Annotated in this window: 87 protein-coding genes and 1 tRNA gene (1 of these 88 cut by a window edge); 52 read left to right on the top strand and 36 right to left on the bottom strand. The window is 44.1% G+C overall.

The window, feature by feature from the left end; translation table 11 throughout:
* The first annotated feature begins 144 nt into the window (after positions 1–144).
* The gene (locus L1286_RS09740; RefSeq protein WP_235406714.1) at positions 145–537 is read left to right on the top strand and encodes a response regulator; all 393 of its coding nucleotides are present in this window, start codon (positions 145–147) and stop codon (positions 535–537) included.
* Between the two features lie 43 nt (positions 538–580).
* Here L1286_RS09740 and L1286_RS09735 read toward each other — a convergent pair whose 3' ends face one another.
* A complete protein-coding gene (locus L1286_RS09735) occupies positions 581–2743 on the bottom strand; it encodes a M3 family metallopeptidase (RefSeq protein WP_235406713.1) in 2163 nt (720 codons plus the stop codon).
* Between the two features lie 357 nt (positions 2744–3100).
* Between L1286_RS09735 and L1286_RS09730 the strand changes: the two genes are divergently transcribed.
* A complete protein-coding gene (locus L1286_RS09730) occupies positions 3101–3676 on the top strand; it encodes a DJ-1/PfpI family protein (RefSeq protein ID WP_235406712.1) in 576 nt (191 codons plus the stop codon).
* Positions 3677–3773: 97 nt separating this feature from the next.
* Positions 3774–4310 carry a dihydrofolate reductase family protein gene (locus L1286_RS09725; RefSeq protein ID WP_235406711.1) on the top strand — a complete coding sequence of 179 codons (537 nt, stop codon included), beginning with the start codon at positions 3774–3776 and terminating at the stop codon, positions 4308–4310.
* A gap of 36 nt (positions 4311–4346) precedes the next feature.
* Here L1286_RS09725 and L1286_RS09720 read toward each other — a convergent pair whose 3' ends face one another.
* Positions 4347–4781, bottom strand: a complete 435-nt coding sequence (locus tag L1286_RS09720) for a GNAT family N-acetyltransferase (protein WP_235406710.1) — start codon at positions 4779–4781, stop codon at positions 4347–4349.
* A gap of 492 nt (positions 4782–5273) precedes the next feature.
* On the opposite strand from L1286_RS09720, the gene L1286_RS09715 reads away from it, so the two are divergent.
* Entirely contained in the window at positions 5274–5726 is a 453-nt protein-coding gene (locus L1286_RS09715; RefSeq protein WP_235406709.1) for a GNAT family N-acetyltransferase, read from the top strand.
* Positions 5727–6267: 541 nt separating this feature from the next.
* On the top strand, positions 6268–6759 hold the full coding sequence (locus L1286_RS09710; protein WP_235406708.1) for a LabA-like NYN domain-containing protein: 492 nt from the start codon (positions 6268–6270) through the stop codon (positions 6757–6759).
* Between the two features lie 84 nt (positions 6760–6843).
* Here the strand turns inward: L1286_RS09710 and L1286_RS09705 are convergent, their stop codons facing one another.
* The 3 genes from L1286_RS09705 to L1286_RS09695 all read right to left on the bottom strand — a co-directional run bounded on the left by L1286_RS09705 (position 6844) and on the right by L1286_RS09695 (position 9399).
* Positions 6844–7596 carry an alpha/beta hydrolase gene (locus tag L1286_RS09705; RefSeq protein ID WP_235406707.1) on the bottom strand — a complete coding sequence of 251 codons (753 nt, stop codon included), beginning with the start codon at positions 7594–7596 and terminating at the stop codon, positions 6844–6846.
* A 135-nt stretch (positions 7597–7731) separates the two neighbouring features.
* Positions 7732–8568, bottom strand: a complete 837-nt coding sequence (locus L1286_RS09700; protein WP_235406706.1) for a pirin family protein — start codon at positions 8566–8568, stop codon at positions 7732–7734.
* A 111-nt stretch (positions 8569–8679) separates the two neighbouring features.
* Positions 8680–9399, bottom strand: coding sequence for a substrate-binding periplasmic protein (locus L1286_RS09695; RefSeq protein ID WP_235406705.1), 720 nt, complete (start codon positions 9397–9399; stop codon positions 8680–8682).
* A 237-nt stretch (positions 9400–9636) separates the two neighbouring features.
* Between L1286_RS09695 and L1286_RS09690 the strand changes: the two genes are divergently transcribed.
* The 10 genes from L1286_RS09690 (at position 9637) to L1286_RS09645 (ending at position 19805) form a co-directional block, all read left to right on the top strand.
* The gene (locus tag L1286_RS09690; RefSeq protein WP_235406704.1) at positions 9637–10959 is read left to right on the top strand and encodes an ABC1 kinase family protein; all 1323 of its coding nucleotides are present in this window, start codon (positions 9637–9639) and stop codon (positions 10957–10959) included.
* A gap of 224 nt (positions 10960–11183) precedes the next feature.
* Positions 11184–12071: an ABC transporter ATP-binding protein gene (locus L1286_RS09685; protein WP_235406703.1), complete on the top strand. Its 888-nt coding sequence runs from the start codon at positions 11184–11186 to the stop codon at positions 12069–12071.
* Positions 12068–12862 carry an ABC transporter permease gene (locus L1286_RS09680; protein WP_235406702.1) on the top strand — a complete coding sequence of 265 codons (795 nt, stop codon included), beginning with the start codon at positions 12068–12070 and terminating at the stop codon, positions 12860–12862. Before L1286_RS09685 ends, L1286_RS09680 begins: the two co-directional genes overlap by 4 nt.
* A 248-nt stretch (positions 12863–13110) precedes the next feature.
* Positions 13111–13779, top strand: a complete 669-nt coding sequence (locus tag L1286_RS09675; protein WP_235406701.1) for a M15 family metallopeptidase — start codon at positions 13111–13113, stop codon at positions 13777–13779.
* A 197-nt stretch (positions 13780–13976) separates the two neighbouring features.
* Entirely contained in the window at positions 13977–14579 is a 603-nt protein-coding gene (locus tag L1286_RS09670) for a hypothetical protein (protein WP_235406700.1), read from the top strand.
* Positions 14580–14756: 177 nt separating this feature from the next.
* On the top strand, positions 14757–15725 hold the full coding sequence (locus L1286_RS09665) for an LNS2 domain-containing protein (protein WP_235406699.1): 969 nt from the start codon (positions 14757–14759) through the stop codon (positions 15723–15725).
* A 146-nt stretch (positions 15726–15871) separates the two neighbouring features.
* On the top strand, positions 15872–16741 hold the full coding sequence (locus L1286_RS09660) for a GNAT family N-acetyltransferase (protein ID WP_235406698.1): 870 nt from the start codon (positions 15872–15874) through the stop codon (positions 16739–16741).
* Positions 16742–16827: 86 nt separating this feature from the next.
* Positions 16828–17682, top strand: coding sequence for a cupin domain-containing protein (locus tag L1286_RS09655; RefSeq protein ID WP_235406697.1), 855 nt, complete (start codon positions 16828–16830; stop codon positions 17680–17682).
* A 157-nt stretch (positions 17683–17839) separates the two neighbouring features.
* Positions 17840–18781, top strand: coding sequence for a tetratricopeptide repeat protein (locus L1286_RS09650; protein WP_235406696.1), 942 nt, complete (start codon positions 17840–17842; stop codon positions 18779–18781).
* Between the two features lie 517 nt (positions 18782–19298).
* A complete protein-coding gene (locus L1286_RS09645) occupies positions 19299–19805 on the top strand; it encodes a pyridoxamine 5'-phosphate oxidase family protein (RefSeq protein ID WP_235406695.1) in 507 nt (168 codons plus the stop codon).
* A gap of 26 nt (positions 19806–19831) precedes the next feature.
* Here L1286_RS09645 and L1286_RS09640 read toward each other — a convergent pair whose 3' ends face one another.
* The 4 genes from L1286_RS09640 to L1286_RS09625 form a co-directional block, all read right to left on the bottom strand.
* Positions 19832–20431, bottom strand: a complete 600-nt coding sequence (locus L1286_RS09640; RefSeq protein WP_235406694.1) for a DUF998 domain-containing protein — start codon at positions 20429–20431, stop codon at positions 19832–19834.
* A gap of 132 nt (positions 20432–20563) precedes the next feature.
* Complete coding sequence (locus L1286_RS09635; RefSeq protein ID WP_235406693.1) at positions 20564–21361, bottom strand: tetratricopeptide repeat protein; 798 nt, start codon at positions 21359–21361, stop codon at positions 20564–20566.
* A gap of 243 nt (positions 21362–21604) precedes the next feature.
* Positions 21605–22159, bottom strand: coding sequence for a hypothetical protein (locus L1286_RS09630; protein ID WP_235406692.1), 555 nt, complete (start codon positions 22157–22159; stop codon positions 21605–21607).
* A gap of 287 nt (positions 22160–22446) precedes the next feature.
* Positions 22447–22746 (bottom strand): helix-turn-helix domain-containing protein, encoded by a 300-nt coding sequence (locus L1286_RS09625; protein ID WP_081215946.1) that lies wholly within the window; start codon positions 22744–22746, stop codon positions 22447–22449.
* A 110-nt stretch (positions 22747–22856) separates the two neighbouring features.
* On the opposite strand from L1286_RS09625, the gene L1286_RS09620 reads away from it, so the two are divergent.
* The 4 genes from L1286_RS09620 to L1286_RS09605 all read left to right on the top strand — a co-directional run bounded on the left by L1286_RS09620 (position 22857) and on the right by L1286_RS09605 (position 25634).
* The gene (locus L1286_RS09620; RefSeq protein WP_235406691.1) at positions 22857–23357 is read left to right on the top strand and encodes a hypothetical protein; all 501 of its coding nucleotides are present in this window, start codon (positions 22857–22859) and stop codon (positions 23355–23357) included.
* A gap of 94 nt (positions 23358–23451) precedes the next feature.
* The gene (locus L1286_RS09615) at positions 23452–23694 is read left to right on the top strand and encodes a hypothetical protein (protein WP_235406690.1); all 243 of its coding nucleotides are present in this window, start codon (positions 23452–23454) and stop codon (positions 23692–23694) included.
* Positions 23695–23740: 46 nt separating this feature from the next.
* Entirely contained in the window at positions 23741–24181 is a 441-nt protein-coding gene (locus L1286_RS09610) for a hypothetical protein (RefSeq protein ID WP_235406689.1), read from the top strand.
* Positions 24182–24722: 541 nt separating this feature from the next.
* On the top strand, positions 24723–25634 hold the full coding sequence (locus tag L1286_RS09605; RefSeq protein ID WP_235406688.1) for a helix-turn-helix transcriptional regulator: 912 nt from the start codon (positions 24723–24725) through the stop codon (positions 25632–25634).
* 56 nt (positions 25635–25690) lie between these two features.
* Here the strand turns inward: L1286_RS09605 and L1286_RS09600 are convergent, their stop codons facing one another.
* The 13 genes from L1286_RS09600 to L1286_RS09540 form a co-directional block, all read right to left on the bottom strand.
* Positions 25691–27568 (bottom strand): saccharopine dehydrogenase NADP-binding domain-containing protein, encoded by a 1878-nt coding sequence (locus tag L1286_RS09600; RefSeq protein WP_235406687.1) that lies wholly within the window; start codon positions 27566–27568, stop codon positions 25691–25693.
* Positions 27565–28701: a saccharopine dehydrogenase NADP-binding domain-containing protein gene (locus L1286_RS09595; RefSeq protein WP_235406686.1), complete on the bottom strand. Its 1137-nt coding sequence runs from the start codon at positions 28699–28701 to the stop codon at positions 27565–27567. The genes L1286_RS09600 and L1286_RS09595 overlap by 4 nt, the downstream gene beginning before the upstream one ends.
* A gap of 99 nt (positions 28702–28800) precedes the next feature.
* Complete coding sequence (locus L1286_RS09590) at positions 28801–30948, bottom strand: TonB-dependent receptor (protein ID WP_235406685.1); 2148 nt, start codon at positions 30946–30948, stop codon at positions 28801–28803.
* A 271-nt stretch (positions 30949–31219) separates the two neighbouring features.
* Positions 31220–34834, bottom strand: a complete 3615-nt coding sequence (locus tag L1286_RS09585; protein ID WP_235406684.1) for an ABC transporter permease/M1 family aminopeptidase — start codon at positions 34832–34834, stop codon at positions 31220–31222.
* Between the two features lie 9 nt (positions 34835–34843).
* Positions 34844–35719 carry an ABC transporter ATP-binding protein gene (locus tag L1286_RS09580; RefSeq protein ID WP_235406683.1) on the bottom strand — a complete coding sequence of 292 codons (876 nt, stop codon included), beginning with the start codon at positions 35717–35719 and terminating at the stop codon, positions 34844–34846.
* A 23-nt stretch (positions 35720–35742) separates the two neighbouring features.
* Positions 35743–36573: an ABC transporter ATP-binding protein gene (locus L1286_RS09575; protein ID WP_235406682.1), complete on the bottom strand. Its 831-nt coding sequence runs from the start codon at positions 36571–36573 to the stop codon at positions 35743–35745.
* Positions 36574–36581: 8 nt separating this feature from the next.
* Complete coding sequence (locus tag L1286_RS09570; protein ID WP_235406681.1) at positions 36582–37655, bottom strand: FecCD family ABC transporter permease; 1074 nt, start codon at positions 37653–37655, stop codon at positions 36582–36584.
* Positions 37652–38614 (bottom strand): FecCD family ABC transporter permease, encoded by a 963-nt coding sequence (locus tag L1286_RS09565; RefSeq protein ID WP_235406680.1) that lies wholly within the window; start codon positions 38612–38614, stop codon positions 37652–37654. The genes L1286_RS09570 and L1286_RS09565 overlap by 4 nt, the downstream gene beginning before the upstream one ends.
* A 69-nt stretch (positions 38615–38683) precedes the next feature.
* Positions 38684–39640 (bottom strand): ABC transporter substrate-binding protein, encoded by a 957-nt coding sequence (locus tag L1286_RS09560; RefSeq protein WP_235406679.1) that lies wholly within the window; start codon positions 39638–39640, stop codon positions 38684–38686.
* 192 nt (positions 39641–39832) lie between these two features.
* On the bottom strand, positions 39833–40615 hold the full coding sequence (locus L1286_RS09555; RefSeq protein ID WP_235406678.1) for a thioesterase II family protein: 783 nt from the start codon (positions 40613–40615) through the stop codon (positions 39833–39835).
* Positions 40608–45137 (bottom strand): non-ribosomal peptide synthetase, encoded by a 4530-nt coding sequence (locus L1286_RS09550; RefSeq protein ID WP_235406677.1) that lies wholly within the window; start codon positions 45135–45137, stop codon positions 40608–40610. Before L1286_RS09550 ends, L1286_RS09555 begins: the two co-directional genes overlap by 8 nt.
* On the bottom strand, positions 45134–54892 hold the full coding sequence (locus L1286_RS09545) for a non-ribosomal peptide synthetase (RefSeq protein ID WP_235406676.1): 9759 nt from the start codon (positions 54890–54892) through the stop codon (positions 45134–45136). Before L1286_RS09545 ends, L1286_RS09550 begins: the two co-directional genes overlap by 4 nt.
* 3 nt (positions 54893–54895) lie before the next feature.
* Complete coding sequence (locus L1286_RS09540) at positions 54896–57892, bottom strand: salicylate synthase (protein ID WP_235406675.1); 2997 nt, start codon at positions 57890–57892, stop codon at positions 54896–54898.
* Positions 57893–58496: 604 nt separating this feature from the next.
* Here L1286_RS09540 and L1286_RS09535 point away from each other — a divergent pair.
* From L1286_RS09535 to L1286_RS09505, 7 genes are all read left to right on the top strand, one after another.
* Positions 58497–60311, top strand: a complete 1815-nt coding sequence (locus L1286_RS09535) for an ABC transporter ATP-binding protein (RefSeq protein ID WP_235406674.1) — start codon at positions 58497–58499, stop codon at positions 60309–60311.
* Positions 60312–62063 carry an ABC transporter ATP-binding protein gene (locus L1286_RS09530; RefSeq protein WP_235406673.1) on the top strand — a complete coding sequence of 584 codons (1752 nt, stop codon included), beginning with the start codon at positions 60312–60314 and terminating at the stop codon, positions 62061–62063. It abuts the gene before it with no gap.
* Between the two features lie 139 nt (positions 62064–62202).
* A complete protein-coding gene (locus tag L1286_RS09525; RefSeq protein ID WP_235406672.1) occupies positions 62203–63303 on the top strand; it encodes an amidohydrolase in 1101 nt (366 codons plus the stop codon).
* 126 nt (positions 63304–63429) lie between these two features.
* Positions 63430–64203, top strand: a complete 774-nt coding sequence (locus tag L1286_RS09520; protein ID WP_235406671.1) for an SDR family NAD(P)-dependent oxidoreductase — start codon at positions 63430–63432, stop codon at positions 64201–64203.
* Positions 64204–64209: 6 nt separating this feature from the next.
* Positions 64210–65208: an AraC family transcriptional regulator gene (locus tag L1286_RS09515; RefSeq protein WP_235406670.1), complete on the top strand. Its 999-nt coding sequence runs from the start codon at positions 64210–64212 to the stop codon at positions 65206–65208.
* A gap of 116 nt (positions 65209–65324) precedes the next feature.
* Positions 65325–66341 (top strand): serine hydrolase domain-containing protein, encoded by a 1017-nt coding sequence (locus tag L1286_RS09510; RefSeq protein WP_235406669.1) that lies wholly within the window; start codon positions 65325–65327, stop codon positions 66339–66341.
* A 164-nt stretch (positions 66342–66505) separates the two neighbouring features.
* Positions 66506–66889, top strand: a complete 384-nt coding sequence (locus L1286_RS09505) for a DUF1842 domain-containing protein (RefSeq protein WP_235406668.1) — start codon at positions 66506–66508, stop codon at positions 66887–66889.
* A gap of 750 nt (positions 66890–67639) precedes the next feature.
* Here the strand turns inward: L1286_RS09505 and L1286_RS09500 are convergent.
* Both L1286_RS09500 and L1286_RS09495 read right to left on the bottom strand, forming a co-directional pair.
* On the bottom strand, positions 67640–67855 hold the full coding sequence (locus L1286_RS09500) for a hypothetical protein (protein ID WP_235406667.1): 216 nt from the start codon (positions 67853–67855) through the stop codon (positions 67640–67642).
* 11 nt (positions 67856–67866) lie between these two features.
* Positions 67867–68568 carry a pirin family protein gene (locus L1286_RS09495; RefSeq protein ID WP_235406666.1) on the bottom strand — a complete coding sequence of 234 codons (702 nt, stop codon included), beginning with the start codon at positions 68566–68568 and terminating at the stop codon, positions 67867–67869.
* A gap of 124 nt (positions 68569–68692) precedes the next feature.
* Here L1286_RS09495 and L1286_RS09490 point away from each other — a divergent pair, with 124 nt between their 5' ends.
* The 6 genes from L1286_RS09490 to L1286_RS09465 all read left to right on the top strand — a co-directional run bounded on the left by L1286_RS09490 (position 68693) and on the right by L1286_RS09465 (position 74838).
* Positions 68693–69598, top strand: a complete 906-nt coding sequence (locus L1286_RS09490; protein ID WP_235406665.1) for a LysR family transcriptional regulator — start codon at positions 68693–68695, stop codon at positions 69596–69598.
* A 75-nt stretch (positions 69599–69673) separates the two neighbouring features.
* Complete coding sequence (locus L1286_RS09485) at positions 69674–70087, top strand: VOC family protein (protein WP_235406664.1); 414 nt, start codon at positions 69674–69676, stop codon at positions 70085–70087.
* 129 nt (positions 70088–70216) lie between these two features.
* Positions 70217–70822, top strand: coding sequence for a glutathione S-transferase family protein (locus L1286_RS09480; RefSeq protein ID WP_235406663.1), 606 nt, complete (start codon positions 70217–70219; stop codon positions 70820–70822).
* A gap of 467 nt (positions 70823–71289) precedes the next feature.
* Complete coding sequence (locus tag L1286_RS09475; protein ID WP_235406662.1) at positions 71290–72036, top strand: hypothetical protein; 747 nt, start codon at positions 71290–71292, stop codon at positions 72034–72036.
* 178 nt (positions 72037–72214) lie between these two features.
* Positions 72215–73591, top strand: coding sequence for a winged helix-turn-helix domain-containing protein (locus L1286_RS09470; protein ID WP_235406661.1), 1377 nt, complete (start codon positions 72215–72217; stop codon positions 73589–73591).
* 92 nt (positions 73592–73683) lie between these two features.
* On the top strand, positions 73684–74838 hold the full coding sequence (locus tag L1286_RS09465) for a PQQ-binding-like beta-propeller repeat protein (protein WP_235406660.1): 1155 nt from the start codon (positions 73684–73686) through the stop codon (positions 74836–74838).
* Between the two features lie 107 nt (positions 74839–74945).
* On the opposite strand, the gene L1286_RS09460 is transcribed toward L1286_RS09465, so the two are convergent.
* Complete coding sequence (locus L1286_RS09460; RefSeq protein WP_235406659.1) at positions 74946–75329, bottom strand: hypothetical protein; 384 nt, start codon at positions 75327–75329, stop codon at positions 74946–74948.
* 393 nt (positions 75330–75722) lie between these two features.
* Here L1286_RS09460 and L1286_RS09455 point away from each other — a divergent pair, with 393 nt between their 5' ends.
* Entirely contained in the window at positions 75723–76460 is a 738-nt protein-coding gene (locus tag L1286_RS09455; RefSeq protein WP_235406658.1) for a substrate-binding periplasmic protein, read from the top strand.
* On the opposite strand, the gene L1286_RS09450 is transcribed toward L1286_RS09455, so the two are convergent.
* Positions 76457–77362 carry a LysR family transcriptional regulator gene (locus tag L1286_RS09450; RefSeq protein WP_235406657.1) on the bottom strand — a complete coding sequence of 302 codons (906 nt, stop codon included), beginning with the start codon at positions 77360–77362 and terminating at the stop codon, positions 76457–76459. The two genes, L1286_RS09455 and L1286_RS09450, sit on opposite strands and share 4 nt — an antisense overlap.
* 119 nt (positions 77363–77481) lie before the next feature.
* Here L1286_RS09450 and L1286_RS09445 point away from each other — a divergent pair, with 119 nt between their 5' ends.
* The 3 genes from L1286_RS09445 to L1286_RS09435 all read left to right on the top strand — a co-directional run bounded on the left by L1286_RS09445 (position 77482) and on the right by L1286_RS09435 (position 78642).
* Complete coding sequence (locus L1286_RS09445) at positions 77482–78009, top strand: NADPH-dependent FMN reductase (protein ID WP_235406656.1); 528 nt, start codon at positions 77482–77484, stop codon at positions 78007–78009.
* A 153-nt stretch (positions 78010–78162) separates the two neighbouring features.
* A tRNA-Ala gene (locus tag L1286_RS09440) sits at positions 78163–78238 on the top strand.
* A gap of 77 nt (positions 78239–78315) precedes the next feature.
* Positions 78316–78642 (top strand): cupin domain-containing protein, encoded by a 327-nt coding sequence (locus L1286_RS09435; protein ID WP_235406655.1) that lies wholly within the window; start codon positions 78316–78318, stop codon positions 78640–78642.
* Here the strand turns inward: L1286_RS09435 and L1286_RS09430 are convergent.
* The gene (locus tag L1286_RS09430) at positions 78622–81006 is read right to left on the bottom strand and encodes a hybrid sensor histidine kinase/response regulator (protein WP_235406654.1); all 2385 of its coding nucleotides are present in this window, start codon (positions 81004–81006) and stop codon (positions 78622–78624) included. The genes L1286_RS09435 and L1286_RS09430 overlap by 21 nt on opposite strands.
* 359 nt (positions 81007–81365) lie before the next feature.
* On the bottom strand, positions 81366–81839 hold the full coding sequence (locus tag L1286_RS09425) for a hypothetical protein (protein ID WP_235406653.1): 474 nt from the start codon (positions 81837–81839) through the stop codon (positions 81366–81368).
* A gap of 257 nt (positions 81840–82096) precedes the next feature.
* Here L1286_RS09425 and L1286_RS09420 point away from each other — a divergent pair, with 257 nt between their 5' ends.
* The 4 genes from L1286_RS09420 (at position 82097) to L1286_RS09405 (ending at position 86237) form a co-directional block, all read left to right on the top strand.
* Complete coding sequence (locus L1286_RS09420) at positions 82097–83203, top strand: type 1 glutamine amidotransferase domain-containing protein (protein WP_235406652.1); 1107 nt, start codon at positions 82097–82099, stop codon at positions 83201–83203.
* Between the two features lie 365 nt (positions 83204–83568).
* Complete coding sequence (locus tag L1286_RS09415; protein ID WP_235406651.1) at positions 83569–83985, top strand: winged helix-turn-helix domain-containing protein; 417 nt, start codon at positions 83569–83571, stop codon at positions 83983–83985.
* Between the two features lie 305 nt (positions 83986–84290).
* Positions 84291–84968 (top strand): response regulator transcription factor, encoded by a 678-nt coding sequence (locus tag L1286_RS09410; protein ID WP_235406815.1) that lies wholly within the window; start codon positions 84291–84293, stop codon positions 84966–84968.
* 3 nt (positions 84969–84971) lie between these two features.
* Positions 84972–86237: a sensor histidine kinase gene (locus tag L1286_RS09405; RefSeq protein ID WP_235406650.1), complete on the top strand. Its 1266-nt coding sequence runs from the start codon at positions 84972–84974 to the stop codon at positions 86235–86237.
* A gap of 78 nt (positions 86238–86315) precedes the next feature.
* Here the strand turns inward: L1286_RS09405 and L1286_RS09400 are convergent, their stop codons facing one another.
* A complete protein-coding gene (locus tag L1286_RS09400) occupies positions 86316–86936 on the bottom strand; it encodes an arylesterase (RefSeq protein WP_235406649.1) in 621 nt (206 codons plus the stop codon).
* Here L1286_RS09400 and L1286_RS09395 point away from each other — a divergent pair.
* Both L1286_RS09395 and L1286_RS09390 read left to right on the top strand, forming a co-directional pair.
* Positions 86935–87654: an ABC transporter ATP-binding protein gene (locus tag L1286_RS09395; RefSeq protein WP_235406648.1), complete on the top strand. Its 720-nt coding sequence runs from the start codon at positions 86935–86937 to the stop codon at positions 87652–87654. The genes L1286_RS09400 and L1286_RS09395 overlap by 2 nt on opposite strands.
* Positions 87644–90148, top strand: a complete 2505-nt coding sequence (locus tag L1286_RS09390) for an ABC transporter permease (protein ID WP_235406647.1) — start codon at positions 87644–87646, stop codon at positions 90146–90148. The genes L1286_RS09395 and L1286_RS09390 overlap by 11 nt, the downstream gene beginning before the upstream one ends.
* Positions 90149–90188: 40 nt before the next feature.
* Here the strand turns inward: L1286_RS09390 and L1286_RS09385 are convergent, their stop codons facing one another.
* Positions 90189–90974, bottom strand: coding sequence for a penicillin-binding transpeptidase domain-containing protein (locus tag L1286_RS09385; RefSeq protein WP_235406646.1), 786 nt, complete (start codon positions 90972–90974; stop codon positions 90189–90191).
* Positions 90975–91065: 91 nt separating this feature from the next.
* Positions 91066–91932 carry an AraC family transcriptional regulator gene (locus tag L1286_RS09380; protein WP_235406645.1) on the bottom strand — a complete coding sequence of 289 codons (867 nt, stop codon included), beginning with the start codon at positions 91930–91932 and terminating at the stop codon, positions 91066–91068.
* A gap of 451 nt (positions 91933–92383) precedes the next feature.
* Between L1286_RS09380 and L1286_RS09375 the strand changes: the two genes are divergently transcribed.
* The 3 genes from L1286_RS09375 to L1286_RS09365 all read left to right on the top strand — a co-directional run bounded on the left by L1286_RS09375 (position 92384) and on the right by L1286_RS09365 (position 98010).
* The gene (locus tag L1286_RS09375) at positions 92384–95362 is read left to right on the top strand and encodes a TonB-dependent receptor (RefSeq protein WP_235406644.1); all 2979 of its coding nucleotides are present in this window, start codon (positions 92384–92386) and stop codon (positions 95360–95362) included.
* 518 nt (positions 95363–95880) lie between these two features.
* A complete protein-coding gene (locus L1286_RS09370; protein WP_235406643.1) occupies positions 95881–97131 on the top strand; it encodes an MFS transporter in 1251 nt (416 codons plus the stop codon).
* 3 nt (positions 97132–97134) lie between these two features.
* Positions 97135–98010 carry an ROK family protein gene (locus tag L1286_RS09365; protein WP_235406642.1) on the top strand — a complete coding sequence of 292 codons (876 nt, stop codon included), beginning with the start codon at positions 97135–97137 and terminating at the stop codon, positions 98008–98010.
* Between the two features lie 60 nt (positions 98011–98070).
* Here the strand turns inward: L1286_RS09365 and L1286_RS09360 are convergent, their stop codons facing one another.
* Positions 98071–100245 (bottom strand): fasciclin domain-containing protein, encoded by a 2175-nt coding sequence (locus tag L1286_RS09360; RefSeq protein WP_442961701.1) that lies wholly within the window; start codon positions 100243–100245, stop codon positions 98071–98073.
* Positions 100246–100892: 647 nt separating this feature from the next.
* Positions 100893–102938 (bottom strand): NACHT domain-containing protein, encoded by a 2046-nt coding sequence (locus L1286_RS09355; RefSeq protein ID WP_235406640.1) that lies wholly within the window; start codon positions 102936–102938, stop codon positions 100893–100895.
* Positions 102939–103350: 412 nt separating this feature from the next.
* Between L1286_RS09355 and L1286_RS09350 the strand changes: the two genes are divergently transcribed.
* Genes L1286_RS09350 through L1286_RS09325 form a run of 6 tightly spaced genes read left to right on the top strand, consistent with a single transcriptional unit; the run spans position 103351 to position 110512 of the window.
* Positions 103351–104619 carry an efflux RND transporter periplasmic adaptor subunit gene (locus L1286_RS09350; RefSeq protein ID WP_235406639.1) on the top strand — a complete coding sequence of 423 codons (1269 nt, stop codon included), beginning with the start codon at positions 103351–103353 and terminating at the stop codon, positions 104617–104619.
* Positions 104620–104644: 25 nt separating this feature from the next.
* Positions 104645–105370: an ABC transporter ATP-binding protein gene (locus tag L1286_RS09345; RefSeq protein WP_235406638.1), complete on the top strand. Its 726-nt coding sequence runs from the start codon at positions 104645–104647 to the stop codon at positions 105368–105370.
* A gap of 14 nt (positions 105371–105384) precedes the next feature.
* Positions 105385–106674 (top strand): ABC transporter permease, encoded by a 1290-nt coding sequence (locus L1286_RS09340; protein WP_235406637.1) that lies wholly within the window; start codon positions 105385–105387, stop codon positions 106672–106674.
* A 9-nt stretch (positions 106675–106683) separates the two neighbouring features.
* Positions 106684–107907: an ABC transporter permease gene (locus L1286_RS09335; RefSeq protein WP_235406636.1), complete on the top strand. Its 1224-nt coding sequence runs from the start codon at positions 106684–106686 to the stop codon at positions 107905–107907.
* A gap of 54 nt (positions 107908–107961) precedes the next feature.
* Positions 107962–109224: a sigma-54-dependent transcriptional regulator gene (locus L1286_RS09330; protein WP_235406635.1), complete on the top strand. Its 1263-nt coding sequence runs from the start codon at positions 107962–107964 to the stop codon at positions 109222–109224.
* 1 nt (position 109225) lies between these two features.
* Complete coding sequence (locus L1286_RS09325) at positions 109226–110512, top strand: sensor histidine kinase (protein WP_235406634.1); 1287 nt, start codon at positions 109226–109228, stop codon at positions 110510–110512.
* Positions 110513–110753: 241 nt separating this feature from the next.
* On the opposite strand, the gene L1286_RS09320 is transcribed toward L1286_RS09325, so the two are convergent.
* Complete coding sequence (locus L1286_RS09320) at positions 110754–112553, bottom strand: ATP-binding protein (protein ID WP_235406633.1); 1800 nt, start codon at positions 112551–112553, stop codon at positions 110754–110756.
* 101 nt (positions 112554–112654) lie between these two features.
* Between L1286_RS09320 and L1286_RS09315 the strand changes: the two genes are divergently transcribed.
* Positions 112655–113071: a BLUF domain-containing protein gene (locus L1286_RS09315; protein ID WP_235406632.1), complete on the top strand. Its 417-nt coding sequence runs from the start codon at positions 112655–112657 to the stop codon at positions 113069–113071.
* Positions 113072–113725: 654 nt separating this feature from the next.
* Here L1286_RS09315 and L1286_RS09310 read toward each other — a convergent pair.
* Both L1286_RS09310 and L1286_RS09305 read right to left on the bottom strand, forming a co-directional pair.
* Positions 113726–114232, bottom strand: coding sequence for a hypothetical protein (locus L1286_RS09310; RefSeq protein WP_235406631.1), 507 nt, complete (start codon positions 114230–114232; stop codon positions 113726–113728).
* A 556-nt stretch (positions 114233–114788) separates the two neighbouring features.
* A protein-coding gene (locus L1286_RS09305) for a hypothetical protein (RefSeq protein ID WP_235406630.1) crosses the window boundary here: on the bottom strand, positions 114789–115343 show its 3' portion. The gene runs 312 nt beyond the window's last position; the window shows 555 of its 867 coding nt (coding positions 313–867); its start codon lies beyond the right edge, outside the window — the gene reads right to left on this strand; the stop codon is at positions 114789–114791.

Here is a 115343-nt window from a genome sequence, read left to right as displayed (position 1 = left end):
CTTGTTAGCTGAGCATATCTGTCACAAAGTCCATGCCCGTGCTGTATAACCTAGAATGTAGCGTGCATACGGTTAGACAACAAGCAATTATTTAGCTAGTTTTTATTTACCTGACTCGTTTTACGCAGTGATTAAGGATAGACAATGCGAATACTGGTTGTTGATGATATGACCACGATGCGACATGTGATGATAAACATGCTTCGCAATGTGGGGTTTAGTCATATTGATGAAGCCACTGATGGCAAGCAGGCTCTAACATTGCTGGGTAAACGTAAATATAGCTTAGTGATCTCTGATTTAAATATGCCCTTTGTAGATGGCCTCACTTTGCTGGACAAAATACGTGCCACACCTCAGTTGGCTAAAATGCCTGTACTGATGGTCACTTGCGAAAATACCAAAGAGCGTGTTCAAGAGATTTTACTGCACAAAGTTGATGGGTTTGTTATTAAGCCGTTTAATATGGCGACACTGATTAAACAATTACAGCGGATCAAGATACTTGATGCGAATGGTCAGCTGTGTGATATGTAGGTGAGAAGGCATGCAGGTATTTTGCATGCCTACTATATAGATATTACATTGTTTCAGGGAAGCCGCGGTCGCGCATCAGAGCACTCACATCGGCATCTCGGCCACGGAACTTACGATAAGCTTCTGCTGGGTCCATCGCATTGCGCACAGCAAATAAATAGTCCACAAGACGTTTAGCGACCTCTTTATCGTAGAAACCATCTGGCGCATTGGCAAACGCTTCAGCAGCGTCTGATGTCAACACTTCCGCCCACAAGTAACCGTAGTAAGCAGTTGCATAGCCTTCGCCGGAAAATACGTGGCCAAAGTGGGTTGTTCTATGGCGCATAACCACTTCACTTGGCATACCGATCGCTTCCAGCTGTGCTTTCTCAAACGCAACAGGGTCACCAATTTTATCAGGATCAGTTGTGTGGAACTTCATATCCATAATTGCTGAAGCTAGGTACTCAGTTGTAGCAAAGCCTTGATTGAAGGTTGCTGATTGTTTGATCTTCTCAACCAGAGATTTAGGCATTGGTTTACCAGTCTCATGGTGCAGTAAGAAACGGTTAATGACTTCATCTGTTGACAACCAACGCTCTAAAAGTTGTGATTGGAACTCTGTATAGTCACGTACACCTGAGTTAGAGCTTGAGTATTTTACATTAGAAGATAGCGCGTGCAGTGAATGACCAAACTCATGGAAGTACGTTTCTGCATCACTCCAAGAAACTAGCGTTGCTTGACCTTCCGGTGCTTTCACAAAGTTTGAGTTATTTGTGCTCAAGACATTGGTCTTGCCATCAAATGAGGTGTGATTACGGAATGAGACCGCCCATGCACCAGAACGCTTACCTTTACGCGCGAATGGGTCTAGGTACCATAAGCCAATATGTTCCCCGGTGGTCTTATTTTTCACTTCCCATACTTTAACGTCAGCGTGGTAAACCGGTACTGAACCGTCAGTGATTGGGGTAAATTCATAGTTAAATAGACGCCCTGCAACATAGAACATCGCATCAGTGAGTTTATCCAGCTGAAGGTATTGTTTAATCTCGTTTGAATCTAGGTCGTATTTGGCTTTACGTACTTTTTCTGCGTAGAAGCGGTAGTCCCACGGTTCAATGGTGATGTTTGCCCCTTCTGCATTTGCAATTGCTTGCATGTCGGCGACTTCTTCTTTTACTCGCGCGATTGCTGCTGGCCATACTTTGTCCATTAATGCGATGGCATTCGTTGGTGTTTTGGCCATGCGATCTTCTAGGCGCCAGTGCGCATAATCTTCGTAGCCAAGTAGTTCAACACGTTCGCGGCGCAATTTCAAAATGTCTGAAATCACCTCTTTGTTATTGTGCTCGCCTGCATTGTTGCCGCGGCTGTAGTAGTTTTGCCAAACTTGCTTACGTAAGGCGCGTTCTGTGGAGTAAGTTAAAAACGGATCCATCGAGGAGCGTGTATTGGTAATTGCGTATTTACCTGGCTGACCTTTTTTCTTAGCGGCGCTCGCTGCTGAATCAATGAATGCTTGTGGCAAGCCAGACAGTTGCTCTTTCGTTAAGAAGGTTGTGTACCCTTCTTCGTCAGCCAGGACATTGTTACCAAACTTTGTATATAGTTTAGAAAGGGCAAGGTTGATTTCCGCATAACGTTTCGCTGCATCACCTTCCAAGGTCGCCCCGTTTCGCGCGAAGCTATTATATTGAGTCCAAGTTACGCGCTGTTGTTCAGGAGTCAAGGTTTTGTATTCTGGGCTTTCGTAAACAGCTTTGACACGCTTGAATAATGCCTTGTTTTGGTTTCTCTTTGAGTCGAACTCTGAGAACTTTGCCATAACTTGCGCTTGTTTTTCACGTACTTCTTCTGAAGAAAGATTCGTAATGTAAGTCACAAAATAAGCGTAAAGCCTATCAGTTGCACTACCCGAGCGCTCCAGTGCCACAATGGTATTTTCAAATGTTGGGGCGTCAGGAGTGTTAACGATCGCGTCTAATTCGCTTAAGTGCTCGGCGAGTGCAATTTCAGCAGCAGGTACGAGATCTTGTAGTTTCATTTCGCCAAACTGTGGTACCCCTTGATACGGGCCGCTAAACGTTTTGAGTAATGGGTTTGTATATTGTTTTTGAGCTTTTTCAACGGTTGTTGTTTGTTGTGTGCTTGGCGTTGTGCCGCACCCTGCAAGTGCTAAACAGACCGCTGCACTTAAAAAAGACATTTTTAATTTCATAGTGTTCTCAGTATGCTCTGATTTCTTGATTGTGAGTATTTGAATTGCAATGTTGACCAATAACTGGCGCCTGCCACATGTACTTATTGTTTTTCAGGCTTGCGATATTGTCGAACATACTACTTTAATCGAAGACAAGTGCCAAACAGATACAAGAGAAAAGTATTGCAAATTGTGACATGACCACATTGGTGTAGATTTGTCGCTTTTTACCTCTATTTCATCGTATATTTAATGATTTTTTGAAATTCACTAAGTGCGTTATCTATTAGGTGATTTTTTCATAAAAATTTCTCTTGATTGTTAGCCATTATTGAGCCACTTTAATTACACATACTCTGATCCCGTGATGTACTCATGGAAATTGGTATCTTTATATATAATGGCATCGAGGCCCTCGACTTTTGCGGCCCACTCGAGGTGTTTACTACGGCGTCGCGCATTACACATCGGCCCATTAATGTTAGCCTGATCGCGCCCAGTCAAGCCCCTATTCGTACCCGGGGTGATGTGTCAATTAATCCGCACTTTTGCATCCATGGACACCCTCGCTTTGACTTATTAATAGTGGCTGGTGGTAAGCTTGATCGCGTCATCAATAATCAAGCCGTATTGGATTGGTTAGCTGAAACGGCCACACATACGCGTCATTGTGCGTCTATCTGCAGTGGTGTATTTTTATTTGCAAAAGCAGGTTTGATTGAAGGCAAAACAGTGACGACTCATTGGCAGCGGGTAGATGAACTGAGTGAGCAGTATGAGCATCTTAGGGTCGTCAATGACAAACGATTCGTGACTGATCAAAACTTCACAAGCTCCGCCGGTGTTGCATCGGGTATTGATATGAGCCTAGACATGGTTAAAAAGCGTTTTGGCTATGATGTAGCGAAAGAAACGGCTCACCAAATGGATTATCGCTGGAGTGAAATGTAATCAGTCATATATTTTAAAGCGAATGAGCGTGTTTTTTCTAATTAAATCAACCTTGCGGCCGATATGCTGAATAAGCGTATAGGTAAGTGAAAGGGATATGAAGACAAAGAACACAGTATACTTGGCTCAAAGTTTGGACGGGTTCATTGCCGATGAGCATGGCGGTATAGATTGGTTATCTGCAATAGACAATCCTCAGCACAGTGATCTCGGCTTTGCAGATTTTATGAGCGATATAGATGCGTTAGTAATGGGGCGCAATACCTTTGAGCAGGTTTTAAGCTTTGGCCAATGGCCCTATGACAAACCCGTGTATGTAGTAAGCCACAGTCTGAGCAAGCTTCCAGTTCAAAGCCAAGGAAAAGCTTATTTAATCAGAGCAAGTGAAGAAGAATTGGTAAGCCAAATGAGTCAACTTGGGCACAACCGACTCTATATTGATGGCGGAAAGTTAGTACAAAACTTTATCCGCGCGGCGCTAGTGGATGAAATAATCGTCACCACGGTACCCATCATTCTTGGCCGTGGAATTAGATGGTTACCTGAACTGCGCATTACGCAAAAAATTGAGCTTGTTTCATCTCAAGTTCTACTTAATCAACTCGTCCAATGTCGGTATAGAGTTTACCGCTGAAACGGGGATAGTGAGTAGACAAAGAGATTGCCAGCACTAATTTGTGCTGGCAGGCAATACCATATGATACTCGTATTTATCTTCTGAGGCAGTCACAAACCCTAGCTGCTCGTAGAGCTGCTTTGCAGGGTTGTCTTTGAGCACGGTGAGATGAGTTGGCAGGTGAGTGCTTTGTGCAACGATTTTTTGAATGACTGCTCGACCTATCCCCTGCCCTTGATATTCAGGTGCGATTTGTAATTGCATGATTTCAAGCCGGTCTTGTGTTTGAAGGTACTTCAAAGTACCGACCTTGTTGCCATGAACAAAAACTAAGTGGGAACACTTGTAATGGTCTTCTAAACGGTTAAGGTGTGCTTCATCACTTAAAAATATGCCTTGTCGCTCTAAATGTGAAGTCATTGTTTGCTGTCGCAATGCCAGTAAATATGGCTTGTCTCCTTCGCTGGCAGGTATCAATACGATGTCCATATTTTTCCCTCCTTAATATTGGTTTGAACAACCGCTGAACTTTCTAAACTAAGGTATAAAAGTGACAATTCCCCTTCTGTTGATCAAACAAAGTTGTTTTAAGTGCGATTTAATTAGTTTATGCATAGTGCTTATTTAAGCGTTGATATAGGCTAGTGCATATACTAAGACGCGTTTGCGAGGGGGAGTATGGTGGTCACAACAGGTTATTATAGGGAGCAAAAGTACAGTGTGCGCTGAAGGCGGCTTTGTGTGACCATGATTGCTGCTATGACGCTTGTCATGACTCTGAGCGGAGAACGTATTCTTTTGCCGTTTTAGTGCTGGTATAGGTCCGCTTTGGGGTTATCTTGTAAAATTCAATTAAACGTCGAGCCGCCAGTGCTGCGGTAAAACAAATGCGAGCTGATGACGGTGATAGAGCAATGTGCACTTGTTTTGAGTGGCTGTATTGTGAGCGACCTTGCTATCATTACCAAAAGGAAAGTAATAGTGTCTGAGATTATTTTTGAATTGACGCAAGAAGAGCTGCCGCTCTCGTTGTTGTTAGAAGCCGATCCATCTGAACGTAAGATAGCATCTTACATTCATGACTCGAAGTGCTATGTTGCCAAACAGAATAACCAAATTATTGCAGTGTGTATTGTAAAGCCCCTTTCCAGCCAACATTGCGAAATTTGTAATATAGCGGTTGTACCTGACAAGCAAAAGTTAGGTGTGGGTACACGCATACTGAACTATGTTATAGCTCAGTTAAAGGCGGATAAATATCATAGAGTTGAGTTAGGTACAGGTACTTTTGGTTATCAATTAACATATTATCAGCGTCGGGGATTTAGGGTTGAAAGCGTCGAAAAGGATTACTTTGTACGGCATTACAACCAGCCTTTATTTGAAAATGGAATACAACATCAAGATAGGCTTAAACTATACCGTTTGCTATAGACCCAAGCCCTTAACAGTATGCCAATAGCACAATAAACCATATCTCTATGCAGTTTATGTTAAATAGAGTGTTGAATAATTGTTCGTTACATATGCGCTTTTTTATACAGCGTAGAGGCGCTGTTAATGGCAACATAATACCCAAGTTTAAAAATACGTTGAGTACTAGGAACTCATTTTGACAACCGAGTTGGCTTGGCTGGGGGCGATATGGTCTTGTAAACTGATACCTCGCCTGACTTTGGTTTGTATCTCAAAATTAGATGAAGCTCGAATCTCATTAGCAAAAGTAGCATACTTTAATAGCTTGACGAATGTTTAAACTTCGCAAGGACTACAGTGGACAAACTTGATATCGATGAGGCGATACTGTGAACTATAGGGGACACTGACAGAATTTTCAATGCCATGCACTACTCTGTTTTAAGAGGACGTCTGGCAAATTAAAACTTTTGTTGATTGCTTATGCGTGAGATGCCAAAGTGATACCTTATGTTAAGCATTCAGCGTGTCACTTTTGGCACCTTTGAGGATGAACTAAGTGTCCGAGCAAATTAAAAAGAAAAAATTAAGTATCTTTGTTGATGTTCAAAACGTCTATTATACGACGCGCAGTGCATTTAAAAGGAACTTTGATTATAACCATTTTTGGGCATCTGTGACCAAAGATAGAGAGGTCGTGAATGCTTATGCATATGCCATTAATCGTGGAGATGAAAAGCAACTACAATTCCAAAATATTCTCAGAGCGATTGGTTTTGAAGTCAAATTAAAGCCTTTTATTCAGCGTTCAGATGGTACTGCAAAAGGGGATTGGGACGTTGGTATTACTATTGATGTCCTCGAGTGTGCAAAAGATTCGGATGTCATTGTTTTGGTATCTGGCGATGGAGATTTTGATATCCTCGTCAATACGGTCCGGGAAAAGTATCAGTCTCAAGTCGAGGTTTATGGCGTGGAAACATTGACTGCACAGAGCCTGATGTATGCCGCGACTCAATTTAACCCCATTGAAGGTGAACTCTTGCTTTGATGTGCTAGAGCGCAATTTCAGTTACCTAATAGTGACTTTTCAGACAAAAGTTTACCGCGCTCAATGCGTTTTGTTACAGTTTAATCATTGCATTAGCTGTTCACATTTTTTGTTATTTAGGTAGCCTGAAAGCAGCTTTGCGATGGAGGCTTTTAACCATGCAGGCCCCTGATCTGTCATGTCGTTATGTTTGGCGCCGGGGATTTTAACGATGCAACCACCATAGGTTGATTGCTCTAGTGTTGTATATAGTACACCCGGATCCGCCGGGAAGTCACTTGCACGTATTGAAAGGACTGAAATGTGTGTCGTTCTAGGCAGTGGAACGCGTCTATGGTCGAGTGTAATGAGTCCCGCAATAAATTCAGCGCCTTGGTTGATAAGTAATGAAGAAAGGTCCCCTCCATTCGAGTGCCCAACTAGCAGTATACGAGTAAAATCATATTCAGGAAATTGTGTTGTGAGGTACTCGCGCACAAACCGTAATGTTTTTGCTCCCCTTTGCCAGTTTTCTTGACGAGTTTGATACAAATTACCAGACACCGAGAGTGATGGATCTGAAGCAAGCTCATGTTTAATGGCTACGGACAGATACCCGTGAGAGGTGAGTTGGTTGTTGATAAATGAATACGCTTTATGTGATACACCATATCCTGCGCTAATGAAGGCAACCTTGCAAGGTTGTTCAACCGAACAGTGACTCGGTTGCTGCGGTAAAGAGACTGAAATCGGAATCGTTCTTTGGCGTGTTTCATCATGCAGCGATGTAAGCTGAGAAGGAGATGCCTGTGTGCTCGCCATCGTGCCTAAAAGCAAAGCAAATAGGGTGACTTTCATAAAAATGCAGTTTTAGTTATTTTTGTGCAGTATATATAACCGCAAAACTTAAGTAAATTATTGAAAATCATTAACTTGTTAAAGCCTGTAAAAGGGGTTTACAGGCAGTTTATGATTTCCAATTTAAGGTGATACTTATAGATTTCCAAACTTTCCTGCATGATAATCTCTCACTGCTTGATGCAGCTCTTCTTGGGTATTCATAACAAATGGCCCCATATGCGCAATTTTTTCATTGATCGGATGTCCAGCAAGAAATAGTATGCCTGATTCCGAGTCGCCTCCGTGCAGTTTAATAGGGTGGGATGGGTCCAACGTGATTGCATAACCGGCTTTAAAATACTGGTCCTTTAACTCGCCAGTGTGGACATAAGCAACAACCTTCCCAAAATGAGACAAGTCCATTTGAAGGGCGCTATTGGCTGGCAGCATGATATCACTGATTGCCCCGCCACCCGATAAGTCATTTAACCCAGAAGAGACTCGTTGTCCTTCAAAATGCCAATCTCCTGCGAGAGCGGTCAACTGAGCGCCTGATTCATTGACGATGCTGGGCAGTATGCGGTCATTCGAATCTTGATATTTTGGCGGATCCAGTTTGTTTTTAGCCGGCATGTTCAACCATATTTGAAACCCATGCATACCATGTTGTGCATCAGTCAGTGGCATCTCAGAGTGAATGACGCCTCGACCAGTACTCATCCATTGTACTTGCCCGGCACGAATGGCTTTTTTATTTCCCATCTGATCCTGATGCTCAAAGCCGCCCTTTCTAATGTAAGTAAAGGTTTCGATACCTCTGTGGGGATGTGCAGGGAAGCCGCCAATAAAATCTTGTGAGTTATCCGATTTTAGTTCATCGATCATCAAAAAGGGGTCAATGCTGCGACCATCAAAGCCTGCGATGCGGTTAATTTTTACACCTGCGCCATCTTGCGTGGGGTGAGCTTTAGTAACGTTTACAATCTTCATCGTTATCTCAATGATTAAGTGTCAATGAAATTACTTTAAATTTATTATTGGTAGAATAAAATTGCCAAAAATCGATGGTTTCATTCTTTTTTAAAGAATGACTCTACATATTTAAGGAAAATACTGTGTGTTTTTAATAACCTGTTGCTCGGCTTTTGAGATAAGTGCAGCAAGTTCGCCTGAGCGCTGCATTTCAATAATCTTGTTATTGACCAACGGCACCAGATGTTTTTGAGATTCATGAATGTAATGAAATAACTCAAGCACGGCTAAGTTCTTGTTAAGCGGCTCAACATTGGTAATCCCCAATTCGTCTAACTGGACCAAACCATCAATACGATTGGTGAGTGCCACATCTGCAAGGCCCGCCGAGACAAGTCTCAATATTTGTTTCGTGGTATCCATATCTTCGACGTACTTCATGCCTTTGGTGATATTATTGGTGTGCTTTACACCTCTGACCTTAACGATATGATAGTTTCTCAATGCGTCTACTGAATCTATCTTTACGCCGCTGTCTTTTCTAACAAATGCCATGGTTTCAAGGTAATAGTAGGGGGTTGGTACGCGAATTGTGCTGGGGGTCTCTTCTCCGTAACTGAATATCCGCATGATCTCACCATGTTTTAGGCCTGTACTTGCTTCAAATTGCGCTCTTTTTCCTGGGAGGGGGGTAATCTTGATATCTATGTCTAAGCGTTTATAGATCTCTGGTAGTACAATGCGGCCAATTTCTTGCTCTATCAGAAAGTTTATTGATACAAAATGATATTGCTCAGCGACTAGCTGCTTGGAAAATACGAGTACTAAGGCTGCAAACAGATACTTCATTTGAGGTGCGATTAACTTTTATTGTACTGAACAGACTTAAGTATAGCGTATTGATAGTTTAAGAAAAGTCATCCTTTTATTTGGTGCGAGAGAGGCGCTTCTATGAGCAAGTTTGTTATACTGGGGCACTTTAATAGGCAATCGGCGGCTTCTTGAGTATGAAAATGATCCATGGCTATGGCATTTAAGTACCTTTAACAAATACTCATAAATCTTTGTACGCACTCTGAGGCATATATGGCAGAAAAAAGTAAGAAAGTTCCTTCATCACGAGTATCTAGGTTAGCGCATTTAGGTGGGCTAGCAGGAAAAGTCGCGTCGAATGTGATGATCAGCGGTGCGAAACAAGTGTTAACGGGTCGACAAGTGTCGCGCAAGGATTTGTTACTTCAGCCTAAGAATATTCACGCCATAGCAGATAAACTTGCGCACTTACGAGGCGCAGCTATGAAGTTAGGTCAGCTTTTGTCTATGGATGCGGGCGATTTATTGCCAAAAGAGCTAGCTACACTGTTGGAAAAGCTACGTGCAGATGCACAGCCAATGCCCCACAAACAGTTAATCGCGTTATTAAAAAGCAACTGGGGGGTCGATTGGCTCGATAAGTTTAGTCATATAGAACTTCGTAGTTTTGCGCGCGCGTCAATCGGCCAAGTGCACGAGGCTACAACGGAGTCGGGCAAAAAGTTAGCGCTCAAAATTCAATACCCAGGCGTTGCAAGTAGTATCGATAGTGATGTGGACAATGTGGCGATGTTAATAAAACTTTCTGGACTTATGCCAAAACAAGTCGCAATAGAGCCGTTGATGATGGAGGCTAAAAAGCAGCTCTTGGTTGAGACAAACTATCAAATAGAGGGGCAGCGATTAGTTGAGTTTGCGGATGGTCTAGCACCTTACCCGCAGTTTAAAGTTCCTCGATATTATCCAGAATACTCAACGGGCTGTATCCTTGCTATGGAATATGTAGATGGACAACCTTTAGATGACTTTACTGATGCAAGCGTTGAATTACGAGATAAACTTGCCAGTGATCTAATCTTACTATTCTTCATTGAAATGTTCGAACTACAGACTGTACAAAGTGATCCTAACCTCGCAAACTACGCTTATAATATGCAGCAGAAACAGTTAGTTTTGTTGGATTTTGGGGCATCCCGCAGTATCGATGACAACTTGGTCGAGGGTTATTGGAAATTACTCAAGGCGGGGTTGGAAAACGACAGAGCGTTGATGGCTGAAGCGGTGCAGCAGATCGGATACTTTGGTGAGCAAATAGACGACGCTTATAAAGAAATGGTACTAGCACTATTTTTTATGGCGACAGAGCCGCTAAGAGCAAAGCAGCCATATGATTTTGCAACAAGTGATGTGGCGATGAGGATCAGAGACAAGGGCATGTCATTAAGCACACGTGAGGGAGAATGGCATACACCTCCCGTGGATGCGTTGTTTATTCATCGTAAACTAGCGGGTCTCTATTTAATTGCAGCGAGACTTGAAGCCAAAGTAAATGTCGCTGCGTTATTTAGTCAATTTGAGCTCCCCAGCTCATCCTAATGTTTGCTAGGCGTATGGCCATTTTTTGTCGTACGCGCCTTAACTCGGCAACGTAGAGATGCAAACTTATCAGCTGCCCGTTGGGCAATCATTTGTTGTGTTGTTTCTACTCTGACAAAAGTCATCTGATTTTATGACAACCCTCACTCAACAATATGAGGCCTTTTTTTCATACTGCATGTATCGAAAATAAAGACCTTGTATTATGGGTCTAAGGGAGCGTAATGAATTGGGCAGTCAATTTAGAGCAAGTTAGTTTTTCATACACAAACAGTGAAGCTATCAGGAACATTACTTGTCAGCTCGCCTCAGGCAATATTTATTCTATTATTGGCGAAAATGGCGCAGGTAAAACAACGCTCGTGAAGCTGCTATTAGGGCGACTAAACCCTACATCAGGCCATATCTCCGTATTGGGTCACCAGCCGGGAACATCCGAAATAAAAAACCAAGTGGGCGCAATGTTACAAGTGGGGTCACTACCGAGTAACATTCGGGTGATTGAGTTTATTCAGCTTTTTAGAAGTTATTACCATACCCCTATGAGTTGGCAAGGGGCTTTACAATTGGCTGAATTAGAATCACAAAAGTCGACTTTTTTTGGTGAACTCTCAGGTGGAGAAAAGCAACGTTTATTGTTCAGTCTGGCGTTAATTGGTCAGCCTAAGCTGGTTTTTTTAGATGAACCAACATTGGGGATGGATGTGCATATGCGACGGCGGTTATGGGCACGAATCATCCAGCTTAAACAACAGGGAACGACCGTCATTCTGACGACGCATAACTTGCATGAAGTTGAGTCAGTGACGGATCAAGTGTTGATATTACGCGCGGGAGAAGTCGTTACCCATGGCACACCTAGCCAGTTGAAAGCCAAACAACAACGCAGTGAACTCCGTTTTGTGAGCGAGTTTTCCGAGGCAACAATTAGAGCGCTACTTCCCATGTTTGCGGTGCACAAGGCGGGGAACCAAATTTATATCGCAACAGATGATGCTGCTAATGTGATCAGCATTTTGCACCACCACAATGTACCAATGCAGGGGTTATCAGTTTCGCCTTTATCGCTTACGCAGGCATTCATAGATATTACAAAGGGGGAGTTGTCATGAAAAGTGTCGTTCATACCTTATTTTTAGAGACTAAACTGGACTTGCTGTCAGCACTTAGAACACCTGGATTTGTTGTCCCTGCGGTTGCATTTCCAGTCCTGCTCTATCTATTTTTTGGCATCTTTATGGTTCAAGACAAGCCACAATCAAGCGTAGAGATAAGTACTTACACAATGATTAACTATATGGTATTCGGTCTTATGGCACCGTCGCTGTTTAACTTTGGTGCGCATGTGGCACAAGAAAGAGAAAGTGGGTGGCTCGAACTCAAACTGCTTTCACCTATGCCTACCGTGTATTATTTGTTTGCAAAATCTTTAAGTGCAGTGGCATTTACTGTGGTTATTTCAGTGCTGTTATTTGTCTTTGCTTGGCTACTCGGCGGCGTACAACTTGATTTACTACAGTTGACGGCATTACTGGTTTTAGCGGTTGTAGGCACGGTCCCCTTTTGTCTCCTCGGCCTAACGCTTGGGCTTAAATTCACTGCGAAAGCTGCATCTGCGATAACTAACTTGGTATTTTTACCTATGGCAATGCTCTCTGGACTTTGGCTGCCCATATTTTTAATGCCTGAGTTTTTGCAGCAGTTTGCCTGGCTTTTACCGAGCTACCATTTATCTCAACTTGGATTAGCCTGTGTGGGATTAGGGCAAGGGTACAGCGGATACTTTCATTTTTTTGCATTACTGTTGATGTGCTTGGTTTTTTTGATGCTAGCGGCATTTCAGTATAAAAAGGTAGGGTCACATGAGAAAAAGGCATCGTCCCTGAAAAAGATATGCATATAGCATTTTTCCATCCCAAAGATGTCTACATAAAAGCATATGCCATTTTGGGCAAAAAAGTGTCAAAGAGTGTACAAAACTGGTTAAAAAGTGTAAGCGAGCACTTGCTTATACTCATTGTACATACAATCAGCTACTGGCGATTTTATATGTGTTTTTCGAGGTTGCTCTCTGTATCGCCTTGATACTGTCCATACTTCTTCCATAATTATCCTTCAAACTGTTGTTTGTTGGGGAATTTGGAAGTGGGTATGGATATGAGAATGATACTTGGATTTGTTGCTATTACAGGGGTGTGTGCCGTGCAGGCATCCGTCTCAGAATTTGTCGATATCAAATCAAGGGTGCCAAGTATCGAAACCGAAATCAGATACTTTGGTGAAGATAATTTTGTAGGTAAACGTATCGATGGATACTTAGCGCCAAAATGCTTGTTAAGCCAAGCTGCTGCTAGGGGCGTGATGAAGGCACAGCAAACATTAAGCGAATTTGGCCTCGGTCTGAAAGTATTTGATTGCTATCGTCCCCAGCCAGCGGTCGATCACTTTGTTCGTTGGGCTAAGGTGCTTGATGATAAGAAAAACAAAGCGAAGTTTTACCCCGATGTGCCCAAGAGTGAATTGTTTGAACGCGGTTATATTGCGGCCCGCTCCGGCCATTCTCGTGGAAGTACCCTAGATGTCACATTAGTGGATTTAAACACCAAACAAGAATTAAACATGGGTTCTGAATGGGATTATTTTTCCCCTGTTTCTTGGCCCAGTTATCAGGGTATTTCAGCCAGCCAGCGCGCCAATCGTATGTTATTAGCTCACGTGATGCGTCAGTCAGGGTTTATTGGCCTCTCTGAAGAATGGTGGCATTTTACGCTTGCAAACGAACCACATAAAGATCAGTACTTCTCGTTTCCAGTACAGTAGTATCTTTTATAGGTCCGGTTGTTTGTAAACAAAAGTAAACTGTAAATATTTAATTAAGTTATTAAGTTGCGTAAGTCAAGCTAGTGGCTTTATACCAATGTGAATATTTTGTGATTAATAAATGGCGCTAACCACTTGAATAACTTTGACTCACCCTTTATTGTACCTAAATAATCTATAATTGTTAAAATAGTGATATGTATAAGGGATTAGCCAGCGCAGTATTATTGCTAACAGGGTGCCTCATTTGGGGAGCTTTTAGTGATGTGTGTGCAAATGGATTGAAATACTACACTGTGATCTCTAGTGAGCAGGGGACGTTTTCGCCTCGCTCTACGATAGATAAACTGCTGGATGAACCTCAAGAAAACTACCTGGTTATCAACAAAACCTCCACTAATGCCGAAAAAGCGCTATTAAAAAACCACCAATATATTAGTCAAGCCTACATTGAGTTTGATATTCGGCGTATTAAGCAGTTGAAAAAACACGATACTATCGCCTTTTATGTACCTCAATTGCAGCGTAGTTTTATTATCTCTATCAGCGATACTCGCAACGAAAAACTGGGAAATTTGTCGGTTTTTGGTCACTTACTTGACGATCTGCAAAAGCGCACTGTGCTAGAGCTCAAACTATCGGGACTATCCGTGTCCGGACGATTTAAAACACAAAGTGGAGAATATTTGTTTCGCTCTCATGCACAATATGGCTGGATTGCATCGGAATATGAAGGGCATAGGCGTTATTTGAAGTACCCTCAAACAAAACAACCGTTGGATACCTTTGCTCGGAAATAGCAGGGCACCTATTTTTTGCCCCCCAGACGTGATAGGTCCATTGCGGCCGTAATTTGCCTTGCGAAAAAAATAATTCAAAAAATTTTCTCTAAAATTTTGTAAAAGATAAATATTTGTTAATAATTTTGTAATCTAGTGTATTTACTCTCTCTAAAAATTTTGAATTAAGGGATAAGAATGAAATTACTTGGTTACATAATTTTAGCTGCTGGTTTTTCCAGTAATGTGAGTGCATTGCCTGCCTGTCCTGACTTGGCATGGTTAGACACCAAAATGGTTGCGCCTGTGATGCCAGATACGGGTTACAGAAATAGATTTAACAAGCTGATAACATGGTTGCCTGAATTCCACATGGTGCATGACCAAGTCGTCGCAGAGGGCACTTCGTTTCAAGTAACGGCTAAATTTGATTATGGCGCTGTGGCACACAAGGATTTGGAATACGAGACAGTCAAATTTTATATTCGCTCTCAGCAAGACAGCGATTGGCGATTTTTAACTGACGCAGTGACCAACAGTGATGGTAAGGCGACGTTATCTTTGCCAGGATTAAGTGCTGGGCAATATCGCATTTACGCAGGTGTACCCGCTGATGGTACGGGTGCGCAAGGGTATGTTACGGTGGTGCAACCGAATACGCCTGCGGTATTGTTTGATATAGATGGCACGCTCACAGAGTCCGATGCAGAACAAATAGGTGATTACACCGGGATAGATAGAGCGGACCAAAAAGAAGGGGCTTATTCTTTAGTAAGGCGTTATCTAGACTTAGGTTATCAGCCCGTTTATTTGACCGCGAGAGTGTATTGGTACGCTAAAGGGACCCGTGATTGGTTAGATTGGATGGGGTTACCACAAGGCTTTTTAAGAACCTCTTTGAGTAACGAAACCAGTCTATTTCGTACCGCAGAATACAAAATAAGTGAAATTAATTACTTGCAAGCTCAAGGGTTGAATATCGTCAGAGCATATGGCAACGCTAAAACGGATGCAGAGGCATTTATCCGTGCTGGGTTAGGTGGCCAGAATAGTTTTACAATTGGCAGTGATGCAGGTCATTACGGCACAACCGCAATTAATAACAACCATTATTATCAGCATATTCAAACGCATGTTGATACATTTCCAGCAGCAGAATGTGAGTAACCATTGAGCTCAGTAACCCTATGTTCTTTGGTTACTGAGCATGAAATAGTCATTATTCTTTTGCTCAAAGTGGTACTTTGCGCTTAGTTAAAATGCCCCACAATATGGGGTAAAGTGTTGCTAAATGACACGAGAAGGTTTTGCTAATGAGCAAGGAAAATTATCAGATAAGAACAATGCGCAAAGACGAAGTCGAGCTTGCTGTGAGCTGGGCCGAAAAAGAAGGCTGGAATCCCGGTAAAAACGACGCTCAAAGCTACTGTCTGGCGGACCCAAAGGGCTTTTTAATCGGGCTGGTTGAAGGCGAGCCAGTTGCCGTGATCTCCGCGATTAAATATAGCAAAGAGTTTGGCTTTATCGGATTTTACATAGTAAAACCGGAATATCGTGGCAAAGGGTATGGTTATGCACTTTGGCAAGCTGCGATGGCCTACTTAGATGGCTGCAATGTCGGGTTGGATGGGGTCGTTGAACAACAGGACAATTATCGTAAATCTGGATTTGAATTGGCCTATCGCAATATTAGATATCAAGGCGTATTTAAAGCATCCCAGTTTGATGTAGCTTCACATCTGTCACCGCACATCACCTCAGAATTTGAACCAGTGTGCATTCAAACCTTTGAAGCCCCCTTTTTTCCCGCAGACCGAAAGAGATTTAACCAGCAGTGGCGCATCCAATCAAACGCCCATGCATTGGTGATTAATACACCTGATGGGATCACTGGGTATGGAGTGATCCGAGCCTGCGAGTGCGGTTATAAGATAGGTCCTCTCTATGCTGAAAATCAAGTCGATGCGAAAGCCCTAGTAGGGGCTTTGATAGCGCGTGCTGTGGACAGTGACAAAGCTGACACTGTATATTTGGATGTACCTGAGTGCAATCAAGAGGCTGTATCTATGGCAAAATCGCTCGGTATGAGTATTGCTTTTGAAACCGCGAGGATGTACACAAAATCAGCGCCGAGTTTGCCGTTGCATCGCATGTTTGGTGTAGCATCATTTGAAATTGGGTAATCGCTGCTTGGGGGAGTGCCCCATTTGGAGTGCTCAATCTTGTCACAACACACCCCGTTTTTGTTAGATTTGTAAGGACTTTTATCATGCCATCAAATGCCCTATTTATACTCGCGCTTGAGCGTGACATAGATTTAAACCAGCCTTTTCACAGTTCGCCTACGTTACAAAGTGAAGGCTTTATTCACGCGTGTACGGCGGGTCAAGTCAGTGCCGTTTATCAGCGGTTTTATGCAACTCACGAATGCGTGTATGTGGCGGTTGTGGATGCGAGGTTAGTGGAAGCTGAAATTAAATATGAGGCACCGAGTGTTCCGATTGCGCACTGTGAGCAATATTTTCCGCACATTTACGGGCAACTTAACACCGATGCCATCGTTGATGTACTCGAATACCGTCACTTTATTCATCAAGACTTAGACGATCCATTGCTTGATGTGTTAGCCCACTACCGATTTTCAAGATTGCCAGTTGAAGGAACATTATACAAAAGCACATGGCGTGCAGACACTGAGGTAGCAGGAGAGAAGCCCGCTGGCACGGCCATGATTGGGATGTACTGTCACCCGCTCAAGAGTGTGTCTTGTTTTCATCGTCTGAATCATGACGAAATTTGGCATTTTTACGCTGGAGACCCCTTTTGTTTGTATCTATTGTACCCCGATGGAAATACGCAAACGGTGGTTATGGGAACTGACTTTTCTCAGGGGCAGCTCATACAGTGTCGTATCCCTGCGGGCGTGTGGCAAGCCGGTGAGGTACGACCCGGTGGAGACTATGCCATATTTGGTTGTACGATGGCGCCTGGCTTTACGGGAGATTGTTTTGAAGCCGCAGATCATGAAGCGCTTAAACTACAATACCCGAAAATGTCGGAAGCGATCACGCGACTGGCGGTCAATAAAGGACACACAGCAATGCCAGATGGGTTTGCAAGTTAAAGAAATTTAGTGCCTATTTTGGCTATTTTTGCAATGCACTCTATATTGAAGTGATGGGTGGTTTATCGGATACTCTGCTTTGCAAAAAATAGTCATAATACTTATTCTGCTGTTTTACTCCTCTTTGGTAATTGCATCTCAATCTGTTGAGGAGCAAATGGATTTGCTTAAGGAAGCGCAAGACTATTTATCGGTAAAGCCATCGCACACACTGCAAATACTTGATTCAATGACCGCCCGTGAACTATTGCCTACAGCGTTGAAAATTCGTTGGCATATTATCCGCGTAAGAGCATCAGTGACTACCAATCAACTTGATCTTGTTGAGCAGTCTTTAACAGAGTTATTCACGTATGATAATCATGGCTATTTTAATGAGCGTCTAACAACTATTTTGAGTGCTTTAGGCATTTGGCTAAGACGAAAAGGACACTTAAGGGAGGCCGATATAAGTTTGAAATGTGCGCTCAAATATACAGATGATGAACGCAAACGGATGCTGCTAATTAATAGTAGGGCATTGGTCGCTCGGCATATGGGCAAGCACACACGAGCGAGAGCGCTCTACCACCAAGCTGAGCAGATTGCGGTCTCACTCAATGCACGTTCAACTATGGCAACCATTAATAATAACCTTGGTGCCATTGCACTGGATCTAGGCGACTATTCGTTGGCTGAAACACAATTTAGATTGGCGCTGGCTGGCTATCAAGACGTGGCCAAGCGTTCAGGACATATTACAGCTGGCTTGAACTTGTTACTTGTCTTTGTAATTAAAGGGGAGCTCACCAATTATCAAAGATTGTATGGCCCTATTGCCACATTGACAGACGCCTTCCCAAATCAGTCTAAAAAAGCGCTTTTGCTCTGGACATTTGCTGCCTATGAAGCAAAACAAGGTAAGCAATTGTCGAGCATTGATAAAGCAGCGCTTGAGTCAGCTTACCTAAAGCTTGAGAGTTATAAAGTCAAAAGGTTAGTGGACATACATTTGACACCAATATTGGGTATTAAGCCGCCGCAACGACTTCAACAGCAAACACCAAGCGCATTTCAAAGCGTTTGGTTTGATAAAGTATCTCAATGCAATTGGCAATAGTCATGAGAAAGCGGCATCTCTTACGCTAGTTTTTAGCCGCTGGCATTCTAGATGTATCCCTGCTTTTTGTGAGCGGGTAACCGACTTGATATTGCTGACGAGCAAATCAATGTAAAGGACCTTTACAGGTAAGGACAGTGAGAAAGTGAACGTACGTCGTGTGTCATCCAAGTCGCATAAAAAGTTTGAGTGGGTATGGCTTTATGGTAGATCACCGTTTTATCGCTATTTTAGTGTATTTTATAGAGTCTTAAGCGGCATTTTGAGCGTTAACTTGTAAGGTGTGCTAGCCAAAAATATCCCAGTAGGTACAAATGTATGTGCTGGATAACAACCCCGAGTGCCATTGCAACAAGATGCGCGCGTGTAACAATATGGAATTGGCAGTATACGGTGCTTCGTGGCTTTGTTGCAAATAACGCAATACCAAAACTTGCACATATAAATAAATTCATGCTTGACTAGAACAGTCCATTACGTCAAAAATAGATAAAAGCGCGCAAAAATAGGAACAAAAATGGATGTTGAAACCGATTGGCCGCAAATAAAACAGCTGTTTAAACAAGCGTTTCGTTCTTCTTTTCATTACTCAATAGCCAGTATTTCTGAACAGGGTGAACCGCATATCACCCCGATTGGCTCAGTGATTTTAGGGGAAGTCGGGCAAGGGTATTACTTTGAGAAGTTTACAAGTCAACTTCCGTGCAACGTGAAGGAACGTGAGCGAATTTGTGTGCTCGCGGTTAATTCATGCTCGTGGTACTGGATAAAATCTTTGTGGCAAGGTGAGTTTGGAACATATCCTGCCATTCGACTATACGGTACTGCTGGGGTACTGCGTAAGGCCACAGAAACAGAAAAGGCACGCTGGCATAAACGTATTCGAAAATTGCGCTTTACTCAGGGATACAAACTCCTCTGGCAAGATATGGAAATGATTAGGGAGTTGCATTTTGACCGAGCAGAGCCTGTGCGCGTGGGGCGAATGACACAGACTCTTTTTAGTCAAAGCGAAACGCTATAACAATGTGGGCGCCCACCAAATTTTTACTAGGAAGCCCACAAAAGTACAGAAAAACCTGCGAGCCAGATTAATTTTGCCCAGTAAGAGATACGCTGATATCGGCCTACATTTTTTTGATGTTTTACTGCTTGAGCCATTTTGACTAGATAGTGAATTGCGACCATGGCGCTGAGCATTGAAAAGGCGCGAAATGCAACAGGTAACGGGCTAAACGCTAACAATATTGGTGCGATTAGCAGTGACAAAAGCATTATGAACCCCGCCCAAGAGTGGATTTTGCAGTGGAGTGAGGGAGATTGAGTGTAGGGGTCTTTATCCATCGGGAAGATGCCTGCGACCCAAGTTCCTGCTCCATGTAAGATGACTAGCCAGCCCACAGTCACCAGTATGGCACTGCTTTGAGCATATTGAATTACCGCCCACCCAAATAAACAAAAGAGTATACCCAGCGGATAATTGTTGATCAGAGGAGACAATTTTTGTGTTGGGCTACCTACAGCTCCTAGTTCACTACAAAATTGCTCATTGTGATTATAGTTAGGGTAGAATTTAGCGGCGATAATGACGCCAATGGTGATCCAGATAGTGGCTATTAAGCCGCTCAGTAGAATAATTTTTTCAAACAATTCCTGCTCCTTAGGTGACTTTGCTACCTTAATGTGGCGAGTCAATCATACCGTAAATCGACCTAATTTTATACGTATCTAATGGCTGGCAGTTGCTAGAGTAGAATGGGGGACTAATAGTGTGCTCCTAAATTAGTGTGTCGAATTAAGAAGCGATAGATACATTTCCTCGAATATCTGTTTTTGTTCAGGGAAGTCTTCCATACCTTGCTTGAACGTTGCTAAAGCGTTGTGAATATCTTCAAGGTTGATGTAACTCATTCCTTTATAGTAAAGCGCCGTTGAACTTTGTGGGTAGACGGCTAAAGAACGATCGAAATATTCAATGGCTTTTTCATATTCCCCCATATCCATGTAAGCAAACCCAATGTTGTCGATAGCCTCATAATACAAGGGAAATATGTTGATGGCTTGCGTATATGCAGTGATGGCTTGCTCATACTGTGCAGCCTGGCTCAAAGCATACCCGGTGGTATACAGCGTATTAGCTCGAAAAATAAGGTCATCTACTTTTTGATTTGTCGCTGCTGCATATTTTTTGAAATCATTGTGTTTCAGATAATTGAAGTAAGCTTTCAATTCTGAGTTTTGTGGCGTTGAGTTGCCAATATACAGCCATTGGGAGGTAAATAGTTGCTCAGAGGTTGGTGCATGATATGTCAATATCGGTTGAGAACGCAGCGTCTTTAAAGTGGGTTTGGATTCACTCGGTTGGTATATCAATACATGTATTGTACTGTTGGTATGCGCGTCAGTGTGGATATCGAGTATTTTTATTGTCTGCCAAGCATCACCATCCTTAAAAGAAAAAGTATCACCAGTGTGAAGGCGATGATTTTGTGGTGCGTATGCTGCACTTGCTTGAACTATAAATGGACTTACCGTTAAAACGGAAAATAACAGGAAAAATAAGATTAATATAAAACGCATCTTTTAAAAAGTTCTACTTTTGTATTACTTTGCTGTAAGTGAATACTGACTAATTTGTCATTTTTAAAGGCTGCGGATTCTCTCAGATACGTACAAGCTTGTCATTAAAATTATTTTAATTTGTGAAATAATATTAAATTGATGAGAATATTCATATTTAAAAATTGACATGTATGCGTGCTGCACCAAAGTGGAGATATTGACAACATCAAGTCGAGGCATTAACAAAATCACCGTGTGAATTTAATGATTCGATTTTACGGGTTCAGCGAGCTTCGAAGTGTCAATTTCTACCACAAAAAGCATCGATACCAAAAAGGCGCAGGTAATTGAACGAAAAGCATATGCGAGAATCTCGTAGCTATCATAAATGACAGTCAGTTTGGTTAATGAACCGAAAAATTCTCCTTTAAAGCCCAAATCAACCGCGTTTCTGAGCGCATTCTCGACAAACATCAACCCCATTAAGAGGCTGGATAAAAAGAGCGATAAAGCGATCAACCCTTCTGCGTAGGTAGGCGCGACATCTCGATATCGATGACAAAATACCTTGAGCAAGCGTATACGCATCAGTAGTAGCAAGCAGGTTATTGCAAACAAGATAAGTTGCACGCCATAGACAATCGAGCCAAGCCAAATCATCGGTAAAGTTTCTGATTCAAGGGGGATAACATAACTAAAGGCAAAAAACTCGAGTAAAGACATGGCCAAAATAAGTACAGTAATCGACACAACATTGATATTGTCTTTTTTGAAAAACAGTACGCAGCAGCATGAGACGATTGTGGCAAATGACATAAACATCCAATTATAGGAGTAGACAAATAAAAGAATGAGCGCTAGACAAGTCACACACGCAATACGAAGGAGGTTCATTGTAAGTTAGCTCAACTAATTTTTAGTGTCTGGTAGAGGAGGTTGGTGAGGTTTTGAAGTGGGGCGTTTAGTTTTGTAACCCGCAAAAATTGTTTGACAGATGTGTTTAGGCAAAACCATTTTTTTTGATGAAAAATCCATAAATAACTCCTAGCGCTTACTGAGGTTGTTGATTTCGTGGGCTCGAATAGCCAAAGGCTTTGTACTAACTACTTTTGGTGTTTGAGTTTATTCACTTTGCGATAGCGGTGTAAGTTATTTTCAATGACAATCGTTCTTAGCGTTTGCAACTGTTCTTCAATTGCACTCAGGTCAAAACGACATGCAAGGGACCACTTTAAGTAGTCTTTATATTTGATATCACTGACACCGTTTTCATAATTAATTATCGTTGCCTCACTGGTACCGAGTACTTTTGCCATTTCCTTTTGAGTTTTGTTCGCAGCAAGTCGCATCACCTTCAAATCACTCAAGTTTTGCTCATCATGTTGCCTAACAATTTTATTCAATGTCTTTCCCTAAAAGTCAAAATGTTTACTAATCTAAAGATTTTTTGATGTTTAAGCATTTATTATAAAAATGTTAACGCATGTAAATACTATATATGGAGGGAGATTAAATGACAAGGATTGAACATGATATTAAGTTGACAACTCAGTTTAAGCTCAATATTGATCAGCGCATACAAAATCAGGTTAAATCGCAATTTGTATCGATGCCCGCAGCTATTGGCTATCCCGTATTGAAATACCAAACACTGTATAATAAGCGGCCTCCTATTTGGGTTGTTTATGCGCAGATCGGGGAGTATGAAATACGCAGAATCAACGAGCTATCTAAACAAATACACCCAACTCTCAGTACTTGGGCGATGAATAAAATCCATGAACACGGTGTCGTATTAATATGCGTAACTTTAAAAGGCATCGGTAACAAGTGTAATAGTGGCTTTTTAATGAACTGGAACGAATTACTGTGTGGTATTGAAGTAAACGAAGCGCAAAGTCGTGTGCAGTCAGATTTTGGCGTTGCAGAACAACTCATTGATGCGTTGAATGGCGTTGATTCCTCAATCAAGGCACTGGTTAAATCAACAGCCCTTGATACCCTGGCTGAATGATAACAAGAAGTCGTTTACCAGGCATTATTTTGTTTGCACACCCATAAAATCTCCACTACAATCGGATAAAATCTGGATATTTTTTGGAGATATTATGGCAGATGCGAAGAAGACAGAAGTAAGATTTTCAGTTGATGCGGATTACTTAGCTGCATTACAACATCGTTTAGGGTTGAAAAAATCCAGTGATTTAACGAAAGTGGCGCTAACTTTGTTGGACTGGGCTTCGGATGAAGTAATACATGATAGAACCATTTTGTCTGCCAACAAACAAGGCAAAGATATCCATAGACTGGTCATGCCTGAGCTTAATAACATCTCAAAGCCAAATCTCTAAAAATATCATTTCATAATAAAACAACCACAATTAAAGAGTAAATACCATGTCGTTGCGTGCACAGGACAGCACACCCACAGACTCAATACAAAGCGCTAGCAGTGAATCTTGGCAGGATATAGATTTGGCATCAGCGCAGGATGCAACCCCACAAGAGGCGCCAGTATCAGAACCTTTGACAGGAAAAGAAAAAGCCGGTGTCAATTTAACATGGGGCATTATTTGTATCTTAATCGGTTTTTTATTGGTCATATTAAGTATTTTCATTTGGGGTGAATACCAGTTTTTTATGTCCATGCAAGAGGTTAAGCGTGCCAGTTTTGATGCAGACAAAACCGTGAGTTTATTTTCAGAAATCGCTCAGCAGCGCAGTGAATTTCGAGCGTTTTGGTTTGATACATTGCAGCTAATTTTATTGAATGTCCTCTTTCCTACGCTAACGGCATTGTTAGGGTACGTATTTGGCACAAGCAGAAACGCTGGTTAGGGGATACTCAGATTCAACCTTGCCTGCCAATGTATCTATTGCCCATGATGAGACAGAGAATAAAGCCTCATCAAAAACAGAGATTTTCCAACACACCTCACGAAACGAGCAATATAAGCCATTATTCTTATTGCATAATTGCGTTTTTGGCAGTCTTTTAATTTATTCCATAATTAATCTTGATTTGACATAAATTCGTCTTGAAGCAGTTGAAAATATATGATGTTATATTGTATCAAAATATATTGTATTAAATATAAAGTTGCTTGATGACCAACTTCAACATTGCAATGTGATGAATAATATACATACAAATTTTTATCAATAAAGCACATGAAGGGGTGTCATTTATATGGGTGATTATTGTACACTTTGATGTAAATGAAAACTATTATCATTGATATGTGTGTTGTGATATAGTATCGCATGTAGTGGTTCTGGGTAATATAATTATTCTCCAAGGGTCTGTGCAAAGGCTGTGGAGGTGTATGCACTACAGGTATGTCAGGGTGATACGGCGAAGGATAGGTAAGGTTTAAAAATGACTTTTTGCAGTGACATTGAAATAAACACAGCGAATGAACAGCAGCAAATTGAAAGTCAGGTTGGTAACAACTTTGTACAGTTGATGCCTGGGCTTTCAGTGAGCTTATCTACGGCACAAGATATGGGGGCTGCCGATACCAAACATGTATTCCCTGGTGATGACCAATATATTCATTTAAATAGTGTCCTTGCGGGGAAGTTTGAGGCAACAGTCGGCAACAAGCTATTACAATGTGGATGTGGGGACTTTAATATCGGCTTTTCTGGTGGCGAGAATTTTTGCGCGTATCACAGTAACGATTTTAGTAATCTAGAAATCATGATTAAGCCTGAAGTACTTACTGAACTGGCGGGTGAAGAACTGAGCGGGATAGATCTTGGTAAAAGTATGTCATTTTTTGTGAAACAAAGTGGACCAAGTCGAAAAGTCAGTGCATGTGCAAATCGCATTCACAAATTAATAAAAGAGCAAGAAGCCAAGCCTTTGCTGCTACACTCAGCCACTTTAGATTATTTATATTGGCACCTTACAGCACTCAAATCGGCAGACACTGGCAATCAAATCCCATTGCGGGAGAAAAAACAGCTCATTGCGGCAAGAGATTTTTTGCTCACCGATCTGAGTAGTCCTCCGACAATTTCGGATGTGGCAAAAGCCGTTGGGTTAAATCAGTGCAAACTCAAAAAAGGCTTTAAAGCGCTATTCAACAATACCGTTTATGGCTGTTTTCAAGAAGAAAGAATGCATCAAGCCATGAATTTATTGAAAGATAATAATGTTACAGAAACGGCTATCTCATTGGGGTACAGCAATGTGAGTCATTTCAGTGTGGCGTTTAGAAAACAATTTGGTGTCTTACCCAAAGAAGCTAGGCTCAACCTAGCGCCCACCATTGTAGGTAATTAGAGCCCAACAGTTTGTACACAAGTCATTGCGTCGCGACACAATGACTTGTACTACGCTTAACTGACGGCTTTAAGCTTAGGTACCTTATTCAAGGTAATGTCAGCGTCACCGTCCCCTGACATATCCCAAGTAATATCCAAATTACTCTGACTTGCTAAAAAGGTGAGGGCTTCTTGTTCCATTTCTCTAACCATATTAACCAGCTCAGGGCAGTCCAGCGCTTTAAACATAGCAGCATAGGCACATCCCCTAATAGAAACGGAAATTGCTTGTGACCCATCTTGCGACTCTGTTAATGTAAATAGGCCGAGCTTGGCATAGTTTCTAAGCCAGGTTAGCCAGTATTCGATAATGGCGTCCTCTTTTTGGTCGAACATGTTGAAAGACTCAGGATTGGGCCATAACCATCGCATTTCCATTTTTCCAGTTTCCAAAAACATCTCGCGGTACAGTTGATAGGCCTTGTTTTTACCAAGCAGCTTCCTCGCGTTGCTATAGCCCGATGTAAACATACTCATGTCTTTCGTAATTGATTGCCACACCTTGCTGTATTCGCCCCGGTGCTTATCTCGCCAATCCTGTAAACATTTACCATCGCGGCGCCAGGCTAGCAGAGTTGAAACCACAAATTTAGTAAAACTAAATGTATTGGTGGCGTCTTTCAGCGCACGCCAAATCTCGGATTTATAGAGGTACTCTTGCTGTCTTTTTGCCATCTTGGGGTGTTGCTTGGTCACTGTATACCAATTTAGTCCCAAGTTTCTTAAACTATTTATGTCTGACGAAACACTGTCTACCCAGCCAAACTCTTGATCTGCTTGGTGAAGGTTGTGTGTATTTGCCGGTTTGGCTACCACGCCATAAAGCGCCAATGTCTGTAACAATGTTTGACGGGTTGCGTAAGGTAGATGCTCTACAGCGTTGACACCATGGTGATCTGCAAATGTATTATTCAGCCAACATTCCACTGCAACACATGCCATTTTGGCCGTTAACTCATAAGATGAAACCACCCCGTGCAATATCAAGCCCGAGCGAGGGTCATTATCTGGATATACCCACAAACAGGTGTCAGGATCTGAGTCTTTTTTCGTTTTGAGCTTCTGGCCGTTATTGAAGAACATATTGGAGAAAAATGCATTTTTACGTTCTCCAAGGCGATATTTACTCATGAATTTCGCAAAGCCCAGCGTTAAGTGCTGGATGTGATATCGACTATCTAGATGTTTTATATCTAGGTCTTCAGCAACATGTTCACAGCCAAGTCCTGCGACCTCAGGTGTCGCAAATGGAATGAGGTCGGCTGGTTTTTTGAGCGCGGGAAAAGGAAATTGATGTTGTTCATCTTGCCACGGGGTCGCGACCTGTTGGCGTGCACCATTTCGCCAACAGGCGAGTTGTTCGGTAAAGCTTGCAAGAATTGCCTGTGGACTGGTTTCACCGCCACCATATGCAGCGCCCATGTACAAACGGCATTGATAGTGTCCTTTAGTAGACGCTTTGTTATGAGCGAGTTCTGTGAGTAATAAGGTAGAAATACCCGGCGAGAACCCCATGCCAGTCAATAACACGCGTTGTTTTGATTTGGCGTCAGCATGCAATGCAAATACTTGCTCTGCCGCGTGCAAACTATCGTTAATATCGACGGCATCTATATTTGCGTTAAGGCATAATTGATGGGCCTGTACAGCAAACTTGTCCATTGGGCCTAAAGCAATCACCGCAAGGTCAAATTGTTTGAGGGTTGTAATACTTTTGGCATGATCGTGCATATCGAAAGTCACATGTTCAATATGTGCTGGGAGTATGCCGGCCTTGGGGGCGCGCCTTGCTGCACAGCTGATCGTTAAGTTAGGGTGTCGAGAACTGAGTAAGTGAATAATACGTCTACCAGACTCCCCTGTGCCCCCTAAGACAATGACTTTTTTACTCATGCGGCCTCCTGCTTAGCTGTTTTATCTGATTTAGAAAGAGAAAGCCCTGCAACGACACCCGCTTGCGCTAGATCTTTTATAAAGTCACCGGCATCAACTGCCTCATGTAACATCATTGGGCCTACCTTTGTGATTTGATTGTTGAGTAGTTGTTTAGCCGCAATGCCAATGATAAAGCCAGTGGCCTGATAAGTGTCTTCGAGTATGATTTGGCCGTGTTGGATACTGCCATCAATGCACTCAATTTTCGCATCAACACCATAGACAGGGTCAAGCTTACGCATATCTTTCGCGGAGGCTTTACATAACCAGCGTGCTGCACGGGCAATACTCTTATGGCTGTTATACATCTTGAATATCTTGGCTATCATGCAGACAAACATAGCACGAGGCCCCAAGTTGGCGCCGTATACCTTTGCGCGCTGTATGCCGAGTTCATTGGCTAGCTGTACAATTTCCTCGGCATATATCAGCATGGTGGAGGCTGAGCCTATAGGAGCTGGAAAATGCGCTTTGTTGCCTGCTTTAGAGAATTTTTCAGATTTAATTTGTTTATCTTCTAAATAACAAAAGCCGCGCTCATGACCAAAATCTCCCAGCCCGTGAATGATGTCCCAAGCTGAGTTGTAACTCCATGCGTCGCGGCCAACATATTGCACATCCAATGACTTTACGGACTTACCATCACTTTTTTGTTGGATGAGGTAGGCAGGGAATACGCCAGAGAGGCCTGGCAGTAAACCAACATTGATAATCAATGGCACTTCACTGGTTTGGCGTCTTTCATGGGCATGCAACGACTCATAAACTGGGTCGTAACCACCTGCATCTATGATTGGTACATTTGCAGCCTTACACGTTAAAACTATTTGGTCGCCGATGATACCTGAAGGGCCAACGCACGCGACAACGAGATCAATGCCAGCTAAATGTGCTCGCAGCGCGTCTGTATTTTGGGCATCTAATTGCACTGTGTTTATACGGTCTTGGTATTGCAAAATTGCACTGGGCAATGAGGCTTTTCTACGCGAGGCGAATGTGAGCGTTGCTTCGGTATGCTGGAGCAGATATTCTGCTGCTTTTAAGCCTACTTGACCAGTACCACCGAGCAATAACACGGATTGAGATTGCATGGTAACTCCCTTATTAAGCGTATCAACGCATTGATAGTGTGTTTTGAAACGTAAAAAAGTGGCGCAAAATAGTTGCACCACGGTTTACGGTTCATCGATTTAGAAATTCGTGCCCACTGTGAGGCCGATGGTTCTTGGGTTACCCGCTTCAGCAGTCACACCAAAACCAAAATTAAATTCAACTTTTGAGTAATATTCATCGAGTGCATTTTTCACCCAAAGATGCGCGTACCAGTTGTCGCTCTCAAGGCCCACTTTGGCGTTCAGTAGGTGATAGGCCGATTGCTTCATGCGATTGCCCGCATCGAAGTAATGCTCTCCCATGTAAATGTTTTCTAGTTGTGTGAACAGGGTGTAGTCGCTGTTTAACTCAGTACGATTGCTGATTGATAAGTTTGCACTGAGTTTTGGCGTGTTAGGCAAGCGATTATCAGAGTAATCCTCCACGGCACCGGTCGCGAAATTCAAACTTTCATATTCACGATAAGTCGCATCCACATAGCTACTTGAGAAGCCAACGGTCCAGTCAGGGTGAGGTTGGTAGCGAGATTCGAACTCGATACCGCGACTGGCACTTTTACCGGCATTGTCAGTGATCACTGTCGTATTTTCTAACATCTGCTGAACTTGCTGATCGTCTAAAGAGATATAGAAAGCCGTGACCGAGAAGCTCAGTTGGTTATCCAGTGCTAACGCCTTATAGGCGATTTCATAGTTATTACTGTATTCAGGCTCAAAGCTTGGTTTACTTAAGTTTGGATACAGGGTGTCAAAGCCGCCAGCTCGATAACCTTTACTCCAAGAAGCATAAATGAGGTCATCGCTGCCTGTTTGATATGAAAGCGCCAGCTTTGGTAGTACTTCACTGAATTTTTTCTCGCCACCATACTGAGCGGTGACCCCAGTTGATTGAGAGTTAATGTTAATGTCAGCTTCACGTTGTTCTTTGTGATAACGCAGACCTGCAATGACAGTGATGTCTTCGGTGATTGCATAATCAACTTGTCCGAATGCAGCCCAAGCTTGATCGTCTTTAACTGTGATTGAGCGGTCAACCATAGGACCACTACCTGGATACATCGCGGCAAAATTTAAATCATTTCGGGTTGTATTGTGGGTATTAGCTTGATATGCGTATACGCCTACTAGCCAATGATAATCATCAGTGTTTTTTGAGCTCCAGCGCATTTCATGGGAGAGCTGATCAAACTTTTCAGTAGAGTTACTGTGGAACTGGTACCCAGCATTGTGCCCCGTATCTTGGTCGGCAGTGTTGAAGTTGTCCCAATCACGCCAGCTTGTGATTGAGATAAAGTCCATGTTTTCGCCAGCGTAATCAAGCGTGACTGACGCGCCAAGCGCATCTCGGTCATCGACGCCTTCAAAGTCGTGCTCCACTTGATCTGGGTTTGCTTTGATTTTCTCTATAAGACCCATCGCATAGGAGTCGCCGCGAAAACGCTCATAATCGACAACGAAGTTGGCTTCGAGGTTATCCGTTGCGACCCAGCGTAATTTCGTTCTTGCACTGATATCATCGCGAGCACCAAAATCTTTGTTGAGGTATGTATTCTCAATGTGGCCATCCGCATTGTGTGCGGATACTGACACACCAAGGAACAGATTTTCGTCATTAAGCGGCGTATTGACGCCTAATCGAACTCGCTTGGAGCCTAAGTTATCTCCTGAAAACGTGCCCGTGAACTCTTGTACTTCATCAGGTTGTTTGGTGATTATATTAATGACACCTGCAAGCGAATTTCCCCCATAAAGTGTACCTTGTGGGCCACGTAATACTTCAACGCGTTCGATATCTACTAGGTCTAAATCAAAAATGCTGTTGCTACTGTAATTCACACCGTCAACGTAGAAACCGATGGTTGGCTCAGTAAATAGTCCAGGTCCAATGCCTCGAATAAAAACGTTACTGTCTCTTCTGCCGCCCCAACTGTAGACGTGTAAACTCGGGATCTCATGGCCCAATTCCGTAATCGAATAGACTTCTGAATCCGCCAACTCTTGACCGAAAATAGCAGTAACGCTAGAGGCTACCTCCATGATGTTAGCGGTGCGCTTTTCAGAGGTGACCTCAATGCGCTCTAAATCGATCTGTGCAGCTTGTTCATCAGCATACACGGAAGACGTGGCACCTAAGCTAAGTGCAAGCAATGCACGTGTTACGTGACGGCTGAGTGTGGAAAGCGAGTGACCAGAATTGGCAGCAGGTGTCAGCTTGTAGCGAGACATATTCAGTGAGCTCCTAATAACAACGAGTAGTAGAGTAGTTGGGCGCTATGTATTGCTGCATCAGAAACTGATTACTGTGGTTTCTGTGTATGCAGCAGCCTTATGGCGGGCCCTATTTTTATTGCCCGTTATTGTGTGAGTAAGGGTATTTGGTCACTACCCGAAAAGGGTCAATACCCCCTCTATACGGGTTTTTTTAAGGGGAAGTTGGTCGTAAGGAAATGGCTACTGCGATAAACGTATCTGCCAGTAGCCATTTTGTAAAGGGGGATTACAGTTGTCGTACGTTATCGCTGTATGCGATATCGACAAACGCGCCACTTTCGTTAATGAACAGCTTATTTGGGAGCTTTGGTAAAAACATCCTCAACTCGGCTTTGCCGTTACTGAAATACACCTCACGAACATGGGGGGAGTCTTTGTCTTTCGTTTCGAAATGCAAGTTGATTGTGGCTGCGCCAGAATAGGGCACACGAGATGCACCATCTGCACTTTGCTCGATCCTCACCGCTTCGAGCTCTGCAACTAAACTGAAGTAATTGTCATCAAGCTGCTCAACTTGAACGTTTCGAACCGTAAAGTCGTGAAGGACCACTTGCTGATACAAAGCTTGAAGTTGCGTCTTGTGCTTGGGACTTTGCACCGAGCGCATTAATTGCTTAAAGAACAGCGGCGCAGAGAGAAATTGTTGACCAAGTTGGTCTTCATAGTGGGTCAGCACTGCTTTTATCACTTGACGAAACTTTGTATCACCGATGAGCTGAGATGCCGCGTATACCGCGAGTTGAGACTTGCTGGCGGCGTAAGGCTGCTGAGTTAACGTCAATGCGCTTTTCTCAGTGCTTGATTCTTTGGTACGCTCAAGCAAATACTCATCTGTGATGATGGCGAGTAGTTGTTGCTTTGCTTCACTGTTTAACTTCGCTTTCGTTAAAGCAAACCAAGTTGGAACGCCCTGTGATAGTAAAGGGTATCCTTCTGTGTTGGCGATGGCGACAGTTTGCCACCAAACTTGCGCGACCAAATGGTGTAAGTTGTACCCTAACCAATCAACCTCGGGAGGTTGCTGATAGTTGTGTTGCCATGCTGACATCTCTGGGATTAGGATTAAGTTTGCACTGACAGTTTGCCCCCCCATACCCTGTGGCACAGCTGCAATTTTTAAACTGTCGTAAGGATAAGTGCCAAAAACAGCTTCACCTTGTTCTAACGCATGCGTAGCACTTTGCAGCATTGCATCCAGTACCGCGTCATTGGCAGTAACATAGTACAATTCGATAATGACTTCTTTTTGGTTGTGTTTACTAACCCATGTAGCGCGTTTCGTTTGGTACTGCGCACTGGCAATGGCTGGTTTCCAGTGGCTGGCTATAGCCATCTCGTAAATATAAGTGTGGCGTGATTGGCTTACCTGATGATTAATCAGCTCTCCTGGCGCAACCACAACTTGATCAATCGGCGCTTCGATTGAAAGTTTATAAGTCATCAGATCTGCATCATTGCTCTGATAAACATCAGGCGTGTTCGATTGAGTGAAATAACGCTCCGCTAAAGTGGGCAGCTGGTATTTCTCTCGCAGTGCATTGTCTTGGATTATTTCATCGCGTTCAAAGCCAATCGCAGGCCAGAGTTCAGCGTTGATGTAACTGGCATCCTTGGTGATGTTCCCTTGGTATTGCGTAGCAACGTTTTGATAGCCGTGATACTTCATTGATGCCGAGAGTGTAACTGCACTTTGTTGACTGGGCTGTTGAGGTTTATTAAGTGGCCATATTGAGACCTGATGTGTTGGGTCGTTAACTGTGGGCGTTAAAGTGTGCCCATCTGCACTGACTCTCTCAATAAACACGGATTCTTCGGTATTAATAAATAAATGTTCAATGTCAAGCAGGTGAGGGTTTGTGAGCGTTAAGTGCGCAGTGTAATTCAGCGCACGTGCACTGGGGGCCAGTGATAAAGTAATGTCCGCATGCTGAACTTTAGGTTGTGGTAGAGTCTCGTATTGGCGGTATCGATTTTCATAATCTGCTTGTTGCGCATACCCTTGTGCTTTAGTTTTAAATTGACCATTTACAATCATCTCGTCATAAACTGAATATGCCTGATAGGTAAACACCAAACTCGCTAGTACCAGAATAGACAGTGAGCGCGGCGCGACCTTTTGCGGTAGAGATCTCACTCTGTCCATAAATGGTGCGATCATACCTCTAGGCCACAACCAACCGACCAGTACTAACAAGACGCAGTAAAAACTGAGCCAATAGACCATGATATTTAGATCTCTCGCGATAAACTGCTCAGTCGAAGCAAGCTCTGACAATTGTGCTATTGATGGCCAAGCCCATAAATACATGAAGTTTTCGATTGCGTGAGTTTCATTGAAAATAGCTGGTGAAATACACAGCATAACGGCGATAACCTGTGCGGCAATTTTTGACTGAACCAGCCCGTAACTGATGATGGCAATAAACACATACGCCAGCATTAACGGCAATAACACTAACCCGCTCAAGTGAAGTAAACTTTGCCAATCTGGGTCGGTAAAACCTTGCAACAATTGTGAGCCCAACAGACCAGAAACTGGAACCAACGTCAGTGTGCATGCAACTATCACAGCACACACGATATGACTCAGTGGCGCTTGCCAATCAGGGGCTGGGCAGACCGCGACGAGCTGAGCAGTATTGAGCTGATGATCTTTGTGACATTGGTCTACGACAAAGAACGAGGCCGCCAACATGGTGAAGATCAAGCTTGGATAAATTAACACCGGAAGGAGCGTGTGCGTTTTTGGCAGGACTGCTGCACTGCCTTCAATACCCGGTAAGCGGTAGCTTAATCCCGCAATAATTAGCATCAGCGATAAGGTCAGCATCGAAAAGTAAAATGCTTTATTGGTCATAATTTGTCGCGCTTGCAAGTAACCTGCGTGGGCGCTGAACTTAATCCAATAGGCGACAGCATCGCTGGTAATGAGCGTAAGCGGGGTCAAGCTCAGCTTCCCTGAACGGTGCGTGTGTTGTTTTGTATTTGCTACCGGCTTGGTTGCGGCACTTTGGCTATTACTTGTCCTAAATTTAGCCAAATCAAAGCGCCACCATGCTAATGCCAACAGGGAGATAGCCAAAGCCAAATAGAGCAGGCGATTATAAAGCAGCGCGCCGTCTAAGCTCAAAAATTGCGTCATTCTTTGCTCTGCTGTCCAGTAGAATATCTGCCCTTCGACGGTGACCTTACCCAAAGGGTCAACAATTTGTAGCCAAGGAGCCTGTGGCGCGCCGTCGCCGAACAAGGCGGTGATCAAGACAAACATGCCTACGGCCATCATCATTGAGGCATACGCTGGTGTGGCGCGTCCAGTCAGCGCGGTGAGCGCAAACGGAATGGCTGTATAAACAATACATGAGGGGAGCACCCACAGCAGCAACGCATGCATAATATGTGGCCATGAAGTGGCAATAAAATCGCTGGCAGGGTAAAGCCCAAAGAGGTTCGATACGGTGGGCAGCGTCACCATCGCAATGGCAACTGAACTCATCACTAAAAATACAATACATAAGCACGCCAAGTACTTGCCAATAAAGTAATGTTTGCTGTTGATATCAAAGCTATACAGGTAGTCCGCAGTCTTTGAGTTGAGATCTCTCAGTAGCGTTGGGATCACCAAGGCGCTGCCAACCGTTGCGGCCCAAAACGTGTAATACATAAACAAATAGTAAATAGCATATGGTGAATTACGGGCAACTCGGCCGCTTTGCATCAGCGCGTCCCATTCACCGCCAAGCATCTCACGGTATCCCATGATGATCATCGCGACTAAGCAACCCCAAGTGGCAACAGAGCGCAAGCGATATTTAAGTTCGAACAAAAAGCTGGTTACAAACATGGTGGCTCCTTAAACCGCAAGTTCAGGGACATAACTGAAGTAAAAATCTTCAAGATCGGGCGTACTTTGTGCAAAGCTTGCGGCGGGAGCGGTTTCACTTTGGACAGTGGCTTGTATATTTCCTTTGACAATGCGCGTTGAAATTACTTTGTGCGTTAGCCTAAGTTGGGCTAATTCGTCACGGGATACCGATTTGTGCCAAATTTGTCGATCGATGGAGGTGACGAGTTCATCTGGTTTTCCGCGGGCCAGAATGGTACCGCGATTGAGGATCCCCATATCACCACAAAGGTTGGTAACATCTCCGACAATGTGTGTGGAGAGGATCACAATGGCGCTGTCGGTTAGCTGGTGCAATATACTGTAAAAGCGATTTCGTTCGGCGGGGTCTAACCCGGCTGTTGGCTCATCGACAATGATGACTTTGGGATTGGTCAATAAAACTTGAGCGATACCGAAACGCTGACGCATACCACCTGAGTAGGTATCAACTGCTTTATGACAATGTTCTGTGAGGTTGACTAAGGCTAACAAGTTATCGATTCTAGTTTTACGTTCCTTTGCCTGTCGAATGCCTTTTAATCGAGCAAAATAATCCAGCATATCGATAGCGGATGCATTGGCATAGACACCAAAATCCTGAGGCAGGTAGCCTAGCTGGCGACGAAACTCGGTGGGGTGTGTAAAAATGTTTTGTCCATCAAAACGTATTTCACCACTGTCAGGGGTTTGAAGGGTGGCAATTGTGCGCATGATACTACTTTTGCCAGCGCCATTGGGGCCAAGCAAGCCAAACATGCCTTTTCCTATGGTTAAATTGACGGCTTTCAGTGCGTGTACACCGTTTGGGTATGTTTTTGATACGTCGCGAATTTCTAATTCCATCTCACTAGCTTCTGTTGTTGATTTTAGATTGCCGCGCTGCGCAGTGGCACCGCTGAGTTAGGGGTTAACTGGTTTTGAGTTTCAAGTGGTAAGCACAGTGGCTTAGTGGTCTTGCCATAGCGTTGTGGTATAACTGAAACTTCAATGTTGAACAGTTGTTTAATGATTTGCGCTGTGACGACCTGTTGTGGCGTACCATCAGCGATTATTGAGCCATTTTTAAGGGCGATAATTCGATCACTAAATTGACTGGCTTGATTGATGTCATGGAGCACCATCACGATGGTTTTTCGCTCATGCACTTGTAATTGTTTTAAGAGATCTAGCAGCTGAAATTGATGCCCCAAATCGAGGTAGGTGGTGGGCTCATCCAATAGCAAAATCTCAGACTGTTGTGCCAATGCCATGGCAAGCCAAGCGCGCTGTCGCTCACCTCCAGACAGATGTTCCAAAGGCTGGTGTTGTATGTGTTCAAGCTGCGTTTTTCGCAGTGCCCAAGTAATCGCGCGCTGATCAAGTTGCGATAAAGTATTGAATAATCCTAGGTATGGAAACCGGCCGTGACCGACGAGTTGCCTAACCAACATGCCTCCGGGAGCTTGTGGGTTTTGGCCAAGTAAAGCGAGTGTTTTCGCTAAGGGCTTAGGACGCCATTTACACAGCGGCTTTTGACTCAGCAATACTTCGCCTTCGCTGGGTTTGACTAGGCCTCCGAGCAGTTTCAGCAGCGTTGACTTACCACTGCCATTGGGGCCGACAATGGCAGTGATTTGATGACGTGAAATAGCAATCGACAAATCTTGTATTATGGGCTTATGTTGATAACTTAACGAGATCTTATCTGCTTGTAGCATGGTATATCCTAACTTTGACGGCGGATCAACAGGAGCAAGATGGGGATGCCCATCAGAGTGGTGAGTGTGCCTGTTGGGATCTCCAAAGGCGAGATAAGTGTGCGACTGGCAATATCGGCTGCGAGTGTGAGCGTTGCACCGGACAAAATACACACAACCATCAGGTGCGGCAGGCTTGCTCCAAGGCCAAGACGGGCGAGTAGCACCTTGGCAAAGTGAGGCACAATCAGGCCTATAAATCCAAGCGGTCCAGTGACTGCCGTCGCGCTGGCAGCCAGGGAGACCGCGACAAATAAACTCGCTAATCGCCAGCGTTTAACGTTGAGGCCTAAGGCTTGCGCAGCTTCGCTGTCTAATTGCAGTATGGCAAGCTGTTTGAGCAGTAAAAAGCAACCGATAACGCCGACAATTGTCCACGGTAAAAGCAAATATAATTGGCTAAAATCTCTGCCATATAAACTGCCTGCTAACCAAATGAGACTGGTCTCTGTGCGGTTACCACCCCAAGCTAAAATTGCCCACATTACCAAAGCGTTAAGTACCGCACCTATGGCTACGCCGTTGAGTGCAAGCTGGTTGGGCTGGAGCTGTTGTTGCCAGCTAAGTTTTAATACCAAACCGGTTGCTAAAATACCACCAATGAGGGCCACGGTGGGCAGCCACACAAACTCAAAACGAGTGTCACTCAGATTAAGTATATGTAACTGGATATAGTCAACGGCCAATAAGCACAGAATAATGGCTAAACTAGCACCACCATTGACGCCCAGTATACTGGGATCAGCGAGCGGATTGCGGATGATGGCCTGTAAAATTAGCCCTGCCAGCGCAAAATGAACACCAACAACCATCGCCAGTACAGAACGTGGCAGGCGCAATTGCCAAAGTATATCTGACTCACTCGTGTGCGGTGTTGACGTTTTAAGTGCTAGCCAGACTTCATTCATTGAGAGGGGGACGGAGCCCATACACAGCGCCGTAATAAAGAGGCTTGCAAGTATGACACTAAGCACCATCATCAGCATGTAAAACGGCCAAACTTTGGTGTTGTATGAAACATGCGTGGTCATAGTTTGGTTCACAATGATGCCCTCTGGTATCGGGAACGGATCAACCATACGAGGCTTGGGCCGCCAAACAGTACACATAAAATGCCCACAGGGATTTCTTGAAAGTTGGCCAATAGGTCGGAGACGCTAACGAGCACTGCGCCGCTCAGCGCACTGCCAAATAGTACGTAGCGATACTCGTAGGCTAAGTGTTTGGGCAACAAAGTGCGACAAAGGTGCGGGGCAACTAGCCCCACGAATGCAATTGGACCTGTCACTGAAACTGTCGCTGAGGTTAGTACGACGGCAACGATCAATGCTTGAACACGCCAGCGTCTTACGTGTCCACCAATGCTCTTTACCACCGCGGTATCAAGCTGCAGCACCGTTAATGGCCTTGCTAAAAATACACACAATACAACCCCGATTAGGGCGATAGGGGCCAGTATTGAGACATGTTGCCAAGTACGATTGGCGACGCTACCCAGCAGCCAATAAAATAGACCTCGCGTATCGGTGCTCACTGAAATTAACAGTAAGGTTGTTGCCGCTGCGCAAAACAAAGAAATGCACAGGCCCGACAAAATAAGGTTCACCGGCTCTAATTTTTGCTTCCAAGATAGCCACAATGTGACCAACATGGCGACTGTTCCGCCAAAGATACCTGCAAGAAAGTGATAATGTGCAGATAAGCCTGTGAATACAATTACCATGACAATCGCTAATGCCGCACCGGATGAGACGCCTACCAAGCTTGGGGAGGCGAGCTCATTTTGGGTCACGGCTTGGATAATTGCACCGGATGTACCTAGCGCTGCGCCTGCAATGACAGCCAATACTAAGCGAGGCAACCTTAACTCCCAAACGACAAAGCTGGCAAGGGAGTCTGACGGCGCAATAAGCACCAACCATATTTCGCTGAGTGAGAGTGGGTAGTCGCCTATTGACACGGATAAAAACAGGCTAAGCAGTAAAATGCCTAAGCCTGCCATACATAATCCAATCGGAGACATCATAGTGCGAGAAAAAACATAGTTCATAATCGATAATCTAAATAGGCGTTACAACTCACCAAACTGCATCGTTGTGGCACGTGCTTCTTTTACCAACATGCTAGGCGCGGAAAATTTATCTGGGTGGAGTAGGTACGCCAATTCCTGCAATATTAATCTTCTTGCAATGGGGCCATGCGGCATAACGTAATGATCTGCAACGCGATAAGCACGACCATTTTTTACGGCTTTTAGTTGCTGCCATACGGGATGAGCTTTGAATGGACCAGGCTCCCCTTTGAATGAAATAATCACATCAGGGTTGAGCTTTAATAGCGATTCCATTGAAATAGGGGCCGAATCAAACTTCTTTAAATTTGGCTGTGGTGAAGTACCCACGCTATTTTTGGCTTTTAAGGTGTGCATCATTTCTACAGTGAAATGGTGGTCAAAAAATGCGTAAGGGACATCCGACCAATGCCATAAAAATACCACTGACTGCGGTTTGAGCGACTTTGACGAATAGCGTTTTAGCTGAGCATTAAATGATTGGTTGAGTTCTACCCCTTGTGCCGGTTTGCCTAGCGCTTTGGTTGCAGAGCGAATTGCACGGTCAGAGTCGGCTTTGGTGACTAAATCGTAGGCTAAAAAGGGGCCGACTTCCTCAAATTTACTGGCAAAGGGTTCGGTGTAAGTGCGCAGTCCAATAGTGAGGTCTGGCTTTAAAGCCGTTAATACTTCTAAGTTGGTCTCGTGAATTTCACCAAGATCGACCATATGCTGTGTTTGGTTACCAAGGTAGGGTGAGCGCTGGTGGTTGAGTGTTGAAATCCCAGCGGCTTGCATGCCAAGCGCGTTCAATAAGTCAGCACCAAATACGGAGACTGCAGCAACCTTATTCGGTGCTGAATTTATGGTGACCAATTTATCGCGATCATCTTTCACTGTAATGGGGAACTGGGCGTGAGCGCTGTGAGATAACAATGCAAAGAAATAGGCACAAAATGGCAATACAAAGCGGCGCATTAACGTTTCCTTGAGAAAAAGTGAGATAACTAAATTGACCCATTTTGCAAAGCGTGAAAATTGAGCACTACTCATATCGGGTTTCTTTTCCCCAAAAGAGATAATTTTTTAACGGGGGAGAAAAAGGCGCTGCGGGTGCAGCACCTAAATTGAACCCCTTTTATCTAAAAGAGGTGATCAGATGCTTGGCCGTTAAGGTGCACATAACCAAGTTTTTTGCACTGGGAACAGCGTACCTATGTGCGTCAAAATAGCGTCAATATGATCGGCCAAGTAAAAATGGCCGCCCTCATAGGTCACAATATTGATAGGTTGAGTGCATACTTGTTGCCAAGCTTCAGCCTCTGAATAAGTGAGCTCGGTATCCGTTGAACCGAGCATCACCGTGAGTGGATGCTGTAACTTAGGTGCATTGAGGTTTGGCTGATAGGTTTCTATCAACTGATAGTCATTGCGCAGCAACGGCAGCATCATATCTAAAAGTTCTGGGTAAGCATTGAGGTCCACACCGGTGCCATTGAGGCGTTTGAGTTCATCCAGTATCACTGCATCACTGCCTTTATACACCTCAGTTGCATGGTGGCAACTTGGCCCTTCAACGGCAGAAACCACCAGTTGGGTCGGTGCCCGATAGCGGTAGGCTTGAATTCGCATCGCTAGTTCGTAAGCAATCCCACCCCCCATGCTGTGACCAAACAAAATATAGGGTTTATTGAGCAATGGCTTTAAACCTGTAGTCAAGGTGCTAACTAAGCGATTCATGTCTGACACTAAGGGTTCTGCCATTCGATTTTCGCGACCAGGGTATTGCACGACTACAACTTCTAAGTCTGAATCGGCGATATTGGCCCACTGGCGAAAGTAACTCGCAGAGCCACCCGCATGAGGCAATATAATTAAACGCTTAGAGGCCGTTGGGCGCGCTTTGAAAATACGGTAACACGCGCCATGATTGGTCTGGGGTGCATTAAGCATTGTTATATTTCTCCGTAAGCGGTTTTAGGTAATCGCGGTTGACTGCAAAGTTAGGTAGGTCGAATTGATCCAATATGGCTTTTAGATTGTCTGTGGCGTATTGGTGATGGCCTCCTGAATCCATACCTTGTTTGAAATACAGCTCAACAAAACTGCGGACAAAGTTGTCATTCAGCGTGTCTTTCCAGTCCAGAAATTCAAGAGGTTGAATATCACAGCCAAGCTCGTTAAACCAATTGTAGATCTGAGCCACATCGGTGCTTTGGTCTGACACTAAGTGGAAGTTACTATTTTGTCCTGTTGCCCCTTTTAAGATGGCAGTAATGCAAGTAGCCACATAGTCTACAGGCACAATATTAACTGCTAACTCAGATGCGGGGTAGGCGTGAATATTTAAACACGCTCGGTAAAACTTTAAGAACGCATCGTCGTTAATATAGGGGGCCTCTGTAGTTGCCCAAGTGATGGTGCCTGGGCGCAAAATATTCACCGGTATACCGTGTCTTCTGGCTTCTGTGAACAAGGTTTCAGCCATGATTTTTGACTGCTCGTAAGTCAATTCCACTTCCCGCCATGGCACAACATGGGTTTGCTCCACCACAGGTTGTGGCACATCGGCTGGTAGCGCGTGGTGCACACCAATAGTCGAAATATAATGCACCGGTTTCACTTGGTGTGAACTTGCCAAGCGGATGATTTCACGTGCACCCTCCACATTCGTTGGGTAGAGTGCTGACAGTGGGTCCATCAAGTTGATGATGGATGCGTTGTGCACTATGACATCAACTTGTGCACTGAGGGCTTGATAATCAGCGTCACTGAGTCCAAAGTTGATATCAGACATACTGCCGCTTACCACCGTAATTCGTTCTTGTGGAATATCGGCCGGTAAGCCTTTTTCTGCGGCGGCCTGCGCTAAGCGCGAAAAGCCATGTTGTGCGTCATCGCAGCGCATCAAGCATATGATGTGATAATCACTAGTATCTAACATCTCGCGCAGCACATAGCTGCCCAAATAACCTGTGCTGCCAGTTAAAAGTACAGTTTTGGGGTCAGAACTTGGCGTATAGGGTAGGGCGTCTGCGAGGCCGCTTAATGCCTTGGTGGCCATATCGTTTAAGTCTATGCTATCTAGCCACGCTTGTTTTGCCTCGTTTGCCTTGGCCAATGCATCGGACATATCACTGAATACGGCATGGTTAAAAATGAGGTCAATGTCCGCGTCAAAGCCTGCCGCTAAAAATGCGCTTAACAGGTTGATGGCATTTAAACTGGTGCCGCCAAGCTGGAAGAAGTCATCATGACGAGATACGTCACTCACTCCGAGCAAATCACACCAGATTTGGGCAACGGTTTGCTCAATATGATTGTCGAGCGGTGCTTCAAATTGGGTAGTCAGCTGTTGCTGTAATTGCGTGAGTTGTACCTTAAGTTGTTTTCTATCAACCTTACTGTTTTGGCTCAGAGGTAATGTGTCTAAAGCAAAGTAATGTGCGGGCAGCATATATTTAGGCAACTTTTCATTGAGTAAGTTACCTAAGTCACTGACCGTCATTTCGGTGTCGGCAGCGTCTTCGAGCACCAATGCTGCGGCCAAATGACCATCGCTAGATAGATTGACCACTGCAACATGCTTAACGGCCGGGTGGGCTGCGATGGTTGATTCAATCTCTCCGAGCTCTATGCGATGGCCATTTATTTTGATCTGACCATCTTCGCGCCCTTGAATGGCAATAATGCCATCGTCCATGATGCAGCCCAAATCGCCGGAGCGATAGAGTCTTTCACCTGTCTGTGGGTGCGTAATGAACTGCTCTGCTGTCTTTTGTGCATCGTTTAAATACCCCAGTGCCAAGCCATCACCAGCAATATACATCTCCCCTGTGACCCAAGTAGGGCAGGGCTCTAAACGGTCATTTAAAATGTGGATCTGATGGTTCGCTAAGGGTTTGCCATAGGGCACCGAGACGGCATCAGAAGCAATTTCTGTGACGGTGTGTTGTACGCACCAAATTGCGGTTTCTGTTGGACCGCCTTGGCTGATTAAACGAATGTGTGGCAGCTGTTGGACTACTTGCTGTGCGAGTTGGACGGGGATCCAATCGCCAGAGAGCATGGCTAACCTGACTGTGCTGAGGTTTTGCTCTTCCGCCCACGGTAAGCTGGTCATCAGCATCTGCATTTGTGCGGGCACCGAGTTCCAAAGGCTCACTTTATGTTTGGCAATCACGTGATGCCAATGGTTTGGGTCGCCTCTTAATTCTTGATCTGGCAATACCAGTGTCGCGCCCGCCGACAGTGTTCCGAAGATATCCCAAATTGAGAGGTCAAAGCCATAACTTACCAGCCCCAAAGTTTTATCTTGAGGACTGACATCATGCAGGCGGTTGATCTCAAGTACCGTATTCAGTGCTGCACCGTGCGATAGCTGCACCCCTTTCGGTTGGCCCGTTGTCCCCGAGGTATAAATGACATAGGCCGGCGCGTCGACAAATGTTTGTTGCTGTCGGCGCTGTCCAAAAGCGTCCAACAGGTGTTTATAGTCTTGTTCAGGCATGGTTGGCAGCACCTGATCAAATGGGATAACAGAAATATCTGGGCCAAAGTCTTGGCCTAAATAGACTGATTCCGTCAGCACGACCTTAGCACCAGAGTTGGCAATAATCGATTGCTGGCGTGCCAACGGGTGTTGCGCTTCGATGGGGACATATACACAATCGGCGAACAAGACAGCTAACACCGCTGCAATTTGTTGCGTACTTTTGTCAGAGACGATTGCGATATGGTCGCCTGGTTTAACCGAGTCGACAAAGGAGTGCCTGATCTGCAGTGCCAACTCTGCAAGTTGTCGGTAACTCATGCTACCATGTTGATCCACTACCGCGATTTGGTCTGGAGATTGCAGAGCATGCTGAGCAAAGCCAGAATGCAAATACCCTTTAACCTGTTCTGTCTTGGTGTCGTTTAGCGCTGCAATATGCGCTTGTGTTTGCGCTGGCAAACTCACAGGGCTAGTGGACTGCCACAGGGCATCGTTATTCGCCAGTGCACGTAGTAGCGTACAAAATGCTTGATGTGCTTGCTCTATAACACCATCTTGGAAAATGCCTTGGCGGATGTCCCAGTCCACAACCAGTTCACCAGCACGCTCTGTTGCTTGGCAATCTAACCACACTTGAGGTGTTTGAGTGATGCCGTAGCGCAGCTGCGCGTCGTGCATAAATTGGTTGCTATCTAGTTCATCACCAGATAAACCTAGGGTACTGGTGTAAACAATCGGCACTATGGTGTTGCTTTGCTGGTTTTGGTTCATCGCACGCAGTACTTCAACGCCTGTAAAGTCGCTGTGTTCTAAGTCGCGCCAAAGTTGCTGCTGCAACTGACTTGCGCGCTGTGCAAAGCCTGCTTGTGGATCAGGCGACACACCCAACACATTAACAGCAATAAAGTCGCCGACCACACCTCGCACATCAGGGTGCACATTGGCGCGGTTAAGCATGGTGAGGTTCAAACAAAAATCAGGGCGACGTGACCAGCGGCCAATCACCTCTGTAAATGCTGCCAACACAAGGCTAGAAGGTGTTAATTTGTGGCCTTTTGCACGTTCACTAAGGCGCTGCCACAGGTCAGACGCTAGATTAAAATGCAAGCGAGAAAATGACACGTTTTCGTCATTACCCGTGTTCTTTGCGCGCGGTAACTCGGGTGGTGCAGGCAGTGTTTTAATACGCTCCAACCAATAAGCTTTATGCTGCTCATAACGCTGTGCTGTTTTTGGGTGTTCTAACAAGGCTTTGCGCGCAATCACAATGTCGCGGTAAGACACACCCAGAGGCGCAAGTGTGCGCTCTGGATGGTTATATAACTCGCCGAGTTCAGCGAGCATAATTTGAATACTAGCAAAATCAGCAATCAGTAAATCGATAGAAAAATGCAGTATTGATCCTTCACCTGTTTGGCTCAGGTGTAAGTCATACTGTGGCCATGTATCTGGTTGATAGTGGCGGTGCGCCAGTTGTTCGCGAAGAGCTAATAGCTTATCTTGGCGAGTCTGTGGGTCACACTCTGCAAACTCATGGATACGGATAGCCTTTGGTGTCACCTGTGCGACAATTTGCTGAGTGCCATCAAGGTTGATGATGGCGCGCAGCATATCGTGGCGTTCAACCAACTTGTGCCATGCTGTTTGCAGACGTTTCGCATCAATCGTCGGCAGGTCCAATTCAATGTAACTGTGACAGCCAACGCCACCGTACTCGACGGCATTATTGCGGCCAACTAAGTAAGCGACCTGTAAATCTGTCAACGGAAACGGCTGATGGCGATCGGCGTGATTCGGTTCGATGGCCGCCATAACTGGGTCGCTTAAATAGTCGATAAGCGCCGTCTTGTTGTCTTTTAATTGTGTTTTAAGTGCTGGCGTCATGACCCCAGCAGGGGCCTTAAATTTTAAGTTACCTTGATCGGCCCATAGGTAAACGCCGCGACTTTCAAAATCAGCGATAATACTGGCGATGGTCATATTGTACCCTCTTCAAATAATTCATCCGTGTCACAAGTTGTGCCGCCGAGCTCGCGCCACGCGTGTGTTATGACGGTGGCCAAGCTGGCAATGCTTGGGGCGCTAAATAGCGTTGTGAGTGACAAAGATGTAGGAATAATGTGTTGTTGTTGCAGTGTTTGGATAAGCTGTGTTGCGCTTAAACTGTCACCACCAATGGCAAAAAAGTCGTCATGACGTGAGATCTGGGCGCGTTTTAATAGTGTTTGCCAGATCTCGGCAAGTTGCTGCTCAAGTTCGCCTTCTGGGGCTTCAAACTCGGCTTGCTCCAGCTCTAATTCAATAAATTCGTTGGCCAATTGCTTGCGGTCAATTTTACCGTTGGCGCTAAGTGGCAATGCCGTGAGTTCTAATAAATGGCTAGGCACCATGTATTCAGGCAATTGCAGCTCAAGCTGCGCGGTAATCGCCTGTGCATCCAGTGTGGCATGGGGTGCTTTAACAAAGGCGGCAACAAGCTTTTTCGGCTCGCCAATTGTCAGGGCCACACCACGGCTTAAGCCTTCAACCTGAGCCATTGCCGCATCAATTTCACCGAGTTCAATGCGGTGCCCGCGCACCTTGACTTGATGATCTATTCGGCCCAAAAACTCAAGGTTGCCGTCCGGCCAGTAGCGGCCAAGGTCACCTGTGCGGTACCAGCGCTTGCCGTTTGCCATGACAAACCGCTGTGCGGTGAGCGTTTCATCGCCTCGATAGGCACTGGCAAGGCCAACACCGCCAATCCAGAGTTCACCCGCCACCCAGTCTGGGCAATCACGGCCAAATGGGTCTACCACACGATACGTTTGATTGGGCAGAGGCTTGCCATAAGGGATCGATGCCCAATGGGCAGGCAAATCACCTCTGACTTCACAACTGTTTGACCAAATCGCCGCTTCTGTGGCACCACCCATGGCAATTAATGGGATCTCTGAGTGCGTTTTGGCCTGCAATCTGGGTGGTAAATCTAGACCAATCCAGTCACCCGATAACATCACGTTTTCAAATGGCAGCGAACGCGTATCGTTTTCGGCGACTACCAATAACATGTCGAGCAACACTGGCACTGAGTTCCAGATTGTGACGCGATGTTGATGGACTAGTTCGAGCCAAGTGGTCGCATCTCTGCGGTTTTCCTCATTGAGCAACACCACACTGCCCCCGACGCTCAGTAGGCCAAATAAATCGTATACAGAGAGGTCAAAGTCGAGTGCCGAAACGGCCAGTACTCGGCTACTGCTGTCAATGGTGTAGTGCTGATTAAGCTGATCAATGGTGTTAGCAGTTGCCTGATGACACATTTCTACCCCTTTTGGCTCACCGGTTGAGCCTGAGGTGAAGATCACATAGGCAGGTGCATCCGTGGCCACTGTCAAGGGGGTTGCCAGTGGCGTTAAGTCCGCTGCATCTGCCACATTGAGGCGAGTCACACCCTGTTCAACATCTTGGCTAATGTGTGCTTCATCCGTCAGGACCCAACGAATTCCCGCGGTGCGATGAATTTTCGCTTGGCGGCTGGTAGGTTGGTGTACACCAATTGGCACATAGCAGCCCCCTGCAGCCATAATGCCAAATACGGCCGCTACCTGTTCGACTCCTCTTGGTAAGCTCACGGCCACTGGCTCTCTTAGCGACAATGCGTGTTGAGTCAGTAGGTGGGCGATACGCAGTGCTTTGTCTGCCAATTGGCCATAGGTGACTGTTTGCGTATCTGTAATCAGTGCTACGGCGTCTGGGTGCTGACAGGCATAGTCAAACATAGCCTGATGTAGTGTGCGAGGCGTTTGTTTTACTTTGGTATTGTTGACACGGTCTCGTACCACTTGTTGGGCTTTTGGCAGTGCATGACTAAATGGTGCGTCCGTTGATACCGCTAGCTCGTCAAGTAGGGTTAAAAAGCGAGCAAACATATTGTCTAGCAAGTCAGCTGGGAATAGGGCGTCTACAGCATCCCAAGACAATATTAACTCGCCTCTGAACTCATACATTTGATGGTCGAGCCAAACCTGTGGTGTTGCCGATAACCCGCCATCGGTAAACTGTGGCAAGTCTTCGTTGAATGAATCTGCCAGTAAATCGTCAGCCATCCCTAAAGTACTGGTAAAGACAATGGGCAATGCGGCTGCGGTGCGTCCCATAGTTCGGCTGCGCTCTCTTTGCACCCACACAGATGAAACCGCACGATGCTCAAGCACATCCGCAAGTTGGTTTTGCAGTTGCTTTGCCTGATGCGCTATGGAATTTTGCTCATCAGGGTAATAGGCAAGTGGTGCTAGCGAGGTAAAGTCGCCCACAATACTGCCCACTTCTGGGTGTACATTTTGGCGATCAAATAGGGTTAAATTTAACGTATGGGCATGGCCACCACTGTACTGACTCAGTACTTCCGCATAGGCGCTCAGGACTAAAATACTCGGGGTCACATTATGCGAACGGGCCGCTTGCTTAATGGCTTGCCACTTAGTTGTTGGTAACCGAGCGCTGCGACGTGAGAATTCACTGTGTTCAATGTGCAGTGGATCTTGTGCCAATGGCAGCGCCGCAGCATCCGGCAGCGTCGCTAACCGTGCTTGCCAGTATGCTTGTGCCTCTTCGACTACTTGCTGGCTGTCTTGCACTTGCGTGACATAGTCTCTAAAGGTTAAGGACAGTGGTGGTAGTTCGGTATCTGGCCTTTGGTATAAAGCCGCGAACTCGCGCAATAGCAACATGATGCTATAGCCGTCTAAAGTCATGTAGTTAAACATTAGCGCAAGGCGCGTACGTTCAGTTTCACCGGCATGATAACGTGCAACCTTAATGGTTATTGCATCATGAACATGCTGGCTATTTTGGGCTTGCCACCACGTGTTAATTTGCCCGCGTGCTTGGTCTAAACTGGCGTAAGTCGACGAGTCGATATCCAGTTTTGGCTCTTGGCTTTGCTGCAATACAGCTTGTTGATTATCGTCGCTGACTTGAGCGCGCAGCATGTCGTGACGTGCGTATAGTGTTTGCCACGCGTTCATCATTTTCTTGATATCAAGCGTTAAGCTATCGAGTTCGAGCAAGTAGTGTGTGCCACAATTTAGCGGGAAGCCCGGTGTTTGCCCTAACCAATACGCACTTTGTACCTCAGTGAGCGCGAATGGTTCAAACTGCTGTTCAGGTTTGGCCACAATTTGCTGGCTGTGTACTGCTTGATGCGCCTCTAGCGTGGCTGCAAATGCGCCTAACGTTGGGTTGGCAAACAAAGTACGCAAAGGCTGCTTAGTCGACAACCCTTGCTGGGCGAGCTGAGTTAGAAATTGAGTCGCAAGCAGAGAGTCGCCACCGAGTGCGAAAAAGCTGCTTTCTAGACCCACTTCCGTCACGCCCAGTAAGTCAGCCCAAAGTTGGGCGACTTGCATTTCGTTGTCTGTTTGCGGTGGCGTTACCGCCACATCAACGGCACTAAGCTGACCGTCAAACTGCGCGGCAAGTTGTTTTCTATCTACCTTCCCATTGGCGCTCAGTGGCAGCACATCCACAGCCAATAAATGATTCGGTACCATGTAATCCGGCAAGGTGAGGGCAAGCTCGGTGTTCACCGCATCAGTGTCTAGCACCATGTTTTCGTCCATAACCAAGGCCGCCACCAACATTTTTGGCTCACCGAGGGTTAAGGCCACACCACGAGCAATGCCCTCAATGCGGCCCAAGGCGGTATCAATTTCTCCCAGTTCAATACGGTGACCGCGCACCTTTACTTGGTGGTCAATTCGCCCTAAAAACTCGAGGTTGCCATCTGGCCAGTATCGGCCTCGGTCGCCAGTACGATACCAACGCTTGCCCTCATAATGGACAAAACGCTCGGCGGTGAGTGTGTCATCGCCGCGATAAGCGCTGGCAAGACCAACGCCGCCTATCCATAGCTCACCGGCAACCCAGTCTGGGCAATCGCGCCCTTGTGCATCAGCCACGCGGTAAGTTTGGTTTGGCAGTGGTTTACCGTAGGGAATAGAGTTCCAATGGGCAGGAATATCACCTCGTACTTCACAGAAATTGGACCAAATGGCCGCTTCTGTCGCGCCGCCCATGGCTATAAGGGGGATGCCAGCTTTGCTTTTGGCCTGTAAACGCGGCGGGATATCAAGGCCAATCCAATCACCCGACAGCATAACTTGATTGAAAGGCAGCTGCCTGTCATCTTGCTCTGCAACAACAAGCAACATGTCGAACAGGACAGGGACAGAGTTCCAAACATTGACATTGTGCTGGTGAACGAGCTGTAACCACGCGCTGGCATCGCGGCGGTTTTCATCACTCAGCAACACAACCTGAGCACCCGCTCCGAGTAAGCCAAAAATGTCGTAAACAGACAAGTCGAAATCCAATGCCGACACCGCTAACACGCAGCTGTGTTTATCAATGTTATAGGTTTGATTAAGCTGATCTATGGTGTTTGCGGTTGCTTGATGGCACATTTCTACGCCTTTTGGCTCACCAGTAGAACCCGAAGTAAAAATGATATACGCAGGTTGATCTGGGGAGACCTCTACAGGCTTGCAAAGCGGCGCACTCGCTGAAGCAATATCCAGTCTTGTCACCGAGTCGATGGATTCAACGTCCAAGTGTTCGCGGTTGGTCAGAACGAGTCTAATCCCTGCTGTACGATGAATTTTTGCCTGACGGTTGGCTGGCTGATGTATCCCGATTGGCACATAACAACCACCCGCAGCCATGACGCCCAATACGGCTGCAATTTGATTAATGCCGCGTGGCAAAGTAACAGCAACCGGTTCAGCCAATTTGAGCTGGTGTTGCTGTAATAGTGCAGCGATGCTTAATGCCTGTTCGCATAGCTGTGCATAATTAACAACTGTGTGTTCGAACACTAATGCGGTATCGTCAGGGTGCTGCTGAGCGTGGGCAAAAATAGCATGGTGCAAAGTGCGCGGTGATTGTGGACGTTCAGTGTGATTGACCGCGATGCGCGTATGCGCTTGCGTAGCGGGTAACGGTAATGACAGTGTTTGCTCCCAGCTGCTGTGACACAGCGCTTGGAGTGCGCTCACATAGCTGTTGAACATGTCATCAATCATACCGGCAGGGAAGAGCGCATCTGCTGCATCCCAAGATAAAACCAGTGCTCCGTCAAATTCATACAATTGGTGATCTAACCAAACCTGCGGTGTTTGTGACAAACCGCCAGGCACAATCTGAGGGAAATTGCCGGTGGAATTTTCAAACAAGCCACCGCCAAGACCTAAGGTACTGGTAAATACGACGGGTAGCGCCGCCGATGTGAGTGTGCCATGGCGAGCTTGTTCACGCTGGATCCAAATTGATGAAATCGCTTTGTGCTCAATGGCCTGCGCGATTTGAAGTTGGGCTTCTTGCGCTTGCGCCAGTAACGAGTTACCCGCATTGGCACGAAATGCAATGGGTGCCAATGTGGTAAAGTCACCAAACACTTTGTGGATATCGTTATGAACGTCTTGGCGGTCGAACAAGGTTAAATTGAGCGTGTGGTCGCCCTCGCTCCAACGTCTCAGTACATTACTGTAAGCAGTCAATAGTAACACTGAAGGCGTAATACCATAAGTTCGTGCTTTATGTTTGAGAGCTTGCCAAGTATCGGTATCGAGTTGGGCTTCACGGCGCACAAATTCAGGCTTGGTAATACTTTGCGGGTCTTGTGCCAATGGCAATTGTGGCGCAGGGGGGAGGGCTTTAATCTGTTCACGCCAGTATGCCTGTGCGGCTGCGTACTCGGCATCATCGTGTTGCACTTGGAGCACGTAGTCTCTAAATGAAACATTGATTTCAGGTAGGTGATAAGCGGGATCGTTATATAGGCTTGCAAGCTGATCTAACAGCAATTTAATACTAAACCCATCCAGTGTAAGATAGTCGAAAATGATCCCTAAACGGGTCTTATTATCCCCATAATGCACCGCACAAATACGATGATTCGGTAACGTCACAGATTCACTTTGATCGTGACTTTGTTGCGCTTGATGGCAGATCTTTCGCCAAAATTGATGAAGATGATCCCGTGCCGCATCACTGTGGTTGTTTGTTTCTGAATTCAAACTTACTTGTGCAATGGACATTGCAGGCAAATGAGAAAGCAGTTGTTGTTGACCGTCTGGGGTGATCACAGCGCGCAGCATTTCGTGATGTTCAACGAGTTGATCCCAAGCCTTTGCCATGCGTTGTAGATCGACGTTTTCACCTTCTAACTCAAGTAGATATAAGGTGCTACAGTTAAGCGGTAATCCCGGTGTTTGACCCATCCAATACGCGCGCTGCACTTCGGTGAGTGGAAAAGGTGCAAAACGATTATCTAGATCTGGCATAACTTCAAGTTTAGGGGTCGATGCGACGCTGTCTAAGCGCGCGGCATACGCACTTAATTGCGGGGCAGAGAATAGATCGCGCAGTGGTTTTGGCGAGGCCAAACCTTGTTGCTTGAGCTTTGCAATGAGCTGAGTGGCAATCAAACTGTCTCCACCAAGTTCAAAGAAGTGACTTTGCTGGCCAATGTGCTCAATCCCCAGTAATGATTGCCAGATTTTAGCAAGGCGTATTTCGTTGTCCGTTTGCGGGGCAGTTAAGCGCTCAGTTGATTGTTGCTGCGTGGCAGCTAACTGATTGGTCAGTGCTTTTCGGTCTACTTTACCATTAGCACTCAGTGGCATCTGTGGTACAAACTCAATATGGTTTGGCACCATATAATCTGGCAGTAGGGTATGTAATTGACGTTGAATTGCCATGCTGTCTAGCGTACTTTGAGGTGCCAAGACCACGACACTCGCTAGGCTCTTGGGCTCCCCAATGGTAACTGTCACCGCGCGCTGAACCCCTTCGATGTTGGCTAGTGCGGTATCAATTTCACCCAGTTCGATACGATGCCCGCGTACTTTCACTTGATGATCGATGCGCCCTAAAAACTCTAGGTTACCGTCAGGCCAGTAGCGACCTTGGTCGCCAGTGCGGTACCAGCGCTCGCCATCTTGTTCAACAAAGCGTGCGGTGGTTTGTGCTGGGTCACCGCAATAGCAAGTCGCCAAACCTATACCACCAATCCACAGTTCTCCCGGTACCCAATCTGGGCAGTCGTGGCCATGACCATCAACAACACGGTATTTTTGGTTTGGCAGTGGTTTACCGTAAGGGATTGAATGCCAATGCTGTGGCAGTGGCGCCCTTACTTCACAGCTGTTTGACCAAATGGCTGCCTCGGTTGCGCCGCCCATCGCAATGATAGGCGGGTTGGTGGCACTGATATGCTGGAGTCGAGGTGGCAGATCTAGGCCTATCCAATCACCTGACAACATTACTTGTTCAAAGTTTAACGGGCGACAGTCTTGTTCTGCCGCGGTCAAAAGCATATCTAGCAATACCGGTACGGTATTCCACACGGTGACATTATTCTGATGCACTAGATCAAGCCACGCCTGCGCGTCACGGCGCTGTTGCTCATCAACAAGTACCAATTGCCCGCCGACACTGAGCAAGCCAAAAATATCATAGACAGATAAGTCAAAGTCCAACGCGGATACTGCCAGTGCACAACTATCTTGACCGATTTGATAGTCTTTATTGAGCTGATAAATTGTATTGGCGGTAGCCTGATGGCTCATTTCCACCCCTTTGGGCTCGCCAGTCGAACCTGAGGTAAAAATGATGTATGCCGGACTTTCTGGGCTGGCGATGGCAGCGGATGCTAGTGGCTCGGCTTGTAGTGCTTGTTGAATGTCAATGAATGTAGCCGCAGGATCATGTTCAGAATCGTCATGCGCAGCGATTACCAGTTTAATCTCGGCAGTGCGATGGATCTTCGCGCGCCTCGATTGAGGCTGGTGGGTGCCAATGGGCACATAACAGCCCCCGGCTGCCAGTACCCCGAGTACGGCAATGATCTGCTCTGCTCCTCTGGGCAGTGTCACAGCGACAGGTTCTGACTCACGTAACCCTTGTTGTTGCAAATAGGCTGCCACGCGCAAGGCTTTTTCGGCGACTGAGCGATAGCTTAACGACTGGTTATTGAATACTAAAGCCGTTTTATCTGGGTGTGTTCGCGCAGCTCTAAAGATCGCCTCATGCAATGTATGTGGTGTGTACGGTGCTGCGGTGTCATTTACCGCTGCTCGCTGGGTTTGCTGATAGTGAGGCAATTCAATAAGGTGCTGGGCCTGCCAAGCATCACTGTGTGCCGCCAGCTTTTCAAGCAAAGCGACATAGCTTGCAAACATGGTATCAATTAGTGCTTCAGGGAAAATTTCATCGACTGCATCCCATGCCAACATTAACCCTTCATCGACTTCGTAGACTTGATGATCTAACCAAACCTGTGGGGTTTGTGAGATCATATAGTTAAATTGACCCAGTACGGTGTCTTGTTGCGATAACAGTGGAGTACCTAAATTACATGCAAAGACCACTGGTGCGCTTACCCCCTGTGCAAACCCCTGTTTGACAAGATCGCGCTGGATCTGCACGGCAGAGTAATCACTGTGGGCAACATTTTGGTGAAATTGGTTTTGTATTGCTTTTGCGTGGTCAATAAAGCCTTTTGCGTCACTAAAATCACAATCCAAGAGTAATAAATTGGTGAAATCTGCAACCGCATGTTCAATGCCTGGGTGCTGAGTTTTACGATCAAACAGCGGTAAGTTCAGGGTGAACTTTTGCTCAGCACTGTATTTTGCAAGCACATACGCATAACCTGTGACAAGTAACATGGCTGGTGTGACTTGGTGCTGTTGCGCGGTGCTTTTAAGCGTTTGCCACTGGGTTTGCGTCAAGGTATGTAAGCGGCGTGAAAACGTCGGTTTCGCCACGGTTTGTGGATCGCAACGTAGTGGTAGTTGTGGGCCTGAAGGCAGCGTGGCTAAACGGGTTTGCCAGTAGGCTTTGTCTTCTTCGAGCTTGGTTTTATTTTGTGTTTTTTCATAGGCTAAGTATTTGGCGAAGCTCCAATTTGGATCGGTCTCTAGTGTACCACCATGATAAAGCACGGCTAAATCTTTAAGTAAGATGTTTAAGCTCTGAACATCGGCAATCAGTAGGTCCACGTCAAAGTGAATTCGACAGTTTCCTGCTGGCAGCAAGCTTAGTTCCAGTCCCATAGTTTGACCATGTTCAATACCCAATTTGCGATGTGACAGGCGGCGACGAACTTGCTCTACCGCTTGTGTGGCTTCATCACGTGTCAGTGACCTAAAGTCATTAATGGCCAGCCCCGGTGTTGGTAGTGGCGCATGCACTTGTTGAGTACCTGACTCGGTAAATTGCGCACGTAACATCGGATGGTGCTGGTAAAGTGCATGCCAAGCTTGCTCGAGTTTGAGCGGATCGATGTCTTGATTATCCACTTCAATATAGGCATGACACCCGACGCCGCCGAGTTCTTGTTCATCCTGACGCCCAATCCAATAGGCGTACTGCACGTCAGTGAGTTCAAACTCGGCATAGGGATCGATATTAGGGAGCGCAGGAGCTGGAATCACCTCTGTAACAGCGTCCGTTTTTGTGCATAAAAGTGTCATCCAGTGGCTGAGTATGGGCTGTTCAATCAGTTTGGAGAAGGTTACTTTTGCACCTTGTTTTCGCCATTGATTGACCAAGCGCATCATGTGCATTGAATCTAGGCCAAGTTCGATGAGGTTGGCATCTAACTTATCTTTAAGCGGTGTTTGCACAAACGCTTGCACATGCTCCAACAGCTGTTCTTTATTTAGCGGGGTGTTTTTTGTTTGTGCCATGAGTTAGCGCTCCGCCTCTTCTAACGTTTTTTCTTCAATGAGGTAGTGAGCAATACAGCTGAGTTTTTCGATGGTTTCAGTGAGCTCGCGCTCAGGTTTTGATTGGTCAATCACCCCTGCACCCGCTTGTAGCCAAGTGCGATTATTGGCGCGATAAATTGAGCGCAGTACCAAGGCAGAATCCATAAACCCGTCGCTATCCACAATCATGACACAACCGCTGTACCAATCTCTGCGGTTTGGTTCTAAGCGTAATATGGCTTCAATGGCCTCGCGTTTTGGGATACCAGATGCTGTAACCGCAGGGAATAACGCTTGAAAAGCGTGCCAAGGATTTTTGTGTTCACTGAGTTGGCCACATACACGTGAAGCAAGGTGTTGTACACTGCCGCGGCGGCGCACAGCCATAAATTCACTGACTGAAATTGAGCTGGGCTCACAGATCTGTTCTAGCTCTTCTTGCGCCAGTTTTACCGAGACCGCGTGCTCAGCGATTTCTTTGGTGTCGTTAAGTAGTTCTTCACGCAGTTGTTGCTCTTCTTGAGGTGAGCTACCTAAAGCGCGGGTGCCTGCCAGTGGTTGTGTGCTGATATAACCTGAACTGCTGGCTTCGAGTAAGGTTTCTGGGCTGAAGCCTGCGACTGAAAAGTCGTTTAATTGGTACAAGAATGAACGTGCAGGTGAGTTGTTTGCACGACCAAAGCGGAAGCTTTTGTTCAGGCATACGCTGTCGGGTACATGAATTCGTCGAGACAAGATCACCTTTTGATATTGCTTGTTGCCGATCTCTTCAATGGCTTTCGCCACGGATGTTTTGTATTCGTCTTTGTATTGAGTGTTGATCTGCGGGGTTTGTAAAGGCTCAAGGTCCGAGATACTTTCTGTGTGTTCACAGGATGAGTCTGCTTTTAACACTAAGGCTTCAAGCTCTTTGAGGTCAGTTTCATTTAAAGCGCGCAATGTGGCTTGATCTGCTGCTAGTCGTACCTCTTGTGCTGGCACAAATAATTGGAGTGCTTTGCCATGTTCGGTGCGTGCTTGGATCCCGTGAAATACACTCGCCAGTTCGAATTTGGCGACGCCGTATAAGCGCCAGTCTTTGAATTCAATTGTTTGCAAAGCTTGCGCTATCAAGTTAGGGAATGCCTCACCACTGAATGAAGTTGTTTTATCACCTTGTTGTAGCGCAATGTCGCAGCCATTTGAGTAGAGCTCAGCCACTTTCCCTATGCCAACAGACCACGTTGATTTGCTCTCATATACGGCCTTGAATGGGTTGTCGCTACACTCAACAATACTGGGTGCGAGCTGCGCTGGCGCAGATTGAATGGAAATGGTTTTTTCAATATAGGATGTGGATTGTGTGTGATTCATGGTGGTCTCTACAAATTCTTCCTGAGCACGTTTTGCCAGTGCTGCTTTGTTGATTTTTCCTACTGCGGTGAGTGGCCAAAAGCTGAGTGAAATGATTTGGTCTGGATACTTAAAGCGCGCAACATGTTGCGCTTTTAACAGTGCATGCACATCACTGAGAGAAACGGGCTGGTTTGAAATAATGCATGCACAGCTACGTTCGCCTAGGTGGGCGTCTGGTACAGGGACTAATATGGCTTCATCAATATTGGGGTGTGCAAGTAGGCGCTGTTCTATTTCGGCAACTGCGATTTTTTCGCCAGCTCGGTTTATCTGTTCTTTGATCCGTCCTTCAACAATTAAATTGCCGGATGGGTTCATACGCACCAAGTCACCCGTGCGATAAAATCCGTCAGAGGTAAAGGCTGTTTGGTTATGGGCCTGCGCTTTGTAGTATCCCGCAATAGTATATGGCCCTTTGGTTTGCAGCTCGCCAATGTCACCTTGCATCACCGGATTGTCTTGTTCGTCAACAATACGAATTTGATCGAGGTCGCAAAGTGGACGACCTTGGGTATGTGCGACTTCACTTTTTGGGTCATCTAAACGAGTGAAACACAGCAGTCCCTCAGCCATACCAAACACTTGCTGTAGTTGACAGCCCAGTACTTCGGGCACTTGTAATGCTTGTTCCGAGGCAAATTTTGCGCCGCCAACTTGTAGCAGCTGTAAACTGCTGATGTCGGTGTCATCCCATTGCTTAGCTTCAAGCCAAAGTTTGGTTAATGCAGGTACGAGGGCGGTGTGTGTCACTTGGTGCAGCTCAATCAGTGGGAAGGCTTCATCTGGCCCTGGTGCTGGACAAAGCACCACTTTACCGCCTTGTGACAGTGTGCCGATGATCCCTGGACATGCCAGCGGAAAGTTGTGTGCGATCGGTAAAACCGCTAAATACGTGGTTTGCTGACCAAGTTGGCATAACTCGGCAGAAGCTTTGGCATTGTAGTGATAGTCGCTATGACTGCGCGGGATGAGCTTAGGTGTGCCTGTGGTGCCACCAGAAAGTAACATTAATGCCGTGGCAGCAGGATCTATGTTGGCAGCCGTAATGGCGTCAGTACTGTCTAATTGAGACAAAGAAGTAAAAACGTCGTTGTGTGGGGCATTACCAGATACCAAGACATGCTCAATAGCTGGACATGCAGATACAATACGCTCGGCCATGGCAATGTAATCGTGGCCTAAGTAGCTGTTGGGTATGATGTACGCGACGGGGTTACTTAACTCACAAAGCGCAGCGATATCGGACTCACGTTGCGCAGGCATCGCTAAAATAGGAATGATGCCTAAGCGGAACATAGCAAAACAACTAATCACAAAGTCTAAGTTATTTGGCAGTTGTACCATCACATGATCACCTGCCTTTAAGCCGAGATTGTAAAACCCTGCACTGCGCTCTAGTACACGCTGTTCAAATTGAGTGTAAGTGAGCGCCGTTTCACCCTCAATCAAGGCGACGTCATCAGAAAATTGAGAACGCCACTCGGTGACGAGGGTACCAAGGCTTTGTTGCTGCCAAATATCTTTTTCAATATAGAGGTCTTGCTCAGCCCTAGGCCGTAAGGGGGTATCAGGTGTTGTTTTCACAATAGTTCTCCGATTATGAGGCACGATCGCGGTTTGTTTTTTGAGTTGCGACAACTGCGAGTGTAATTTTTATGAAGTTTTCACGGCCTCAAAAAATATGGTTTCAAACAATTTGTTCCCACCCCTAAAAGTTGTTGTATGCCCCGATCGGTAATTTTTTCGGGTGCATTTGCGTGCTTTCACGGGCGTTTCACACTTATTTCCGATCTGGGGGTTAGTCAGCGGATGCGGGGAGAGCAAATGGTTTTACTCCAGTAGGCTTGCGGCTATTTTTTATTGTGATTAGACAAATCACTATGTGGTGACGGCCGGAGAGTTATCCTGATATGCGGGCTTGATGGTCGCTTGGCAATGGCATGGCGTTTGAGGTTTGGTGTGAAAATAATCAATTTTACATTGATAAAAATGAATAAAATTGTAGTCTACACTAGTCCTTAATGATTGATTTTGTTGGTAAAATTGGAACGTTTGTTTGATATAAAACAATGGTATAGCAACAAACAGGGTTATCGGTAGAGTCAGAGTTGCTTTGTAGGGCGATGTAAATAACTATCTGAGTTGGTTTAATGAGCCGATGTTTAACCGCATTTAAAGGAGTAGGTATATGCGTGTTGAGTCGCATGAAACTGAGGAAAATCAAAGTCCTTGGTCAATCATATTTGCGATCTGTGCACCTCATAAAGGCAAGATGTTTATGGCTTTGAGTTTAATGGCGTGTGTGACTGTCTTTGAGCTTTTACCGGTGTATTTATTATTTCTAGCAATACAAGAGTTGTTGACCCCATTGACCGCATCTGCCGAGCAGTTATTGTGGATAGCCGCAGGTATTTGTGGTGCGATTACACTCAAATCAGGGTGTTCTATGGGCGCCTATTTCTTCAGCCACCAAGTTGCTTTTAAAGCCCTGGCAGAAGTTAGAATGAAACTGGCAAAACAGCTGGCAAACTTACCTCTGACTTGGCTCAGTGCGCAAAACCCTGGGGTACTCAAGCAGAATATTCTTCAAGATGTTGAGCACATTGAACACTTTATAGCCCACCAAAGTGTCGAACTGTTCAACGCGCTGTTAACGCCCTTAGTGGTTTTTACAGTGATTGCATTTATTGATTGGCGGCTTGCGCTCAGCGCTGTCGCGGTTGTGCCACTGGCTTTTTTAGCGAGCGGTTTATTTATGCACAAAACAGCGGCGCAATACGAGCAGTTTAGTGGCGTGTCGGAGGATTTAACCGCGACTTTAAGCGATTACGTTAAAAACATTCCGTTGATGAAGTTATACAATTTGGACAGTAAGCGCTTTGCTGTTTTAAACCGCAAATTAGATAGCTACCATAAACTCGTTTTGGAGTTGACGGGCCAAACTGTACCAGGCTGGACACTTTATACTGCATTACTAGGCGCTTCATTTGTCTGTTTACTGCCTGCTGCAATTGGGTTGCACAGTACGCAGTCTGTCAGCACTGAGCAGGTTATTTTAAGTATGTTACTAGCGGTGGGCATGCTGAACCCCATCATCAAAGTCAGCCGTTTTTTTATGGAAGCCAATGAGCTACTAGCGGGTGTTAAGCGCATCATGCCCATTTATTTGTCACACAACCCTAAACTTAATAACACGCAAATTCAAACAGATAAAAAACACCCTCTGATGCAGTTTTATCGTGTGGACTTTGCCTATCAGTCTCATAAGGTTTTAAAAGGTGTACATTTTAAAGTGATGCCTAATACATTGAATGTGATTGTGGGGGCCTCTGGCAATGGTAAATCGACGCTTGCGATGTTGGCATGTGGATTACACTCTCCCTCATCGGGCAGAGTTCAATTGTATGGGCAAGATGTGTCTTTGTTAACCGATAGCGCGCGTGCGCAATTTATGAGTGTGGTCACACAGGAGTGCTATTTGTTTGAGGGCACGTTGCGCGACAATATCTTATTTGGTCGCAGCGGTATTAGTTCCGATGAACTTGAACGCGCCATCGTAGCGGCCCAACTCAAGCCGTGGATCAACCAGTTGCCCAATGGCTTAGAAACGCCGGTACAAGTTCGTGGACACAACTTATCGGGGGGTGAAAAACAGCGTATTGCAATCGCCCGCGCGTTGGTAAGTGAAACACCTTTGGTCATTTTAGACGAAGCTGCTGCCGCAATGGACAACGTGACACAATCTAAGTTTTATCAGGCCATTCAAGGCCATTACCCACATACCACCTTTTTGGTAATTACCCATAAGTATTTGGGGCTAGAAAATACCGGGCAAATATTTGTTTTAAAAGACGGTCAAATTACCTCACAAGGCACTCATGAGGCATTGCTGGCACGCTGTGACTATTACCGTGAAAGCTGGCAACTACAAGAAAGTGACCATCATACACCCAGCACCGCAGGGCATCCGTTAGACTTCCAACAGATAAGCTATGAGATTTAAATGGATAAACAAGCATCATTGAGTATTGGTCGAGTAATCGGCCATGCCGGCGCTGGCAAATGGCGTTTTTTTACGGGTATCGCGTTTCGAATATTGGAACGTGGTGTTGCAATTGCGCCGTTGTTATTGTGCTTTTATTGGTTGCAACAGCAGTTTTCGGCCACGGCACAAAGTGCACCGTGGCTGTCAACGCCAATGGACTATTTGATGGTTTTGGGTGGCTTCTTTTTACTGCAATTGGTATTTGCCTATATCGGCCAATATCAGAGCTTTGTGGGCAGCTACCGCGTTGTACACGCTTATCGAATAAAGTTGATTAACCATGTGAGGCAGTTGCCCCTTGGACGCATGCGCCGTACTCACAGCAGTGAATTTTTAGAGTTGCTCACGGAGGATATTAAAAAAATTGAAAGTATATTCTCACATATTGCCCCTGATTTGATTTCGGCTTTGGTAGCGCCTGTGATTGGTATGGGGGTGCTCCTTTTTGTCAATCCTCTATATGCCCTTGGTGCCTTAATATTGCTGCCTGTAGCCTTTTGGGTGATGCAGGTATCAAAGCAAAAATTTGCGGTTGTTGCTAAAGCCAAGCAGCAGTCATACCGGCAAAGTAGCAGTATGATCACAGACTACGTTGAGGCATTAAAAACCCTCAAGTTGTATGGTCAAACTGAAACTTGGCTGACGCGGGTCGCTAAACAGTTAGAACGTACTAAACAGCATAGTTTGCAAGTTGAAATGTGGGGGGCTGGTCCGGTTTTAACCTATCGAGTGGTGCTCAATTTGGCGATCAGTGTGTTTGTTATTATGTTGGCGATGACCTTACCCGAGCATCGTTTTACTGGGATAGATTTTACCACTGTATTGTTTGCCCTATTACTCGTGAAACTACTTGAACCGCTCTATGACGTGGGTGAGTACTTAACGATATTACGCATAGCTGTGCAGTCTGAGCACAAAATCGAGTCCATTTTAAATGAACCTGTACTGGCCGAGCCAGACAACCCGCAGCGCCCTGAGTATTTTGATATTGAACTTGATCGCGTATCATTTCAATATGGCGAAAAAAAGGTCATTGATGGGGTGAGCTTTCGAGTTAAACAAGGGACAACCACCGCAATAGTTGGTGAGTCAGGCAGTGGCAAATCGACGCTGTTAAATTTATGTGCCCGCTTTTTCGACCCCAATTCGGGTTGTGTGAGAATAGGTGCGTCAGATCTCAGAGATATTGGTTCCAAAGGCATACATCAAGTGGTTAGCATGGTCTTTCAGGATATTCAGCTGGTGGATGCCAGCATAGTTGAAAATATTCGCATTGGCCGGCCTGATGCAAGCGATGAAGAAGTAATGGACGCGTGTCGCTTGTCTAATTGCTCGGAGTTTATCAACAAGTTGCCCGAGGGGGTGAACACCCGGGTTGGAGACGGGGGGGTATTGTTGTCAGGAGGCCAAAGACAGCGCATTGCCATTGCCAGAGCATTGTTAAAGGATACGCCGATTGTACTCTTAGACGAGGCGACCTCATCGCTTGATCCTATCACGCAAGCTGAAGTCGTCAGTGCCATGAGTAATTTGCTAAAAAATCGCACCGTGGTCACGATTGCCCATCGCCTTTCGAGTATTGTTGACGCCGATAACATCATTGTACTCGAGCAAGGTAGAGTCGTGGAGTCGGGTAGTCACCGCTGTTTGTTGTCGCTCGGTGGACACTATACTCGCCTCTGGAAAGCGCAGGAAGTGCAAGCTGCGTAAAGGAGGTTTACAGCAGCGCCTTTATCAAAAGGGCGCTATTATAATTAATGTGCAAATTATCGCGTTTCCTTTTCGATTCATGTTGAGCGTGTCATTATCTAATCTGATTGAATCCCCAAGGAAGTAAGCGGAGGTCGCGGTGATTAAGCAATTGGGTGTTATTAGCTCGATAATGATGTTGTTGAGTGGGTGTGTTCAAACTCAGCATGTGCGCAACATTGAGATGTTTAAAAAAGGCAATTCCCAATGCTATAACCGTGCTACGATGCCACATACCTTTGTGGTGGATGCCCACAATCACTTTCGCCCGTTTGGGGGGAATGCATTGTCAATCAACGAACTAAACACCTATTTTGAGCGTTTAGGTATTTTGTTTGTAAACGTATTTGGTATTGGCCAGATGGTGCCTTTGGACTGCGACTACTTTTATAACTGCCCGACGGCACAGGTAAAACCCAGTATTAAGAATGACTTTAGCAATGCCGCAAATTATTACGAGTATGCACCGCAAGACACTCATTTAACCCTATCAATGAGCTTTCCAGACCTGAATGCACCGCAAGATGTTGCCTACAAAATGGATCTATTGGAGCAGGAATACCCAAATACGTTTGCTTGGATGGGAGAGGTCAACTTGGTCAAACAGGCGCTGTTTATTAATCGCCATCGTACGACCGCCATCGAAAACATCGCCAAATGGGATGAGTTTATGGCCAAGCTAAGAAGCCCCCGCGGACCCGGTAGTACCCCAATTCCTATTTCTATTCATGCAGATATCGGTTCCAACAAAGCGCCTGAAAAGTTCCTATATTTAATGGAAGCAGTGCTAAAACAATACCCCGACAACCCCATTGTATGGGTGCATATGGGACTATCCAGAGAGCTTACCAACCTTGACCCTAAGCGCCATATCGAGATTTTATCCAGACTATTGGATCAATACCCCAAACTGATGCTGGATATTTCATGGCGTGTTCTGTACGACGAATACTTTAAACACGAAGCAATTCGTGACCACTATGTGGCCTTTTTTAATCAATACTCCACCCGTATTCTGCCCGGCTCCGACTTTGTCGCAACCGACACCAAACGCTTTAAACACTATGCCAATGAAGTCGAGCTCACCAGTTACATCAACCAATTTTTAGACAACAACGCATTTCGCAATATCGCCCTTGGTCAAAACTATTTTGACTTGATGAGCTTGGACTACGAAGCGCCAGTGATTTGTGAGGAGTGACGGGAGGAGATTTTCGCCATGTCACCTTTTGCATGTTAAGTGTCGCGAATTGTCAGTGTGTGGCGTGTTTTGATTGCATATACTGTGTGTCATTGGTCAACAGGGTTTATAAAGAAGGTAAAACACATGGCAAATACGGCACTCATTACGGGCGCATCGGGCGGCATTGGTTTAGAGTTGGCACATCTGCACGCGCAGCAGGGTGGCGATGTGGTGTTGGTGGCACGCTCTGAAGGCAAACTTAAGGCATTAGCGAATGAGATTGAGGTAAAGTACAACGTGTCGGCAACGGTGATCAGCGAAGATTTGTCAGATCCTCATTCGGCGCAGCGTATTTTTGACAAAACAGAAGCATTAAATTTGCAAATCGATGTGCTTATCAATAATGCAGGTTTTGGTGGTCATGGCATATTTTATGAGCGTGAGCGTGCGGCGGACCAGCACATGATCCAAGTTAACATTGCAACCTTGACCGACTTAACGCACTTGTTTGCCAACGGTATGGTGGCGCGAAAAGCTGGGCGCATCTTAAATGTTTCGTCAACGGCATCATTTTTACCGGGTCCGCTTCAAGCTGTATATTATGCAACAAAAGCCTTTGTGACTTCGTATACTCAAGCGATAGCTGAGGAATTAGCGGGCACAGGTGTGACCGCAACCGCGCTTTGTCCCGGTGCGGTCAACACGGGCTTCGTGGCGGCTGGTAATCTCGATGGGGTCGATGTGTGGAAAAATGCTCGCTCGGCACGCTCTGTGGCTGAATGTGGCTACAAAGCCATGCAACAGGGTAAACTCGTGGCCTTCAACGAGCGCAAGTTACAGTTCCTGTTGAACTGGGTCACGCCATTGCTGCCAAGAAAAATGGTGCTTAAATTGTCTCGCCAATCAATGGAAAAGTAACAAGATATGAAAATTTCCAGCAAATTTAGTATTTATGCCAATTGTAAAATCTTACTCAAAGACATGGATATTGATGTCGAAGCGGTTGTCGCTTATTCCAAATTACCGGCTGACATCATCAATCGCGAAATAGCATATTTAACCCCGCGAGAGTATTTTGCTTGGTGGGCAGCCATTGAACAAGTAGCTGAAGGGCGGGACGTGCCTTTACTGGTCGCAGAGCATTTGTCTGTGGAGGTGTTTGACGCGCCTCTATTTGCTGCAATGTGTAGTCCGCATCTGCTTACCGCGCTTAAGCGTATTCAGCATTATAAGCCACTCAGAGGCCCCATGAAAATGGATCTTGTATGCACTGATACTGACACGACCATGTCGCTTTACTGCTTCGGGTTTGATGGGTTTGTGCCCAATGTGTTGGCGTTGTCAGAGATGGTGTTTTTTACCAAACTTGCCAGGATGGCTACGCGACATCATGTTGTGCCGATTAAGGTTACCTTGCCTGAGTTGCCGAAAAATATGACAGCTTACGAGGCGTTTTTTGGGTGTAAGCCTGTATTAGGCAATGAGTTGTCTATTACCTTTAAAAATGAAGATGTTGAGCGGCCATTTTTAACCGCAAATTCCAGCATGTGGAGCTACTTTGAAGAAGGATTAAAGAAAAAGCTAGCAGATCTCTCTGGCACCGCAACTGCGGTTGAGCGTGTGCGTGCTGTATTGGTTGAGTCACTACCTGCTGGTGAAAGTAGTATTGATGTGGTGGCTACGAAACTGTCAATGAGTAAACGTACTTTGCAACGTAAGTTGGCTGATGAGCAAACGAGCTACCATGAAGTGCTACAAAATGTGCGCGCTCAATTGGCTGAACATTACTTATCTAAATCGCATGTCACCTTGGGTGAAATTGCCTTTTTACTGGGCTATCAAGAATCTAATTCATTTATCAGGGCGTTTACAGGGTGGCATGGCGTGTCTCCTGGTAGTTATAGAGACCAGTTGGAGGCTTAACCTTTAGCGCGGCGTATAAAGAATGATTTAATTCTAAACATTTGGTTACGTTATACATTTTGTTGTTTATATCAGAGTGTGCTGCAATAGTTTTAATCCAAGTGATAGGGGAAGCTATGCAGTTCACGGACAAAGAAATCAGCGCTATAAACAAGGTTGTTACCAGTTTCGCACCCAATACAGAGCTGTCGGTGGCCAAGTTGGTAGAAGGTGATTGCCTATATTATGGAACAAGGTGTGGTGCTAACGGTGCTGAGCCTGTTGAAAACCACCACTCGGTATTTGAAATCGGATCTGTGACTAAACTGATGACCAGTTCCGTGTTAGCGCAAATGGTGTGTGAAGGTAAAGTGATGCTGGATGAGTCTATCAACAGCCAGCTCGATATCCCTATCTTAGATGATAAACCTATCACATTTGGGTCTTTAGCGACCCATACATCTGGGTTACCGCGATTGCCGCCAGGTATACTCTGGCAGGCACTATTTAAACGTCGTCACAACCCATATGAAGCGTACCTTCGAGACGACTTATTGCATCATCTCGAACACACAATAAAATTGGGGGCTACTGGTAAAATGCATTATTCCAATTTAGGCGCTGGATTGCTGGGGTTTGCGCTCTCTGAGTTGGCAGGGTGCAGTTACGGTGAGCTATTACAAAACCGGCTCTTCAAGCCTCTAAATATGCGCCAGTCATTCACTAACTGGCGAGATGTGGCAGGCGAATTAGTGATTGGCATTGGCAAAAATGGTGAGCCAGCAAATAATTGGGATTTGGGGGTATTACAAGGAGCGGGGGCTGTGCTGTCATGTGTGAAAGACCTAGCCTCGTATGCCAAAGCACAGTTTGAGCACACTGCACCTTGGGTTGCGTTGCAACAGCAAATTGCGTTTGAAAAAGGGCTAGACAAAGTGGCGCTCGGTTGGTTTGTGCTAGGCAGTTCAACTAAAGATGATCTGCTGTACTTTCATGATGGGGGGACAGGTGGATACAGCTCCGTGATGCTGCTGGATATGAAAATGCAATCTGGTTATATCATTTTATCGAATATTTCTGGGTTACATAAACTCAAAGGCCAAAAGGTAACAAAACTGGGGTTTGCGTTGATGCAAGCACTGAAAGGCAGTTAGTGTGAAATCTCACAAAATCACAAAAAACAATCTTTAAGATTGGTGTGTAATATAAAAGTAATAGTGTGTAATAGTATTACTCCTATCCAAATCATAAGCTTTCTATCGGCCTAACGAGGCCTATACACACATATGATTATTAGTCGATTAAAGAGGATTTTAAAATGGCTAACGAAAGCTTATACCTTGTAAAACTTCAGTTCAAATCAGACAACGTGGGCGCAGGTTCTATGGTACTTCAGTTGGCGGTAAACCCTGCTACTGGGACATTAAATGGTGGTGCTGAAGGCCATATTTTAGAAGGCACGCAGCACTCACCAAGTTTTACTGCGCGTGCGTCAGGTCATTTACATTCAACAGGTTATGGTGGTGTTACTAAAGTTGGCGCGGTAACAGGTCAAGCGGTTGTTTCGTTCCCTCCACCAGCTATTGGTAGTTTCGAGGCGCCTTTTACCGCATCATTTGGTGTTGATAACAGTTGGGAAGGTGACGGCACGTTTACTGTGGGTGAGCATACTTATCCTTGCAAAGTCTCACTCCTGGATTAGAACCTAACCGTTCAGCACAAGGGCTCAGGCAAATGTGGTCGTGTTAATCGTACGTTTGCCTGTACGTCATTGTTTACTTGTTCATTCTTAAGTCTGTTACTTCAATGTCTGTTATATCAATCTGTTGCAACAGGTCAAGCTTGTACTATGCCACTGTTTTCATTTAAATAGCCGTCGTATCCCTGTTTAGTGGTGGGATTTTTCGTTGTGTGGTGGGCAGGGCGCAACAGTTCTCATTGTCATACCTCATGGCTGGACGGAATTGGGCGCGTCACTATGCAAAAAGGTGAACCCTCGGGTGTATTGCGACGAGTGGTTTGATCCATTCATCATGGAAATAACCTAGGGAAGTGAATTTGTTACGCTGGCTGGTGGCATTGATTGCTATAAAGAATTTGCGAACGAATCTTTGGCAAAAAATCGTATCATCGCGCGCGCCGATGAGGTGATTGATAACAGCCTGGCGTCATCATTACCTCATGGTGTGGCCGACGCCGTAATAAAGAGAAGCTTATGGGTCGTGACGGCTAGGATAAGATTCCCGCGGTTAAAAATGATGATGTGTACGAGATAAATTCGAGCGTTATTTTACAACCAGGCCCCGCGGCATTAACTGACGGTGTGACAGCCATCCATAAGATTATTGCCAAATGGGCTCACAAACAGACATCGTCTAATTAGACAAGTAACCATAATTGATGGACTCTGTTTATATTCAACCACCCACAAATGGGTGGTTGAATATTCCATTCATCGAGCCCCATTCCTTGTGAGTAGTTTGATTGCAATTTGCATGACGACGTATGAAATAATTGGCACAATCAATGCCACCACAACAGCAACTTGTATGAGCTTGTTGGCGCCGACATACGGCGCTATTAATTCGGGAATGAAGTACACCAAAGGTAGCAATGCAAAGTAGTTTATCAATGCCACAATGTGTGTGTTTGGTATGTTACTTTTCATCGTGATATATCCTATGCCAATGAATTCTTATGATGAGATACAACAAGTAAATGTGTGTATGTACTTGCTACGATTTGGGCGCCTTTAATTTCAAATAGATCGCCTTCTTTTAAGGGCGTAGACTCTTCACTCCCTTGTAGTACAGCATGACCTGAAATCACATAGATTAAGGATTTATTGCCGACTTTGTAGTGGTCGTGACTGCCTAAGTGCACGATATCCATTGTGGTATTACTGGCGAAAGTATCTGCTTGAGCAGGGTTACCGCCATAAATACGTGTCACACCTTGCATTGCAGGCCTGTAAGATTTATAACCTGCGGGTTCGCCAGCCACGTCAGGTAATGCCCACACTTGTAACATGCGATTGGGTTGATTGTCTGGGTTAATTTCATTGTGGCTAAAACCTTCACTGCCTGCACGTTGTACTTGTACATCGCCAGCAACCAGGTCTTTACCATGCTCTAAAGAGCCCTCATGGCTGACTCGGCCCTCTAACACGATTGAAATCACGTCGATTTCACTGTGAGGATGCATCCCAGACTCTCCTTTTGCCAAATATCTGGCATCTGCTAGGTACACCATGTTGCCAATGCCTTCGAAGGTTTCCGGCTGTTTTCGCCCTGCAAATACACGACTATCTGTTACTAATCTATGCTCTGTGATACCTGCAAATCCACCCAATGGTAATGTGTCTCTTGAAAGTATGTTCATGGGGTTATCCTTTAATTTGTTGATTGTGTCGAAGTGTTGAATAGAGTCTAAGAAATGCAGGTTGTTTTATATACACCTATAAATTAAAATTTCTTTTTCATTTTTGACAACAATGGGTGGGGATATGCAAAGGCATGATGTAAATACCATGCTGTTATTTTTGGCGGTGGTTGAGGCGGGGAGTTTTACTTTGGCTGCCGAACGACTCAATATGCCCAAAGCAAATTTGAGTCGAAAAATTGCTCAACTAGAAGCCTCTGTAGGAATAACGTTACTTGAGAGAACCACCCGTTCGCAGCATTTAACCGAAGCTGGGCGCAATTACTTGGCACATTGCCGAGAAATAAAAGCGCAGGTGGAGTTGGCAAACGCAGCCGTTGAAAAGGCGTTAAATGTTGTTTCTGGTGAGCTAAAGGTGGGTGTGTCAGTCGGGATGGGACATGAAATTCTAAAACCTGTACTCAGCCAATTCATGCATGAAAACCCGCAAATCAGTATGTCATTAAACCTGCTAAATCACCGAGTAGACGTGATTGAAGAGGGGTTTGATTTGGTGATCCGCATCGGAACGCTGGAAGATTCGAGATTGGTAGCCAAACGTTTGGGTAAAGTGACAAGACGTTTGTATTCAAGTCCACAATACCTTGAGCGTTGTGCTGAAGTGACTGGACCTGATGCAATTTCACATTTAGATGTATTGTTGATGAGTAGTATTCAAACTGCGCAAACCATGGTCTTGGTGAATCGACAAGAAACTTGTGAAATAAACATTCACCCAAGAATGCGGGTTGATGATTATGTGGTGTTAAAGCAAATGGTGATTGAAGGTGTCGGGGTAGCGATACTACCAGACTATATGTGCCAGACAGCGCTTGGTAAGGACCAGCTGGTACAACTTCTGCCCGACTGGCAATTACCTGAAGTTGAGGTGTATGCCTTGTACCCTAAACACCGCTTAAATATTCCCAAGGTGAAAACGTTCGTCGAGTTTATTCAGCACGTTTTTACAGTGCGCTTAAATTTGAGTTAAAAAACAAAAATTAATGCTTTACCTCAAGTTAAGTTGAGATTTTAAAGTGACCTCAACTTAAAAAGGAGTAAGCAGATGTATTTAGAGCATGTCAATTTAGTGGTTAAAAATATACAAGCGTCCCTGTTGTTTTATGGCGCTGCATTTCCACATTGGAAAGTAAGAAGTGAAGGACACAGCGAATGGTATGGTAAGCCAAGGCATTGGTTACACTTTGGTGATGAGTATCATTATTTAGCTTTTAGCGATCATGGCGAAGGACATAATCGTGTTTTATCAGGCCATCAAGTTGGACTTGGGCATTTTGCCTATGTCGTAAATAACATCGACAGTGTTATTGAAAGGCTATTGAAAGCGGGTTACCGCATTGATAAAGAAGGGGCTGTGCACCCATACCGAAAAAATGTCTATTTTGTTGACCCAGATGGATTTGAAGTCGAGTTTGTTCAATATCTAAGTGATTTACCCGCTGAACGCAATAGTGATTGAGTCGTGGCTTTGAATTTTCAAAAATACTTAATTTACTCGCTATGTCGGGTGTGGAAAACTATCCGCAGCACCTAATGTAAAAAGGGCAATTCACATACATGTTTTATTCAGGAAAAGGATACTTTTGGTATGTCAGGTATTAAGCTATATAGTTTTACACTTTCTGGAAATAGCCATAAAATCAGACACTTTTTGTCTATTTTAGGGTTAGAGTATGAATCAAAACTGTTGGATGCACATCATAATGAGCATAAATCCGCAGCGTTTTTGGCCATTAACCCACTTGGTCAGGTGCCGGTACTGATTGATAATGGTGACGTGATCTGTGACTCCAATGCGATTTTGGTCTATCTCGCTGAGAAGTATGATACCCATAACCAATGGTATCCGGTGGACGCAAAGTCCCGTGCGGAAGTACAAAAATTTCTATCAATGTCAGCAGGGGAAGTACTCAATGGCCCGAACCTTTATCGTGGCATAAAACACATTGGTAAATCGGGCGACCTAGAACTGACATACGATAAGACCATTAACTTTTTCGCGTATTTAAATGCTCAACTCGGTGAGCAAGCATACTTAATCGGCGAGGTTCCGACCATTGCCGATATCGCCTTGTATACTTACCCTAAACTTGCGGTAAAAGCGGGAATAAACTTAAGTGACTTTCCTTATATTGCAGCTTGGTTTGCGCGCATTGAATCCGGTGAATTCTTTATCAGTGAACCGGAAAAGTAAAACCGCTCTTAACAGCTGAGCGCATCTTTAGCGCGCTCATTTCAAGTTCGATCGTATTTTGCGGTTATCAAACTAGGTCACTGTGGTTGGCCTTTTCATTGTAAGCACGTCGAGTGGGCACTTGATATATATGGATATATTTTATCTTGATGAAATTATATTTATATATATCAGTTGTTTATATTAAATTAAGTGGTTAATTAACTTGTTTTTTTGTTGAATTGATAATAAGTAAAAACAATTGACTTATTGATTTTTGACGTCATTATTGAACAGCGCTCGTGAGATGGATAGCCCAAGTAGGGCCGATCTGCGCTCGTCAGTAAGCTCATAGAATAAGGCATATCTGAGCTTACAGTACTCGGGTTTGTTATGTTATTAACGCGTAAAGTTGATATAAAACCTGTGTCTAAAATAATTAGTAAAATTAATAGACTTATTGAATGGTATTTTCAAAGGAGAAAGTCATGAAACCAGTACATTTCTTAGCAGCAAGTGTGATGTTTGCTGGCAATGTATGCGCTTTAGAGCCGATTTATGATGCGGATAGTAGTGCGGGCAGGACCACACAATACAGCCATGGTCCAGTCAATTCTGTGAGTGTCCAAACAAGTTCAGCGCATTACATTGCCGCATTTATCTCGACAAATGGGCAAGCGAGCTGTACATCGGCAGCCTTATTTGAAGAAGCTGGCACCACGCTGATTGCTCAATTGCAAGTGTCAGAAAATAAAGCCGTATATGGCGGTGTGGATGCAGGCTTTGAAGCGTTGCCAAAGGTCTTAAAGCTGACTTGTCATGACAGCGAACGCAGCTTCCTAGTACATCATAAAGTGCCAGCGGCACCGACCATTCATTATGAAAGAACGTTGAAATTCGCGAATTGGCAACCCGCTGGCAACAGAAGCCCAGGGTATTTTGCGCATGTTACTGTGGCACCGCAATTAGCCATTAACACCAGTGTCGCTGATGGGCAATGTCATATTGTTGAGTTCAATGCCACCGGACCAAAATTGTTTAATGGCGCTGCACAAATCAGTGGTATCCATAGTGATTATTTCAGTCAAAGTACGCAAACGGACTATCACGCTTATAGTGCGAGTTTGATTTATGGCATTAAGTGCAGCAATGCGGGCGGTACCACATTGTTAGTGGATGAGTGGCATGTGGCAGAAGCGAGCCAATCTGGCAGTTTAAGTACACGCTATTACTAGTTGTCATTTAACTGGGTAGCTAAGAAGCTACCCTATACACTGTTCTAAATGTTTCAACTTGTAATTTATGTAAACAAATCCTTAACAATACCTTTCAAGTCCATTATGCTAGTGGCGAAATTTCACCCCAGAAATTTTAAATTAAATAACGATAAATTTTTATTCTCAGGTAGGAATTATGCTGAAGACCGCCAATAAAGGACAGTGGGTAATCAATCATCGGCAGTTAAGCCTAGAAAATGGTTTTAAAGTTGTGGAGCTGGACCCTAAGCAGTACGCCCTATTGGTATTGCTACTTAAATTTAAACATCAAGACGTGAGTAAAACGCAGATTTTATCAGAGGTTTGGGGGCAGAGGGTTGTCAGTGAAGATGCCATTTACGTTGCTGTAAATGGACTACGAAAACTACTGGGTGATGATGCAAAGTCACCTAAATACATAAAAACAATTTCTGGCGTTGGCTATCGTTGGGTGGGTCCACCAATCACTGAACCATTACCTGCTGTACTTGATAGTTACTTATTGACAGCCGTGTTTGGCTTGCTGATCATTGCATTGGTATTATTTTGGCAGTTACCTAAAACGTCTGCGGGAATGGAACTCCCTGAGCACCTTAACGGCCCTTATAATCAAGCTCGATATATCATTAATAATCATCCGGAGGAACTAGAAACAGCCATCAGTTTATTGCAAACGGTGACCGTTGATAGACCGGATCTGATTGATCCTTTGTATTGGCTGGCGAAAGCCTATTTTATGCGACTACAACCTCAAAGCACTAATTACCATCGAGAAAAATTACAACTTGAAGTAATTTTACAGCGTATTTTAGATTCGAATGAACACCATAAAGGTGCCAACCTCTTGTTTGCTAAGCTCATTTTTATGGGGTCGATGGATGCTGAGGGGGCAAAACCCTACTTCTTGAATGCCTTACCGAGTAGTGAAGGCCATCATATGTACGGTCAATACTTATTGGCGCTGGGTGAAATGGAAGAAGCTTTAACACATATAAAGACCTACCAATCTCTTGACCCCAACGGATTTTCAAGTGAAAGTGTCGCTTGGGTGTATATGATGAGTCAAAACTTTGATGAAGCAAAAAATGTACTCGAAAACCTGCGTCCCTATTCAGACAGTAACCGATTTTATCATGTATGCCTTAGAGCGATTTATGAGCAGTTAGGTGAATATGAGTTGGCGCTAAAAGAATTGCTTTGGGTTATGACATTTGAAGGCTACAGCCAACACGAACTGGCGCAAGTACAGTCCTTGTTTGATCAGCATGGTATGAAGGGCGTTTATCGATGGTTGCTATTTCATGATACCCACAAGGCAGATGTTGGACACTACTCGGCACCCATGTCATTGGCACGCTATGCGACGGCGATTGGAGATGAGCAGTTAGCCCTACATTATCTTGAACAGTCACGTCTAGCGGGGCAATATGCATTTATGTGGGTGGCATCGGACCCTCACTTTTTACCATTAAAAAACAATCAACAGTTTAGTGAGATGATCGAGAAATACATTTTAAAATCAAATAAATCATAATCTTAATAATTATTAAGAATGTTTTAGAGTTATTTCAGGACTTTATTTTAAGCGCGCGATAGTGTGCTCCAAAACCTTACAAGGAGCACACAATGAGATCTCAACAACCGTGGTATCTATTCTTCGTAACATTGATATTTGCTGTTATGTCATTTAAACCTTTGGCCAAAAGTGGGGACTATTTGTATAGTTTTCAAACTGGCAGTGAAAACTGGGGAAGCATTGCGCTTAAGGGACATCTCGCATATTTTGGCAGCGATAATGGTAAGTTATATGCCTATGATACAGACAGAGCAAAGCTGCGCTGGGCTTTTTCAACGGGTGATAAAGTGCGTTCAAAGCCTTTACTTGACCAATATCGCGTTTATTTTAGCAGCGATGATGGGCAATTGTATGCGTTAAACCGTTGGACGGGAGAACCGCTGTGGCAAGCACAATTGCATGATGGTAGCTATGCACGTGTGTTACCCGCAAATCATGCCCCATGGGAATTCGACTATACTCAATCTAGCCCAATTGCTGACAGAGCCAATGTCTATGTGGGTAGCACAGATGGCCATTTTTATGCCTTTTCAAAACACACGGGGGCACTGCGCTGGAAATTTAACACAAACACCAAAATCCGTGCGACCGCCACGCTTTATCAGGACTTGGTGTATATCACCAGCTGGGGCGGAGCGGTTTACGCTTTGGACAAGCACACTGGTGAACTTATGTGGCATTACCAGACACAAGGTGCGATACCCTCAAGTCCTGTAATCGTTGATGATGTATTGGTAGTTGGATCAAGAGATACGTATTTATACGGCTTCTCTGCGTTAAATGGCACGATTATTTGGAAAAAAGCGTTGCCAGGAGGGTCATGGGTGGAATCCAGTGCCGCGGTTGGCAAAGATGCAAGCCACTTTTACATTGGTAGTTCAGATGCAAAGTTATTGTTCAAAATGTCCACTCAAACCGGTGATATCGTTTGGCAAACAACGACACCTGGATGGAGTTGGGGACAGCCTGTGATGCATCAAGACCATGTGTATATTGGTTCAACCGGTCATGATGAGCCTGGTTGGTATGTTACTCAGCGTGGCTTTTTGGCCGTGAATACAGATTCAGGAGATATCGTTTGGCAATATCAACCGAATAAAATTCCAGGGTTTGTGCACGGTGGGGTTTATGCATCGCCTGCTGTGAGTAATTCAAAGGTGTTGGTCCCTGATCTCGATGGGTTTATTCACATATTCGAAAAGTGATCATATGAAATAGTCAGTTTGAAGGAGCATCTACAGATGCTCCAATTTAGGAGTTTGGGCACAGTCAGGTATTTTTAACCGGTATAAATACGGACTGTACCAAGTGATCAGTAAACCGTTGTGTAATTAACGGTCACATCACCTTCTCTGTAAACGCCGTGTTCTTGGTTGAAAGTGACATCGATTTTAACCGTGGCATAGTCAGTTTGTAGGGAGAAGTTACCGCCGCTTGGTGTTGAGTAAGTACACTCGGCTTGTGCATAAAGATATTCTGCTTGCATCGGGGTTACGAAATAATAGATCACCTGCTGATTACAACTATGAAAGCGATAGCCTGCATCGGTTAAATGCGTTTTTATCGTTTGATACTTACGACCATATTCCAACACTTCATCGACGTTTGCATAACCAGCCTGAGGTGACAGTTCTTCTGCCGACACATTGGCTATAGCAGCGGTAGCAATCAGTGAGAATAATACGCCAGTTTTCATCGTTTTTTCCTTTTCTTAAGAATAAGAGCCAATTTGGCTCAGTTAATAAAAGTGTATGTGCGGTTGTGTCCTTGTCGTGCCATATCCTTCACAACATGGACTACATGGCTTTTGCCTTGCATCTGCACACCATTATTAAACGAATTAATGAATATAATATTTATGATTAAAGTCAAAATAATGAAGAAAAAATTTAAATATTGAAATTTATGCGCAATATATAGCCAAAATATTTATATAAAAGAATTAATGTTCCAATTGCGTTATTGCGACTTTTTTTACCATTTCGGATTCTAGTAGAAACTGCTTGAAGAACATGCAGCAAAGAGAAGTGTGGTTTAAATGTGTGAATTTTATGCTAAGTTGAGTGAGGAGCATTAGCGAGAGGGCACTATGAATCGGATACTTAATTTTATTCTGATCTTTTGTGCTTTTGGTGTGCGATCAGAAACCTATACGGTATTAGTCTATCATGGCGCAAATCCACCTTATAATTTTATTGCGAATGATCAGCAAAGCGGGATCTTTAAAGATCTGTTTACGCGATTGGGTGAGTTGACGGGTCATACTTTTAGGTTGGTTCCCTGGTCTGTAGCAAAAGGACAAAAGCTATTTGATGAAGGAAAAATAGACATTGAACCGGGGGTGCATCCAAGTTGGCGTGTCCAGCGCAGCGTGCCTGGGATCTATACCAATGCGTATGCCAGTTCAACGGAGATAGTACTAGGCAAGGCAAACAATGCCGTGATCACCGATCCCACTCAGTTATATGGAAAGATCTTAGGCCGTGTACGGGGCTACCGGTATGGTGAATTTGAGCACCACTTTGGCAAGGACAAGATTTTGGTTTATGACAATATTTCTGAGAAAGAACTGCTTTCTCAGTTACGGTATGGGCGTGTGGAATATGTGATGTTGGGAGATACCACCGCTGATTACTACAAAAGTACAGTAAGTGCTTATAAAACCTTCAAAGAGGTATATAAAATTAGCACGTTACCTGTCTATATGAGACTACAACCCAATTTGATTACGCTGCAATCCCAACTCAATTCGGCATTGAATACAATGATCAAAAACGACGAGATAAAGGCGATATATGCGCGATATGGTGCTTCTCTCAAGCATTAGTCCTGTCGCTGTGTCATATGCTCGCTCAAGGTATCAATAAAGTAGCGGACCTTAGGAGAAAGGTGCTTTCTGCTGGGGTAGACCACATAGACATAAACAGGCTTTTGTAAATACTCTTCAAAGAGTATTTCTAACTCTCCATTTTTGAGCGCCTCACTGAGATAAAACTCGGGCAATCTGCATATCCCTAACCCGTCAATGGCCAAAGAGGCCTGCATTTTGCCATTGTTACAGTTGATACGTTTACGGACATCTACTGAGAAGTTTTTGCCATTTGGGTCGGAAAACTCCCAACGTTCAGGGTTTTTCAAATTGCTATAGCACACGCAGTGATGCTTGGCGAGTTCTCTAGGGTGGTAGGGGCGGCCATACTGTTCAATGTACTGCGGGCTAGCAACCACCAATGTTCGACATTGATAAATACGTTTGCAAATCAAGCTAGACTCTTCGAGTTGTGCTGTGGCGCGAATTGCTAAGTCATAACCATCCCCAACAACGTCGACAGGGCGATCACTGATATCCCACTCCAGCGAAACATTTGGGTATTTGCGCAGGTATTGAGCAACGGCAGGACGAAGATAATTTAAGCTAAATGCGACTGGACAACTAATTTTAATGACCCCTCTCGGTTTGTCGTCTTTGTGGGTGAGCAATTGCAGTGTTTGTTCGGCATCAGTGATCAATTGTAAGCAATGTTGATAATACACTTCACCATCCGGTGTTAATGCAAGTGTACGAGTTGTTCTGTTGAGTAATCTCAATCCGACACGGGATTCCAGACGATTGATAACTTTACTGACGTGTGAGGGGGAGTGACCAAGTTGCTCAGATGCTAAAGCGAAGCTATTACATTGCACCACTTTGACGAACACTTGAATGCCTTCGAAAAGATTATGACTCATATGGAAATAGTGACTTTATATTTACCCTATTAATGTTTATTAAAACTTAATCTACACTGTTTGTCATCAAGTCGAGAGACATTTAAAGATTTAGTCACCTAACACATTTGGAGCGCACTATGAAAGTTCTAGCATTTGCAGCAAGCAACAGCCGTCAATCTATCAACCAACAATTAGCAAAATATGCAGCGTCGAAAATTGAAAACGCGGATGTAGAAATTTTAGATTTAAATGACTACGAAATGCCAATTTACAGCTCAGATCGCGAAACCCTAAATGGGATCCCTGAGCAGGCGCAAAGGTTTTATGACAAAGTGGGCGCGGCAGATGCCATTATCATTTCATTTGCAGAGCACAATGGTTCATACACTGCAGCATACAAAAACATCTTTGATTGGACATCACGTATTGACATGAAGGTGTATCAAAATACACCAATGCTATTGTTGGCAACATCTCCAGGTCCTGGTGGTGCACAAAGCGTGTTGGGTGCAGCTGTCAATTCAGCACCTTATTTTGCGGCTGATGTAAAAGCCAGCCTTTCGGTTCCAAGCTTCTTTGATAACTTTGACGTAGAAACGGGCAAATTAACAAATGATGAAATTGAAGCCTCATTGGAGAGCGCGTTAAAGCAATTAGCAAACTAGTTTACCCTTCGATCTCCCCGTTCAGTGATAGCTGGTGTGATGTGAAAACATCACCCCCTAGTCACGATGTTTGAGGGGAGAACGAAAAGCGTCCAGTCATAAAAATCACTTTACAAATCTAAAAGGTATAATAAAATCAATGTGTTTTTATTTGGGGCTATAGCTCAGCTGGGAGAGCGCTTGCATGGCATGCAAGAGGTCGGCGGTTCGATCCCGCCTAGCTCCACCAAATCCTATCAGGTGTACTTATAGTAGGAATACACAGCACGCCCTTGCTAATAATCAGCCCGTGTATAGAGGCTTTGTATGAGTCAAAATAAACACAGTGTTTTTCACGCTATACCCGATAAACTCAATGATGAGTTTTTTGAAGTCATTGCAGGCAATGACCAAGTCAAAATTGAGCGCATAGTGTCTAATGGCCATACCTCTCCACGTGAAGGCTGGTACGATCAACCTCAAAATGAATGGGTTATGGTACTTGAAGGCGCTGGGGAAATCACTTTCGAAGATGGACGAGTTGTTAAGCTTACTCCGGGTGACTACGTTACGATCCCTGCATATTGTAAACATAAAGTGAGTTGGACCTTGCCTGACCATCAAACAGTTTGGTTAGCCGTTTTTTACTCTTAACCATTTACTCAGTACTGACTCTAGTTTTTCGATTTCTACGGGCTTACCGATAAAATCATCCATGCCAGCGCTGTAATAAGTTGCGATGTCCTCCAGAAAAACGTTGGCTGTGATCGCAATGATGATTTGGTTGCAATATTCGGGTTGAATTCTAAGACGTTTCGTTGCTTCGATGCCGTCCAAGTTAGGCATATGCACGTCCATTAAGATGAGATCAAAACGAGATTCTGAAACCTTTTCAAGTACTTGTAACCCATCTTTCGCTAATTCTACGCTGAGCCCTAGCTTTTCAAGCATTGTGCAGATTACGACCTGGTTGATGGCATTGTCTTCTGCCAAAAGTATATGTCCTTGCAATTGCGTGCACATACGTTTGACACGCGACTGTGAAATTAAACAACACGGTGCAAATGGCCAACTGAAATAAAAAGTCGACCCAGCACCCTGGGTTGATTCACAACTTAACTCTCCTTCAGCCAAAGCAACCAATTGCTGGCATATACTTAGGCCGAGTCCGGTGCCGCCAAAGCGTTTTGTGGTACTATCATCTTCTTGGCAAAATGGGTCAAATATTTTGGTCTGTTTGTCTTTGGCGATCCCAACACCGGTATCACTGACCGAAAATTGTAAAAAACCTGGGTTGCTTTTATGTACTTGTACATAGATTGAAATTTTTCCTTCGCCAGTGAACTTGTAGGCATTACTCAGTAGATTGAGTAAAACTTGTTGCAGTCGATGTTTATCACTGACCACTTCGGTTGGCGTACTGTCTTCGAAGTAGTAGCACATTGTGATGGGTTTACTTTGTGCTTTTGACTGGGTTAGTTGCATTAAGTGACTTACTGTACTGCGTAAGTCAAAAGGCTCTTCGTGTAGTCTGATTTGGCCTTGTTCTAACTTCGATACATCAAGAATGTCATTGATCAATGTCAACAAGTTACTACCTGACATGCTGGCGAGCTTGAGTAAGTGCTTTTGCTCTTGGTTAAAATCCGCCTCTTGCTCTAGTAACTGAATGGTCCCTAAAATCCCATTCATGGGGGTGCGGATTTCATGGCTCATATTTGCAAGAAAGCGACTTTTAGCAGAGGCTGCCTGTTCTGCATCATATTTTGCTTGGGCCAAGGCTTTGGTGCGCTTTTCGACACGACTTTCCAAATCACTTTCTCGTTTAGAGATCATGTCGCGCATTGATTCAAAGGTGCGACTTAACTCAGCAATTTCATCCTTGCCTGTGGCTTTGAGATTAATATCATAATGACCTTGGGCCAGAGATTGGGCGGCATGGGTCAACTTTGAGATGGGATAATAAAGGCGGTATGCTATCCACCAAGCTATGGCCATACTTACAAAGGTTGCTGCAATGAGTGTCCACAGTAGCTTATCTTGTAAATCATAAGCTGAGGCAAACACGACTTGTTCTGGTAAGACCACGGCGAGACTATAGTTGGCTGATTTTATTGGTGCATAAAATGCGAAAGCATCAGACTTATCGTCCAATGAAAAGCGACCATAGCCCTCGAAACCGGCGATCATTTTCACCCCGATTTCTCTGAGTGCAAGTTCTCGTTCTTTGGTTACCCGGTAAATGACACTGGTTTTTTCACCAATGTCATCGAGGACATGATGCCCATCTACATGCTTATATTGGATGTTTTTCTCGTTATTCCAGTGATACATGTAAGAACCGATGCTGGAAACCAGCATAAATTTAGCCTGCTCACCAAATTGTTGCAGTACATGTGCTTGTGTTCGCATCACTAGGCGATCGACTTCTTGCCATGGAATACTGCCGCCGACTAGCCCAACGACTTGATTGTCTTCACTCAAAATGGATGCTGCAACAACGATTTGCGTGACTCCAGTGGTATAGGAAATCATCGGCTCTGACACATAAACGCGAGGGGTCTGTTCAATATTGTTGCTGACGGTATACTGCCAATAATCTCTTTTCGAGATGGTTTTTAGCTTCGATTGGGGGTCTTGGTCGTCGAAACTTCTACGCATGTCCTGATATGGATTACCGCCTTCTGTATTGTGAAAGCTGCCGTCGGCTCTACCCAAAATAAACTTTTCGTAGGTGTCTTTGTGTGCCTGTTTTTCATTCATTAAAATCGGTTTAATTTCAGAAAACTGCATGGATTTCAGAGCTGACTGGCGTGCTAGCGTGGCTATTTCTGATTTGCGTTGCGAGAAATAACTGTCGAAAATGGCAGCGCCATTGAGTACTTCAGATTGGGCTGCTCGGATACTCATTTCCTCCGCTTGTTTGGCACTATGAAGCATGGCAATGAAAAACATGACGAGCATAGGCACGAGGGCTGTAACTGCGAGAACAAGTGGTAAACGGGTCTTGAGTTGCATAGATGATGACTGCTAGGTATTTGCAGTTAAGTTTAGTCAATAATTCTTAACTGCGGCCTTAAAAGCCAGTGTATTCGGTTCTAAATTGATTTAGTTCATTGTTGAATGCCGTATTGTTAATTAACTTTTCTCTTAGTTTACGGTTTGTGCGTTTTATTATTCTGAATCAATGTTTATGGGCAATGTTAGTGATATTTTGATGCTGTAGTAAGTTGGCTTGAATAAAACAAGAATGAAAAAAGTGTGCTAACTTTATGAAAAATATAGAGTGGTTATCTAATTGGAGGACATCTATTAATGGCTAGTGTGAGTGCGATTCGGAACACGCAATAGCGTGTATTAACCTGGAAAAAGCGCAATTACCGCACGGACAATGCGAGGTTTTTTTGAGGCAATGTGCTAGGGCCTAGACGGGACAAGAGGTGCCTATTTAATGTACTGCTTTGCTCGAGGCAGGTGCTATTGTATAAAGTAATTTCGCCGTTGTGGAGATAATAAAACGCTTTTTGGTGGCATCTAAGTGCTAGCTTCTGTGCCGTTGGCAAAGAAGTATTGATGGAGATACTCAATTCTCGATACGACATATTTTGGTTACCGCCATATAAAAACTTTATTTTTTTATTTTGACGAGAAAGCAAAGCAATATATTTTTTAACTCGCAAACGATTGTGGGATTTATTACTGAGTTTTCCTCCTGGGTTCCATAGGCTAATAATTGCACCGTCCAAATAGTGCTGTGAGGCATGAAATAAAGAAAAATAGACGTCTTGATATAGCGCCCATAAATCGGGCGAAATTAACTCTTTTTTAAATGTGTCAGTGGGCTTTTTCATTATTTTCGAATCTACTCATACAGTAGCCTCAAACTTCATTGGCTGAATTATTACTTTAATTCTAAAGGATGAGTTATTTCATTTTCCTAGCAAACTCGCTCAAGGCATTATTATTACTATATTAAGAATAACCTTTGTACACAAGCATCAAACGAACCCCATTATATTCTTGCTGCCAGCGCAGTAAACGAGCACTTCACGCCACTTTCACATCTGACCTTGTACGTTGAATGTCCCAACTGAGAAGGAGAGATGTTATGAACAAACTAATTGCGACGATTTGTATGTCTTTTTTAAGTTCTGCCGCCACTGCCAAAGATTCACCACGAGTTCTGATGGTACTGAGCAGTTATGGCAAGCTAGACAGTGAACAAAATTTGGTGCAACCGGGTTTTGAGTTTGGAGAGCTAAGCAAAGCCTATCATGTGTTTAAACGTCACGGCATCGAAGTGACTATTGCTTCGCCAAATGGCGGAAAACCCATTGCCGATGAATACGATCAATCCACGCAATATAATCAACAGTTTCTGCAAGACCCTGCGGCGGTCGAGGCATTGGAAAATACGCGAAAACTGAGCACGATAAAATCGAGTCAATTTGACGGGGTTTTTGTGGTTGGTGGAAAAGGACCTATGTTTGACCTATATAAGCACCTCCCTTTGCAAAATATAATTGCTCAGATATATGACAATAAAGGCGTTGTAGGTGCGGTATGCCATGGCCCTGCAGCGCTGGTAGATGTTCAACTCAGAGATGGTCGCTATCTGGTGTCAGGCAAACGAGTAAATGGTTTTACTAATCAAGAAGAGTGGGCATTTGGTAAAAAGTGGCGCGATCAATTTGCGTTTTTGCTCGAAGACAAACTCAAAGCGCGTGGTGCGATTTTCGAACAAGATGGATTAATGCTCAATCAAGTGACCATTGATGGCAATTTAGTCACTGGGCAAAATCCGTTTTCAACGGTGGATACTGCCCGCGCTATGGTCACTCAATTAGGACTCGAAACGCTTCCGATTAATGAATATCAAGATGATGCAAGTGTTAAGCTTTACGAATTGTTCTTGCGAGATTCAGCGTTGGCGCAGAAAACTTATGAGGAAAATAGTGAACGTTATGACTTAAATATGCTGGCTATGATGAGTGTGCTTCAAATCAGACATGCACAAACTGAGTATCAGGTTGAATCCAGTGCGCGATTTTTATCCTATATCCTGACTAAGACTTCACACCCTGTTATGGAGCTGACTTTAGCCAAAGCTTACGTGCGTTTAAATCAGCCAAAAAAAGCAATGAATCAATTGAAGCAAAGTGCTAAAAAGTATCCAAAAAACCAACAAATTAAATCTTTCATTGCGTCTCTTTAAAGAAAGTTTGAGCCAGTTTTGCTGGCTCAAAATTGCAAAAATAATAAAAATTTCCGACATCATGAAATTTACTAAAGTATCCGAAATTACGCTAAATTTATGACTGTCATGAATACCGAAATAAAGAGTGATTGAATGAAATGAAGCGCAGGATTTTTATTCGTTAATGTGTATTTTTTGTATAAATACTGTTTATTTGCGGTTGACTGTTAAGGTTTTTTGTCTCTTTTGTAGGCAATTGAGCCATATATTGCTATTAACAAAAGTCATGTGAAATTGCGCTTAAATTCGTTCCAAATTAAATCTATGAGCGATAAAATATACCTGCTTTTAAAGTCATATATAAAGGAAGTATATTGTTGATCATGAATTTAAGTGATAAAGAAAATACTGACTTTACCTTTGCGGTATTTGGTCATTATGCACTGAATAAAAGGAAACGTTCGTTAACATTTTGTGGAGAAAGGGTAAAAGTTGAGCCCTTGATTTACGATTTGTTAGTTTACTTTATTCAGCACAGAGATCGCGTTATTAGCCGCGATGAATTGTGTCGAGAAATCTGGCAGCAGGAGTATGTTGATAACAATGCGATTAATCGCGCGGTATCGGAACTTCGCCGGAGCATTTCTAAACACAAACCTGAGGGTGAAGTAATCAGAACTCACTATAAAAAGGGATACAGTTTCAACTTAGACGTACAGTTGGATCCTAGACCTAGTTTATTTCAGTGGCTATCTCGACTATTTAGTCAAACCGTATTAAACAAAGGAAAGTTAACATAAGAAAGACCTCGTTGTAGGGGGAAGAGAGAGCGGCAAGCTCATAAAAATAAGAAGAAAAATAAATATATTCATTCGTCGTGCTTCGTATCATGAGTGAGCAAACAAATTGCTCACTCTTTAGTCACCCATAATCCCCATCTTTACCAACTCAAGTCCATAGCTCCAGCGCTTTGCTCGGAGACTATGGTGTCTTTACGTGGCATTTCACGATCATTTCACGAATCGTCATGATAAGCTGTATGCATACGATATTCGATCACGGAGCGCACGTGTCTCAGCACATATTACCCACTGGCCAAACAGAGATGCAGTTTAAAGTGCTACTCATTGAAGATAACCAAGAGATAAGCTGCAATATTGCAGAATATTTTGAACCTTTTGGGGTAATTATGGACTTTGCATATGATGGTGAGCAAGGGGTTAATTTAGCCCTAAATCACTACTATGACTGCATCATTCTTGACATTATGCTCCCTAAAATGGATGGATTGAGTGTGTGTAAATTGCTTCGTGAACAGGCCAATCGCCACGTTCCAATCATTATGTTGACCGCACGTGATGCTTTGGATGATAAGTTGGTCGGGTTCTCTTATGGCGCAGATGACTATTTAACTAAGCCTTTTGCGCTAGAAGAGCTGCTGGTGAGATGTTTGGCACTGGCAAAGCGTCACTTATTGAACAGTGAAAGAACGTTAAAATTAGGCGAGATCAGTTTGAATCTACAGACCCAGCAAGTACAGCGTGCTGGCCACACAGTCATGCTACAACCAATTCCTTTTAAAATACTACAGTTGCTGATGGAGCATCACCCGAGACCGTTAAGTCGCAGTGAGATAAGTGACAAAATATGGGGAGATGAGCCTACCGATTCGGATGCATTGCGCTCCCATGTTTATCAACTGAGAAAGTCCATCGATAAGCCTTTTGAGAAAAATGTAATTAAAACAATTCACAGTGTAGGCCTAGCCCTAGATATCGAGTAACCCATGAAAGCACGTCAGTTACGCACCCGAATTATCACTTACTTTGTTGGTGTATCTTTGTTTATCAGTACACTTTTTGGCTTTGTGTGTTTTTTATTTGCTTACACCATAGAAGACCATTTGTTTAACTTTTTGCTCAATGACGAAGCCAGCTACATTGCCAAAGAGCTAGAGCGCGGACGGCCTCCCACGCCTCGGTTACAGTTCATCAAATACCTAGACAATGAAGCGCAGTTACCAGCGTTTATCCAGCACACCTTGCATGACGAACCTCGCGCGAAAGAGTTTGCAGCGGTGGATGGCAAGCACTACCACCTGATCAAAATGGAGACTGGGCTGTTACTGGCCGAAGTCAGTGAACACCTCGTCGTGAGAAAAATCAAAGTGGGAATGCTTAATTTCTTATTGGTTGTGCTTGGCGTTGTGCTCGTGGTTGCGGTCATATTGGCTTATTTATCACTGGCAATGGCGAAGCGACTGCTTAAGCCGCTCGATAGGCTAGTGGATATTGTGGCCCAAGCGCCAGTTGAGAAACTGCCACAAAACTTTTCACGGCAATTTGTGAATGATGAGATCGGTGGGTTTGCATTCACGTTGGAGCAAGCACTAGATCGCATACGCCAGTTTATTGCCCGAGAGCAGGCATTTACGCGAGATGCTTCACATGAACTTCGTACACCTATCGCGGTGACTCAGGGCGCGTTGACCCTGCTACAGCAGTCAGAGTTAAATCATAAACAGCAACAACTCATTGACCGCGCTGTGGCGGCGCAAGCACAAATGGCGCAGAGTGTGGAGACGTTACTTGCCCTCGCTCGGGAAGAAACACTCACTCAAAGGGAAGTCAAGTTGCTGCCAATTGTTGAAAACTGTGTTTTACAACAGGCAGGAAAAATCGCTGGCAAAGACATTGAAGTTGAAATTCAGGTGCCTGCAGATGTGACATGTGCGATTGGTGAAAGCGCATTAAACCTCATTCTGAGCAACCTTATTGGCAATGCATTTTGCCACATTTCAGCAGGGTGCGTTTGGGTAAAATACCATGAGGGCATGCTCAGTGTTGAAGATACCGGCCCTGGTATCCCTGATGACATAAAATCTGAGCTATTTACTTCTGGTGTTAAAGGCAAACAGAGTCGCGGATTAGGAATGGGCCTATCGATTGTGCAACGGCTATGCCATCGATTAGATATTGGCTTAGAGTATACCAGTAGTGATGAGGGTACTCGATTTATGCTGCATTGTCCTACGCACACGCGCTCAGTGTAGACGATACAATCATAGGTTTGTATGTCTTTGAGTTGGGCGTTTGTTGGCACAACTCAGAGACGATTTGGTGTGACGAGGCTAATTTAACCACTGACTAAATTGCTGTGCCATAAAATCACGAATAATGGGTTGTGCTTTTTCGTTAGGGTGTAAATTATCGTTTTGCATGAGCGTTTTATCAACAGCAACAGGTACCATAAAATAGTCCATTAGGTGAGCTCCTGTGGTCTGTGCAACTTTTTGGTAGTTATCTGTGAACATTTTGGTGTACCTTGGGCCTAAGTTGGGCGGGATTTGAATTGCCATTAGCGCAACCTTGGCACCATTGCGCTGACTCTTTTCGACCAATTGCGTGAGGTGCTTACGAATAAGTTTTATAGGAAAACCTCGGATCCCATCATTACCTCCTAACTCGATTAAAACGTGACTGGGGTTATGTGCTTTGAGCTGCGCGTCAATTTTGAGCAGTGCATTGTCAGTGGTTTGTCCTGATACACTCATATTGATAAGTAAGATCGATTTTTTTTCTTCAACGTACTTATTTTGTAACAAATTAACCCAGTCTTGGTCTTGTTTAAGTCCGTAGCCCGCACTTAAGCTATCACCTATGATCATAATTTTAGTCTCGCTTGCGTACGCAGCAATAGGTTGGTAGAGACAGGCGAGTAACACCACAAGTTTTAGGAAAATTCGAATCATGTCAGTACTTTCTCAGTTAAATATTATTCAGGTCAAAGGACTTAATAAGACAGTAAGTACCTTTGAAGGTGACTTAGATATCCTTAGCGATATAAATTTCACTGTCAAGTCAGGAGAGTCTGTAGCAGTTGTGGGTACGTCTGGTTCAGGGAAGTCAACCTTGTTGAGTTTATTGGCTGGGTTGGATATTGGATCGACTGGAGAAGTATTCCTCGATGGTGAAGCGCTCCACAAATTAGACGAAGAGGAGCGAGCAAGGTTACGTGCGCAAAAAGTCGGCTTTGTATTCCAATCATTTATGTTGGTACAAAGCCTCACAGCGCTAGAAAATGTAATGTTACCGGCAGAGTTAGCAGGCGATCAATCAGCAAAAGAACAAGCCTTGACGCTGTTGGAAAAAGTAGGGCTTTCTCATCGTATCGGCCACTACCCATCGCAATTATCGGGCGGCGAGCAGCAGCGTGTAGCGATTGCTCGAGCTTTTATTGGATCACCAAAAATTCTATTTGCAGATGAACCTTCAGCAAATTTAGACAGTAAGAATGGCCATCTGATAGAAAAGTTATTATTTGATTTAAATAAACAAAATGGCACCACGCTGATTTTAGTGACACACGATGAAGCGCTTGCACAGCAATGCGATCGCATTATTCATATAGAGGGTGGCCAATTAGAAAAAATACGAGACGGCGAGGGAGCAAAAGCGTATGTGGGTTAAGTTAGCGCTAAGACTCTTTTGGCGAGAGTTGCGCCGTGGAGAGTTAACCATCATCTTTGCGGCCATTGCCCTTGCCGTACTGACGGTGTTCAGTTTGTCATCTGTCACCGAGCGGATCAGGCTCAATATTGAGCAAAAATCGGCTGACTTTATCGCCGCGGATAGGCGTTTGGCCAGTAATCATCCGTTAGAGCATGCATTTTTAGATGAGGCACATGCGCAAGGTCTAAGAACGGCTCAACAAATGTTTTTTGACTCCATGCTGTTTGCCAATGATGAGCTGGTGTTGGGGTCAATCAAAGCGGTTTCTCCTGGCTACCCGTTACGCGGCAAAGTGACTTTAAAAGATGACTTTTTAGCATCTGATTACGAGGTTGTTGGTGTGCCCAAAAAGGGCGAGGTATGGTTAAGTGAAGGGTTATTCTACAGTCTTGGGCTGGCTGTAGGAGAGGAAGTGGAAATTGGTGTTGGTGTATTTCGTGCCAGCAAAATTCTAGTGAGTGAACCTGATGCGCCGTTTTTCTCACTGGCTGGTAATAAGCGAGTGCTATTGAACTATGCGGACATCGAAACGACGCAAGCAGTTCAACCAGGCAGCCGCGTTTTCTATCGCATGCTATTTGCGGGTGACGAGCAAGTTTTGGGCGACTACTACGATTGGTTAAAGCCGCAATTGAGAGAAAATCAAAACTGGCAAGGTATCAAGGATAGACAGTCCCCATTGGGTGAGAACTTAGCGCGCTCAGAGAGCTTTTTATTGTTAGCGGGGTTGTTCGGTATTATGCTCGCTGCGGTAGCCATGGCGGTTTCTGCAAAACGATATTGTGAGCGGCAATATGACCCTGTTGCGATGATGAAAACATTGGGAGGCAGCCGTCAAACGATTCGTAATATCTTCTTGTTACACTTGTCTTTAGTGACATTCTTCTCACTGTTGATAGGTTTGGTGATCGGCTTTGTGTTGCAATCTATTGCAACGGATTATCTCGCCAGCTTTATGAATGCACAATTGCCTCAAGCGGGCATCAAGCCGTGGGCGCTGTCTATTGCCATTGGGGTTGTGTGTGCCTTGATGTTTTCGCTCAAACCACTGTTAGATTTATTTGATATTCCGCCGCTGCGAGTTTTACGTCGTAATTTAGGTGACAAGCTGGCAATCAGCCGTGTCCATATGGGTCTATCTGTGTTGACTATTTTTGCTCTGATGTGGCTATTCAGTGGGGATTTAAAAACAACACTGATGCTGTTTGGTGGCACGGCAACGCTGATGTTGGTGCTGTTTGGCCTTTCTAAGTTATTCTTTAGCGCAGGTAGAAAGCTAGGTTTAAGCCCTGGAAGTAGCTGGTCGTTGGCCATAGCAACGTTGCAAAAACGCGCCAATGCAAATGCGGTACAGTTAATCAGCTTTGCATTGGCAATTAAGTTAATGCTGTTCTTATTTGTGCTTAAAAATGACCTTATCTCTGACTGGCAAATGCAAGTGCCAGAAGATGCACCCAATGCGTTCTTGATTAATATAAACGAATCAGAGGTGAACGATATCAAGGCGTATTTTGCTGACAACAATATTGTTCATGAAGACCTTTTCCCAATTTTTAGTGGCAGAGCGAATGGCCTCAATGGAGAAACGTTTGCGCGGCGAACGTCAAAACAAGAAGGCGAAGAGCAAGATGAAGAAGCGGCACGCGGAGTGGGTCGAGAATTGAATTTAACATGGATGAGCGAATTGCCATCGAGTAATGAAGTTGTCGACGGTGCGTGGTTTAGCCCAGACAGCTCAGAGCTCGAGGTTTCGGTGTCTAAAGGGTTAGCTGAACGTGTTGAGATTAATGTCGGCGATACGTTAACGTTTTTAGTCAATGAGCAAACCTTTGATGCGAAAGTGACCAGTATTCGAAGTGTTGACTGGGGCTCCCTAAAACCAAACTTTGTAATGATTTTCAATCCTCTGGTCGCAGGTAAATTTCCAGTAACCTACTTTACCGCCGCACAATTCTCTGACGAGGACACGCGGGTGATCAGTACATTGCTGAAAACACACCCCACAATGAGCATGATCGACATTAAAAGTCAGCTCGAACAGGCCCAGTCAATGATTGCACAGGTATCACTGGCGATTAGCTTTGTATTGGCGATTGTTCTCACTAGTGGTGCTTTGGTACTGATCTCTCAAGTTCAAGCGAGTCTTGCAGAGCGTATGCAGGAAATTGTAATTTTGCGTACACTTGGTGCCAGAGGTCGACTGATAAAGTTAGCAACACTTTATGAATTTTTGCTGTTGGGGGCCTTGGCAGGCTTTGTGGCTGCGTTGGTCAGTGATGTGACTTTGCTAATAATTCAACGTGAGTTGTTTGATGTAGAGGGTAAACTTCACCCTTATATTTGGGCACTGGGGCCAGCAAGTGGCGCAGCTTTTGTCGCCGCAATTGGGTATTTTATGGTATCAAATACGATGCGCCAAAATACCCAAGGGTTATTACGTAAACTCGCTTAATCCTGATGTCAAAGAGCGTGATTGTATCGCGCTCTTTGACTCACAATATGTTGAGTTGTTTCAGCGTCGCATGGGCTTTATTGACACGTACTTTCACCATGTCATTGAACGTCGGCGCATACATATTGAATGCAAAATAATGCGTGCCTTGCGCATTTTCAATTTTACCTACATACCAGCCTAAATAGGTTTTCTTGGCAATGGGGCCTGTACCCGTTTTAGCGTAAAGTTTGTGCTCGGTTGTGTGTTCTTTCAAGAATATTGATTCAAAAGTTTGATAGGTTTGCGTGCTTAAACCCAGCGTTCTATTGTTTAAACGACGCAAGAAATCAACTTGCTCAATGGCTGAAATCTGTAGACTGGAATTCAACCAAAAGGCATCCAGTGGGCCCTGAATGTCTGTGTTGCCATAGTCAAAAGTATCTAAGTGATACTGAATGCTGGGCTTAGAGAGTGTACCTGTCCACATCTGATAAAGCGGAAGTGCTGAGGTGTGAAAGGCATCTTTGAGACTGATGTCACTTTTAAGCCACGTCTTTGGCCACCATTTCTCAGGGGCGTATTGCTTTGTGTTAACTTGATAAGAAGACTGAGTATCGACCTTTTGCTGCTCTAATAAGATGAGCGTGTTGGGGATTTTGTAGGTCGAAAATGGGCTAAATGCCCGTTGTGCGCGGGTTTTGTTGATAATTTGCCATGTATCTGACTGTTCACTGTACACCACCATTGTACAGTGTTCTCCTTTTTGGCAGCTTGCTGCTGCAATCACTGAGGGGCCCGAAGCGAGTAAAAAACCACCGAGTAGCCATGCATATGAGGGGCGCATACTTCACCTGTTTGAATATTATTGTCGCAGGCATACTACGTTTCATAGTCTGACTCACTGCTGAATTGGTGCTGAGCGTACCCTAACCACATTAAATCAGCGCTTTATGTTGCACTCTAGCGCGAAATTGACTGGGGGTACAAGATTTGATGGCTAAAAAGCGGCGGTTAAAGTTAGATAAATTATTGAACCCACATTGGTCGCTGATCACGGTAATAGGTGCTTGCGAGTTAATGAGCAGTTTACAGGCTTTCGCAATACGCAGTTGGTTAATAAATTCAGTGACGGTTTTTTCAGTTCGCTTTTTAAAGAAACGATGGAAGTGATTGGTACTCATGTGTGCCTGTTCGGCTAAAATATCGGCGCTTAAATGTTCCGTATAATTTTCATATATATAATTGATAACGCGGTCAAACTTATCTTTGGCCGGGTCCTGTTGATTGGCAAAGCTAAACTCCATACTGGATAGCGTTCGATACGTATTGCTGGTCATGAGGTTTAATAAATCAAACAACAGTACATAGCGTTCGAGTGGGGTTGCGTCATTCATTTGCATGAAAATGGTCTCGGCCGTTTTTGCGGTTTGTACGTCGAACTTCAATCCACACTTTGCTTCATAAAGTAGCCCGCGCAGGCCATCTAGTTCTTTATTTAGTCTTAACTGTTGCTCCAACCAAATCGCGGGAATTTGCGCCACATGCACTCGTTGCATACTGCCATCTGTGTTTGGTCTAGATTGCCATGTGTGAGGCAGTTCAGGACCCAGCAATACCAAATCATAATCACCAAATGGTGCAATATAATCACCGATGTGGCATACGCCTTGGCTATTTAGTGTTAAGCAGATTTCATATTCTGGGTGGTAATGCCAATTAAATGGGATTTCATTTAGCTGATACAAACAGTATCGCCATGAACAATTTGTCGATGGTATCACCTTTTCACACATGGCTTTCATAACATTGTCCTTAATTATTTTTGTATTGGCTGCCATTCTATGGCGCTATTTACTGCATTTATCGACGTTATTTCGTTATGTTACGCATTGCAGTTGTTTCCATTTTGCTTTGAAAATTTACAACTAATTAAAGTTTTCATCATATTGAAATGCCAAAGTAATACGATTCACATCAATCATGATACTAAACCACCTTATTGTTATAAGACTTTTCAAAGCAAAATGACAGCGTTGTTTATTGATAGATTTGTACCGACATGAGATAGAAATTGCAAACACCGCGTCGCTGAGCCTGCTCAAATAGAGCATGGACGAAATTAGAGCACCGAATATGATTTCAGTGATGCAACGCTTATGGGCGACAGAACAATCTGGGCACTGAGCCTGAAGTGATAAAGCCTTTCTCTAATTTTCTTTTCTATAACAGATATAAAAATAATCAGAGAGAACCATGATGAAACATAGACTGTCTCCATTTAAATTGTCCCCGCTGGCATATGCGATCATTGCCAGTGCGTTTTCGACAGGTGCAGCTGCAGAGGCAATTGGGGTACAAAAAGAGCAAGTAGAAGTAATTGAAGTGAGAGGGATAAGGGCTTCTACAGAGAAGAGCCTAAACACCAAGCGCTTTGCCGATGGGGTCGTTGACTCTATTACAGCTGAAGATATTGGTAAATTGCCAGACATTACAATTGCGGATTCATTGCAACGGGTACCGGGTATTCAGATTCGCCGAAGCGCAGGTGAAGGATCAACCATCAACGTGCGGGGGATGCCTCAAGTTACGACATTACTCAATGGTGAGCAATTTTTAAGTGCAGGCTCTATCACCAAAGTTCAGCCTGATTTTACCGATATTCCGTCAAGTTTGGTGGGGTCAATGAATGTCATGAAATCAACGACCGCAGACACGCTAGCAGGGGGGATATCTGGCACAGTTGACCTTGTTACTCGTAAGCCATTTGATTTAGAAGAAGGGTTTAGTGGTGCGGCTTTAGCCGAGGTATCCAGTGGTTCTTACTCTGAAGAAACAGACCCTAAATTGATGGTGTCAGCGGGTTACAACGGCGACCGTTTCGCTATTTTAGCAACGGTTTCACGTGATGAAGTTAACCTCGCAAACTATCGATACGGGGCATTGAATGATGGTTGGGCCTACGCCCCCTACGAAAATGATGAAGGGGCTGACTGTTGGTTTTGTCCAAAGCAAGATATGAATGGAGATGGTGACTTCGATGATGCGGAGTTTACTTATGTGAATTATGGCATCATGAACCGATTTACTGAGCGTGAACGCACAGGTGCAACAGTGAGTCTACAGGCACAGCTGAGTGACAACTGGGTATTAAGCAGCGATGTTTTTTATACTGATATGGATGACGCTGACAGACAAATGGGGATCACTGCTGACAATGCATGGGGCGGTCATTGGCACTGGCAGGATCAACATGATCCTATAGATAGAGGTCAGTTGTCTAATGGTCACACACTGTATACTGCACAAGATATTACATTACACTCTCCACGTGTCGTTTCGCATTCTGAAAGTCACACTAATCGCCGTGAATCGACCAACATCAACCTTGAATTGGAATATAAAGGGGATGGAGATTTTTCGGGTAAAGTGCGCTATATCACGGCAGATGCAGAGCGCAGCCACACCGAAAACGTTGCGCAAGGTTATATGACGAATGGTCTGGCACACGGCTTAAAAAGAAACGATGGGTCAGGTCCTGTGGCCGTTAACCCCGGGGGATATGGCCCTGACCCGATTCCGATGCGCTTAAACTTTAAAGGTAAACATCCGACTTTAACGGTACCCGGACAGGTGCAAGGAGAAGTTTTTGGCTCTAACATTGATCGTTATGCGATTGTGTCGACCTATTCAGAAAACAATTATGATGAAGATGCCAGCCTAGATATTTTGCGCTTTGACGGTGAGTATCAATTCGATCTTGGTCACCTTGAAAAGATGAATTTTGGTGTTCGTGCGAGTCAACGGGATGTGACGCGAGATCAATACGTCTTGCTTGCGCCATTTACTAACCCCGTTGGAGAAGGCAGTGTGAACGTGATGTGGAAAGATCAGGGACTTGCCGCCTTCGATACAGATGGTAGCGGCGGGACACCGAGTGCTTCAGCCGGTGATATCACGATGGGGGCCGATACACCATATAACTTTAGTGGTTTGCCAGAAGGGTGGGTTAAAACCAATAATGACTTTGGACCAGTGAATATCGGCGAGTATTATTTTATTGATCCGCGCCAATTAGACGACCCATTTGCTTTCCAAAATAGCTTATATCCGAATAATATTCGAGGCGGCGTGCCTGGCAGTTCCTATACCGTTGAGGAGAAAACGCAATCTGTTTATTGGCGTGCCGATTTTTCCAATGATTTTTATAATGCGAATATTGGCTTCCAATATATAAAGACGGAGTTGGATATCTTGCAAAATAAAGTGGGGGCATCGATTTGTAGCAACTGCCCCGCAGAAGTTGCGCAAGACGACGGTGATATTGTGTCAAACCGTTCCTTCAATGACTTTTTACCCTCAATTAATGCGGCGTTTAATCTACAAGATGACTTAATCTTGCGCACATCTTGGGGTAAGACGATGACACGTCTTGATTTAAAAGCGCTGGCAGGTGGCTTAACAATTAGCCGAGCGCGGGCTGGTGAAGAGTTGGCCCAGTCAGAAGGGATCAGCCCAGATTTATTAATCGCGACGAATGCCACGATGCAGGGTAACCCCGATCTTGAACCATGGCGTGCGGAAAACACCGATGTGACATTAGAGTGGTACTTCTCCTCGAGTGCATTAGTGAGTGCCGCAGTATTCAATATTGAACTTGAGTCGTTTATTGAGTCATCCCAGTGGCGCATTCCAGTTGAAGATGCGGATGGGGTTGTTCGTCGAGAGGTGACGGTAAGGGGACAAGTGAATGGTAATGGCGGTACCATGAAAGGTGCGGAGCTGAGTTACCAACAAGCTTTTGACTTTTTACCAGGGGTATGGAGCGGTTTTGGTGCTGCACTTAATTATACCTATTCAAAGAGTGAAAGTGGCAAAACAGGATTTGGTGGAGAAGCTCTGCCTCTAGAGGATAACTCCAAAGAGTCTGGCAATGCTGTACTCTGGTATGAGCGTGATGGGATCCAATTTAGATTGGCGGCAAATTATCGCTCAAAACGACTTCACATTATTTCCACGCCTGGGGGAATGGGCGATATTGGTGTTTGGACAGAGCCGACGACTTATATTGATTTATCGGCGAGCTACGATGTGACTGATAATTTTACCGTGTACATGTCGGGCAGTAACCTTACCGAAGAATACGAAACGCAGTACGCGCAATGGCAGGACAATCGCATGGCGCAAAATATCTACGAACGCCGTTTAACTTTTGGTATTCGCGGACGTTGGTAAGCGAAGTGTATTTCAAATCAAAGTAAGGCCCTTAGCGGCCTTACTTTTTTGTCACAGGCAGTTGTGTGAAAATAAATACTATAAAATTACACATTATGTTTTTATTTGGAATAATTTGGCGATAGAATGTTCCGCTTCGGCGTGCTTATATGAACTAAATTCACGTCTATTAATATGCGTGAAATGCACTTCTCATAGATGCTCAATCAGACGCTATGCTTATGAAAAGTCACTTTTTCAAGCTGTAGCTATTTGATCTTTATCCAATCGTCTTGGTTAATCGCGCTTTTACAAAAGTACATATTTTGATACCGACTTTTTAACCTATCACATGCGCAATAGTGGGCTTGAATTGTATTGATAAAGGGTTGAAAAGTGCCGCATAACCCCTTCAATTAGCGGCAAACTAGCCTTATTTGACGAGTTAAGGTGATGGTGGATTCCCCTTGGATCATTTGTCTGCCAACAAACAGATCCTATTTTTGCCATCACCTTTTTATTTAAATAAGGTGCTATAAATGAACAAGAATTTGACAGCCGTGGGCATTGTACTCACGACCTTCTTTGTGATTTCCTTTTTTACCAACATTCTCGGGCCCATTTTTCCTGAATTAATCCGTAGTTTTGACATTGGCTTGGCGTTAGCGGGGTTTTTTCCATTTGCATTTTTTGCAGCCTATGGCGTGATGTCTATACCGGCAGGGTTACTTGTGCAACGAACAAATGAAAAGTTTGTCATGATGCTGGCATTTGTACTATCGACGTGTGGTGCGCTTTTATTTGTTTTATTCCCTTTTTTTGAATTGGCGATGGTGGCACTCTTTTTAATTGGCAGCGCAATGGCGTTGTTGCAGGTTGCCATTAATCCCCTGTTGCGACGATGTGGAGGGAGTCAACACTTTGCATTGTTATCTGTGGTTGCGCAATTGATGTTTGGCGCGGGGGCGACTTTGTCACCTGTCGTGTATATTCATTTGTCTGGCGTAGCCGAAGTACCCGACTCGTTACTCAGGGTAATGGTGCCCGTGAATATGAGTTGGCTCAGTATGTACTGGCTATTCGCGTTAATGAGTCTTGTGATGTTGGTGTGGATTGCCATATCCCAACTGGGACAAACGCAATCGACGGATGAGCAACAACGTTTTTCTCTGCAAGATTGTCTCGCATTATTTAAAAATACGACCGTGATAAAATATTTTCTCGCCATTGCTGCCTATGTCGCACTAGAGCAAGGTATTGCGAACTCTATCGGCATTTTTTTGCAGCAGGTACACGCGCTTGACGCCAAGCAAGTCGGTGCAGGCGTAGTCAGTGATTTTTGGATGATGTTGACACTTGGATGCTTTGTTGGCCTGGCGTTGATGAAATTATGCGATGTCAGGAAATTATTATGTTGGTTTTGTATGGGGAGTGCACTGAGTCTCTTCACCGCGGTATTAGGCCCTAAACACTTCGCAGTTTTGGTGTTTCCAGTGACGGGATTTTTCCTCTCCATTATGTGGTCTGGGTTATTTTCCTTGGCTCTGAATTCATTTGAGAAAAACCATGGTGCGATCGCAGGAATTCTGTGTACTGGAATTATCGGCGGGGCATTGGCATCCCCAATCATTGGACTTCTAGTGCAGATTGTAGGGTCTTTGCAGATGTCACTGTTATCCTTATTGCTCCCGCTTGGATATATCTTTTACGTCGCACACAAGGCGCAACCTATCGTAAACAACCACACAATTCGTTTATTTGCTAAAAAAACGTCGCAGCAGGAAGCATAATTGATGGCAGGAAAAATAGTTTGTATTGATTTAGGCGGCACAAAGGCACTGTGTGGCGTCGCTTGTCAGGGAGTTGTGTCGAATGTGGCGCGTTATCCCGTGCCAGCCGATGCCTCCAAACAAGAGGTAACACATTTCCTCATTGAGTTAATAAGTCATACGCTTAGCGATGAATGTGATGGCATTGCCATTGGCATTCCTGGTGTTGTAGACAGTGACTTGGGTTATGTTTTTGAGGTTACTAATATTCCTTCATGGAGAAATATCTACCTATCTCATATTCTACAAAAGCGCTTTAACGTACCGGTGTTGGTCCACAATGACGTCAATTGTTTTGCATATGGGGAGTATAAATATGGCGCTCATTTTGATAGAGGTCGTCCATGTCATACAATATTGGGTGTGTGCTTGGGAACCGGGTTGGGCGCTGGAGTTGTTATTGATGGAAAAATTTATACAGGACGACAAGGGCTAGCTGGAGAGTTTGGCAGTGCGCCATACTTACAGCGGACGATTGAAGACTATTGCAGCGGTCAATTTTTCCGTAATTTAGGCACCGATGGCGAGAGGGAGTATGCACTGGCTGTGGCTGGTGACAAACGCGCGTTAGACTTGTTTGCGCAATTGGGTAACCACTTAGGTGTTGCGATTGCCCACATGCAATTGGCCTATGATCCCGATGTGATTGTACTAGGTGGTTCGGTGTCTAATTCTTATCATTTATTTGAAAGTGCAATGCGGACGCGTTTTGCCCAATATGAACAGGGTGAACACGTGGCGATCAATATAAGTAGCTTATCGCACTCGCCCCTTATCGGTGCATGTGAGTTATTCTATCAGCGTTATGGTGCTGAAGTCGTGCGATCTGAGCTGGTTTAAAAACACAAAACAGGGTATGGCTGTTACGGCCATACCCAAAGTCGGCAGGAAATAAATCCTTTAGTCTACTGTGGTTATCACAGTATCAATTAAGTGGACAACCCCATTGGCGGTGTAAATGTCTTTTTGCGTAACGTTGCTACCTTCAATTTGCAGTCCAGATGTGGGCAGTGATACTTGCCACCATACATTGTTAACGCCTTGTCCGTTATTTTGACCCGCTTCGGTGTCTCCACTGAATAGATAAAGTGGGCGGCCTAAATAAGCGGCTTGCATGGTACCGTCTTGTCTTTCTATGAGTGATAGACCTGGGATGTTGGCTATTTGAGCCGTTGTTGCAATAAGTGGCGGCCATGAGGTAGCGCATGCATCATTACACTGACTTTGGGCAAACGTGAGATCATTGTCGAACACATATAAGGTGAAACCGGCTTTGCTTTGTGCTTTACCTGCCGTTAATCTTTGCTTGTCTGCATCATAAGCGACTGAATCCGTTTCTGTATTAGCGGACCCAGCAAAATCAACCACAACAATGTCCAACATATTATTCGCAAGCGTATCTACCTGTTTGCCGTTCAGCTTCAGCGCCGCCATGGCAGATGCTTCGATCCCAAGGACGTGTTGTGTGAGCACATTTGTGAGCGCCGGCACATCTGCCAGTAACGCATTTAATGTGGCAGTTGGAATTTTTTCAAATGCGCGATTTGTGGGAGCGAATACAGTAAATGTTTTGCTTGTGTCAGACAGTGTCCCGACAAGGTTAGCAGTCGTTAACGCGGTCACCAATGTTGAAAGCGAGTCGGTTTCAGTGGCCACGTCGACAATCGTTTTGGTCGTTTGTGTTTTGTCTGTGGGCGGCATAATGACTTTGTCGAGCACGTGGATCACGCCGTTGTCTGCGCTGACATTCGCAGTTCTTATCACAGCGTCGTCAATAAATAGCTTGCTATCAACGATACTGAGTGCTGCGTTATCAGAGTTAGCCATACCAACCATGTTGTTTTCTGAAGAGGCAACGGATGCTGCTGCGTCAGACATGATACTTTGCCCTGACACCACATGGTATAACAGGATATCAGTCAGCATTTGCGTATCTGCAGCAAGTGCATCCAGTGTTTCTTGGCCTAGCGCGGCAAATGCAGCGTCAGTGGGGGCAAACACAGTAAACTTTGAGGTTGGTTCTGACAGTGTTTGGTCTAACCCCGTTGCGCCAAGTAGGCTGATTAGAGTATTGAATGAGCCAGCATTTTGCGCAACTTGCGGTATCAATCCCAAAGATTCTGGCACAGTAACATCACCGACCACGACGGCATCTAGTACATGGATAATACCATTTGACGCAGCGATATCCGTTTGAGTAACTGTCACGCCTGCAAACTTCAACATGTCGTTAGTGGCGTCAATGGTCACTGGCAGTTGGTTGTTCAGCAATGTTGTAGCGCTTTTACCATTCAAGGACATGGCTGTGATTGAGTCGACACCACCTGACACAATATGCTGTTTAAGGATATTCCCGAGCACGTCTGGATTGGCCAGCAATGTGTTTATCGTGTCGGTACCAAGCGCAGCGAACGCAGCGTCTGTTGGGGCGAAGACCGTCAGTGTCTGTGACCCAGTTAGTACGCTACTAAGGCCTGCCGTTTCGACTGCTTTGAGTAACGTGTTGAACGTGCCTGCACTGGTGGCCACTTCAGCAATATTTTGCGTCGAGGTTGCCGGTGCTGGTGGCATTAAAACCGCGTCAATTACGTGAATAATACCGTTGTCTGTTTTTATATCTGTTTGTGTAACGGTTGCGGTATTGATTAACAAATTATCTCCAGAAAGCGATAAGGCGAGCTTTGCGCCATTCACCGTTGCAGTCGTTTGCCCTGCCAATGACAGTGCGGTTTCTGCGTTCACCTCAGACGCCAGTACATGATAAGTCAATATACTAGACAGTGTGTTGGTATCGGCAAGTAGATCGTTGATTGTATCTGTGCCTAAAGCTTCAAATGCGGCATCGGTGGGTGCGAACACGGTAAACTTGTTTTGCGTGTTATCCAATGTTGCGTCTAGGCCTGTTGCTTCTAAAGCGGCTACCAATGTGGTGAAAGAGCCTGCCGATTTAGCGGCGTCGTACACCGAGTTTTCAGGTTGTTCTGGCGTCGGTGTGATGACAGGGTCGTCATCATCAGAGCAGGCCGCAAGTGTGCCCAGCGCTGCCACGAGTGCGATTTTTGCAATAATATTCACGATCATCTCCGTTGGAGTGGTTAATTTTCCGGCAATACGGGGAGGTTAGAAATTCAGATCATGATTTTTTAAGATGATATTGATTTTTTATTTTATTTTTTTACATTTCTATCTCATTACATAATGGAAGTTAAATGCATAAGTTGTTGATTTTTAATGGTGTTTTTTTATATTCATCTTTACTGGAAAAGCACGCATATATTTTCTGGTATCAGATTGCGATTTCGCGCATATATGTGCATTGTGCTGATTTTGAGACTCAGCAATCTGCTTACACGAAAGAAATAGCCTTCACATGAAGAGCGCGGTTCTCACTTTTCACTGAATATTTGACCGAGCGCTGTGTACCTAGCGGTAGCGTATTCGTCTCACTCCACAGTCACATAATTTATGTATAAAAAGGGTATCTTGCATTCGTTGCGCGATATTCAAAAATCTAAACGTCTGTCCTTCTGTCGGTATTCACCTACTGTCATGTGCAATCCTCAACTTAATTTGCGGGTACAGTGGCCTATACGCTCACACTGCCTGCGAATATAAAAAGTGTCGCGCACAATGGTGATTTTAATTTGGACATAACTTATCCCTTATTAGTGATGATGAGTGTCCGTGCTACGTATCTAGATTAAAAATCCATCACCGACGAATCAAAGGTTTAATACGATGTGCGTTGCTTTATTCACCTTATAGGTTTTAGTTTTCCCAAATGGGGATTTGACTTTAACGGTATCCGTTTTCTTATGATTAGAATGAATATTCAGTTTACCATCCTTAACATTGATATCTAATAGAATGTTTGATTCAATGATTGTCCAGCCATTTATATCAACTTCTTTAAAACTTGATTTTTTAATAGACGCTTTATTAGTAACTATTTTTGATGATTGGAATGTACAGAACTTTGCTTTTAATGGAAAACAGTCAGTCGTTAATAAAGTGCAATTTTCTAATGCGCAGAATTTAAATGATGACTCCCTTTTAATTGCCTGTGTCGACTCACTGTTTAAGGTAATTTCAACATCAAATATCAAAGAAGTGTGAGCTGTTAAGTTTTCTACTTTACTTTTGTTTTTTGAGGTTTTTAAAGGAAGAGGTTTGTTTTCTTCTGAATTTGATTTGTTTGATATTCTTTTGATATAAAAGGCATCTTCCTTCGTTACTTTTGCCTCATTATTCATCTTTAAAAGTATCTTTTGATTTATTTCTTTGTAAATTGTTGAACTTTCTTTTGGGCACAAACTATCTTCTGCATTATCTAGATTAGATGCTAAAAAAGACTCTCTTAGAAAAAAACCTGACTTTATACTTTTACTGGCTTTGAACTTTCCGTATTGATATAGGCCTGCATCTTCTTCTGTAAACAGCAATCCATTAGAGAATGATGGTATTTCACATGAACTAAAAAAGTCGAGACTATTTAGTGGTATATAAGTTTTCTCATTTTTATTCTTGAGTCTATTATTAATGTAACCAAAGGCAAATAAAAATTCACGTAAAGTGAGGTGGGAAAATCGAAAATCGCCAGAGTATTTTTTATTAAGCAACGAGTTTCCACTGATATCAATGTTATTTATTCCTTCGATTATTACATCTTTGCATGACTTTAATATCTCTATGTTTGAGCTTGTTTCGCAAAACCTACCAATTTCTAGTAAAGATATAGTTTCTTTATTGTCTCGAGTGAGTTTTTCTGCAATCCAAATGCAAACTTGAAATATATCCGAATTTGATATTTTTATTCCTTTATTTCTTAATCTTCTTACTTCACGATCAAGCCATGCATCAACGAGCTTTTTATAAATATAATACTCACCTTGATCGTTCTGAATAGTTTCAACTACATCCTCTATATAAGACAGCAAAAGCGGACGAAGTTGTAGGGAGCCCATTTTACTAATGGACTTGTATGTGTTGGCTGATCTTTTACAAGGTACCCAGGAAACTTTTCTTTGTACAAAGTTACCAAACCTAAGTCGTAAATACTTTTTAACTTCATCCTCTCTAAATAATGATAAATACAGTATTGGACATTTATATCCTGCGATGTCCACCATTTTATTTCTTTCATATTCTATTTCTCGGTCGAGTGGGAAAAACTGTGTTCTGCAAGTTATAATGACTCGGTGAAAATGGGCTGTGTGCTTTAGAAGCTCTTCAATACGGGCTTCAGTGGATTTACCAACAGCGGTGGGGTCTTCATCTAAAGAGTCTAATAACAAAATAGTATTTGATGGATCATCTACTTGAGAAATTTTTTCGAGAGAATCACAACCGAGTTTAAGAAAAATACACTCTCCTTTTTTAGGCAGAAAAGATGCTATATGCATTAACTTTATTATCGTTAACAGTGATGTTTTCCCCATGCCAGCGTCCGCCAAGATAAAGAGCTGGTTCCTGCCTTCACCTTTTGGAAATCCGTGGGAAAAAACCTCATTTATTTTCTCAAAAACAGGTTGATGGGGGTGAAACCTTGGTTCCTCTTCATCTTGTTGGGCTGGGTTTCTATCTTGGCAGCGCGGCTCAACGTAATATTTGACGAGTTCTCTAATGCCTGGGACGATTTTTTTGAGCTCTTTTATCTCTTTGGCGCGCTCGCTTCGCTTGTTCAAAAATATTATTAATAGCTTTCTTGCTAAGTTAATAAGCACTTTATTTGACACATAATTTGGCTCTATATCTTTTATATTTCTCATGTTTTTCCTTGAAATAATATCTTTGCCTGAATCTAGTCTCTAACTCTACACAGCCAATTAATGAGATTATGAGATTTCGAGTTAAGAAAGTGAAAGAAGCCGTTCCACACATAATTATATTGAGGTAGCCATTAGGCATGTTGTTTTTCTAAGCCGTATAAATATAGAAGCAGCCTGCGTAAACAGTGAACAACTTCACTTTCAAACACATTTATATCAAAGCTTTGTCCGGTGTCCAAGTAGGTGTCACATAAAGGCTTTCTTGGACACTTTTGGACAGCATGGGTGTCCATTCGGACACTCACAAAACATCAAAAAACAAAAAGTGTATAAATTTCAATTTGTTAATGTTTTCTTAAACTTGGCACTGTCTTCGCTTCTATCAAAGCATACGAGTAAAAAGGTGAAAGTTATGATTGATGGAACGCAGTCGCAAGATGAATTGATTACGCCAAATAAATCCAAGCACACGATAAAGTATGTATTGGTCGCTTTGTTAATGACAGTGATATCTGTCGTGTCTATTCCGGCAATAAGTCAGTGGTATGCAGGCGTAAAAACTGTGCCATATGCACAACTGCTCACGGCAAAAGTGATCAGGCAAGACTTAATTCGGGATGTGTCGGTGTCAGGCCGTTTAGTGGCAGCTAATGCACCACAGGTATACAGCCCTGAGCCTGGGCAAGTAACACTTTTGGTCAAACCCGGCGATACCGTTGAAGCCGGTGCGTCTATCGCACGTATTGACAGCCCAGAACTAGACGCGTTAATTGCGCAACAAACATCGTTATTGACGCAACTAAAATTAGATGCTGACAGAGGCCTATTGGCTGACGACGAAGCGCAGCTTGACTTAGAGCGCAGTTTAGACGAAGCCGCAGTGCGTTTAAGTGCGGCCAAGCGAGAGAAAACGCGCTCACAGGAGTCTTTTGAAAAACAAGTGATTAGTCAGCTAGATTACGCTCGTAGTCAAGATACATTGTTGGAAGCAGAGTTAATGCATCAACATGCTGAAAAACGAGTGGAACTGGCGAAAAAGCGACTGACCTTTGAAGCACAAACCAGAGGCTTCGCGGTCATACGTCAAAACCAGATCCTTGAAGAGCTCAAACGTCGTAAACGCGCTTTAGATGTGCAATCCCCTGTAGATGGCGTCGTAGGCAACTGGCTCGTGCAGCAAAAAGAGGAAGTGGCTGACGCACAGGCACTCATGACTATCGTTGATTTAACGGAATATGAGGCTGAGTTACAAGTACCTGAGTTTTATGCGGATGACTTAGGCATTGGGCTCAAAGTGGCACTCACGTTAGCAGGCCAGTCACTGAATGGCGAGATCAGTGCGGTATCACCCGAGATTAAGCAAAATCAGGTGGTTGTAAGGGTTAAGGTCTTGCACACGCAAGCAGCAAAGTTGCGTCAGAATCAACGTATCAATGGTCGTATAGAATTTGAGAAAAAACCCCAAGTCTTACAGGTGAAACGTGGGCCGTTTCTGACCACTTACGGTGGTAAAAAAGCATTTATTATTACCGAAAATATGGCGAACCTACATGAAATAAAAACAGGTGCATCCAGTGTTGAGTACATCGAGCTTGTGGCAGGTGTAAAAGAAGGGGATGAAGTCATCATTTCTGACTACGAGGCATTTAGCCATAGCCAGACATTTAATATTGATAGATAAAAACAGAATTAAAAAGGATAAAACCATGCTTTCAATGAAAAATATAAGCCGTGTATTTAGAAGTGAAACAATTCAAACTCATGCACTGAGAGACTTCAGTCTAGAAGTAGAACAAGGAGAGTTTGTGGCTGTAACGGGACCGTCTGGATCAGGTAAATCCACATTTTTAAACGTTGCTGGCCTATTGGATAATTTTACACAGGGAGAATACAGCCTAGATGGGACCAATGTGAAAGGGCTGTCGGATGATGACCTTTCGCGATTACGCAATGAAAAAATTGGGTTTATTTTTCAAAATTACAACCTCATCCCAGATTACAGCATTTTTGACAATGTTGATATGCCATTGCGTTATCGGGGTTTAAGCGCTAAGCAAAGGCGCAGCAGGATTGAATATGCCCTTGAACTCGTCGGGTTGGCCAGTCGTCATAGTTATCTGCCAAGTCAATTATCGGGTGGTCAACAACAACGAGTGGCTATTGCGCGTGCGCTTGCTGGCGAACCTAAAATTTTGTTAGCTGATGAACCTACCGGAAATTTAGATTCATTAATGGCTAGACAGATCATGGACTTATTGAAAGAAATAAATAAAGAGGGCAGTACCATTATTATGGTAACACATGACCCAGATCAGGCGCGTGAAGTAAATCGCAATATTCAAATTATTGATGGCCAGATCACGGATTATAGTATTTATGCACCGATGCAGCCGGACTCAAGTGTGGCGTTAAACAAACAAATGCCGGCTTAGGGAGCAAAAGTCTCATGGAAATGTTTTTATATTATATCCATCTGTTTTTAAGAAATATTAAGCGGACCCCCCTGTTTTTCTCTCTGGTGATTTTAACCTTATCTATTGGTATTGGGACTTTGTTGGCAAACTTGTCTATGTTGTCACTGATGTCAAAAGATCCGATCCCTGGCAAAAGTGAACAAATATTTAGCGTTAATATGAATACATACGCCGGTGCAAACAATACTTTTGGGAGTATGCATGTGCTGAGATATAGCGACGCGAAGGCAATTCTCGACTCAAAAGTGGCTAACAATGCGACCATGCATTATTCCAGTATGGTTTACAGCCGAAGAGCCGATGCGGAAGATTTGACGCGATATGCAAGCCCGACACGTGCCACGACCGCCTCATTTTTTGAAATCATGGGCGCCCAATTTGCACATGGTGAGCCATGGAAAAACGAACATAGCAATAGCATCGTGATTGGCCACGAGTTAAATGTAACGTTGTTTGGCGGTGCCAATAGTGTAGGTGAACAACTGGAGTTACAAGGCAAAGTCTACAATATTGTAGGGGTACTGGCCCCTTGGGAAATGCGTCCACTATTTTACCATGCAACAGAGGGCAAAGCATTCGATAAGACGGATGATATCTTTGTCCCTATTGAAGTGGCAATAGACAACAACTGGGCTGTGTTCGCGCGCACAATGTCGACTGATAGCTACACAACACTCAAAGAAACACGCCAGATCAACGCCTACTACGTTCAAGTATTTGTTGAATTGCTGGACCAGCAGCAGCGACTGGCCTTTCAAACTTTCATAGACAGTTATTCTGAGCAGTTAAAAGAGAAGGGCAATCACCGTCATGAGGTGGACAACAGACTCTACAACGTTAATGAATGGTTGGCTAAAAATGAAGTGGTGAATAAGGATTTACTGGCGTTCACGATTGCAACGGGTTTGTTCTTGTTGGTATGTATTTTCAATGCCAATAGCTTGATGCTATCAAGGTATCAAGCGGGTCAGTTTGAAGCAAACCTAAGGCGTGCAGTGGGGGCGAGTAAGAGGCAGGTGTTTTTTCAAGGCGTTATAGAAAGTATCATTCTAGGGCTTATTTGTGCACTGCTGTCGTTTGTGTTGGCATTTAGCCTATTAGCATTATACCGACAGCTTTTTGATGAGTTAGCCCCGGTCGCTGAGTTGCCTTTACACATGTTGGTTATTGGGCTTGGTGTTGCATTGACTTCGAGTCTTTTAAGTACAGTGTATCCGCTTATTCAAGGCACACGTACATCACTTGCAAGCATTTTAAAGTAGGAAACTGATATGAATATCAAAGCATTATTTAAATCCATGTTATTGAGAAAGTTTGCTACTGGATTGCTCATTTTTCAACTTATTTTAACCTTAGGACTGGCATGCAATAGCTTGCTGTTGAGTATTGAGGCGAATGAAAAAATGTCCCGCGATGTGGGTTTTGAAATGGACGATGTGCTGGCATTCCAAATTAGGCCCACTTCAGAGGCATTTTTAGATGCGGACTTCTTTTTATCCGTGGTGGAAGAAGACATGGCTGCCCTTAAAAACCTAACGGAGGTTGAACTTGTATCATACACGAACCAGCTACCTCTTATGCGAGGAGGGAATTTCCACTCAATTGAAGACATTAACCACCCGCAAGATGTACCTGTAGATAGTCAGTTCAATGGCATTCCTACTTATTATACAGGGCAAGACTTTTTTCGGTTACTGGGTGCGAATATCTATCAAGGGCGAGATTTTGAGGCGTCAGATAATGCGACACGTGGGTATTTGGCAAGCATGGACTTTGAACCCAATATCATTTTGACACAATCTTTGGCGCAAGCGCTATATCCAGGAGAATCTGCAGTTGGCAAGCAAACAAATGAAGGTCGTGTGGTCGGGGTGGTGTCAGATTTAGCGATCACCCCATCTCGTAAATATGCGCATTATGGGATCTTTAAGTTCAGAAATATGGCGCGGGCGCAAGCGAGAATGTTCTATTTACTTAAGGTTACCCCTGGCAATGTACAGGAGATTAAGAAAAAGATAATCTCAGCGATGAAGGAGGTGCATCCAGAGCGAGATATTAAAGAGATTTTTACCATGAAAGCGCACCACAGTGATTATTACAAAGAGTCAACGAGCTTAGCCACATTGTTTAGCCTGCTCACTGCATTTATGCTGTGCGTGACGATGATCAGCAGTTTTGCCCATGCACATTTCCATGTATCGAAGCAGAAAAAGCTCATCGGGATTCGACGTGCTTTGGGCGCGCGTAAAAAAGATGTATTAGTGTATGTGATGAGTGAAAACTGGCTTATCAGCTCCGTTGCTGCTGGATTAGGTATTGCCAGTGTAATTGGCATTAACATCTTGTTAGGTAAAGTAATTACCATGCCAAAGCCAGATGTAATCAGCTATTTAAGTTGTGTTATGATTGTGTTTATCTCTGGTACGATTGCCACTTGGCTACCAGCTTGGAAAACAACAAAAATAGCGCCTGTTACGGCTACTCGCACAGTTTAAAAAAGGACATAGACCCCACTTACCGCTTTGGAGAGTGGGGTTAGATAGCAAGTTATGAACACGATTCTTATTGTTGATGATAACCCCGATATTTTAGATGCTTTGGATTTGTTATTGAGCATACATAATTACAAAGTAATTAGCGCCAGTACGGTTAAAGAGGCCTTGCTGAGTGTATCGCGGCAAAAAATCGATCTCGTGATCCAAGATATGAATTTCAGTGAGGGCACTACATCTGGCGAGGAGGGCAAACAGCTATTTTATGCGCTAAAAGAACTGAACCCAACATTACCAATTATCATTATCACAGCATGGAGCCAGTTAGAAACGGCCATTACGCTCATTAAATCCGGCGCGGCAGATTACTTACCCAAACCTTGGGATGATCGAAAGTTATTGGAGACAATCTCTGAGCATATTTCGGTTGCTGTGAAGCCAGCTCAAACGAGTGCATTGATTTATCAGAGCAAGGAGATGGCCGAACTAATCTTTACCACCACGAAGGTGGCGGCAGCAGAAATAAATGTATTGATTACAGGGCCAAACGGTTCAGGCAAAGAAAAGCTGGCTGACTATATCCACCAAAAGTCGGCACGATTAGACGCTCCATTCATAAAAGTGAATATGGGGGCAATACCACAAGAGTTAATGGAAGCTGAGTTATTCGGGGCGGAAAAAGGCGCTTTTACTGGGGCCAATCAAGCACGAATGGGCCGCTTTGAGGCTGCTGATGGTGGTACTTTGTTTTTAGATGAAATAGGCAACCTGTCTTTATCTGGTCAAATGAAACTCCTGCGTGTGCTACAAACAGGCGAATTTGAACGCTTGGGTTCAAATGTAACGCAAAAGGTAGATGTGAGAGTCGTCAGTGCAACCAATGCTAATCTACTCATTGATATCAAAAATGGTCAGTTTAGAGAAGATTTGTTTTACCGCTTAAATGGGATGGAGCTGTGTATTTTGCCCTTGAATAAACGCAAGGGGGATATTCTGGCGCTTGCGAAACACTTTATTGGTGATGCCCATCAGCTTACAAAAGATGCTGAGCAGTTTTTATTACAGCACCCTTGGCCTGGCAATGTACGTGAATTAGAAAACATGTGCAAACGGGCTTTAATTTTTGCGCACGGTGGTGTGGTCAATACCTCAGCGCTGAGTGGACAAGAGCACACACCTACCTTGAGTGAAAAGGAACATATATCAGCGGTGTTGGAGAAACATGATTGGATCATAGCCCATGCTGCGCAGGAGCTAGGTTTAAGTAGACAAACGCTATATCGACGAATAGAAAAGTTTAACTTGGCCAGAGGCGAATAACATGCTGTTGCTAGCCTTCATGGGTCAAGTGATGTTTTCAGTTGCCGCATACTTGTTTGTAGCCCAATCCCCTTGGTGGATACTCTCTGCTGGTATCTGTCTCAATGGGCTCATTGGGTATTTATTTTATCAGCGTGCCCAACAGCGAAAAATTGACGATCGGAGCCTAGAGCAAGGTTTATTAAGTTTAATGGACTCAGATTTTTCGGTCAGTATTCCGATCGATAACAGTAAAAATAGGCATGCGGTTTTTGAGTTATTCAACCTCTGTGCTGACAAGTTGCGCAAAGAGCGTCAACATTTATACCAGCGAGAAATGTTGCTAGATAAAGTGCTGAATACGTCTCCGGTTGTGACGTTTTTAGTTGACGCAAATCAGAAGGTTATTTTTGCGAATCGGGCTGCTGAGCTGATGTTTAATCATGGCGACTCGATATTGGGCTATCACTGGTCAGATGTTTGCGTGAATTTAAACCCTGATTTTGTACAAGCGCTCAATCAAAATGGCGAGAGCATTTTTACGTTAAAAAATGCGCAAGGTGAGGAACAAGCGTGGCATTTGGCTAAATCTGGTGTTCGTATTCATCAAGCCAATAACACTTTATATTTACTCAAATCGATCACCAGTGAGTTGAGTCGTCAAGAAGTACAAACCTGGAAAAAAGTGATTCGGGTTATCAGTCATGAGTTGAATAATTCAATTGCCCCCATTAGCTCTATGTGCCACTCGGGGCAATTGTTGGCACAAAATTTAGATGAGCCGAGATTAGACCGTGTCTTCAGTTCCATCTCAAGGCGTATTGGACATTTAAATGAATTCATAAAAGGGTATGGTGCTCTGTCAAAGTTAAAGATGCCTGACAAACACCCTGTCGATTGGAAAACTTTGCTGGAGCAGATTGGCACACTTTATAAGTTCACCCTAGTGACCAATATTCCGAATGTGCTAGTCAATGCCGATGAGCATCAAATTGAGCAGGTTTTAATAAACATCTTAAAAAATGCCCATGAAGCTTATTCAGAGCAAAGCACAGAGAAGGTGGTTTCCTTATCAATACAGGTTGATGACCAAACCGGTCTGTACATTGAAATATCAGATAACGGTCCGGGTATGGCGCCTGAGGTCTTAGAAAATGCACTATTGCCTTTTTATTCTACAAAGCACGCTGGAACGGGACTTGGTCTTGCATTGTGTCGGGAGATTATTGACGCGCACCATGGAAAATTGTCGTTTAGGAACCGTAAATATGGCGGGCTAGCTGTGACGATATTTTTACCATTTTCATGAAGGTTATTTGAATAATAGGTTGCCACCGACTATTTCACAATTATTTACAAAACAAATGGTTAAAGTACTTGTGTGTTTTTTTAAGAAGGTTAAATTGTATTTAAGGGAATAATCACAAGTCTTAAAAATAATTTATATATTGAATTACGTAAACTTGTGGTGGCTGTATTCATCAACCAAGGTATGGATAATCGAGGCTGATGAGCACATTAAGGCCAAATTCCTTTAAATACCGAGAGTTTTATTGGGGTGACCCCTCAGCATTAATTGGCAAAACAAGCGTAAATTTACAATATTTATCCACTTGTGAGTTGACCTGTAAACTGCCTCCTAAGCGTTTACTTAAGTTATAGCTGACGGCTAACCCCAGCCCTGTACCTTCCCCCACTTTTTTAGTCGTGTAGAAAGGGTCAAAAACACGTTTTTGTTGTTCTATACTGATGCCTGGCCCATTGTCAGTGACCGAGATGGAAATTACTCCGTTTAATTCGGTAGAGCTTACCTCAATGATGGGTTCTGAAATGGCATTTAGCTCGAGTATTTGAAAGGCGTTCTTTATGAGGTTTGTAAGAATTTGCTGTATAAACCCAGCATTTGATACGATTTCGCTGTGATGTGTAAAGTTAGTTTCGATCGGAATATCGCTCGGGTTGGTAGATTGAAGTAGCGCGAGGCTGTTTGCTAGCAAGGTTTTTAGATCGAGTTGAGCATGTTGCGCTTTGCCATGAAATGATTGTAAATCTTTGATAATGTCACTTACTCGAGCCAGCCCCATCTGGGACTGAGCAACGATTTCTCGCATGTCATCATAAATAAAATCAATCTCAGACTGACCGCGATAGTGAGTGATTTCATCCTTTATTTCGTCTTTGCGGTGTTGATTCCCCATTTCAACAGCACTGAGAAATTGATCATGTAAATTTTGCAAATTTAATATACTGTCGAGGTAATTGTCCATTGAGCCAAAGTTACTAAGAACAAAAGAGAGTGGATTGTTGATTTCATGTGCGATACCCGCGGCAAATTGACCAACTGTCGCCATTTTCTCGCTGTGTGCGAGTTGCTCCTGAGTTTCCTTTAATTCAATCAGTGCGCTCTTCAATCTGGTACATTGTTTTTTTAGCCGTCTTTCAGATTCTTTTCTTTCTAACAACATTGTTAACTGTTCAGCCGCTTTACTGATGACATCTATCTGCCGCATTGAAACGGATTCCATTGCGTTTTCGTCTATAAAAAATATCATCATTTCTAGTACTTTACCGTAAACTACAATAGGGAAAATGAGATAACTGCTTAGCTTTAGGTTAAGTAGCTGGCTAAGGTTTGAGAAAGCCTCAGCGTCAGGCAATAAGTCGATTTGGGGCTTCTTCTCAGTTAATGCGCGTTGTAAGTATGCGGGAAGCGTGGGTAAATGAAATGCTTGTGTCAACGCTCTTTCAAGTGTATCTAGCGCTGGCGCACAGCTTGTTAAGGTGCCTTCGCCTTGTGCATTTATCTTGATCCTACATTGCACGGATGCACATGCAATGCTTGATAGCGCCTGCATAAACTGCAGCATGACTTCATTGACATTATTATTATTACGATGCAAATGCGCGACGCTCATTAGTAAATTACTTTCTGCTTGATGCTGTTCGGTGACTTGCACGAAACGCAGCCAGGCTTTGATATTTCGGTCTATGACACTTTGATTTATCGCTTTTTTATCGGCGGATAAGGTAATAAAACTGGCGATACTATATTCCTCAATCCAGTTTAACGCATCCGGCATGTATTGTTGTGAATGCGCGACGATGAATATCGTATCTTTATCTTGAAGCCCGACCCTAACATGAGACAAGACTTGGCACGTAAGGGCCTCCGAATCGGCGTCATTGACATGTAAAATCAATACACCCGGTCGATGCTTTCGAAACGTTTTTTTAAACTGTTTAAAGGCATCTACCTGGTACACTTGAACCTGCAATTGTGTCAGTACGTAGTCTAACTCTGCAGACTCAGGGCCTACTACAACCACCATTTGATTCACTGAATTTTCCATAACAATGAGCGCCTTACCTTGTATTTTTAATAACTATAGCCAATGATTAAAATTTGGCCTAAAGATAAGCGACATTCGTTAATTACTGGGAGAGTGATAAAATGAAACTAGTACGGTTGGTGTATTATAGTCAGGCTTCACGGTCTATGAATCTGTCAGATTTGCGTAATATTTTGGAGACTGCGCGCTCAAATAATAGTGAGCTAAAAGTATGTGGCATGTTGTGCTTTGAAAACGAGTTTTTCTTACAAGCCCTTGAAGGTGATAGAGAAACTGTTAACGAATTATACCTAGATATTGCCGACGACCCTCGCCATGAAGGAGCAACAATTTTAAGTTATGATGAAGTTGAGCAGCCAACTTTTGAGCTTTGGAAAATGGGCTATGCGGCAGGGTCAGAGTCATTCTATGAGCTGCTCAGAAAAAACGGACAAACGGAATTTGATCCTGAAGAAATGACAAGAGCGCAGGCGCTTTCTTTTTTAAAGGACATGGCTGGTAATCAAACAGACGTTTAATTGGTGTCATCTTTATTAGGAAGTCGGTTATCTTAATCAAAAGAAAAGTGATTGACTGGCTGGCGCGATTGGCGCCAGTTATCGACTATCCAAACGATATACCAGTCGGTAATATCTCTTTCTGTAACTTATATATGCTTTGAACATTGCCTTTAGCCGTTGCTAAATCGAGTGTTTCAGGGAATCTGCTGTCTGCGTAAATGTCGATTTTTTGTGCGCTGCTAAGAGTATCATTAAAAGTTATTTAAATTTTTATGCGGTGATTTCTATTTCCGATGAGTAATTTAAGCCATGCATTTTATTTGTCTCTATTTAGGCTTATTTCATTTCACCTACTCATGAAAAGTCTTTGAAATTGATGCTCTAATCCAAAAGGGGGCGTGTCTAGTCTTATTTAATCGAATGGTTCTTATACATTCAATATTGCTTATCGTTGCTTTTTAAGTTGAAGGTTAGTGAGACTTTGAACATAGTCAGATATGAATGTGATCCGCTTCGCTAAATGCTGGATAATCTCAGTATGAATACTGGTGTTCGAAATTTATAATAACTGATGTCTTAGGCATAAAAAGAGCCTACTACGAACGTAGTGGGCTCCTTCAGTAGTTTAGGCAGTATAGATTAAGCCATAAACTGCGCTGCCTAAGTTCTTAATTAGTTAGGGCTTACTGTAACAGTGATGGTATCAGAATAAGTACCAGCATCGTTTAGACCGTTCGACTGTGGTGTAATCTTCAGCGATGTCGCTTGAGTGTCACCCGTGCTACCAGTACCTGCAGCAGTTGCTTTAGTGTGCTTGTAAGCACCTGTTTGTAGGTCGATACCTGCCGTGTCACCAATGTTTAGTGTGTATGCAATTTTGCTAGCCTGTGCATTGTTTGCAACTAAGAAACCGCCATTTGCTGAGGTGTATTCTGTGGTTGCGTTTTCGCCTGTGTTACACCACACATCAAGTGTACCAATTTCTTGAGTTTGCTGCGAAGAGTCTAGCTTCAGACCTGTAACACTGTTGTTATTTCCGCTGCTAGTTTTACACATTGGCTCGATAGTACCTTCAAATGTGAACTTCGCTTCAGTACCTGATGTATCTAAAACAGCCGCAGCAGCGCCCATTGAAGTGATTGCAGTTGCAGCTAGTAAAGATTTTAGTAATACGTTCATGGCTTTTTCCCCTTAAACAAAACACAGAGTTAGTTTTTATTTGGTTTTAATGATTAGGTGTTGTCACCTTGTTGATTATTTAAATGCAATGGCTGTGCCAAATATGAATAAATATTTTATTTTTTTTGTTTTTTGTGCTTTTATTTTTTTATGTTATATAAAACAGTTGGTTATAGTTTTGTTTGGTTTTTGGGTATCCCACTGTTAGAGGTGCGGAAATGGCTTTTATCTCGTGTTTCTAGCTTCACAGCGTGTATCACGGATTTTTGACGCAGTGGCATGGCACTTTTGAGTACCACATTTCTTTGCATGACGATATTTTGACGAGTGGGTAAATGGGGGGATAATTTACGGTGTGTTGATTCTATGACATTGGAGTGCGTGTAATCTCATGTATTGGTGAGAGGGTTTGCGACGCATCAAGTCGTTAAGTGTAGTGAATACGTGTGGGCGAGATAAAAGACAGTCGAAATAGTGGCGAATTTGATCATGCAAATCGACTTTATCAGGTTAGTTGCAGCCTAAATGCTCATTACGCTGCAACGATTAATATTCACTATCTAGGATAAACCGTCAGCGACAAGTTATCTTGATAAGTACCCGCAGGCATCAACTCAACGTTACCAAGTTTGAACTCAAACCCATACCACTTATTTTTGACACCCGGATAAAAGTGATAGCTGCGATAGAGACGCTCAGAGGAGGAGACTTGTGTATTATCAAACTTGATAGAGTAGTCTATCAGTGCCTGAGTGTTGGTTTGATGACGCAACCCGTTGTACTCAGAGTCTACGACGATATCGTATGAGCTATTACTCAAAATCTTAATGCCCCAATTAAAGCGCATATTACTTTTTAGTTCACCCAAGTCGATATGATAATGCCCATTGCTGCCTGAAACTTTTCCTTTACTCGAGTTTGATAAAGATATGGCAACTTGTGGCTCAGAATAATAGGTTAAGTCTAAGTATTGCTCATCAATGATTTCATTGTTTTTGACGACAGATACAATAACGTGACCTGTGTATGCACCCGCAGGAAATAAGCTGTAGTGTCTTAGTCTAACCCACATTTGGGTTGAACGGTCTTTGAGATCAGAACGCCAAATACC

This window comes from Pseudoalteromonas sp. SMS1 (assembly GCF_021530565.1).
In the GTDB taxonomy this organism is placed as follows: Bacteria; Pseudomonadota; Gammaproteobacteria; order Enterobacterales; family Alteromonadaceae; genus Pseudoalteromonas.
The sequence above is the reverse complement of the archived record's forward strand: the minus strand, read 5'-3'. Positions and strand labels throughout refer to the sequence as shown.

Bases quoted from the DNA above. Each gene is read 5' to 3' on its own strand.
- L1286_RS09370 (WP_235406643.1), top strand. From the start codon at position 95,881: ATGAACAAGAATTTGACAGCCGTGGGCATTGTACTCACGACCTTCTTT.
- L1286_RS09665 (WP_235406699.1), top strand. From the start codon at position 14,757: ATGAAATTACTTGGTTACATAATTTTAGCTGCTGGTTTTTCCAGTAAT.
- L1286_RS09545 (WP_235406676.1), bottom strand. From the start codon at position 54,892: ATGGCACAAACAAAAAACACCCCGCTAAATAAAGAACAGCTGTTGGAG.
- L1286_RS09725 (WP_235406711.1), top strand. From the start codon at position 3,774: ATGAAGACAAAGAACACAGTATACTTGGCTCAAAGTTTGGACGGGTTC.
- L1286_RS09485 (WP_235406664.1), top strand. From the start codon at position 69,674: ATGTATTTAGAGCATGTCAATTTAGTGGTTAAAAATATACAAGCGTCC.
- L1286_RS09565 (WP_235406680.1), bottom strand. From the start codon at position 38,614: ATGGCAGGCTTAGGCATTTTACTGCTTAGCCTGTTTTTATCCGTGTCA.
- L1286_RS09410 (WP_235406815.1), top strand. From the start codon at position 84,291: ATGCAGTTTAAAGTGCTACTCATTGAAGATAACCAAGAGATAAGCTGC.
- L1286_RS09425 (WP_235406653.1), bottom strand. From the start codon at position 81,839: ATGAAAAAGCCCACTGACACATTTAAAAAAGAGTTAATTTCGCCCGAT.
- L1286_RS09735 (WP_235406713.1), bottom strand. From the start codon at position 2,743: ATGAAATTAAAAATGTCTTTTTTAAGTGCAGCGGTCTGTTTAGCACTT.
- L1286_RS09470 (WP_235406661.1), top strand. From the start codon at position 72,215: ATGCTGAAGACCGCCAATAAAGGACAGTGGGTAATCAATCATCGGCAG.
- L1286_RS09480 (WP_235406663.1), top strand. From the start codon at position 70,217: ATGTCAGGTATTAAGCTATATAGTTTTACACTTTCTGGAAATAGCCAT.
- L1286_RS09510 (WP_235406669.1), top strand. From the start codon at position 65,325: ATGCAGTTCACGGACAAAGAAATCAGCGCTATAAACAAGGTTGTTACC.
- L1286_RS09700 (WP_235406706.1), bottom strand. From the start codon at position 8,568: ATGAAGATTGTAAACGTTACTAAAGCTCACCCCACGCAAGATGGCGCA.
- L1286_RS09595 (WP_235406686.1), bottom strand. From the start codon at position 28,701: ATGCAATCTCAATCCGTGTTATTGCTCGGTGGTACTGGTCAAGTAGGC.
- L1286_RS09660 (WP_235406698.1), top strand. From the start codon at position 15,872: ATGAGCAAGGAAAATTATCAGATAAGAACAATGCGCAAAGACGAAGTC.
- L1286_RS09580 (WP_235406683.1), bottom strand. From the start codon at position 35,719: ATGGAATTAGAAATTCGCGACGTATCAAAAACATACCCAAACGGTGTA.
- L1286_RS09575 (WP_235406682.1), bottom strand. From the start codon at position 36,573: ATGCTACAAGCAGATAAGATCTCGTTAAGTTATCAACATAAGCCCATA.
- L1286_RS09615 (WP_235406690.1), top strand. From the start codon at position 23,452: ATGGCAGATGCGAAGAAGACAGAAGTAAGATTTTCAGTTGATGCGGAT.
- L1286_RS09380 (WP_235406645.1), bottom strand. From the start codon at position 91,932: ATGAAAGCCATGTGTGAAAAGGTGATACCATCGACAAATTGTTCATGG.
- L1286_RS09500 (WP_235406667.1), bottom strand. From the start codon at position 67,855: ATGAAAAGTAACATACCAAACACACACATTGTGGCATTGATAAACTAC.
- L1286_RS09535 (WP_235406674.1), top strand. From the start codon at position 58,497: ATGCGTGTTGAGTCGCATGAAACTGAGGAAAATCAAAGTCCTTGGTCA.
- L1286_RS09460 (WP_235406659.1), bottom strand. From the start codon at position 75,329: ATGAAAACTGGCGTATTATTCTCACTGATTGCTACCGCTGCTATAGCC.
- L1286_RS09610 (WP_235406689.1), top strand. From the start codon at position 23,741: ATGTCGTTGCGTGCACAGGACAGCACACCCACAGACTCAATACAAAGC.
- L1286_RS09590 (WP_235406685.1), bottom strand. From the start codon at position 30,948: ATGTCTCGCTACAAGCTGACACCTGCTGCCAATTCTGGTCACTCGCTT.
- L1286_RS09620 (WP_235406691.1), top strand. From the start codon at position 22,857: ATGACAAGGATTGAACATGATATTAAGTTGACAACTCAGTTTAAGCTC.
- L1286_RS09650 (WP_235406696.1), top strand. From the start codon at position 17,840: ATGGATTTGCTTAAGGAAGCGCAAGACTATTTATCGGTAAAGCCATCG.
- L1286_RS09560 (WP_235406679.1), bottom strand. From the start codon at position 39,640: ATGCGCCGCTTTGTATTGCCATTTTGTGCCTATTTCTTTGCATTGTTA.
- L1286_RS09310 (WP_235406631.1), bottom strand. From the start codon at position 114,232: ATGAACGTATTACTAAAATCTTTACTAGCTGCAACTGCAATCACTTCA.
- L1286_RS09655 (WP_235406697.1), top strand. From the start codon at position 16,828: ATGCCATCAAATGCCCTATTTATACTCGCGCTTGAGCGTGACATAGAT.
- L1286_RS09455 (WP_235406658.1), top strand. From the start codon at position 75,723: ATGAATCGGATACTTAATTTTATTCTGATCTTTTGTGCTTTTGGTGTG.
- L1286_RS09400 (WP_235406649.1), bottom strand. From the start codon at position 86,936: ATGATTCGAATTTTCCTAAAACTTGTGGTGTTACTCGCCTGTCTCTAC.
- L1286_RS09330 (WP_235406635.1), top strand. From the start codon at position 107,962: ATGAACACGATTCTTATTGTTGATGATAACCCCGATATTTTAGATGCT.
- L1286_RS09720 (WP_235406710.1), bottom strand. From the start codon at position 4,781: ATGGACATCGTATTGATACCTGCCAGCGAAGGAGACAAGCCATATTTA.
- L1286_RS09670 (WP_235406700.1), top strand. From the start codon at position 13,977: ATGTATAAGGGATTAGCCAGCGCAGTATTATTGCTAACAGGGTGCCTC.
- L1286_RS09390 (WP_235406647.1), top strand. From the start codon at position 87,644: ATGTGGGTTAAGTTAGCGCTAAGACTCTTTTGGCGAGAGTTGCGCCGT.
- L1286_RS09345 (WP_235406638.1), top strand. From the start codon at position 104,645: ATGCTTTCAATGAAAAATATAAGCCGTGTATTTAGAAGTGAAACAATT.
- L1286_RS09685 (WP_235406703.1), top strand. From the start codon at position 11,184: ATGAATTGGGCAGTCAATTTAGAGCAAGTTAGTTTTTCATACACAAAC.
- L1286_RS09325 (WP_235406634.1), top strand. From the start codon at position 109,226: ATGCTGTTGCTAGCCTTCATGGGTCAAGTGATGTTTTCAGTTGCCGCA.
- L1286_RS09690 (WP_235406704.1), top strand. From the start codon at position 9,637: ATGGCAGAAAAAAGTAAGAAAGTTCCTTCATCACGAGTATCTAGGTTA.
- L1286_RS09315 (WP_235406632.1), top strand. From the start codon at position 112,655: ATGAAACTAGTACGGTTGGTGTATTATAGTCAGGCTTCACGGTCTATG.
- L1286_RS09730 (WP_235406712.1), top strand. From the start codon at position 3,101: ATGGAAATTGGTATCTTTATATATAATGGCATCGAGGCCCTCGACTTT.
- L1286_RS09705 (WP_235406707.1), bottom strand. From the start codon at position 7,596: ATGAAAGTCACCCTATTTGCTTTGCTTTTAGGCACGATGGCGAGCACA.
- L1286_RS09490 (WP_235406665.1), top strand. From the start codon at position 68,693: ATGCAAAGGCATGATGTAAATACCATGCTGTTATTTTTGGCGGTGGTT.
- L1286_RS09415 (WP_235406651.1), top strand. From the start codon at position 83,569: ATGAATTTAAGTGATAAAGAAAATACTGACTTTACCTTTGCGGTATTT.
- L1286_RS09385 (WP_235406646.1), bottom strand. From the start codon at position 90,974: ATGCGCCCCTCATATGCATGGCTACTCGGTGGTTTTTTACTCGCTTCG.
- L1286_RS09340 (WP_235406637.1), top strand. From the start codon at position 105,385: ATGGAAATGTTTTTATATTATATCCATCTGTTTTTAAGAAATATTAAG.
- L1286_RS09530 (WP_235406673.1), top strand. From the start codon at position 60,312: ATGGATAAACAAGCATCATTGAGTATTGGTCGAGTAATCGGCCATGCC.
- L1286_RS09335 (WP_235406636.1), top strand. From the start codon at position 106,684: ATGAATATCAAAGCATTATTTAAATCCATGTTATTGAGAAAGTTTGCT.
- L1286_RS09350 (WP_235406639.1), top strand. From the start codon at position 103,351: ATGATTGATGGAACGCAGTCGCAAGATGAATTGATTACGCCAAATAAA.
- L1286_RS09405 (WP_235406650.1), top strand. From the start codon at position 84,972: ATGAAAGCACGTCAGTTACGCACCCGAATTATCACTTACTTTGTTGGT.
- L1286_RS09495 (WP_235406666.1), bottom strand. From the start codon at position 68,568: ATGAACATACTTTCAAGAGACACATTACCATTGGGTGGATTTGCAGGT.
- L1286_RS09675 (WP_235406701.1), top strand. From the start codon at position 13,111: ATGGATATGAGAATGATACTTGGATTTGTTGCTATTACAGGGGTGTGT.
- L1286_RS09475 (WP_235406662.1), top strand. From the start codon at position 71,290: ATGAAACCAGTACATTTCTTAGCAGCAAGTGTGATGTTTGCTGGCAAT.
- L1286_RS09515 (WP_235406670.1), top strand. From the start codon at position 64,210: ATGAAAATTTCCAGCAAATTTAGTATTTATGCCAATTGTAAAATCTTA.
- L1286_RS09465 (WP_235406660.1), top strand. From the start codon at position 73,684: ATGAGATCTCAACAACCGTGGTATCTATTCTTCGTAACATTGATATTT.
- L1286_RS09645 (WP_235406695.1), top strand. From the start codon at position 19,299: ATGGATGTTGAAACCGATTGGCCGCAAATAAAACAGCTGTTTAAACAA.
- L1286_RS09445 (WP_235406656.1), top strand. From the start codon at position 77,482: ATGAAAGTTCTAGCATTTGCAGCAAGCAACAGCCGTCAATCTATCAAC.
- L1286_RS09435 (WP_235406655.1), top strand. From the start codon at position 78,316: ATGAGTCAAAATAAACACAGTGTTTTTCACGCTATACCCGATAAACTC.
- L1286_RS09420 (WP_235406652.1), top strand. From the start codon at position 82,097: ATGAACAAACTAATTGCGACGATTTGTATGTCTTTTTTAAGTTCTGCC.
- L1286_RS09635 (WP_235406693.1), bottom strand. From the start codon at position 21,361: ATGCGTTTTATATTAATCTTATTTTTCCTGTTATTTTCCGTTTTAACG.
- L1286_RS09695 (WP_235406705.1), bottom strand. From the start codon at position 9,399: ATGAAGTATCTGTTTGCAGCCTTAGTACTCGTATTTTCCAAGCAGCTA.
- L1286_RS09600 (WP_235406687.1), bottom strand. From the start codon at position 27,568: ATGAGTAAAAAAGTCATTGTCTTAGGGGGCACAGGGGAGTCTGGTAGA.
- L1286_RS09505 (WP_235406668.1), top strand. From the start codon at position 66,506: ATGGCTAACGAAAGCTTATACCTTGTAAAACTTCAGTTCAAATCAGAC.
- L1286_RS09520 (WP_235406671.1), top strand. From the start codon at position 63,430: ATGGCAAATACGGCACTCATTACGGGCGCATCGGGCGGCATTGGTTTA.
- L1286_RS09550 (WP_235406677.1), bottom strand. From the start codon at position 45,137: ATGACCATCGCCAGTATTATCGCTGATTTTGAAAGTCGCGGCGTTTAC.
- L1286_RS09365 (WP_235406642.1), top strand. From the start codon at position 97,135: ATGGCAGGAAAAATAGTTTGTATTGATTTAGGCGGCACAAAGGCACTG.
- L1286_RS09450 (WP_235406657.1), bottom strand. From the start codon at position 77,362: ATGAGTCATAATCTTTTCGAAGGCATTCAAGTGTTCGTCAAAGTGGTG.
- L1286_RS09680 (WP_235406702.1), top strand. From the start codon at position 12,068: ATGAAAAGTGTCGTTCATACCTTATTTTTAGAGACTAAACTGGACTTG.
- L1286_RS09395 (WP_235406648.1), top strand. From the start codon at position 86,935: ATGTCAGTACTTTCTCAGTTAAATATTATTCAGGTCAAAGGACTTAAT.
- L1286_RS09740 (WP_235406714.1), top strand. From the start codon at position 145: ATGCGAATACTGGTTGTTGATGATATGACCACGATGCGACATGTGATG.
- L1286_RS09555 (WP_235406678.1), bottom strand. From the start codon at position 40,615: ATGCTTAATGCACCCCAGACCAATCATGGCGCGTGTTACCGTATTTTC.
- L1286_RS09430 (WP_235406654.1), bottom strand. From the start codon at position 81,006: ATGCAACTCAAGACCCGTTTACCACTTGTTCTCGCAGTTACAGCCCTC.
- L1286_RS09375 (WP_235406644.1), top strand. From the start codon at position 92,384: ATGATGAAACATAGACTGTCTCCATTTAAATTGTCCCCGCTGGCATAT.
- L1286_RS09355 (WP_235406640.1), bottom strand. From the start codon at position 102,938: ATGAGAAATATAAAAGATATAGAGCCAAATTATGTGTCAAATAAAGTG.
- L1286_RS09585 (WP_235406684.1), bottom strand. From the start codon at position 34,834: ATGTTTGTAACCAGCTTTTTGTTCGAACTTAAATATCGCTTGCGCTCT.
- L1286_RS09605 (WP_235406688.1), top strand. From the start codon at position 24,723: ATGACTTTTTGCAGTGACATTGAAATAAACACAGCGAATGAACAGCAG.
- L1286_RS09320 (WP_235406633.1), bottom strand. From the start codon at position 112,553: ATGGAAAATTCAGTGAATCAAATGGTGGTTGTAGTAGGCCCTGAGTCT.
- L1286_RS09630 (WP_235406692.1), bottom strand. From the start codon at position 22,159: ATGTCATTTGCCACAATCGTCTCATGCTGCTGCGTACTGTTTTTCAAA.